This is a genomic window from Stenotrophomonas sp. YJH_SMC_27, assembly GCF_059369815.1.
On sequence record NZ_JCAFTA010000013.1, the window covers coordinates 1 to 114,550 of the forward strand.

The 114,550-nt window shown below is 63.3% G+C and carries 101 protein-coding genes and 2 pseudogenes (1 of these 103 cut by a window edge); 53 read left to right on the plus strand and 50 right to left on the minus strand.

From position 1 onward, the window contains the following. Positions 1-148: 148 nt before the first annotated feature. Both AC5P7R_RS17265 and AC5P7R_RS17270 read right to left on the minus strand, forming a co-directional pair. Complete coding sequence (locus AC5P7R_RS17265; protein WP_019659626.1) at positions 149-1,921, minus strand: EAL domain-containing protein; 1,773 nt, start codon at positions 1,919-1,921, stop codon at positions 149-151. A 4-nt stretch (positions 1,922-1,925) separates the two neighbouring features. Continuing rightward, on the minus strand, positions 1,926-4,028 hold the full coding sequence (locus AC5P7R_RS17270) for a sensor histidine kinase (protein ID WP_021201762.1): 2,103 nt from the start codon (positions 4,026-4,028) through the stop codon (positions 1,926-1,928). A gap of 130 nt (positions 4,029-4,158) precedes the next feature. Here AC5P7R_RS17270 and AC5P7R_RS17275 point away from each other — a divergent pair, with 130 nt between their 5' ends. Beyond that, positions 4,159-6,918 carry a bifunctional diguanylate cyclase/phosphodiesterase gene (locus tag AC5P7R_RS17275; protein ID WP_111104354.1) on the plus strand — a complete coding sequence of 920 codons (2,760 nt, stop codon included), beginning with the start codon at positions 4,159-4,161 and terminating at the stop codon, positions 6,916-6,918. Between the two features lie 78 nt (positions 6,919-6,996). Here the strand turns inward: AC5P7R_RS17275 and AC5P7R_RS17280 are convergent, their stop codons facing one another. The 8 genes from AC5P7R_RS17280 to AC5P7R_RS17315 form a co-directional block, all read right to left on the minus strand. Continuing rightward, complete coding sequence (locus AC5P7R_RS17280; RefSeq protein WP_495214104.1) at positions 6,997-8,172, minus strand: GAD-like domain-containing protein; 1,176 nt, start codon at positions 8,170-8,172, stop codon at positions 6,997-6,999. 54 nt (positions 8,173-8,226) lie between these two features. Beyond that, positions 8,227-8,733: a hypothetical protein gene (locus AC5P7R_RS17285; RefSeq protein ID WP_155029502.1), complete on the minus strand. Its 507-nt coding sequence runs from the start codon at positions 8,731-8,733 to the stop codon at positions 8,227-8,229. Between the two features lie 67 nt (positions 8,734-8,800). Continuing rightward, entirely contained in the window at positions 8,801-9,016 is a 216-nt protein-coding gene (locus AC5P7R_RS17290; protein WP_005416471.1) for a hypothetical protein, read from the minus strand. Between the two features lie 98 nt (positions 9,017-9,114). Then, the gene (locus AC5P7R_RS17295; protein ID WP_033835503.1) at positions 9,115-10,305 is read right to left on the minus strand and encodes a methyl-accepting chemotaxis protein; all 1,191 of its coding nucleotides are present in this window, start codon (positions 10,303-10,305) and stop codon (positions 9,115-9,117) included. Between the two features lie 163 nt (positions 10,306-10,468). Next, a complete protein-coding gene (gene hflD, locus AC5P7R_RS17300; protein ID WP_021201771.1) occupies positions 10,469-11,083 on the minus strand; it encodes a high frequency lysogenization protein HflD in 615 nt (204 codons plus the stop codon). Then, positions 11,080-12,222: a tRNA 2-thiouridine(34) synthase MnmA gene (mnmA, locus tag AC5P7R_RS17305; protein WP_021201772.1), complete on the minus strand. Its 1,143-nt coding sequence runs from the start codon at positions 12,220-12,222 to the stop codon at positions 11,080-11,082. The genes hflD and mnmA overlap by 4 nt, the downstream gene beginning before the upstream one ends. Continuing rightward, complete coding sequence (locus tag AC5P7R_RS17310) at positions 12,219-12,680, minus strand: NUDIX hydrolase (protein ID WP_227852604.1); 462 nt, start codon at positions 12,678-12,680, stop codon at positions 12,219-12,221. Before AC5P7R_RS17310 ends, mnmA begins: the two co-directional genes overlap by 4 nt. A gap of 1 nt (position 12,681) precedes the next feature. Next, complete coding sequence (locus tag AC5P7R_RS17315; protein WP_021201774.1) at positions 12,682-13,155, minus strand: hypothetical protein; 474 nt, start codon at positions 13,153-13,155, stop codon at positions 12,682-12,684. Positions 13,156-13,267: 112 nt separating this feature from the next. On the opposite strand from AC5P7R_RS17315, the gene clpS reads away from it, so the two are divergent. Next, the gene (gene clpS, locus AC5P7R_RS17320) at positions 13,268-13,594 is read left to right on the plus strand and encodes an ATP-dependent Clp protease adapter ClpS (RefSeq protein WP_019659637.1); all 327 of its coding nucleotides are present in this window, start codon (positions 13,268-13,270) and stop codon (positions 13,592-13,594) included. Positions 13,595-13,694: 100 nt separating this feature from the next. On the opposite strand, the gene AC5P7R_RS17325 is transcribed toward clpS, so the two are convergent. Beyond that, a complete protein-coding gene (locus AC5P7R_RS17325; RefSeq protein ID WP_021201775.1) occupies positions 13,695-14,507 on the minus strand; it encodes an APH(6) family putative aminoglycoside O-phosphotransferase in 813 nt (270 codons plus the stop codon). Positions 14,508-14,645: 138 nt separating this feature from the next. Here AC5P7R_RS17325 and clpA point away from each other — a divergent pair, with 138 nt between their 5' ends. From clpA to AC5P7R_RS17340, 3 genes are all read left to right on the plus strand, one after another. Continuing rightward, on the plus strand, positions 14,646-16,931 hold the full coding sequence (gene clpA / locus AC5P7R_RS17330) for an ATP-dependent Clp protease ATP-binding subunit ClpA (RefSeq protein WP_021201776.1): 2,286 nt from the start codon (positions 14,646-14,648) through the stop codon (positions 16,929-16,931). A gap of 177 nt (positions 16,932-17,108) precedes the next feature. Further along, complete coding sequence (locus tag AC5P7R_RS17335) at positions 17,109-17,387, plus strand: type II toxin-antitoxin system RelE/ParE family toxin (RefSeq protein ID WP_227854433.1); 279 nt, start codon at positions 17,109-17,111, stop codon at positions 17,385-17,387. A gap of 8 nt (positions 17,388-17,395) precedes the next feature. After that, on the plus strand, positions 17,396-17,683 hold the full coding sequence (locus tag AC5P7R_RS17340) for a HigA family addiction module antitoxin (protein WP_019659640.1): 288 nt from the start codon (positions 17,396-17,398) through the stop codon (positions 17,681-17,683). A 48-nt stretch (positions 17,684-17,731) separates the two neighbouring features. Here the strand turns inward: AC5P7R_RS17340 and AC5P7R_RS17345 are convergent, their stop codons facing one another. The 6 genes from AC5P7R_RS17345 to trxB all read right to left on the minus strand — a co-directional run bounded on the left by AC5P7R_RS17345 (position 17,732) and on the right by trxB (position 22,025). Further along, positions 17,732-18,106, minus strand: a complete 375-nt coding sequence (locus AC5P7R_RS17345; RefSeq protein ID WP_111098322.1) for a hypothetical protein — start codon at positions 18,104-18,106, stop codon at positions 17,732-17,734. Between the two features lie 128 nt (positions 18,107-18,234). Beyond that, positions 18,235-18,507 (minus strand): hypothetical protein, encoded by a 273-nt coding sequence (locus AC5P7R_RS17350; RefSeq protein WP_019659642.1) that lies wholly within the window; start codon positions 18,505-18,507, stop codon positions 18,235-18,237. A 171-nt stretch (positions 18,508-18,678) separates the two neighbouring features. Beyond that, entirely contained in the window at positions 18,679-18,897 is a 219-nt protein-coding gene (infA, locus tag AC5P7R_RS17355; protein ID WP_005409596.1) for a translation initiation factor IF-1, read from the minus strand. An 86-nt stretch (positions 18,898-18,983) separates the two neighbouring features. After that, positions 18,984-19,724, minus strand: a complete 741-nt coding sequence (aat, locus tag AC5P7R_RS17360) for a leucyl/phenylalanyl-tRNA--protein transferase (RefSeq protein ID WP_134731970.1) — start codon at positions 19,722-19,724, stop codon at positions 18,984-18,986. A 102-nt stretch (positions 19,725-19,826) separates the two neighbouring features. Then, complete coding sequence (locus AC5P7R_RS17365) at positions 19,827-20,951, minus strand: GNAT family N-acetyltransferase (protein ID WP_207049071.1); 1,125 nt, start codon at positions 20,949-20,951, stop codon at positions 19,827-19,829. Positions 20,952-21,053: 102 nt separating this feature from the next. Further along, entirely contained in the window at positions 21,054-22,025 is a 972-nt protein-coding gene (trxB, locus tag AC5P7R_RS17370; protein ID WP_019659647.1) for a thioredoxin-disulfide reductase, read from the minus strand. A gap of 233 nt (positions 22,026-22,258) precedes the next feature. Between trxB and AC5P7R_RS17375 the strand changes: the two genes are divergently transcribed. From AC5P7R_RS17375 to lolA, 3 genes are all read left to right on the plus strand, one after another. Then, positions 22,259-24,619 carry a DNA translocase FtsK gene (locus AC5P7R_RS17375; RefSeq protein ID WP_019659648.1) on the plus strand — a complete coding sequence of 787 codons (2,361 nt, stop codon included), beginning with the start codon at positions 22,259-22,261 and terminating at the stop codon, positions 24,617-24,619. Between the two features lie 39 nt (positions 24,620-24,658). Continuing rightward, on the plus strand, positions 24,659-26,602 hold the full coding sequence (locus AC5P7R_RS17380; protein ID WP_021201783.1) for a DUF3857 domain-containing protein: 1,944 nt from the start codon (positions 24,659-24,661) through the stop codon (positions 26,600-26,602). Positions 26,603-26,713: 111 nt separating this feature from the next. Further along, entirely contained in the window at positions 26,714-27,352 is a 639-nt protein-coding gene (gene lolA / locus AC5P7R_RS17385) for an outer membrane lipoprotein periplasmic chaperone LolA (protein ID WP_005413289.1), read from the plus strand. 96 nt (positions 27,353-27,448) lie between these two features. On the opposite strand, the gene AC5P7R_RS17390 is transcribed toward lolA, so the two are convergent. Next, positions 27,449-28,621 (minus strand): hypothetical protein, encoded by a 1,173-nt coding sequence (locus AC5P7R_RS17390; RefSeq protein ID WP_227854434.1) that lies wholly within the window; start codon positions 28,619-28,621, stop codon positions 27,449-27,451. Positions 28,622-28,942: 321 nt separating this feature from the next. Here AC5P7R_RS17390 and AC5P7R_RS17395 point away from each other — a divergent pair, with 321 nt between their 5' ends. Then, positions 28,943-30,220 carry a replication-associated recombination protein A gene (locus tag AC5P7R_RS17395; protein ID WP_227852611.1) on the plus strand — a complete coding sequence of 426 codons (1,278 nt, stop codon included), beginning with the start codon at positions 28,943-28,945 and terminating at the stop codon, positions 30,218-30,220. A 188-nt stretch (positions 30,221-30,408) separates the two neighbouring features. Beyond that, entirely contained in the window at positions 30,409-30,780 is a 372-nt protein-coding gene (locus tag AC5P7R_RS17400) for a DUF805 domain-containing protein (protein WP_111098317.1), read from the plus strand. A gap of 73 nt (positions 30,781-30,853) precedes the next feature. Here AC5P7R_RS17400 and AC5P7R_RS17405 read toward each other — a convergent pair whose 3' ends face one another. Continuing rightward, positions 30,854-31,228 (minus strand): hypothetical protein, encoded by a 375-nt coding sequence (locus tag AC5P7R_RS17405; protein WP_111102775.1) that lies wholly within the window; start codon positions 31,226-31,228, stop codon positions 30,854-30,856. A 321-nt stretch (positions 31,229-31,549) separates the two neighbouring features. Between AC5P7R_RS17405 and AC5P7R_RS17410 the strand changes: the two genes are divergently transcribed. The 9 genes from AC5P7R_RS17410 (at position 31,550) to AC5P7R_RS17450 (ending at position 41,615) form a co-directional block, all read left to right on the plus strand. Further along, on the plus strand, positions 31,550-32,578 hold the full coding sequence (locus AC5P7R_RS17410) for an alpha/beta hydrolase (RefSeq protein ID WP_478436503.1): 1,029 nt from the start codon (positions 31,550-31,552) through the stop codon (positions 32,576-32,578). A 122-nt stretch (positions 32,579-32,700) separates the two neighbouring features. After that, a complete protein-coding gene (locus tag AC5P7R_RS17415; protein ID WP_021201789.1) occupies positions 32,701-34,077 on the plus strand; it encodes a YncE family protein in 1,377 nt (458 codons plus the stop codon). 51 nt (positions 34,078-34,128) lie between these two features. Further along, positions 34,129-35,178 (plus strand): heme/hemin ABC transporter substrate-binding protein, encoded by a 1,050-nt coding sequence (locus AC5P7R_RS17420; RefSeq protein WP_478436506.1) that lies wholly within the window; start codon positions 34,129-34,131, stop codon positions 35,176-35,178. Next, on the plus strand, positions 35,175-36,218 hold the full coding sequence (locus tag AC5P7R_RS17425) for a FecCD family ABC transporter permease (RefSeq protein WP_019659657.1): 1,044 nt from the start codon (positions 35,175-35,177) through the stop codon (positions 36,216-36,218). The genes AC5P7R_RS17420 and AC5P7R_RS17425 overlap by 4 nt, the downstream gene beginning before the upstream one ends. Then, the gene (locus tag AC5P7R_RS17430; RefSeq protein WP_478436509.1) at positions 36,215-36,976 is read left to right on the plus strand and encodes a heme ABC transporter ATP-binding protein; all 762 of its coding nucleotides are present in this window, start codon (positions 36,215-36,217) and stop codon (positions 36,974-36,976) included. The genes AC5P7R_RS17425 and AC5P7R_RS17430 overlap by 4 nt, the downstream gene beginning before the upstream one ends. 63 nt (positions 36,977-37,039) lie before the next feature. Further along, positions 37,040-37,789, plus strand: a complete 750-nt coding sequence (locus AC5P7R_RS17435; protein WP_227854232.1) for a hypothetical protein — start codon at positions 37,040-37,042, stop codon at positions 37,787-37,789. A gap of 401 nt (positions 37,790-38,190) precedes the next feature. Continuing rightward, positions 38,191-40,224, plus strand: a complete 2,034-nt coding sequence (fusA, locus tag AC5P7R_RS17440) for an elongation factor G (protein WP_111098313.1) — start codon at positions 38,191-38,193, stop codon at positions 40,222-40,224. A 252-nt stretch (positions 40,225-40,476) separates the two neighbouring features. Next, positions 40,477-40,749, plus strand: a complete 273-nt coding sequence (locus AC5P7R_RS17445) for a hypothetical protein (protein ID WP_005409616.1) — start codon at positions 40,477-40,479, stop codon at positions 40,747-40,749. 110 nt (positions 40,750-40,859) lie between these two features. Next, positions 40,860-41,615: a SapC family protein gene (locus AC5P7R_RS17450; protein WP_019659662.1), complete on the plus strand. Its 756-nt coding sequence runs from the start codon at positions 40,860-40,862 to the stop codon at positions 41,613-41,615. Here the strand turns inward: AC5P7R_RS17450 and AC5P7R_RS17455 are convergent, their stop codons facing one another. The 11 genes from AC5P7R_RS17455 to AC5P7R_RS17505 all read right to left on the minus strand — a co-directional run bounded on the left by AC5P7R_RS17455 (position 41,616) and on the right by AC5P7R_RS17505 (position 52,825). Next, complete coding sequence (locus tag AC5P7R_RS17455) at positions 41,616-43,940, minus strand: ATP-binding protein (RefSeq protein ID WP_478436510.1); 2,325 nt, start codon at positions 43,938-43,940, stop codon at positions 41,616-41,618. After that, positions 43,937-44,605: a LuxR C-terminal-related transcriptional regulator gene (locus tag AC5P7R_RS17460; RefSeq protein WP_227844946.1), complete on the minus strand. Its 669-nt coding sequence runs from the start codon at positions 44,603-44,605 to the stop codon at positions 43,937-43,939. Before AC5P7R_RS17460 ends, AC5P7R_RS17455 begins: the two co-directional genes overlap by 4 nt. Before the next feature lie 180 nt (positions 44,606-44,785). Next, positions 44,786-45,319: a lipocalin family protein gene (locus tag AC5P7R_RS17465; protein WP_019659664.1), complete on the minus strand. Its 534-nt coding sequence runs from the start codon at positions 45,317-45,319 to the stop codon at positions 44,786-44,788. A gap of 8 nt (positions 45,320-45,327) precedes the next feature. Then, complete coding sequence (locus AC5P7R_RS17470; RefSeq protein WP_155029518.1) at positions 45,328-46,401, minus strand: SAM-dependent methyltransferase; 1,074 nt, start codon at positions 46,399-46,401, stop codon at positions 45,328-45,330. Next, a complete protein-coding gene (locus tag AC5P7R_RS17475) occupies positions 46,398-47,183 on the minus strand; it encodes a DUF1295 domain-containing protein (RefSeq protein WP_478436512.1) in 786 nt (261 codons plus the stop codon). The genes AC5P7R_RS17470 and AC5P7R_RS17475 overlap by 4 nt, the downstream gene beginning before the upstream one ends. Continuing rightward, on the minus strand, positions 47,180-47,725 hold the full coding sequence (locus AC5P7R_RS17480; protein ID WP_019659667.1) for a DUF2878 domain-containing protein: 546 nt from the start codon (positions 47,723-47,725) through the stop codon (positions 47,180-47,182). The genes AC5P7R_RS17475 and AC5P7R_RS17480 overlap by 4 nt, the downstream gene beginning before the upstream one ends. Position 47,726: 1 nt before the next feature. Continuing rightward, entirely contained in the window at positions 47,727-48,986 is a 1,260-nt protein-coding gene (locus AC5P7R_RS17485; RefSeq protein ID WP_021201798.1) for an SAM-dependent methyltransferase, read from the minus strand. Next, positions 48,983-49,750 (minus strand): DUF1365 domain-containing protein, encoded by a 768-nt coding sequence (locus AC5P7R_RS17490; protein ID WP_010485792.1) that lies wholly within the window; start codon positions 49,748-49,750, stop codon positions 48,983-48,985. Before AC5P7R_RS17490 ends, AC5P7R_RS17485 begins: the two co-directional genes overlap by 4 nt. Next, entirely contained in the window at positions 49,747-51,024 is a 1,278-nt protein-coding gene (locus AC5P7R_RS17495) for an NAD(P)/FAD-dependent oxidoreductase (protein WP_134729342.1), read from the minus strand. The genes AC5P7R_RS17490 and AC5P7R_RS17495 overlap by 4 nt, the downstream gene beginning before the upstream one ends. A gap of 1 nt (position 51,025) precedes the next feature. Beyond that, positions 51,026-51,976: an acyl-CoA desaturase gene (locus AC5P7R_RS17500; protein ID WP_053496655.1), complete on the minus strand. Its 951-nt coding sequence runs from the start codon at positions 51,974-51,976 to the stop codon at positions 51,026-51,028. 81 nt (positions 51,977-52,057) lie between these two features. Then, a complete protein-coding gene (locus AC5P7R_RS17505; RefSeq protein ID WP_227854236.1) occupies positions 52,058-52,825 on the minus strand; it encodes a hypothetical protein in 768 nt (255 codons plus the stop codon). A gap of 131 nt (positions 52,826-52,956) precedes the next feature. Here AC5P7R_RS17505 and AC5P7R_RS17510 point away from each other — a divergent pair, with 131 nt between their 5' ends. Genes AC5P7R_RS17510 through AC5P7R_RS17520 form a run of 3 tightly spaced genes read left to right on the plus strand, consistent with a single transcriptional unit; the run spans position 52,957 to position 54,955 of the window. Further along, positions 52,957-53,580: a sigma-70 family RNA polymerase sigma factor gene (locus AC5P7R_RS17510; protein WP_058981669.1), complete on the plus strand. Its 624-nt coding sequence runs from the start codon at positions 52,957-52,959 to the stop codon at positions 53,578-53,580. Then, positions 53,577-54,251 carry a ChrR family anti-sigma-E factor gene (locus AC5P7R_RS17515; RefSeq protein ID WP_111098308.1) on the plus strand — a complete coding sequence of 225 codons (675 nt, stop codon included), beginning with the start codon at positions 53,577-53,579 and terminating at the stop codon, positions 54,249-54,251. Before AC5P7R_RS17510 ends, AC5P7R_RS17515 begins: the two co-directional genes overlap by 4 nt. An 11-nt stretch (positions 54,252-54,262) precedes the next feature. Continuing rightward, complete coding sequence (locus AC5P7R_RS17520) at positions 54,263-54,955, plus strand: Rossmann-fold NAD(P)-binding domain-containing protein (protein ID WP_031269078.1); 693 nt, start codon at positions 54,263-54,265, stop codon at positions 54,953-54,955. Between the two features lie 2 nt (positions 54,956-54,957). Here the strand turns inward: AC5P7R_RS17520 and AC5P7R_RS17525 are convergent, their stop codons facing one another. The 4 genes from AC5P7R_RS17525 to AC5P7R_RS17540 all read right to left on the minus strand — a co-directional run bounded on the left by AC5P7R_RS17525 (position 54,958) and on the right by AC5P7R_RS17540 (position 60,757). After that, a complete protein-coding gene (locus AC5P7R_RS17525) occupies positions 54,958-57,357 on the minus strand; it encodes a hybrid sensor histidine kinase/response regulator (protein WP_021201805.1) in 2,400 nt (799 codons plus the stop codon). Then, a complete protein-coding gene (locus AC5P7R_RS17530) occupies positions 57,350-57,817 on the minus strand; it encodes a response regulator (protein WP_005416517.1) in 468 nt (155 codons plus the stop codon). The genes AC5P7R_RS17525 and AC5P7R_RS17530 overlap by 8 nt, the downstream gene beginning before the upstream one ends. Next, entirely contained in the window at positions 57,814-60,054 is a 2,241-nt protein-coding gene (locus AC5P7R_RS17535) for an ATP-binding protein (protein ID WP_227854238.1), read from the minus strand. The genes AC5P7R_RS17530 and AC5P7R_RS17535 overlap by 4 nt, the downstream gene beginning before the upstream one ends. Before the next feature lie 115 nt (positions 60,055-60,169). Further along, a complete protein-coding gene (locus AC5P7R_RS17540) occupies positions 60,170-60,757 on the minus strand; it encodes a biliverdin-producing heme oxygenase (RefSeq protein WP_478436515.1) in 588 nt (195 codons plus the stop codon). A 127-nt stretch (positions 60,758-60,884) separates the two neighbouring features. On the opposite strand from AC5P7R_RS17540, the gene AC5P7R_RS17545 reads away from it, so the two are divergent. After that, positions 60,885-61,178, plus strand: a complete 294-nt coding sequence (locus AC5P7R_RS17545; protein WP_088497482.1) for a hypothetical protein — start codon at positions 60,885-60,887, stop codon at positions 61,176-61,178. A 16-nt stretch (positions 61,179-61,194) separates the two neighbouring features. On the opposite strand, the gene AC5P7R_RS17550 is transcribed toward AC5P7R_RS17545, so the two are convergent. Both AC5P7R_RS17550 and AC5P7R_RS17555 read right to left on the minus strand, forming a co-directional pair. Then, complete coding sequence (locus tag AC5P7R_RS17550) at positions 61,195-61,680, minus strand: TspO/MBR family protein (protein ID WP_005416521.1); 486 nt, start codon at positions 61,678-61,680, stop codon at positions 61,195-61,197. 73 nt (positions 61,681-61,753) lie between these two features. Further along, entirely contained in the window at positions 61,754-63,949 is a 2,196-nt protein-coding gene (locus AC5P7R_RS17555) for an AsmA family protein (RefSeq protein WP_227854240.1), read from the minus strand. A gap of 133 nt (positions 63,950-64,082) precedes the next feature. On the opposite strand from AC5P7R_RS17555, the gene AC5P7R_RS17560 reads away from it, so the two are divergent. Continuing rightward, positions 64,083-64,562 carry a GNAT family N-acetyltransferase gene (locus AC5P7R_RS17560; RefSeq protein ID WP_111102689.1) on the plus strand — a complete coding sequence of 160 codons (480 nt, stop codon included), beginning with the start codon at positions 64,083-64,085 and terminating at the stop codon, positions 64,560-64,562. A 1,042-nt stretch (positions 64,563-65,604) separates the two neighbouring features. On the opposite strand, the gene AC5P7R_RS17565 is transcribed toward AC5P7R_RS17560, so the two are convergent. The 9 genes and pseudogenes from AC5P7R_RS17565 to AC5P7R_RS17605 all read right to left on the minus strand — a co-directional run bounded on the left by AC5P7R_RS17565 (position 65,605) and on the right by AC5P7R_RS17605 (position 75,394). After that, positions 65,605-66,330, minus strand: a complete 726-nt coding sequence (locus AC5P7R_RS17565; protein ID WP_026070607.1) for a DUF6602 domain-containing protein — start codon at positions 66,328-66,330, stop codon at positions 65,605-65,607. Between the two features lie 135 nt (positions 66,331-66,465). Then, positions 66,466-67,398, minus strand: coding sequence for an AAA family ATPase (locus AC5P7R_RS17570; RefSeq protein ID WP_017355006.1), 933 nt, complete (start codon positions 67,396-67,398; stop codon positions 66,466-66,468). After that, positions 67,398-67,913, minus strand: coding sequence for an HORMA-1 domain-containing protein (locus tag AC5P7R_RS17575; RefSeq protein WP_026070608.1), 516 nt, complete (start codon positions 67,911-67,913; stop codon positions 67,398-67,400). The genes AC5P7R_RS17570 and AC5P7R_RS17575 overlap by 1 nt, the downstream gene beginning before the upstream one ends. Before the next feature lie 7 nt (positions 67,914-67,920). Continuing rightward, the gene (locus AC5P7R_RS17580) at positions 67,921-68,886 is read right to left on the minus strand and encodes a CBASS oligonucleotide cyclase (RefSeq protein ID WP_026070609.1); all 966 of its coding nucleotides are present in this window, start codon (positions 68,884-68,886) and stop codon (positions 67,921-67,923) included. Positions 68,887-69,101: 215 nt separating this feature from the next. Next, a pseudogene (locus tag AC5P7R_RS17585) lies at positions 69,102-69,310 on the minus strand (integrase); the annotation flags it as partial. Positions 69,311-71,027: 1,717 nt separating this feature from the next. Next, a complete protein-coding gene (locus tag AC5P7R_RS17590) occupies positions 71,028-72,032 on the minus strand; it encodes an ATP-binding protein (protein WP_332840906.1) in 1,005 nt (334 codons plus the stop codon). Next, positions 72,032-73,882, minus strand: coding sequence for a hypothetical protein (locus AC5P7R_RS17595; protein ID WP_049399271.1), 1,851 nt, complete (start codon positions 73,880-73,882; stop codon positions 72,032-72,034). Before AC5P7R_RS17595 ends, AC5P7R_RS17590 begins: the two co-directional genes overlap by 1 nt. Beyond that, positions 73,879-74,622 carry a hypothetical protein gene (locus AC5P7R_RS17600; protein ID WP_017354507.1) on the minus strand — a complete coding sequence of 248 codons (744 nt, stop codon included), beginning with the start codon at positions 74,620-74,622 and terminating at the stop codon, positions 73,879-73,881. The genes AC5P7R_RS17595 and AC5P7R_RS17600 overlap by 4 nt, the downstream gene beginning before the upstream one ends. A 532-nt stretch (positions 74,623-75,154) precedes the next feature. Further along, positions 75,155-75,394 carry a hypothetical protein gene (locus tag AC5P7R_RS17605; RefSeq protein WP_049399270.1) on the minus strand — a complete coding sequence of 80 codons (240 nt, stop codon included), beginning with the start codon at positions 75,392-75,394 and terminating at the stop codon, positions 75,155-75,157. 479 nt (positions 75,395-75,873) lie between these two features. Between AC5P7R_RS17605 and AC5P7R_RS17610 the strand changes: the two genes are divergently transcribed. After that, a complete protein-coding gene (locus AC5P7R_RS17610) occupies positions 75,874-76,701 on the plus strand; it encodes a hypothetical protein (protein WP_049421696.1) in 828 nt (275 codons plus the stop codon). 432 nt (positions 76,702-77,133) lie between these two features. Here AC5P7R_RS17610 and AC5P7R_RS17615 read toward each other — a convergent pair whose 3' ends face one another. Next, on the minus strand, positions 77,134-77,379 hold the full coding sequence (locus tag AC5P7R_RS17615; protein ID WP_017354505.1) for a helix-turn-helix domain-containing protein: 246 nt from the start codon (positions 77,377-77,379) through the stop codon (positions 77,134-77,136). Between the two features lie 95 nt (positions 77,380-77,474). Here AC5P7R_RS17615 and AC5P7R_RS17620 point away from each other — a divergent pair, with 95 nt between their 5' ends. From AC5P7R_RS17620 to AC5P7R_RS17630, 3 genes are all read left to right on the plus strand, one after another. Continuing rightward, positions 77,475-78,275 (plus strand): hypothetical protein, encoded by an 801-nt coding sequence (locus AC5P7R_RS17620; protein ID WP_017354504.1) that lies wholly within the window; start codon positions 77,475-77,477, stop codon positions 78,273-78,275. Positions 78,276-78,370: 95 nt separating this feature from the next. After that, entirely contained in the window at positions 78,371-78,805 is a 435-nt protein-coding gene (locus AC5P7R_RS17625; RefSeq protein ID WP_017354503.1) for an NIF family HAD-type phosphatase, read from the plus strand. A 206-nt stretch (positions 78,806-79,011) separates the two neighbouring features. Further along, on the plus strand, positions 79,012-79,461 hold the full coding sequence (locus AC5P7R_RS17630) for a phosphatase domain-containing protein (protein ID WP_017354502.1): 450 nt from the start codon (positions 79,012-79,014) through the stop codon (positions 79,459-79,461). Between the two features lie 2,286 nt (positions 79,462-81,747). On the opposite strand, the gene cydB is transcribed toward AC5P7R_RS17630, so the two are convergent. The 3 genes from cydB to fdhD form a co-directional block, all read right to left on the minus strand. Further along, positions 81,748-82,761 (minus strand): cytochrome d ubiquinol oxidase subunit II, encoded by a 1,014-nt coding sequence (cydB, locus tag AC5P7R_RS17635; protein WP_017354501.1) that lies wholly within the window; start codon positions 82,759-82,761, stop codon positions 81,748-81,750. Positions 82,762-82,772: 11 nt separating this feature from the next. Continuing rightward, positions 82,773-84,161, minus strand: a complete 1,389-nt coding sequence (locus AC5P7R_RS17640) for a cytochrome ubiquinol oxidase subunit I (protein WP_017354500.1) — start codon at positions 84,159-84,161, stop codon at positions 82,773-82,775. Positions 84,162-84,270: 109 nt separating this feature from the next. Next, entirely contained in the window at positions 84,271-85,131 is an 861-nt protein-coding gene (gene fdhD / locus AC5P7R_RS17645) for a formate dehydrogenase accessory sulfurtransferase FdhD (RefSeq protein ID WP_026070516.1), read from the minus strand. A gap of 477 nt (positions 85,132-85,608) precedes the next feature. Between fdhD and AC5P7R_RS17650 the strand changes: the two genes are divergently transcribed. The 21 genes and pseudogenes from AC5P7R_RS17650 (at position 85,609) to AC5P7R_RS17750 (ending at position 111,034) form a co-directional block, all read left to right on the plus strand. Then, the gene (locus AC5P7R_RS17650) at positions 85,609-87,882 is read left to right on the plus strand and encodes an FdhF/YdeP family oxidoreductase (RefSeq protein WP_495214111.1); all 2,274 of its coding nucleotides are present in this window, start codon (positions 85,609-85,611) and stop codon (positions 87,880-87,882) included. 31 nt (positions 87,883-87,913) lie between these two features. Then, a complete protein-coding gene (gene moaA / locus AC5P7R_RS17655; protein WP_017354497.1) occupies positions 87,914-88,954 on the plus strand; it encodes a GTP 3',8-cyclase MoaA in 1,041 nt (346 codons plus the stop codon). A gap of 8 nt (positions 88,955-88,962) precedes the next feature. Beyond that, entirely contained in the window at positions 88,963-89,961 is a 999-nt protein-coding gene (moaCB, locus tag AC5P7R_RS17660) for a bifunctional molybdenum cofactor biosynthesis protein MoaC/MoaB (RefSeq protein WP_026070513.1), read from the plus strand. Next, the gene (locus AC5P7R_RS17665; protein ID WP_017354495.1) at positions 89,958-91,211 is read left to right on the plus strand and encodes a molybdopterin molybdotransferase MoeA; all 1,254 of its coding nucleotides are present in this window, start codon (positions 89,958-89,960) and stop codon (positions 91,209-91,211) included. The genes moaCB and AC5P7R_RS17665 overlap by 4 nt, the downstream gene beginning before the upstream one ends. Next, on the plus strand, positions 91,211-91,471 hold the full coding sequence (locus AC5P7R_RS17670) for a MoaD/ThiS family protein (protein WP_017354494.1): 261 nt from the start codon (positions 91,211-91,213) through the stop codon (positions 91,469-91,471). Before AC5P7R_RS17665 ends, AC5P7R_RS17670 begins: the two co-directional genes overlap by 1 nt. 3 nt (positions 91,472-91,474) lie before the next feature. Next, positions 91,475-91,993 (plus strand): molybdenum cofactor biosynthesis protein MoaE, encoded by a 519-nt coding sequence (locus tag AC5P7R_RS17675; protein WP_017354493.1) that lies wholly within the window; start codon positions 91,475-91,477, stop codon positions 91,991-91,993. Next, positions 91,959-92,525 carry a molybdenum cofactor guanylyltransferase gene (gene mobA / locus AC5P7R_RS17680; protein WP_026070512.1) on the plus strand — a complete coding sequence of 189 codons (567 nt, stop codon included), beginning with the start codon at positions 91,959-91,961 and terminating at the stop codon, positions 92,523-92,525. Before AC5P7R_RS17675 ends, mobA begins: the two co-directional genes overlap by 35 nt. Continuing rightward, on the plus strand, positions 92,522-92,881 hold the full coding sequence (locus AC5P7R_RS17685; protein WP_017354491.1) for a hypothetical protein: 360 nt from the start codon (positions 92,522-92,524) through the stop codon (positions 92,879-92,881). Before mobA ends, AC5P7R_RS17685 begins: the two co-directional genes overlap by 4 nt. 87 nt (positions 92,882-92,968) lie before the next feature. After that, positions 92,969-93,712, plus strand: a complete 744-nt coding sequence (modA, locus tag AC5P7R_RS17690; protein ID WP_026070511.1) for a molybdate ABC transporter substrate-binding protein — start codon at positions 92,969-92,971, stop codon at positions 93,710-93,712. Positions 93,713-93,715: 3 nt separating this feature from the next. After that, the gene (gene modB, locus AC5P7R_RS17695; RefSeq protein WP_005413347.1) at positions 93,716-94,399 is read left to right on the plus strand and encodes a molybdate ABC transporter permease subunit; all 684 of its coding nucleotides are present in this window, start codon (positions 93,716-93,718) and stop codon (positions 94,397-94,399) included. Then, positions 94,389-95,048 (plus strand): annotated as a pseudogene (locus AC5P7R_RS17700) (ATP-binding cassette domain-containing protein); the annotation flags it as partial. The gene modB and the pseudogene AC5P7R_RS17700, both read left to right, overlap by 11 nt. A gap of 685 nt (positions 95,049-95,733) precedes the next feature. Beyond that, positions 95,734-97,131 (plus strand): sigma-54-dependent transcriptional regulator, encoded by a 1,398-nt coding sequence (locus AC5P7R_RS17705; protein ID WP_026070510.1) that lies wholly within the window; start codon positions 95,734-95,736, stop codon positions 97,129-97,131. A gap of 9 nt (positions 97,132-97,140) precedes the next feature. Then, positions 97,141-99,162: a cache domain-containing protein gene (locus tag AC5P7R_RS17710; protein ID WP_197656299.1), complete on the plus strand. Its 2,022-nt coding sequence runs from the start codon at positions 97,141-97,143 to the stop codon at positions 99,160-99,162. 120 nt (positions 99,163-99,282) lie between these two features. After that, entirely contained in the window at positions 99,283-100,206 is a 924-nt protein-coding gene (locus AC5P7R_RS17715; RefSeq protein WP_227832955.1) for a bestrophin family protein, read from the plus strand. 233 nt (positions 100,207-100,439) lie between these two features. Next, positions 100,440-102,419 (plus strand): excinuclease ABC subunit UvrB, encoded by a 1,980-nt coding sequence (uvrB, locus tag AC5P7R_RS17720; protein ID WP_017354485.1) that lies wholly within the window; start codon positions 100,440-100,442, stop codon positions 102,417-102,419. A 212-nt stretch (positions 102,420-102,631) separates the two neighbouring features. After that, positions 102,632-102,907, plus strand: coding sequence for a formaldehyde-responsive transcriptional repressor FrmR (gene frmR, locus AC5P7R_RS17725; protein ID WP_017354484.1), 276 nt, complete (start codon positions 102,632-102,634; stop codon positions 102,905-102,907). Positions 102,908-103,410: 503 nt separating this feature from the next. Then, positions 103,411-104,739, plus strand: a complete 1,329-nt coding sequence (locus AC5P7R_RS17730) for a DUF3422 family protein (protein ID WP_026070509.1) — start codon at positions 103,411-103,413, stop codon at positions 104,737-104,739. Between the two features lie 68 nt (positions 104,740-104,807). Next, a complete protein-coding gene (gene fghA / locus AC5P7R_RS17735) occupies positions 104,808-105,638 on the plus strand; it encodes an S-formylglutathione hydrolase (RefSeq protein WP_017354482.1) in 831 nt (276 codons plus the stop codon). Between the two features lie 15 nt (positions 105,639-105,653). After that, positions 105,654-106,958 (plus strand): NAD(P)/FAD-dependent oxidoreductase, encoded by a 1,305-nt coding sequence (locus tag AC5P7R_RS17740; protein WP_026070508.1) that lies wholly within the window; start codon positions 105,654-105,656, stop codon positions 106,956-106,958. A gap of 54 nt (positions 106,959-107,012) precedes the next feature. Continuing rightward, on the plus strand, positions 107,013-108,341 hold the full coding sequence (locus AC5P7R_RS17745; protein ID WP_005413341.1) for a replication-associated recombination protein A: 1,329 nt from the start codon (positions 107,013-107,015) through the stop codon (positions 108,339-108,341). Between the two features lie 41 nt (positions 108,342-108,382). Continuing rightward, a complete protein-coding gene (locus tag AC5P7R_RS17750) occupies positions 108,383-111,034 on the plus strand; it encodes an excinuclease ABC subunit UvrA (RefSeq protein WP_026070507.1) in 2,652 nt (883 codons plus the stop codon). 85 nt (positions 111,035-111,119) lie between these two features. Here AC5P7R_RS17750 and AC5P7R_RS17755 read toward each other — a convergent pair whose 3' ends face one another. After that, positions 111,120-112,079, minus strand: coding sequence for a LysR family transcriptional regulator (locus AC5P7R_RS17755; RefSeq protein WP_017354479.1), 960 nt, complete (start codon positions 112,077-112,079; stop codon positions 111,120-111,122). Positions 112,080-112,210: 131 nt separating this feature from the next. Between AC5P7R_RS17755 and AC5P7R_RS17760 the strand changes: the two genes are divergently transcribed. The 4 genes from AC5P7R_RS17760 to AC5P7R_RS17775 form a co-directional block, all read left to right on the plus strand. After that, positions 112,211-112,618 carry a ketosteroid isomerase-related protein gene (locus tag AC5P7R_RS17760; RefSeq protein WP_017354478.1) on the plus strand — a complete coding sequence of 136 codons (408 nt, stop codon included), beginning with the start codon at positions 112,211-112,213 and terminating at the stop codon, positions 112,616-112,618. A gap of 1 nt (position 112,619) precedes the next feature. Further along, positions 112,620-113,225 carry a GNAT family N-acetyltransferase gene (locus AC5P7R_RS17765; protein ID WP_017354477.1) on the plus strand — a complete coding sequence of 202 codons (606 nt, stop codon included), beginning with the start codon at positions 112,620-112,622 and terminating at the stop codon, positions 113,223-113,225. Beyond that, positions 113,222-114,094, plus strand: a complete 873-nt coding sequence (locus AC5P7R_RS17770) for a carbon-nitrogen hydrolase family protein (RefSeq protein WP_017354476.1) — start codon at positions 113,222-113,224, stop codon at positions 114,092-114,094. The genes AC5P7R_RS17765 and AC5P7R_RS17770 overlap by 4 nt, the downstream gene beginning before the upstream one ends. Positions 114,095-114,166: 72 nt before the next feature. Continuing rightward, positions 114,167-114,550: the start of an NAD(P)/FAD-dependent oxidoreductase gene (locus tag AC5P7R_RS17775; RefSeq protein ID WP_037590709.1), read on the plus strand. The gene runs 906 nt beyond the window's last position; 384 of the gene's 1,290 nt are visible here — the first part of the coding sequence; the start codon lies at positions 114,167-114,169; its stop codon lies beyond the right edge, outside the window.

Sequence of the window (114,550 nt, forward strand, 5' to 3'; positions counted from 1 at the left end):
CGTCACGTAGCAGCCGGCCAGCGGCCGGCTCTACCAGGGCCTGTCCCGGCCTGGGTCGCGCCTCGGGTAGTGCCGGCCGCTGGCCGGCAACCTCACTAACCCCGTCACGTAGCAGCCGGCCAGCGGCCGGCTCTACCAGGCTGGATCGTTACCGCAGCGGGCGGTCCTCGCCGCCGTCTCCGCTCTCCACCGGCGCCGGTCCGGCGTTGCTGCGGCGCTGTTCCTCGTACGTGCGGAACGCCTGGTGGATATGCTTGCGCAGCTCGTCGTCGTTCCATGGCTTGGTCAGGAAGCGGTAGATCGCGCCGCGGTTGATCGCATCGGTCACCGTGTTCAGATCGGTATAGCCGGACAGCACCAACCGGATCGTGTCCGGGTACAGCATCTTCACCCGGCCGAGGAACTCGGTGCCGCTCATGTCGCTCATGCGCTGGTCGGACAGGATCACCTGCACGTCGTTGATCGCCAGCAGGTCGAACGCATCACGCACGTTGCCGGCCGCCAGGATGCGGTAGCCGTCGCGACGGAACAGCCGCACCAGCGATCGCAACACGTTCTCTTCGTCGTCCAGCAAGAGCAGCGTGCGGTCGGGACGGGTCTCGGCGAAAGCTTCCGGGCGCAGGTAGCGGCGGCGCAGGGTCATGCCTGCGGCATCGGCCGACATCGGTTCGCCGAACAGGTAGCCCTGGAACACATCACAGTCGTTGCGACGCAGGAAGCCAAGCTGCGCCTGCGATTCAACGCCGTTGGCGATCACCGTCATGCCCAGCTGATGGCCCATGGCGATGATCGCGCGGGCGATGGCCGCCTCGCGGTTGCCGGCCGGCGCGCTCTTGATGAAGCTGCGGTCGATCTTCAGCTTGTCCACCGGGTAGCGCACCAGCGCACTGAGACTGGAGTCACCGGTGCCGAAGTTGTCCAGGCTCAGGCTGATGCCCTCGTTGCGCAGGTTGGCCAGCGTCTCATGCACGAAGTTGACGTTGTTGGTCAGCGCGCTTTCGTTGATTTCCAGCGTCAGCATCTGTGCCGGTATGCCCGCGGCCTGGATCAGGCCCATCACTTCGGCGAAGAAGTTCGGCCGCAGCAGCTGCAGGGTGGAGACGTTCACCGCGATGGTGAAATCGTCGAAGCCTTGGTCGCGCCACAGGCGGGCCTGCTTGAGTGCACCTTCCAGCACCCAGGTGCCGATCTGCACGATGATGCCCAGCCGCTCGGCGGTGCGCATGAAGCGCTCCGGCACCAGCATGCCCAGCGTCGGTGACTGCCAGCGCAGCAGCGCTTCCATGCCGACCACGTGGCCATCGCGGGCGCTGACCAACGGCTGGTAGCGCAGTTTCAGTTCGCCGTTGGGAATGGCATCGACGATCTGCCGCGCGATGATGCTCTCGCTGTGCGCGCTCGGCGGCGTGTCCACGGCGTGGATGCGCACCGCGTTGCCGCCCTCGCGGGCGGCCTGGTACAGCGCATCTTCGGCGTGGTCCAGCAGGCGTGAAACGTTGCTGGCATGCTCCGGGCACAGGCTCACGCCCAGCTTGCCGGTCATGAACAGCGTGTACGGCAGGACCGACAGCGGCAGTTCCATCTGCTGCCGGATTTCCTCGGCGAAATCCTCCGGCAGTGGCACCTCGGCTGTGCGTGGCACCGCGATCAGGAACTCGTCGCTGCCGTGGCGCCACAGTTTGCCGCGCCCTCGCAGGTAGGACTGCAACCGCTGCGCAACCAGCACCAGGGCCTGGTCACCTACCTCGGCGCTCATGTTTTCGTTGACAGAGGCGAAGTGGTCGATGTCCACATGCATCAGCATGAGTGCGGTACCGCCCGAGGCCGCCTCGGCGACCATCACCTGCAACTCGGGGTTGCCGGCACCGAGGCGATCAGGCGCATCATCGATGCTGACCGGGGGCTGGTTGGGATTCCACATAGGCTCAGTAGTCCGGTGACTCGGCGGCGGCCATGCTGGCTGCCTGGTAGGGGAGATGAACGTCGATCAGGGTGCCTTCACCGTGCGCGGATTCGATCCGTACATGGCCACCGACGCTCTGCGCACGCTCGCGCATCACGATCAGGCCCAGTCCGCGCGGGCCGTCGGGGTCGAAACCCTCGCCGTCGTCGCGGATCTGCAGGTGCAGGCCGCGCTGGCCGACGTCGCGCAGCTGCAGCTGTACCTGGCTGGCACGGGCGTGGCGCAGCACGTTGGTCAGGCTTTCCTGGGCAATACGGAAGCAGGCCTGCTCGATGCTGTTGTCGGGACGGTGCGGCAGCGGCTCGATCTCGGCCAGCAGCTCCACCGGCGAGGAACGGAACAGTACCCGTGCCTGCCAGCTCAGCGCCGCTTCCAGGCCCAGTGCGTCCAGCTGCGGCGGCCGCAGCAGGGTAGAGATGTCGCGCAGCTTGGCCACCGTGGTATCGGCCAGGCTGACGATCTGTGCCAGGTCCTCACCGCGGCGTTGCGGATCGTCCTCGTCCTGCGCGGCATAGGCAGACAGCTTGATCGCCGTGATCGCCTGGCCGATATCGTCGTGCAGGTCGCGCGAGATCGCGCGGCGCTCATCCTCCTGCAGCGAGAACAGGCGGCCGGCCATGGCCTGCAGTTCGCGGTTGCTGGTTTCCAGTGCGCTGCGGATGCGTTCGGAATCACTGAGATCGCGCACGATCAGCAGCTTGCAGTCGCGGCCGCCATAGCGCACCTCGCCCACTGCCAGGCCGGCATGGAAGCTGCGGCCATCTGCGCGCTGCATCGCCACCACGCTGCTGTGGCCCGGCCCCAGGTGCAGCTGGCCCGCACGCAGCTGGCTGCGCACGCGGGCCAGATCGGCGCTGTCCACCAGTGCCGAAAGCGGTTCGCCCAGCAAGGTGTGGCTGCCATAGCCGAACAGGCTGGCGGCCCAGGCGTTGGCGTACAACACGTGTTCGTCGGCGAGGATCACCACACCATCGGGCAGCACCCGCACCAGCTCGCGGAACTGTTCCTCGCGCTCGCGCAGCAGGCGACGCGACTGCTCGCGCTCGGTCACGTCCTGCAGGGTGCCCAGCACGCGGCTGCGGCCAGCTTCATCGATACCGCTGGCGGCGCGCAGGTGCACCATCAACGCGCGCCCGTCCATCGACAGGACGGGCAGCAGCACGTCCACCTGCACCGGCTCGCCGGAGCATAGTTCGGCCAGCAGCTGTTCGGTCTGGGTGGCAGTGGCCGGATCGGCCGGCACCAGCAGTTCGTCGAAGCGGTGCCAGCGGCGGGCCTCGGGCGGGCGGCGGCCAAGCAGCCGGTAGACCTGGTTGGAGTAGCGACCCAGCCCGGTGGACGGGTCCAGCTCCCAGGCGCCGATACGGGCCAGCTCGTGGGCTTCCTCGACCCGGGCCAGCGCCTGGTCGCGGCGCAGCTGGGCCAGGTCTTCGGCGGTGCGGTCGATGGCAATCAGCAAGCGGGCGTTGTGGCCGTCATAGCTGATGGCGTTGGACCGCAGCTCCATCTGCCGTAGCGAGCCATCACGCAGTTGCAGCTGGGCACGCAGGATGCAGAGCTCCTGCGGCGCCTCGCGGATCGCCTCCAGCTTGGTCTGCAGTGCCTGGTCCTGGCCGGGCGGCCACAGCACGTCGATGGTCTTCTCCAGAAGGTCACCGCGCTCCCAGCCGAACGCGGTGCAGGCAGCCGGATTCGCGTCGAGGATCGCCAGCGTGTCCAGGTCGTAGACCAGGATCGGGCCGGGATTGCCCTCGAACATCTGCCGCAGGCGCAGCTCGGAGGCCTGTTGGCGCGCGTGGGTGTGCAGCACGTGCTCGGCCAGCGGGCGCAGCAGCAGATACAGCAGGCCTGCGCTGGCCAGGGCGAAGAACGAGCCCTTCAGGCCCTGCCACAGTGCCGCCTGCTGCGGATCGGGCACCAGCGCCTGCACCACGCTGTCGGTAGAGATCATCCAGGCCAGCGCCATCACCAGGTAGCTCAACACCACCCGGCGCCGGTCACGGCTCAGCGCCTGAGCCATCCGCGGGTCGGGAACAGGGGCGTTGCCGGTCGGTTCTGCAGGCATGGACGAGGCGGGTGACAGGGGCGCTGGTCATCTTACCCCGCAGCGCGCCGTGACCACTCAATTATCCGCCGCAGGCGCCGTTAACCACTGCGTGCCCCGCTGACGGGCGTGTCATCCGGAGCAAGATCGCGTGGACCAAGGGATCATCGCCAGCCTGCTGCAGCACCCGCTTGCGTCGGCGCTGGTCATCGTCGACCGTACCGGGCGTCCGCTGGCGGCCAATCCGGCCGCGCGCGAGCATGGCCTGCCAGCCACCGTGGCGGCCTATGCGCCGATGCTGGAAGATCTGCGCCTGATGGCCGCCGATGGCGGCATCGTGGCCTGCACGCTGCCGGGCGGCCCGCGCGGCCACTACGACGGCCATCTGCGTGCGGTGCACGACGGCGCCGGCAACCTGCTGGCCTTCACCCTGAGCATCCCCGAGCCGGTGCCGGTGGACGGGGGAGGGCGCTGGGAGCTGGCGCTGGACAGTGCCGGCCACAGCCTGTGGGACTGGGACATCCCCAGTGACCGCGTGATGCGGACGCCGGCGCTGGGCGACGAGACCGCCACCGAGCTGCTGGCTCGGGTGCACAGCGAGGACATCGCCCTGGTGCGCGCAGCGCTCGACGAGCACCTGCATGGGCACAGCGAGCAGTACAGCGCACAGTTCCGTTTCCGCCAGGCTGATGGCCAGTGGCGCTGGGTGCTGGACCGGGGCCGCGTGGTCGCGCGCACCGCCGATGGCCAGCCCCTGCGCATGGTCGGCACGCATACCGATATCGAGCAGCAGAAGCAGCTCGAATCGCTGCTGCAGGAACAGCAGCTGCACCTGAGCGAGGCCCAGCGCATCGCCAGCATGGGCAGCTGGTCGTTTGATCCCAACAGCGGCCATTTCTGGTGGTCGCCGGAACTGCGCTCGCTGCTGGCGCTGGAGCAGGGCGCCGTGCCCGGCCAGCGGCGCTGGTTGAAGCAGCTTCACCCCCGCTCGCGGGGTGCGTTGCGTGCGGCCTGGCGGCGCTTGTGGCGCGATGGCCGCGCTGCCAACCTGGAGCTGGAACTGACCCGCGGCCATGAGCCTTCGCAGCATCTTCGCCTGTGGATGCAGCCGCTGCTGGACATGGACGGCCAGCCCAAGCGCCTGCTCGGCCAGGTGCAGAACATCACCGAGCAGCACCAGACCGATGCGCTGATCCGCTGGCGCACCGAACTGCTGAACCGGGTTTCCGCGCTGGGCCGCATCGGCGGCTGCGAGATCGAAGTGCAGACTCGCAGCATGCAGTGGACCGAGGAGTGCTACCGCATCCATGGCCTGCGCAAGGAACCGATCACCCTCGACCAGGCGTTGGCGCTGTACACGGAGGACTCGCGCAACGCGTTCGAGGCGGCACTCGCCCGTATCGCCAACGGCGGCCTGCCCGAGCAGCTGGACCTGTGCTTCTACCGCCAGTCCGGCCTGCGCGTGTGGGTGCAGGTGCTGATTGAACTGGACCGCCGTGATGGCCTGCCGCCGCGCTTCGTGGTGCTGTTCCGTGACATCACCCGCGAACGCGAGGCCAACGAGCGCATTGAACTGCTGGCCCACTACGATCTGCTGACCGGCCTGCCCAATCGTGTGCTGCTCGGCGAGCAGACCGCCGAGGCCATCGAGGAAGCACGCGACCGCGGAACCTCGCTGGCGATGCTGTTCATCGATCTGGATGGCTTCAAGACCATCAACGACAGCTTCGGCCATGCCACCGGCGATGCGCTGCTGAAGGCGGCGGCCACCCGCCTGCACCAGAACCTGCGCAACAATGACCTGTTCGGCCGCTTCAGTGGCGACGAGTTCATTGTGGTGCTGCGCGACCTGGCCGAGCCGGAAGACGCCGGCCACGTGGCGCGCAAGCTGATCGCCTCGCTGGCCGAGCCGCTGCGCCGTGGCGAGACCACGTTGAAGGTCGGCGCCAGCGTCGGCATCGCGATGCTGGGCGATGCGCAGACCGACTTTGATTCCCTGCTGCGTGCTGCCGACGCCGCGATGTACGCGGCCAAGGAAGCCGGGCGCAATACCTACCAGTACTACAGCCAGGACGCATTGGCCCGCATCCAGCGCCGGCTGGACGTCGAGCATGCCCTGCATGGGGCCATCGAGCGCGACGAGTTCAGCCTGGCCTACCAGCCGTTGCTGCACGCTCACCACGGTGAGCCACCGGCGATCGAGGCACTGTTGCGCTGGCACCGGCCCGGGATTGGCTACTGCAGCCCGGCCGAGTTCATTCCCATTGCCGAAAAGTGCGGCGAGATCGTGCGCATCGGCGACTGGGTGCTGAACGAGGCCTGCCGCCAGGCCACCGCCTGGGACCGCGCCGGACTGCAGTTTGATCGCATCGCGGTCAATGTGTCGGCGGTGCAGCTGCGTGATCGTGGCTTCGCCGAACGCGTGATCGAGATCTGCCATGCCCATGGCTGGCCGCCGCAACGGCTGGAACTGGAGCTGACCGAGTCGGCGTTGATCCGTGACACCGACATCCTGCGCCATTGCTTCGACGTGCTCGAACGGCACGGCGTGCCGCTGGCGGTGGACGACTTCGGCACCGGCTTCTCCAACCTCAATTATCTCAACCGCTTCCCGGTGGGGCGCCTGAAGATCGACCGCAGTTTCGTGCAGGGCATGCTGCACGACTCCGGTACGGCCGAAGTGACCCAGGCCATCGTGCACCTGGGCCATGCGCTGGGCATGAAGGTGGTGGCGGAGGGCGTGGAAACGCACCAGGAAGAAGACATGCTGCGCCGGCAGGGCTGCGACGAGATCCAGGGCTACCTGTACTCGCGCCCGCTCAGCCCGCGCGACCTGGCACAGTGGCTGCGCCAGCCGCAGCCGGTTTCGCTGCGCACCGATGCCAGCGGGGAAGTGGTGCTGGTGCGCTGACAGCCATACTTTGGTAGGTGCCGACCGTTGGTCGGCACGAATGCATGTACCTCGCGATCACCCACGCTCGGCGTGCAACTACTTACCGCGGGTATCCAGTTTGGTTGGTCGCGCCTTGGCCACTGTCGCAGCAAGGGCTTCCAGCTCAGCGAGACGATCTGTCTTCACCAGATGCGCCGCATTCCAGCCACCTTCGGAAACCGCGGGCGAAAAGCTGTACATCTCATTCGGAGCCAATGGCCCAAGTCGGTCAAGTGCATGCGCATGCAGGGGCCGCTCATCGTCGTCGGTGACGTCAAGATAGGGCCCATCCAGGGCCTCCAGCAGGAACGCCAGTTTCCAGTTGCGTTCCGCCGCATCGGCGGGGTCTGGCACATCCGATTCTGTCGTGACGTGTCCACTGTGTGGATCGATGCTGATCTGCGTGGAGGTGTTCTCCCCACACAGCAGAATCTGGCCGAAAGCTGTTACCGCGTAGACATGGAGAGTATCGGCACCCTCCATGGGATTGCCTTGCAGGAACGCAGTAGCAACCTCCGCATACAGGTGCGGATCGACCAAGGCGAGCTTGTCGTCCCGATAGCGTGCGAACCCGTCGCGTTGCCACAGCGCCAGCAGCAATCCTGGCAGCTTGCCTTCCCACGCTGCAAAGGCCGCTTCGGAAGCAGGTTCACCTTCGCTGCTCATAGCGAAATTCTGCATGAAACCGTCGGAATCGATCTCTGCCGCCGTCACGTCAGGGTTCGGCCCGGCCAGGGAGTTCGAACCCAGGTTGATGGGCAGGTAGTCCAGGAAATTCAACATTGACTCCGCCTGTGCGGTTTCCTTGTTTGCCTCCTGGGTTGAAATGACGGTCGCTGTGCTTCCAGAGACAAGCAACAACGTTCCCGCCGGAAGGCTTTGCCATGGCTCGTTCAGTACAAGATAGCGCTCGGATGAGTCGTCAACATCAGCGTCCAGGATGATGACCTGTGGACCATCCTTCACACACCCGGCGGAGATCTCGACAGTTGCATCGGTCACACCTGCATCAGGATCGGTCACATCTACAGGTGCGGAGTAGGGCTGTTGAAATTCGCCGAAGGACTGGAGCGCTTGGTGAAGGGCGAGCAGGGAGTCGGGATCTACGGCAAGCGGTTCTGAAGCAACCGGGAGCTGCAAAGCGAGTGAAAGGCAGAGGGCGGCGCTGGTCATCGGGCTGATCTGAACCGGAATCGGCCCTTTACGATGAAGGGCCGAGCGCTCATGATCCATGCAAACAATCCGAAAATCGTGAGTCGCGGGGCATCATCCACGCATGGGGTGGATCTACCTCGAAAATTCCGCCTTCAACTGCATGCGCAGCGTCTCGACAATGGCCCCATAGCGCCGCTTCTGGACCAGGTAGCTGGCCAGGAACAGCGGCAGCACCAGCAGCATCGGCGCCACCATCGGGCGCATCGCCACCAGCGGCAACAGCAGCAGCGACAGGATCGCCACGAACCAGCTGCACAGGCCCGTCACCCGCACCTCGTGCCGTCGCGCGTTGAGTACGATGCGACCGCGCATCACCGGGAAGTAGCGCAGGCCGAAGCTCGGCGCGAAGCTCTCGCGGAACGCCATGCTGCCATCGGGCAGCGCATGGAAGGCCAGTCGCAGCCACTTGTCCTGCGGCAGGTCACGTTCCAGGCTTCCCAGCGAGAGGCGGGCCTGCATGGCCGGTGACGCCGCAATGCGTTCGTTGAACAGGGTGATGCCCCAGCTGAAATAGCTGGCCGCCCAGGCCATCATAAGGACGGTCTCGATCAGCAGAAGTGCGATCAGAGCGATGGCCATCGGTCTTCCATGAAGGATACCGGTGGATCATGCCATGCGCGACGGCCCATCCACGCATGGCGTGGATCTACTTAAGCGCATCCCCATCCAGCCCGAGATCCCAGGCCAGGCCCAGCAGCGCCTCGTCCGCCCGCGACGGGGCCGGGCGCGCGTCCGCCAGCTGCTGCAGCTCGCGGATCTCCTCGCGTGCCACATCCTCCAGCTGTTGCAGCTGCTCACGCACGCTCGCGTTGCGCGGGCGCTCGGTGTCGGTGAGGGCGGGCAGGGCGCGGATCAGGGTCATGGTGCGCGTACAGGATGCATCCAATGGCGGGTTACAGGCAAAGGCCCCGGACGAACCGGGGCCTTGCGGGCTGCCGGCGAGGGCAGCGGACATCAGGATCAGAACAGCTCGACGGTGCCGGCGCCCATGCTCTGCTGGGCAACCGGCTTGTGCGGCGGGCGTTCCCATTCGCTGCGCAGTTCGCGCAGGCGGTTGCCGGTGCGCTGCAGGGCGGTGGCGATCTCTTCGTCGAACACGCCGCCATTGCGGTGCAGCAGTTCCTGCAGCGCCACCGCTTCACGGTTGATCGCGGTCAGGCGGTCCAGGTGGGTGTGCACGCCGCCCAGGGCCTGGGTGGCGATGTCTTCGAACTGCAGGGCGCGCACGGCCTCGGCCACGCTGCCATCGATCGCACGGGCGCACTCGGACACTTCACGCATGCCGTCGCCGAGCGAGGCATTGATCTGCGCGACATTGTCGAGCATTGCCGCCGCTTCCTGGCGTGCTTCGCGGGAGCGGTCCATGTCACGCGAGGCCATGTGCGAAACCGTCTCGCGCACCTTGGCGATGGCGTCCTTGGAGCTGTGCGCCAGCTTGCGGATCTGCTCGTTGAAGGTGGTCGAGCGCTCGGACAGGTTGCGCACTTCGTCGGCGACCACCGCGAAGCCTCGGCCGGCTTCACCGGCACGCGCGGCTTCGATGGCGGCGTTCAGCGCCAGCAGGTTGGTCTGGTCGGCGATCGACTTGACGTCTTCCAGCAGCGCGAAGATGCCATCCAGGTGCTGCGCCATCTGGTCGATGTGCTGCACGGTGGTGCTGCTCTGGCCGCTGACCTGTTCCAGTGCTTCCACCAGCTGCTCCATGCGGTGGCTGGCGTGCTGGGCGAAACGGGCAACGTCGAGGCCGGCATTGCCTTCATCACCGGCGCGGTCGACGATGCGCGACAGGGCCTGGCTCTGCTGGCGCGACTTGCGGTTCATCGCATCGAAGCTGCCACCGAGGCTGGAGACGGCCTGGCGGATCAGGTCACGGGCGCGCTCCACTTCGCCGCGCGAACCCTCAATCTCGTTGCCGACGAAGTTGCGCAGTTCGGTCAGCAGCTGGTCCTGCTCACGCAGGACACGGGCATGTTCCGGGGAACGGTGCGCCTGGGCGCGGGTGGTCCACCACGCAAAGCCGAGCCAGCTCAGCGTCATCGTGGTCAGGATCGCCCAGCGCAGGGCGGCCGGCCATTCGAAACCGATGGCGAAGGGGAGCAGCAGGGTCAGAGCCAGGGGGGCGGCCAGACGGATGAAAATGCGTGAGTACATGGACGTTCTCGGGAGGTGCACGGAGGATGTATCGGCCGTACCCCCTTTCTCTTTAACGTCGATGTGCCCCGAAGTGCATTCTGAATGCGCCGGTTTTCCGGCGCTGGCGGTGATTCGGTGTCCGATTCCCTTTTCCATGGAAAAGCGCCCGGACCCCATGCGCTTACGCCAGCTGGCGGTCCACGGCCTCGATCATCGCCTTGCGGCCGAACAGGAAGTCCCAGTAGCTGCCGCCCAGCTGCCGCCATAGCACCGCCGAGCGCACCGCTGCCAGCAGTAGGGCGCGGATCTCGGCCACCACGCCAGCCTGGCCCAGGTAGTGCGGGTTGCCCTGCACCATCACCCGCGGCTTGAGGTGGCTGATGGTGTCCGCGTACAGGCTGCCCAGGCTGGCCAGCACATCCGGGTGGCCGCTGTCGCCCAGCTCGGCGGCCTGGCGCTGGGCGCGCTCGATGCCCGAGGCGACCTTGTTCACCGTGGCGCCATCCTGAACGAAGCGGCGCTCCAGCTGCAGCACCGACAGGGCCAGCTTGGGCAGGATCGGATCCTGGCCCTGGTTGCGGAAGTAGTTGTGCAGCAGGCGCAGCCCGGCCTTCAGTGCATGGCGGTCTCCGAACACCGCCTGCGGCGAGGACGCATCGACACGGAACACGCTGTCCACGGCGGTGCGCACGGCGGCGGCGTCGGAATGGCCGGTATCGGCGATGCGGCGGACCTGCTGCAGGGCCTGGGCAATGCCGGCCAGGGCCAGGACGCGGTCGTCGACAGTGAAACTCATGCAGCGGATACCTCAAAAGGGGAAGGGGTGGTGCGCAGGCGCTGTTCCAGCGGCGCATCGGTGGCGGCGATCACCGCGCCACCCAGGCACACATCACCGTCATACAGCACCAGCGATTGACCGGGGGTAACGGCACGCTGCGGGCGCGCGAAGGTGACCAGCACGCTGCCATCGTCCAGCACCTGGACCGTACACGGCTCGTCAGGTTGGCGGTAGCGGGTCTGGGCGGTGCATTCGAAGCGCCGTGCCGGCGGCGAGCCGGCGATCCAGTGCGCGGTTTCCGAACGCAGCCGGTTGGAAAGCATCCACTTGCTGTCGCGGTCCTGGTCGACGTACAGCACGTTGCTGGCCACATCCTTGCCGACCACGTACCACGGTGCGGCCGGGCGGCCGCGTACGCCGCCGATGTTCAGGCCCTCGCGCTGACCCAGCGTGAAATAGAACACGCCCGGGTGTTCGGCGATCACGGTGCCATCGGCCGGGTCCACGATCTGCCCAGGCTTGGCCGGCAGGTAGCGGCCGAGGAAGTCGCGGAAGTCGCGCTCGCCGATGAAGCAGATGCCGGTGGAATCCTTCTTGGCGTGGGTCGGCAGGCCGACGTCGCGCGCAATCCGGCGCAGGTCGGTCTTTTCCAGGTCGCCGATCGGGAACAGGGTCGCTGCCAGCTGCGCCTGGCCCAGCTGGTGCAGGAAGTAGCTCTGGTCCTTGGAGCGGTCGGCGCCACGCAGCAGCAGCCATTGGCCACCGCGCTGGGCTACGCGCGCGTAATGGCCGGTGGCGATGCGCTCGGCGCCCAGCTCGCGGGCGGCATCCAGGAAATGCTTGAACTTCACCTCGCGGTTGCACAGCACGTCCGGGTTCGGCGTGCGGCCAGCGGCGTACTCGGCCAGGAAGTGCTCGAACACACCCTGCCAGTACTCGCTGGAGAAGTCCCGGAAGTGGAACGGGATACCGAGCAGGCCGCATACGGCGACCGCATCGCGGCGGTCATCCTCAGCGCGGCAGTCACCGCTGCCGTCGTCGGCCCAGTTCTGCATGAACAGGCCTGCCACGGCCTCGCCCTGCTGTACCAGGCGCCAGGCCGCGACGGAAGAGTCTACGCCACCGGAGACGCCCACCATCACGCGCGGCGTGCTCATGCGACCTCCCGGACCAGCGAAAGCGGATGGCGCTGGCCACCCAGGTAATCAGCCACCACCTGCCAGACCAGCGGGCTGCGCTGGCGCTCGCCGGCGGCCTGCAGCTCGGCCGGGGTCAGCCACAGCGCGCGGTCGATGCCGGTGTCCAGCGGCTGCGCCGGGTCGTGCGAGAGCGGGCGCGCTGCGTAGCAGAAGCGCAGGAACGCGGTGCCGTCGCTGGCAGTCCACTCGTAGCAGCCGATGAAATGGGTCAGCTGCACCGTCCAGCCGGTTTCCTCGCGGGTCTCGCGCAGGGCTGCCTCGGCCAGGCTTTCGCCCGGCTCGAGGTGGCCGGCAGGCTGGTTCAGCACCTGGCGGCCGTCGATGGTCTCTTCAACCAGCAGCACGCGGCCGCCGTCGACCACCACCGTGGCGACGGTGGCGTGCGGTGCCCAGCGCGGGTCCGGCGTGGCGTTCAACTCAGAACTCGTCCTTCTTGGTCAGCTCCAGCTCCATCGCGTCGGCGGTGCGGATGGCCGCATCGATGGCGTCGCTGAGCTGGTCCGGGGTGGCATCGGCATCGATCTTCACCACGAACATGGCGGTGGTGTCCTGCTTGACCCAGCCGCCCATCTTGGCGTCCTGCGAATCTTCCAGCAGGCGGTTGGCCACGGCCACCGGGAACTGCTTGGTCTTGGCGTTGTACGCCGGCGACCAGATCTCGCGGATGTTGTGGCTGCCGAAATCTTCCACCGCCGAGCGCACGTAGACCATCTGGGTGCGGTCACCCTCGACGTCGAAGACCATGCGGTAGTCTCCGTCCTCGTCGACTTCATAGGTATAGCCCAGCTTGTCCAGGTGGCGGCCCACGGACTTGTCGGCGGTGGTTGCGGCGGTGGCGGCGCCGGCAGGAGCCAGGGCGATCAACAGGGCGGTAAGAAGGGTCCTTTTCATGAAGATCCTGTGAAACAGTGTTGAGAGAGGATGCAATTGTGACGGCGGCCGTGCGTGCCGTCCAATCTGCGGCGGGCCGACGCAGGCTTCTCCGAGCCTCTATAATGGACGGATGCCCCATGAGTCCTCCCCCGATTCCCAGCACGAGCACGGCGTTGCCGTAGAACCTGCGCGCCCGGAAGTGGCGCCGCCGCCGTTCTACCAGGTGATGCTGCTCAATGACGACTACACCCCGATGGATTTCGTGGTGGACGTGCTCCAGCAGTTCTTCAACATGGACCTGGACAAGGCCACGCAGGTGATGCTGCACGTCCATACCCGCGGCCGTGGCGTGTGCGGGGTGTTCACCCGCGAAGTGGCCGAGACCAAGGTGGCCCAGGTCAACGAGTATTCGCGGATGAACCAGCATCCGCTGCTGTGCACGATGGAGAAGGCCTGACCGGCCTTTTGTAGAGCCGAGCCCATGCTCGGCTGCTGTTCGTGCAGGTATCCAGATCGCTGGCAGAGCAGCCGAGCGCAGGCTCGGCTCTACAGCCGGATCACGCTTCCGCCAGCGCCTGCAACGCCATCCTGGCGACCGATTCGTCCACAACCGCTGGGTCGCCATCATCGCGGAACCACACCGCCGACAGCCCTGCGCTGGCAGCGACCCAACGCAGCAGGCGGGTGCGCTCGAGGCCGGCCAGCGCGGTCACCTGTTCTACGCGCGCGGCAAACCGCTCGGGCCGGGTGGCCACATGGATGCCGGGGCCGCAGAGGTCCGGGTTGCTGAACAGCGTCGTGTAATCGAACGCGCGATCGCCCAGCAGCCGCTTCGGGTCGATCGCCAGCCAGCCGCGCGCGCCGAAATCGAGCACGTTGTCGTGGTGCAGGTCGCCGTGCAGCGGCCGGATCTCCTGTTCGTCACGCAGCACCCCCTCCGCCAGTGATCTGCACTGTTCCAGCAGTGGCGGCAGCGCAGCCCTTGGCTGCAGCAGGTCGGCGAACCATCTACGCAGGCAGACCAGTTCCGCTGGCGGCGCGCTCCGTGGCCGGTGCAGCCGCTGCAGGACCTGGCACAGGACCGTGGTGCAGGCGTCATCGTCGCCCGCGATCGAGCGTTGCCGCAGCGAGTCGCCGCTGGCGCGCTCGATCAGGATTGCCGGCCCCTCGTGGGCCAGCAAGCGGGCAGCGCCATCACCGTCCCACCAGCGCAGCAGGCGGTGGCTGTTCTGCTCCTCCGCTTCGCTGCTGATCTTCAGCATCGCCGGCGCGCCGGCAGCGGTCAGCACCGGCCAGAGCCGGGCGTGGGGCGTGCAGATGGCCGGGCCATCACGCCGCAATCGCCAGCGGCTCAGGTAGGGTTCGCTCATACCGGTTGAGGTCTTCTGGAGTGAATGAAGATCAAGCGTTCTGCAGTGCTAACGCCATCTGAACGCAGCAATCCGCTAGGGTGATGGAAATCGCGTAGTCAGGCCGCATATTGTTCCCATCTGCCGCCGGAGTAATCCATGTTCAGCAAAGACCTCGAACACACCATCGGCCAGTGCTACAAGCGCGCCCGTGAGGCCCGGCATGAGTTCATGACGGTCGAACACCTGCTGTTGGCACTGCTCGACAACCCGTCCGCCCAGGCCGTACTGAAGGCCTGCGGTGCCGACGCCGAACGCCTGCGCCAGGAGCTGGAGCAGGCCATCGAGGCCTCGGTGTCCCGCCTGGCCGAAGATGACGGCCGTGACACCCAGCCGACCCTGGGCTTCCAGCGGGTGCTGCAGCGGGCCGTGTACCACGTGCAGTCCTCGGGCAAGAAGGAGGTCACCGGCGCCAACGTGCTGGTCGCCATCTTCGGCGAAAAGGACTCCCACGCCGTCTACTACCTCAACCAGCAGGATGTCACCCGGCTGGATGTGGTCAATTACCTGTCCCACGGCATCGCCAAGCTGGGCGAGGAAGGCGAGCAGCCGTCCTCTTCCTCCGAGGGTGAGGGCCGCATGGAAGGCGGGGATGGCGAGCCGAAGGGCGATGCCCTGACCGAATTCGCCAGCAACCTCAACGAACAGGCCCGGTCCGGCCGCATCGATCCGCTGGTCGGTCGTGGCGATGAGATCGAGCGCACCATCCAGGTCCTGTGCCGGCGCCGCAAGAACAATCCGCTGTACGTGGGCGAGGCTGGCGTGGGCAAGACCGCCATCGCCGAGGGCCTGGCCCGCCGCATCGTCGAGGGCTCGGTGCCCGACGTGCTGGCCGACGCGGTGATCTACTCGCTCGACCTGGGCGCGCTGGTGGCCGGCACCAAGTACCGCGGCGACTTCGAGAAGCGGCTGAAGGGTGTGTTGACCGCGCTGAAGAAGGTGCCCAACGCCGTGCTGTTCATCGACGAGATCCACACCATCATCGGCGCCGGCTCGGCGTCGGGTGGCACCATGGATGCGTCCAACCTGATCAAGCCGGCGCTGGCCTCCGGCGAGCTGCGCTGCATCGGCTCGACCACCTTCCAGGAATATCGCGGCATCTTCGAGAAGGACCGGGCGCTGGCCCGCCGCTTCCAGAAGATTGATATCGTAGAGCCGACCGTGGGCGAGGCCTACGAGATCCTGCAGGGCCTGAAGTCCAAATACGAGCTGCACCACAGCGTGACCTATTCGGACGAAGCGCTGCAGGCGGCGGTGGACCTGTCGGTGAAGCACATCGGCGACCGCCTGCTGCCGGACAAGGCCATCGACGTGATCGACGAGGCCGGTGCCCGCCAGCGCCTGCTGCCGGAAGGCCAGCGCAAGGAGCTGATCGACGTCGAGGAAGTGGAAGCGATCGTGGCCAAGATGGCGCGTATCCCGACCAAGCAGGTCAGCGCCACCGACAAGGACGTGCTGCAGCATCTGGAGCGCAACCTGAAGATGGTGATCTTCGGGCAGGATCCGGCGATCGAGACGCTGTCCTCGGCGATCAAGCTGGCCCGCTCGGGCCTGGGCAACCCGGAGAAGCCGATCGGCAACTTCCTGTTCGCCGGCCCGACCGGCGTCGGCAAGACCGAGGTGACCAAGCAGCTGGCGCTGCAGCTGGGCATCGAGCTGGTCCGCTTCGACATGTCCGAGTACATGGAGCCGCATTCGATCAGCCGCCTGATCGGCGCCCCTCCGGGCTATGTCGGCTTCGACCAGGGCGGCCTGCTGACCGAGAAGATCGTCAAGACACCGCACTGCGTGCTGCTGCTGGACGAGATCGAGAAGGCGCACCCGGACATCTTCAACATCCTGCTGCAGGTGATGGACCGCGGCGTGCTGACCGATACCAACGGTCGTGAAGCCAACTTCAAGAACGTGGTGCTGGTGATGACCACCAATGCCGGCGCGGCACAGGCCTCGCGGCGCTCGATCGGCTTCACCAAGCAGGACCATGCCACCGATGCGATGGAGACCATCCGCCGCAGCTTCACCCCGGAGTTCCGCAACCGCCTCGATGCGGTGGTGCAGTTCCAGGCGCTGGGCTTCGAGCACATCCTGCGCGTGGTTGACAAGTTCCTGATCGAGCTGGAGATGTTGCTGCAGGACAAGCACGTGAGCCTGTCGGCCACCCCGACCGCCCGCGACTGGCTGGCCCACCACGGCTTCGACCCGCTGATGGGTGCGCGCCCGATGGCCCGCGTGATCCAGGACAAGATCAAGCGTCCGCTGGCCGACGAGCTGCTGTTCGGCAAGCTGGTCAACGGTGGCAAGGTCAGCATCGATGTCCGCGACGACGAGCTGGTGGTCGAGACCCAGGCCGAGCCGGAGCGGCTGCTGCCGGTTACGGTGGAGTGAGCTGAAGGCTTGGCGTGAAAGACTGGGAATGACAAGGGCGGCTTCGGCCGCCCTTGTTGTTTCCAGTGGGCCTGTCGTCTGCGGCCTTGCTTGAACGGAATGCAGGTGCCAATGCTGTCTTCTGGTCGCGATGGGGTGCTGCCCTGTTTGTATCGCGTAACGATACAGGATACAGTAATGATCATCGGTTTTCGTCACAAGGGCCTTGAGCGGTTCTACCGTTCCGGCAGCAGTAGTGGAATCCGCCACAGTCATGCCAGCAAGGTGTTGATGATCCTGACGATCCTGGATGTGGCTTCGGGTCCTGAGGATCTGGCCATGCCCGGGCTGCGCCTGCATAAGCTCCGGGGCGGCCTGAAAGGACATTGGTCTGTATGGGTCAACGGAAACTGGCGGATTACCTTCCGTTTCACCGGCAGCGGCGTGGAGCTGCTGGATTACCTGGACTATCACTGAGGTCGCGCATGATTCATCACCATCCGCATCCGGGGCAGACGATCAAGGCAATGGTCTTTGATCCAATGGATCTGTCTGTGACCGAGGCGGCCGAGCGCCTGGCAATGTCACGGGTGGCCCTTTCGCGGGTCCTGAACGGCAAGGCGGGCATCAGTCCCGACCTGGCTATCCGCCTGGAGATGGCGGGAGTGAGTACCGCGGTTTTCTGGATGGGGCTGCAATCCAGCTACGATCTTTGGTTGGCGCGGCAGCGCGCGCAACCGAGAGTGTTGTCGCTGGTTGCCGCGACGCGTTGACGTATCTCGCGACAAGGGCGGCTTCGGCCGCCCTTGTCCTCTCCGGGGTCAGCGGCTGCGGCGGCGCGCTTCGCGCTTGAACCGCCCGGCATCGATCGGCTCGATGCGCGCAACCTCGCAGCTGCCGCGACCGGTGTCCAGAGCGCTTCGGCCCTCGCTGCACAGCTCGTCAGCCTCCTTGCCGTCGGTCTTGAAGCCGAGGCGGGTGGCCAGCACGGCAGAAGGGCAGCTGTTGCGGAAATGCACCACATAGTGGTCTTCACCGGCGCGAAGCAGGACGTTCCTGTCAGCGCCGGCGCGAACGATCTGCTGTTCGCCGGTCAGTGGTACGCATTGCGCCGGCGGGGTGCCAGCGGCATGGGCGGGCGGCGCCAGGGTGATGGCAGACAAAGCCAGGGGGACCAGCAGGGAAGACAGGTTCATGGCGGGGCAGGGGCGGCGATCCGGACTGGATCGGATTCCAGGTTGCCGCAGCCGCTGCAAATGCGAATCTGCCGCAAGCAAGGCTGACCGACGTCACGGTGAGATCGGTCACGATGACCTTTGGCGCGTCAGGCGGCGATTGAGCGGAATCCTTGCTGGCGCCCTTGGTCGCCGCCATCCTCGATGACGAATGCGACTGCCTCATGTGGAATATGCAGGCGCTGCTTGAGTGTGCTGCCCATGTGTGGGACCTCGCGCTGCACGGCCAGATACAGTGGGTGGGATGCGTCCATGCTGGTACAGACCAGGCAGGGCTGGCCGAACCAGGTGCCGTCCGGCCCCTTGCTGGCGTAGCAGCGGCTGGTGACGGACTGCGGGTCCAGGACGATCAGGTAGGTCATGCGCGCAGCGCCCTCTGTGAAGAACGCGTTGAGTCTAGAGTTCCGGCGCGATGCTGGATTTCAGACAAGGACGAAAATCGAACGGCCCCGGAGACTTTGACTTTATTCCTTGCACGACAAAGGGCCGGAAGCGAGGCCGGCCCTGTCGGAGTGGCGCAATGCGCCGACCGCTTACTTCATGCGGTAGGTGATACGGCCCTTGGTCAGGTCGTACGGGGTCATTTCAACCTTGACCCGGTCACCGGTGAGGATGCGGATGTAGTTCTTGCGCATGCGGCCGGAGATGTGGGCGATGATTTCGTGCCCATTTTCCAGACGAACGCGGAAAGTGGTGTTCGGCAGCGTCTCGCTGACGGTGCCCTCGAACTCGATGGAATCGTCTTTCGACATGTAGTCCTGTGCGGTTCAGAAAACGGCCACGCTGGGCCTAAGGCGCGGTATTTTACGCGTGATGGGCCCGGCTTGCAAAGTTTGTGTTAACCCCCGGCCAAACGCCGTGCTGGCAAGCGTCCGACCGCCTGGGTCCAGGGGCCTTCACGGCCGTCACGGTGTACGGCCTGACGGACGTGCTCCAGAAAGTCCGCGCGCGGCAGGTGCTCGGCGCCCATCCGCAGCAGGTGCGGGTTCTCCACCTGGGCATCGATCAGTTCCCAGCCCCAGTCACGCAGGGTGGATGCGAGGGCGGCCAGGGCGATCTTGGAGCCGCCGCTGGCGCCACTGAACATGCTTTCGCCGAAAAACATCGATCCGATCGCCACCCCATAGATGCCGCCGACCAGCGTCTGCCGGTCCCAGACCTCGAAGGAATGGGCAAAGCCGAGGTCGTGCAGCTGGCCATAAGCCTCGACCATCGCCGGGCTGATCCACGTACCGTCCTGGCCCGGTCGCGGTGCTGCGGCGCAGGCACGCATCACACGACTGAAAGCGGTGTCGGCGGTGATCTCCCACGTGCTGCCGCGCAACTGGCGGCGGAAGCGGCTGGACAGGTGCACGCCCTCGGTACGGAACACCATGCGCGGGTCTGGCGACCACCACAGGATTGGCTCGCCCTCGCTGAACCAAGGAAAGATACCGCCGGCGTAGGCATTGAGCAGGCGCACCGGATGCAGGTCGCCGCCCACCGCGAGCAGGCCGTCGGGCTGGTGCAGGGCGGTCTCGGCTGGAGGGAAGGGCGCGTCCGGCGCATCGGCCAGGCGCCAGGGCAGCTGGCGGGTCATGCCGTCATTGTATTCGCCGTGGTGATGCGACTGGGATGCGCACGCGCTGCCGGTGCCAATCTTGGTTGGCACACCTTTCCGGGTGCCTCATCCGGCCCGATTCTACGGCTCTACGCGGAACGGACCATGCCCCTGCAATTCCTGCTGGTACCGCCGCACACTCTGCCGCTCCTGCCGGCACCAGTCCTGCAGTGCTTCTGCGAACTCCGGATCGGCCACCCAGTGTCGGCTGCGCACCAGTGTCGGCAGGAATCCCCGCGCCAGCTTGTGCTCGCCCTGAGCGCCGGGCTCGAAACGGCTCAGGCCTTCGCGCAGGCAGTACTCGATGCCCTGGTAGTAACAGGCCTCGAAATGCAGGCCGGGCAGGGTAGCGCCACCCCAGTAGCGGCCGTACAGCGTGTCGCCACCGCGCAGGCACAGCGCGCCGGCAATCGGCTCGCCGTCCTGTTCGGCCAGGAACAGCACCAGCCCGCGTCCCAATGAAATGGCCAGATGGCGCAGGAAGGCCTCGGTCAGTGCCGGGGCGTTGCCGTACTCGAGGAAGGTCTGCAGGTAGAAGCGGTACATCGCCTGCAGGTCGGCACGGCTGGCTTCATCGCCGTGTACCACGCGGAAGCTGATGCCCTGGCGGGTGACCTTGGCCCGTTCCTGGCGGATGTTCTTCCGATGCTTGTGGTTCATCGCACCGAGGAACTGCTCGAATGTCGCCCAGTCACCCGGGTTCTGCCACTGGAACTGCACGTCCTCGCGCAGCAGCCAGTCATCGCCGAACAGGGCCTCGTCCACTGCGGTGTGGAAGTTGATATGGGCCGAGGATACCTCCAGCGCGGGCAGGGCCTCGCGCAATGCCGAAAGCAGGGCGGCGCGCCCTGAATCGTGACGTGCCAACAACCGCGGGCCAGTGACCGGCGAGTAAGGTACTGCGCCCAGCCACTTCGGATAGTAGTCGCGGCCATGCCGCGCATACGCGTTGGCCCAGGCATGGTCGAACACGAACTCGCCGTGCGAATTGGTCTTCAGGTAACCCGGAATGGCGCCGACCAGCGTGCCGCCCTCCCACAGCGTGAAGTGCCGGGCCTGCCAGCCCCAGTCCTCGCGCAGGCAACCGTGCTGTTCAAGCCCGGAAAGGAAGGCGTGGCTGACGAAGGGGTTGCGGCCGTCGTGCAGGGCATCCCAGTCGGTCGCGGCAATGGACTGCAGGGAGTCGAGGAAGCGGGGGGAAGACATGGGGGAAGGATAGGGCAGATGAAACAGAAAGGCCGACGCACTGGCGTCGGCCTATCATCCGGAGTCGGGCGTGGCTCGACCCTGCAGGAGCGGGTCAGCCTCTCAGCTGGCCTTGCCCTGGGCGTCCAGGTAGCGCTCGGCGTCCAAGGCAGCCATGCAGCCGAAGCCGGCCGAGGTGATCGCCTGGCGGTAGTGCTGGTCGGCCACGTCGCCGGCAGCAAATACGCCTTCCACCGAGGTCTGGGTGGCGTTGCCGCCCAGGCCCGAGCGGATCTCCAGGTAGCCGTTGTTCATCGCCAGCTGGCCGTCGAACAGCTGGGTATTCGGATGGTGGCCGATGGCCACGAAGAAGCCGTGGGCGTCGATGTCACGGGTACTGCCGTCCAGCGTCGACTTCACGCGCACGCCGGTCACGCCGGCGTCGTTGCCCAGCACTTCCTCCACCTGGTGGTGCCAGACGGTCTCGATCTTGCCGGCAGCAACCTTGGCAAACAGCTTGTCCTGCATGATCTTTTCCGCCTTCAGGGTGTCGCGGCGGTGGACCAGATAGACCTTGCGGGCGATGTTGGACAGGTAAAGGGCCTCTTCCACGGCGGTGTTGCCACCGCCGACCACGACCACGTCCTGGTCGCGGTAGAAGAAGCCGTCACAGGTGGCGCAGGCGGAGACGCCGCGGCCCTTGAAGGTCTCTTCGGTCGGGATGCCCAGGTACTTGGCGGTCGCGCCGGTGGCGATGATCAGCGCATCGCAGGTGTACTCGTGGCTGTCGCCGATCAGCTTGAACGGGCGCTGCGACAGGTCGGCGGTGTGGATGTGGTCGAAAATGACCTCGGTCTCGAAGCGCTCGGCGTGGGCCTGCATGCGCGCCATCAGGTCCGGGCCCATCAGGCCGTGGGCGTCACCCGGCCAGTTGTCCACCTCGGTGGTGGTCATCAGCTGGCCGCCCTGCTGCAGGCCGGTGATGACGACCGGCTTCAGGTTGGCGCGGGCGGCGTAGACGGCGGCGGTCCAACCGGCCGGTCCGGAACCGAGGATGACGAGGCGCTGGTGGCGGGAGGGCAGGCTGGTGCTCATGTAGACTCGCGAAAAGGTAGATGGGACAAGGCGCTGGCGATGTTTGCGCAGCATCCGTGGCTGGTCATAGAGTGGCGGCTGGGGCAGGGCGATTCAAGCCGATGAACGGAACGCCGTCATCCAGCAGTGGTTTCGGCCCTCGGATTGCCCTGTCGGACGTCGCATAACTGAAAACTGACGCCGTCTCATTTATTATCAATCACTAACAGCGCATTCCAAAGGTATGGTCTAAGGTGGCGAAGCAGGTCCCCGAACGCTCCAAGTCCGACGACAGCAAGGCGTCACGTCGCACGGCCGCGGCGGCGACGACCGACAATCCACGCCGCCAGCGCCTCTGGCGCGACCTGGGCCTGATCGCCATCGCGCCGGCCCTGCTGTATCTGGCGGCCAGTCTTTTCACCTATTCAGCGACTGATCCGGGCTGGTCGCACACCGGCAGCGTGGTTGCGCCGGTGCACAACCTGGGCGGCCGCGCCGGCGCCTGGATCGCCGACGTGCTGCTGCAGCTGTTCGGCTACATCGCCTTTCTGCTGCCGGTGGTGCTCGGCGCGCTGGCGTGGATCGCCATGTTCGGCCTCAAGCGCGAGAGCAAGGGCGAGAACGACCTGGATCCGGCATTGCGCCTGGTCGGTCTGGTCGGTTTCCTGATCGCCGGCACCGGCTTCCTGCATGTGCGCCTGTTCAGTGGCGATGTCGCCAGTGCCGGCGGCATCCTCGGCAAGCTGGTCGGCAATTCGCTCACGGTGGGCTTCGGCGCGTTGGGGGCGAACCTGTTCGTGCTGGTGCTGCTGCTTGCCTCGATCACCCTGGCCACCGGGCTGTCCTGGTTCACGGTGATGGAGAAGATCGGCCGCGGCGTGATGTCGCTGGCGCCGTTGCTGGAACGCAAGAAGGAAGAAGTCACCGAGTGGAAGCAGACCCGGGTGATGCGCGAGGAACGCCAGGAAGTACGCAAGGCCGACGCCGAGGTGCGCGCCAAGCGCGAGCCGGTGAAGATCGAGCCGCGTCCGGAGCCGGTGATCGAGAAGAGTGATCGGGCCAAGCGCGATACCCAGATTCCGATGTTCCGCGGCGTCAACGGCGATGGTTCCGACCTGCCGCCGCTGGCGCTGCTGGATGATCCCAAGCCGCAGCCGAAGGGCTACGACGAAGAAACACTGGAAACCCTGTCGCGGCAGATCGAGTTCAAGCTGAAGGACTTCCGCATCGATGCGCAGGTGGTCGGCGCCAATCCCGGCCCGGTCATCACCCGCTTCGAGATCGAGCCAGCACCGGGTATCAAGGTCAGCCAGATCAGTTCGCTGGACAAGGACATCGCGCGTGGCCTGTCGGTGAAGTCGGTGCGCGTGGTCGATGTCATTCCGGGCAAGTCGGTGATCGGCCTGGAAATCCCCAACGTCACCCGCGAGATGATCTTCCTGTCCGAACTGCTGCGCTCGAAGGAATATGACAAGTCGGCCAGCGTACTGACCCTGGCGCTGGGCAAGGACATTGCCGGTCGCCCGACCGTGGCCGACCTGGCACGCATGCCGCATCTGCTGGTGGCCGGTACCACCGGTTCGGGCAAGTCGGTGGCGGTCAATGCGATGGTGCTGAGCCTGTTGTTCAAGGCCTCGCCGAAAGACCTGCGGATGCTGATGATCGACCCGAAGATGCTCGAACTGAGCGTCTACCAGGGCATCCCGCACCTGCTGGCGCCGGTGGTCACCGACATGAAGGAGGCCGCCAACGGCCTGCGCTGGTGCGTGGCCGAGATGGAGCGCCGCTACAAGCTGATGAGCGCGGTGGGCGTGCGCAACCTGGCCGGCTTCAACAAGAAGGTGAAGGAAGCCCAGGACGCCGGCCAGCCGCTGATGGACCCGCTGTTCAAGCCGAACCCGGAGCTGGGCGAGGCACCGCGTCCGCTGGAGACGCTGCCGTTCATCGTCATCTTCATCGACGAATTCGCCGACATGATGATGATCGTCGGCAAGAAGGTGGAAGAGCTGATCGCGCGCCTGGCGCAGAAGGCGCGAGCGGCCGGCATCCACCTGATCCTGGCCACGCAGCGCCCGTCGGTGGACGTGATCACCGGCCTGATCAAGGCCAACATCCCGACCCGTATCGCCTTCCAGGTCAGCTCCAAGATCGACTCGCGCACCATCCTCGACCAGTCCGGCGCGGAAACCCTTCTCGGCCATGGCGACATGCTGTACCTGCCGCCGGGCACCGCGCTGCCCGAGCGTGTGCACGGTGCGTTCGTGTCCGACGATGAAGTGCACCGCGTGGTCGAGCACCTCAAGGCGATGGGCCCGGCCGACTATGTCGACGGGGTGCTGGACGAGGTGCAGACGATGGGCGACGGCGTGGTCGTCGGTGCCACCGGCCTGCCCGAGACCAGTGCAGCCGGCGACGAGTCCGACCCGCTGTATGACGAAGCGCTGCGGGTGGTCACCGAGACCCGCCGCGCCTCGATTTCCGGCGTGCAGCGCCGGCTGAAGATCGGCTACAACCGTGCAGCGCGACTGATCGAGGCCATGGAAGCGGCCGGCGTGGTCAGCCCGCCCGAGCACAACGGCGACCGCACGGTGCTGGCACCGCCGCCGCCGAAGTAAGACCCGACGTATCCCCCACGACGTCCAAGGAACCGACGCATGCTTCACCCCGTACCAAGCGCGCTGGCGCTGGCGCTGGTAGCCCTGATGGCTGCCGGCCCGGCACTGGCAGACACCGCCACCTCCGCGCCCGCCACGGCGCCGCCTTCCACCAGCGGCGATACCGAAGCCAGCAATAATTTCAGCATTGTCCGTTACCGCGCCGACTACCAGGTGCGGCCCGATGCGGGCAATGTGCAGACCGAAACCTACGAAGTCCTTCTCAAGACCAAGGCCTCCGTCGAGCAGTTCAGCCAGGTGCGGCTGAGCTACAGCGAAAAGATGGAGACGCTGGAAGTGCTCGGTGCCTACACCATCACCGCCGATGGCCAGCGCCGCGACGTGCCGGCCGACCGCATCTACACCCAGGAGAGCTACTCCAGCGCCTCGGCGGCGATGTATGCCGACCGCAAGGTGCGGGTGATCGTGTTCCCGAACCTGGCCCCGGGCACGCGCCTGTACTACCAGGTGCGCCGCACCCAGGCTACGCCGTACTTCCCGGGCTATTTCGGCCTGTGGGAGACCTTCAACGTCTTCACCGAGTACGAGGACGCCGAGGTCACCCTGAGTGCGCCGGCCAACCTGCCGATGTTCGTCGACAGCCGCGGCGTGCAGGGTAGTGACCGGCCGACGGTGAAGAACGGCCAGGCGCAATGGCGCTGGCGCTACCAGCGTCGTGAGGCGATGCCGGCGCAGAACTGGTCGGCGGCGGGCTGGGAGTTCGGCCCGAACATCATGGCCAGCACGTATCGTGACTGGTCGCAGATGGGGCGCGCCTACCAGCTCAAGGCGGGCCCGGCGGCCGAGGTGACCCCGGCGCTGCAGGCGCTGGCTGATGAGATCACCGCCGGCATCAGTGACCGCCGCGAGCAGGCTGATGCGCTGTATCGCTGGGTCGCGCAGAACATCCGCTATGTGGCGGTGTACCTGGGCAACGGCGGCCTGGAGCCGAACAGCGCGCAGAGCATCCTCGACAACCACTACGGCGACTGCAAGGACCATGTGACGATCCTGGAGGCGCTGCTGGCGGCCAAGGGCATCGCCAGCTCGCCGGTGCTGATCGGTGCGGGCGGTGGCCCGACGCTGCCGAAGATTCCGGTGCTGGGCCGCTTCAACCACGCCATCACCTACATCCCCGAATTCGATCTGTACCTCGATTCGACCACCGCGTGGGCGCGCTTCGGTCAGCTGCCAGAGGGTGACCTGGGTGCACCGGTGATGCGTACCCGTGACGCTACGCTGGCGCGTACCCCGGCCAATACGCCGGAGCGCAATGCGACGTCGATGGAGGTGCGTTTCACGTTTGATGCCAACGGCAACCTGCGCGGCGAGACGATTCCGAAGCTGGGCGAGAACGCCGAGATCGGCATGCGCGCCCAGTTCTCCCAGCTCAACGCGCAGAACCGTGCGCGCGCCGAGGAGCAGATCATGGCCGCGTCCGGTTTCGACGGGCGAGGGCAGCTGCAGATCCAGGGCGTGCCGGTCGACCTGACCCGGCCGTTTGGCTATCGCATGGCGTTCCAGGCCGAGGACTACGCCGACTTCAGCGTGGCCGGCGGCATGGCCGTGCCGGACCCGCCAGGTGGCGAGTCGGTGCGTGGCCTGTACGCTACCGCCTCGGCGCCGGCCAACGAGACGCCGTTCTACTGCAATGCCAGCCTGCGCGAGGAAACCTATCGCCTGCAGTTCCCGGCCAACGCGCCGATCATCGCCATTCCGGCCAGCCAGCGTTTCGCCAATGCCGCCGGCGAGTACCGCGTGGACTGGAGTCGCGAGGGCCAGGAGGTGATCGTGCACCACCGCTTGCAGCAGAATGCGGTGCGCGGCCCGGAGGCATTGTGCCAGCCGCAGGACTATCCGGCGTTCCGCGCGCTGTATCGCGAAGTGCGGCGTGGCTTCCGTGGCCAGGTGCTGTACGGCAAGCTGCCGGGATCCGGTGGCTGAATCGCCGATGGACGTTCAGGGCGGCATAATGTCGCCCTGATCGCCCATTCATCTTTCCCCGGGCACACTGGCAACCACCTTTCCTGGCGCCCGCGCCCACAGGATTCCCGCATGAACTTCCGCTTCCGTCGTTTCCTTGCCACCACCACCCTGGCCGTGGCCTGCGCCGCCGCCGGCAGCGCCTGGGCTGGCGCCCGCGATGACCTGAAGACTTTCACCAGTGGCCTGAAGGGCCTGGACGGACAGTTCAGCCAGCAGGTGTTCGACAGCCGCGGCAAGGTGAAGGAATCGACCAGCGGCCGTGTGGCGCTGTCGGCGCCGCGCCTGTTCCGTTGGGAATACGTGCGCCCGCACGAGCAGTTGATCGTGGCTGACGGCAAGAAGGTCTGGATGTACGAGCCGGACCTGGAGCAGGCCACCGTGCGCGAGCAGGGCAAGGAAGAACAGAACAGCCCGCTGACCGCACTGATCAACCCGGCGCTGCTGGAGCAGCAGTACGACGTCAGTGAAGAGGCCGCACAGCGCGACGGCCTGCAGTGGCTGTCGCTTTCGCCGAAGCGCGAGACCGAAGCCAGCTTCCAGTACGCCGCGTTGGGCTTCAACGCTCAGGGCTTGGCCAAGATGGAAATCACCGACGCGGTCGGCCAGCGCACCGTGATCAGCTTCAGTGGCTGGAAGCGCAACCCGGGCTTCGCTGCAGGCACCTTCAGCTTTACGCCGCCCAAGGGCACCGACGTTATCGGTAATTGATGGCGGTCGCCGGGCATGGCCCGGCGCTACCTGCTCTGGTGGGTGCCAACCGTTGGCTGGCACGCTTGGGATCTGCCGGCCGGCCGGCCGGCCGGCTCATCCGTTGTCCGGATGAACGATCACCTGCCACGCGGTGCCATCAAATCGAATCAGGTCCCAGGGCGTCAGCACCCACAGCACGCTACCGGCGGAACTGATATCAACAATCGTTGCATCTCTCAGTTCTTCGGGGATGCTTTCCAGCAACGGTTCAACTACGCCGGTTTCTAGACTGTAGACGTAGAGGCCGCCATTCTCCGAGCCGATGTAAACCTGTTGCTTGTACTGGCAAGCAGAGTTGAAGCTGATGGCTTCGCCGACCTCGTGGTGCAGGCACTCGAATCCAGTGGAGATGTCGCCCGTAACGATGGTGCCGTCCATGCCTACAAAGACGAGGCGGCCTTGGTCAGTCCTGCAAGCATGAAACAGCTCCGCAGTAGTGACTTGTTCGGGCACGGTCCAGCTCGAGCCATCCCAGTGCGCAATCAAGCCATGGGAGCCGATTGCGTAGAGGTCAGCAAAGCCCGTTCCGCAGAGGTCGTTCACGCTGCCCACGTGGAACTCAGCGAGTAGCTGGTTGAATCCTCCATCCTCCCGTACACCGGTCATGTGAGCGCGCCAATCGGCGAATCTCCGGCGAAGCTCTGCGTCGCATTCCATCGGATCTTGAGGAAGTGCGGGAAAATCGCCCAGTTCGAGCAGATGGCCGAAATCGTCGAGCCAACTGTCGAAGTCATCCAGGTCCGAGTCGTCTTCGTCCTCCTCGCAGAAGACAGTCGCGAACTGGGTTGGAAGCTGCTGCCATCCGGCTTCACCCCGATGATGGATCTGTCCTCTTGTGCCCGCGCAGAAAAGGTCGTCGCCCAGCAATCGCAAACAGGTAAGACCTCCGGGGAAGTCGGCGCCTTCCGCCGAGACGTACTCGATCGTGGCCCCAGCACGGGAGTAATCTTCCAGCTGCCCATGGAAATCCAGGGCAAGCACACGACGGGGGCGGCCGCCTTCCTCCTCTGGAACAAACTGTGTGGACATGACCTGGAAGTCCTGCAGGTCATGGTAGAACCACTCCTCTTTGGGGGTGCGGCCAAAGACGAACATGCGGGTGGGTGGGCCGGGATCCGGGTCGTAGTAGTCATGCCCGGGGCCAAGGGCGGCAGCCAGATAGTAGATGTCCTCGTCGACCGCGCAGCCAGCAATGAACTCAAGGAGATTGGATTCGGGATCTCGCACGCTTGGGTCCTGAAGGGTTGAGTTCCAAATTCTCGGCTACTGACGAGGGTGCACGACCCCCGGGAAAGTACACTCCATGTGAATCAGTGGCTTACCGAAGAATTGGCTGCGGCGGCTTCGGCTCATTTCCGACACATTGCCAAGCTGCCGGCCAGCGGCCGGCACTACTGATCCCTGCGGCCTGATCCGCCGGGCATGGCCCGGCGCTACCGTTGGGCGGCGCGGTACAATAGCCGCGTGCCAAGACATCGCTCCACTTCCTTCCCTGGCCCCGATCTACTGAGCGTCGATCGGGATCACCTGCGCCCGCTGGCCGAGCGCATGCGCCCGCGCACCCTCGACGAAATGGTCGGGCAGAAACGCCTGCTGGCGCCGGACAGTGCGCTGCGTCGCGCCGTCGAATCCGGGCGCGTGCATTCGATGATCCTGTGGGGGCCGCCGGGCTGCGGCAAGACAACGCTGGCGCTGCTGCTGGCCGAGTACTCCGACGCTGAATTCCGCGCGATCTCTGCCGTGCTGTCCGGGCTGCCGGAGGTGCGCCAGGTGCTGGCCGAGGCCGCGCAACGCTTCGCCGAAGGCCGCCGCACCGTGCTGTTCGTGGATGAGGTACATCGCTTCAACAAGGCGCAGCAGGATGCGTTCCTGCCGCATATCGAGCGCGGCACCATCCTGTTCGTCGGTGCCACCACCGAGAATCCATCGTTCGAGCTGAATTCGGCGCTGCTGTCGCGTTGCCGCGTGCATGTGCTGGAAGCGGTATCACCAACCGATATCGTCGAAGCGCTGGAACGTGCGCTGGGGGATCGCGAGCGCGGCCTGGGCGAGGAGGGTATCGAGGTCGCTCCCGAGCTGCTGCTGGAAATCGCCACCGCTGCCGATGGTGACGTGCGCCGTGCGCTGACCCTGTTGGAAATTGCCGCAGAACTGGCGGGCGGGGAGGGTGGTCGCATCACCCCGCAGACCCTGACCCAGGTGCTGGCCGACCGTACCCGCCGCTTCGACAAGGGCGGCGAGCAGTTCTACGACCAGATTTCGGCGCTGCACAAGTCCGTGCGCAGCTCCAACCCCGATGCTGCGCTGTACTGGCTGACCCGCATGCTCGATGGCGGCTGCGATCCGTCGTATCTCGCGCGCCGGCTGACCCGCATGGCCATCGAGGACATCGGCCTGGCCGATCCGCGCGCGCAGAGCATGGCGCTGGAAGCCTGGGACATCTACGAGCGGCTGGGCAGCCCGGAAGGCGAGCTCGCGTTCGCCCAGTTGGTGCTGTACCTGGCCAGCACCGCCAAGTCGAACGCGGGCTACGCCGCGTTCAACCAGGCCAAGGCCGACGTGCGCCAGAGCGGTACCGAAGAGGTGCCGCTGCACCTGCGCAATGCGCCGACCAAGCTGATGAAGGAACTGGGCTACGGCGCCGAATACCAGTACGACCACGATGCCGAAGGAGGCATCGCGCTGGACCAGACCGGTTTTCCGGACGCGATGGGCGAACGGGTGTACTACAACCCGGTGCCGCGCGGCCTGGAGATCAAGCTGAAGGAAAAGCTGGATCGGCTGCGCGCCGAGCGCGAGGCGGCGCGGGCCGCGAAGGGCCGTTGAGCTGGCTTATGTAGGATCGAGCGATGCTCGACTCCACTCTGGACCGAGCCAGCAGCACCTGCGGAAACAGCAGCCGAGCATGGCTCGGCTCTACAGGGGTAATGGCGGTCGAGTGTGGTTCGTCATCACATTGTCCTGCGGGCGTTCCTTTGGCAGACTGCGCGGCTACTTTTTCAAGGATCGATGCCGTGCAGGAAATGATTCTGCCGTTGAAGCGTTATGCCCAGTTCGAGGGCCGTGCCAACCGTCGCGAGTACTGGATGTTCCAGCTGTTCCTGTTGATCGTCTCGGCCGTCCTGATGGTGCCGCTCATCGCCGGGCTGGTGATGCAGTCCGACATGCTGGGCATCGCGTCGATCATCCTGTTCGTCGTGTTCTGGCTGGCCACGTTCGTGCCGGTCATCGCCGTCACCGTGCGCCGCCTGCATGACTGCAACCAGTCGGGCTGGCTGTACCTGCTGGCCTTTGTTCCGTTCGGTGGCCTGGTGATCTTCGTGTTCGCGCTGCTGCCGGGTACACCGCAGGAGAACGTCTACGGCCCGGTGCCTGCGGGGCCGTGAGACTGCGTGAGTCGAGCATGGCTCGACTTCTACAGGACGGGAAAACGAAGCCGGCGTTTCGCCGGCTTCCTTCTTACTTGATGCTGCAATCGCCGAAGGACAGGTAATCCGTTCCCGAGCTGAACTGCAGCGTGCAGCTGGCGGTGAAGGTCGCGCCTTCTTCCAGCGCGCCCAGCTTGGCCGCCTGCTGCTCATCGTCGCTGGTCAGCCGGGCCAGGACATTGCCCTGGTCATCGCCGGCCTCGATCAGCGGTTCGCCCGCCAGGTTGCTGGAAACGCTCAGTGCCACGGCAGTGAATGTCACCGTCTGGTTGAGTTCGTCCATACCCAGTGACGAATTGCCGGCTTCTTCAAAGGCCTGGTAGAGCGTTGGCAGGTCCTGTGCGGCATGGGCGGCCAGCGGTGCGAGCAGGCCGAGGGAAAGGGCGATCAGGGTGGTGCGCTTCAAGGTGTTCTCGCAGTCACGGGATCCATTCCCGTGGGTGGTGGTGAGCAGATCCACGCCATGCGTGGATGGGTTTGGCAAGGGACAGGGCGCGGCCGATGGCTCGATCGCCCATCCATCCGCAGCCCTGCGAGGGAAGGGCGCTCCTGCGCCCCGCTGCCCGGCAAAATAGTGGATTCGGTGTTTCTGGCGCAACCGGGAAAATGAACGCATCGCGCGCGTGATACACAGTGTGACATTTGATCGATGTGATAATCATTCGCGTTTAAGGTAGACTGCGGTCCCCTGTGAACCGGCGGCCATCGGCCGCTCGTGCCGCCGCTGATGAAGCATTTCGTCCCGCCTTTGCGCCGTGGTCCACTGGCCCGCGGCATGGCCGCCCTGATGATGGCTCTGCTCCTGGCCACCCCGTACGCCCATGCGCAGCAGCGCAATCCGCTGCAGAAGATCGGCCACACCGTGCTCGACGAGCCGGCGACCAGCTATCGCTTTCAACAGTTCGTGGTGAGCAGCCCGGACCAGCAGCGCCGCTGGCGTGTGAACCTGGCAATCCCGGCCAACGCCGGCAAGACGCCCTCGCCGGTGCTGTACGCGCTGGATGGCAACGCCGTCGCTATGGTCCTGGACCAGCCGCTGCTTGCCGAACTGGCCGCGCGCAAGGCGCCACCGGTGCTGGTGCTGATCGGCTACGACAACGACCTGCGCATCGATTCCAAGGCGCGCACCCGCGACTACACCGCGTGGATCGACCGCGCGGACGCTGAGAGCGGTACGACCCAGGCGGTCGGCGGTGGTGCTGCGGCCTTCCTGGATGTGATCGAACGCCGCATCAAGCCGGAAGTCGAGCGTCGCGCACGCATCGATACGCAGCAGCAAGCGCTGTGGGGCCACTCGCTGGGTGGGTTGTTCGTGCTCCATGCGCTGTATACCCGTCCCGCCGCCTTCCAGTCGTATCTGGCGGCCAGCCCCTCGCTGTGGTGGAGCCAGGGCGCGGCGCTGGGTGATCCGGAGCAGCAGTTCGTGCAGAACGTGCACGGCCAGCAGGCCAGCCTGTGGCTGATGCTGGGCGGCGCCGAGCGTGTTGGCGATCGTGGCAAGCGCGACCTGAGCAACCCACGGGTGGTCGCGCACCTGCGCCGCATTGGCGGTGCCACGCCGGATGCGGCGATGCAGCTGTCCGAGCGGCTGGCGAAGGTGCCGGGCCTGAGCGTGCAGTACCGCGAGTTCCCGGGGCTGGGACACGGCCCGATGCTGCCGGCCTCGTTCCATGCCGCGCTGCATGAACTGTACGGCGTGACCGACCGCAGCGCCGGCGATGGCGCGCCCAGTGGCGGGGACAACGCCGCCGAATGAATGCCTTCGCACGCGATGCCGTGCGACCCCACTACCCAGGCGAGGCTGCCGGCGTGCAGCGGCCCAGGCAACCGATGACTCCCGCGCCGCGTGGCGCGGCCTACGTGTGCAAGGAGCCTTCCATGTCGTTCCGTCCGTCTTTCCGTCTCACCTCTCTCGCCGCCGGCCTGTTGCTGGCGGTGACCGCCACCGCGCAGCCGGTGTTCGACCAGCCGGCCAACGCCACCTTCAAGGGTGAAGTCGTCTCACGCGGTGAGAACGTGGTTCCCGGCAGCACTGCCGACGTGGTCGGCCGTGGGTTCTTGCCGGGCCAGAAGGTCAGCCTGCTGCGCGGTGACAGCGTGCTCAACGCGCAGCCGCTGGTGGTCGATGCTGATGGCAACTTCAAGACCCAGTTGAGCATTCCGGCCGACGCGGTGCCGGGCACTCATCCGGTGGTGGTGCGCGCCAGCCAACCGGCTGCGGCCACCGTGCTGAAGCTGCGCGTCTCGCCGCAGCTCCCGCTGTCCGGCCAGGCGCAGTTCGACACCCAGTCCAACAAGCTGGTGCCGGGCCTGTACCAGTCCGCCTACAGCGCGGCCAGCAATGCCGTGTTCGTCACTTCGGCCGTGGGCCGCCCGCCGGTGACCCAGTCGCAGCTGTTGAAGCTGGACCCGAAGTCGCTGAAGGTGACCAAGGCGATCACCCCGGCGCAGGTGCCGGGCAGCACCAATGGTGCGGTGTATGCGGTCTACGGCGTGGGTGTGGATGACACCAACGGCAATGTGTGGGTGACCAATACCCGCCAGAACTCGATCGCCGTCTATCGCCAGAAGGACCTGTCGCTGGTCCACCAGTTCCCCGTCGACACCGTGCCGCATGCGCGCGACGTGGTGGTCGACGGTACGCACGGCAAAGTGTTCGCTTCTGCCACCGGCGAGGACCACCTGACGGTGTTCGATGCGAAGACCCTCAAGGAACTGCCGCAGGTGACGCTGGAATCCGGCGTGGACGACGGCAAGTTCACCCCGATGAGCCTGGTGCTGGACGAGAAGGGCGGCAAGCTGTTCACCGTCAGCATCGGCACCCCGGAGGCGGCAGTGATCGATGTGGCCAGCGGCAAGGTCGAGAAGGTCATCGATCTGGGCAATTCGATCAGTGCCTCCGGCGTGGCCTTCGACGCGGCGCGCAACCGCCTGTACGTGGCCTCGCAGGGCACCGACAACCTGCTGATCGTCGACGTGGCCGCCGGCAAGGTGCTGCACGATGTGCCGGTCGGCGCCGGCGCGCTGAACGTCGCCTTCGATGATGCCTCCGGCCTGGCCTACGTCAGCAACCGTGGCGCTGGCACGGTCACCGTGGTGAACGGTGACGGCAAGGTGGTCGCCAATCTTGATGGCGGCACGCTGCCGAACCACGTCCGCGCCGATGGCAAGGGCAACGTGTTCGCGGTGAACAAGTCGCGCGGCGCTGAAGACCCGAAGGGTGACCGCATCACCCGCATCACCCCGAAGCAGTAAGTCACACGGTGGGGCGGCGTGCGCGTCGCCCTGCCAGCAAGGAGATTGTGCATGAACATCGCGTCCCGTCTGCGCCTGTGTGCGCTCCCGCTGGCTGTTTCGCTGGCGCTGGCCGCCTGTGGCGGCTCGTCGGCTCCCTCCGATGGCAAGACGCCCGCCGAGCCACCCGCGGCAACGGCGCCCGCTGCGGAAACCGCGCTGCCGGCAGGCTGGCAGCGCGTGGTAGGTGCCGAAATGCCGGCTGTGCACGGCCGGAAGGCGGTGCTCCCGGCCAAGGTGCATTCCGACGATGGCGCTGACATTGAAGTGGCCGATACCAGTCGCATCATCGCCGGTGGCGACGACGTCATCGCGGTGATCGAAGCACTGGGGCTGGGCAAGCAGGTCTTCGCCGCGCCGACCAACACCACCACCCAGGCCGGCCTGGCCGCGCCGCACCAGTTCCTGTTCAACCGGACCACTGGCGTGGAGGGCGTGCTGAGCCTGCAGGGCTCACTGTTCCTCGGCAACAGCCTGCGCCGCCACACCGAGCTGGCCAGGAAGCTGCGCGAAGTGGGCGAGCCGGCGGTGGTCATCGACGACCTGCAGCCGGCGCCGGACAAGGTGCGCAAGGTCGCTGCCGCACTAGGGCTGGCCGAGGCAGGGCAAGCACTGGCCACGCAGGTGCAGCGTCAGCTCGACGAGGCTGCAGCGATTGGCAAGGGCCTGGGCCATGCACCACGAGTGATCCACGTCTCGGCCACCGGCGCCGGTGGCTCTCCGACCGTCGCCGGTGCCGACAGTGCGTCGGCGCAGCTGATCGCACTGGCGGGCGGCATCAACATCGGCACCGAGGCGGGGGTGAAGAACTACTCGCAGCTGAGCAATGAAGGCGTGGTCGCCGCAGCGCCCGAGGTGATCCTGGTGACCGAGCATGACCTGCAGCTGTTCGGCGGTGCCGAGGGCCTGTGGAAGGCATACCCGACGCTGAAGCAGACCCCGGCTGGGCAGGCCAATCGGGTCTGGGTGATGCCGGACGTGCAGCTGAAGTACACCAGTGTCGGTTCCGGTGCTGGTGCGCTGGCGCTGGCCAAGGCCCTGGCGGCGTTGCCGAAGGCATGAGTCCGGCGGATCGGCGCCGCCGTCGCGGGCGGACGATGTTGCTGGTGGCGTTGCTGGCACTGCTGGGTGCGGTGCTGGCCTCGTTCGCCGTGGGCCCGCTGCGGCTGCCGCCGCTGGAGGTGATGCAGGCGTTGGCGGTGAAGCTGGGTCTGCTCGATCCGCAGGCGGTCAGCAACCGCGATCTGGCGGTGGTCTGGCAGCTGCGCATTCCGCGTGCCCTGTTGGGCGCGATGGTCGGTGCGTCGTTGGCGATGGCCGGTGCCAGCCTGCAGGGCCTGTTCGGCAATCCGCTGGCCGACCCCGGCATCGTCGGTGTCAGCCAGGGTGCTGCGCTGGGTGCGGTGGCTGCCATCGTTCTCGGCGCTGCGGGCGCAGCGGGCTGGCTGGTGCCGGTGGCGGCGTTCGCTGGCGGTGCGTTGGCGATCGGCCTGACCTACGCGCTGGCGCGACCCGGCAAAGGCAGTGGCAACGCCACGCTGCTGCTGGTCGGCATCGCGATGGCCGCGTTCTGCTCGGCGCTGATTGGTTTCCTCACCTACATCGCCAGCGAAAGCGAGCTGCAGTCGCTGGTATTCTGGCAGATGGGCTCGCTGGCGCGTGCCAACTGGGCCGATGTGGCGGCGGTGGTGCCCCTGTTTGCGATCGGCGTGTTCGCGTTGCAGCGGTTGGCCACGCCGCTGGACATGCTGGCGCTGGGCGAACGCCAGGCGCAGCATCTGGGGCTGGACGTGACCCGCACGCGGCGTCGCCTGGTGGCGTTCAGTGCGCTGCTGGTGGGCGCGGCGGTGGCCTTTGCCGGCTCGATCAGCTTCGTCGGCCTGGTGGTGCCGCACGTGGCGCGCCTGTTGGTCGGCCCCGGGCATCGCTGGCTGCTGCCGTTGTCCGGCCTGCTCGGTGCGCTGCTGATCGTGGTGGCCGACACCGCGGCCCGCACGCTCGATCCGCCGGCGGAGATTCCGCTGGGCTTGTTCTCGGCCGCGCTGGGCGCGCCGTTCTTCCTCTGGCTGGTGCTGCAGCAGCGCCGCAAGGCGGCCCCATGAGCGCGTTGCTGAAGCTGCACGAGGTGGTGGTGCGTCGCCAGCAGCGCGAGATCCTGCATGGCATCTCGCTGGCGTTCGAGCCGGGTACGGTGACCGCGCTGGTTGGCCCGAACGGCGCAGGCAAGTCCACGTTGCTGGCGGTAGCGGCCGGCGACCTGCGCGCCGATGCGGGCGAGGTGAGCCTGTTGGGCAAACCGCTGGCCAGCTACAAGGTCGGGCCGCTGGCGCGCGAGCGCGCGGTAATGCCGCAGGAGCATGGCGTGCGCTTTGCCTTCAGCGTGGAAGAAGTGGTGGCGATGGGACGGTTGCCGCATCCGCCGGACCCGGTCACGGACGATGCCCGGGTGGAAGCGGCCATCGATGCCGCCGAACTGCAGGCGCTGCGCCTGCGCGAGGTGCAGCAGCTCTCCGGTGGCGAGTCCGCCCGGACCACGTTCGCGCGCGTGCTGGCGCAGGATACGCCGCTGCTGTTGCTTGATGAGCCGACGGCCGCGCTGGATCTGCGCCACCAGGAGCGCACGCTGCGCAGTGTGCGTGCCTGTGCCGAAGCCGGTGCGTGCGTGATCGTGGTGCTGCACGATCTGAACCTGGCGGCTGGCTATGCCGACCGCATCGTGCTGCTGGAGCAGGGCAGGGTGGCCGCTGATGGTACGCCGCTGCAGGTGCTGACCGAAGATAACCTGCAGCGGGTCTACCAGCAGGATGTGGTGGTGCTGGAGCATCCGCGGCGCGGGGTGCCGCTGGTTGTGGTGGCCTGAACGAAGGCCGCCGGGTTGCTCCGGGTATCATGGTTGCTTCGTTTTCTTCAATGGACTGATGCCATGTTCCGTACCGTCACGCGCAGCGTGCTGCTTGCCACGATGATTGCTTCCGTTTGCGCAGCCCATGCAGCTTCGACCTCCCAGGTTTCGCTGACCGACGCGGCCGAGAACGCCTCGCTGATAGAAACCTGGCATTCCAGTGGCGAGGGCGCCGCTGTGACGTCGATGAAGACGCAGTACTTCGCCAACGAGGAAATGTCGGTGAGTTGGGACGACCAGCACGTGCTGGTGCTGTGCAGGGAGACGGCGTATCTGAAGATTCCTGCGGCCAAGCTCAAGGCCGGAGCGTTGACCACCGAGCAGCGGCAGATGATCGTCTATCAGGCATTGATGTCCGGCCTGGCGGCTGTCGCGGGCGTTGTCGGGCCGGCAGGGGAGAGGGTGACCGTGGCTGATGATGGCAGCGAGACCCGCAGCGTTGGCGAAAATAACTGGGCATATGGTGTTGAGCGATACGAAGTGATCACCCAGCGGCTGCCGGACGGTGCACTTCGGGTCCGGACCCGCAAGACGGAAACCGTGAATGCCACGCCGCCGGCGGGCCCGGACGACATGTTCAGCACCGAGGACGACCTGGCGGCGCGCTTGTCCGAACTGGCGCCGGTGGGCAGCTGGACCGAAGTGGTGGTCCACGGTGGCGCACGGCAGCCGCATGTGGATCCGGCGATGTCGTTGAAGGGGTGGATTTCGATGGGGGATGACCAGGCAGCGACCGTGGCGGATGCCCGCACGCTGCATGGGTGCAAGTAAGGCGTCAGGCACTCATCACAGCCACCCGCGGGGTGGTTCTACTGTGGTGTGCATCGTTCCATTTATGCGTTCAATATTCACTTGCGCGCCAGATTGGCAGGTCTAGAATGCGCCCCATGAACCGGATGCCGCTCCTGAAGTTTTTCACCCTGACCCGCGCAAGCGCGGAACGGGCGTGTCTGCCTGGAGCTCCACAGGGCCGCTGAAGCGGCTATCGCTGGATCATCCACAGAGCGCCCTTCGGGGCGCTCTTTTCGTTTCTCCAGTTTCATTTCCCTAACCCGACGTACCGCAAGGAGAACGTGCCATGCACCAGATCGCCGAGACCGAACGCTAGCCGCGCACCCTGTCGCCAACCGGGGTGCGCGGCCCCCGAAGTTGGCTTTGCAGGAACCTTTCCCATGAACACCCAAGTCCTTTCCCGTCGTCGCAACCTTGGCATCATTGCCCACATCGACGCCGGCAAAACCACGTTGACCGAACGCCTGCTGTGGAAAAGCGGCGAAATCCATCGCGTCGGCGAAGTGCACGACGGCAATGCGACCACCGATTTCTCGGCAATCGAGCGCGAACGGGGCATCACCATCGGCGCGGCCGCCGTGCAGGCGCAGTGGGCACCGCGTGACCTGCCGCCGCATCGGCTGACCCTGATCGATACCCCTGGCCACATCGACTTCGCCATCGAAGTCGAACGTTCGCTGCGCGTGCTCGACGGCGCCGTGGCCGTGTTCTCGGCCGTGGATGGCGTGCAGCCGCAGTCCGAGACGGTGTGGCGCCAGGCGCGCCGTCATCGCGTGCCGCTGATCGCCTTCGTCAACAAGATGGACCGCGTCGGCGCGTCGTTCGAGCGCGTACTGGAGCAGCTTCAGGACAAGCTTCAGGCGCGACCGTGGGCGCTGGGCGTGCCGTTGGGCAGCGAGAGCGACTTCAACGGCTGGGTCGACCTGGTCGATGAGCGCGTGCTGCAGTGGCGCGACGGCGCGACGACCATCAGCCCGTGGGACGACGCGGCACGTATCCAGTGGCGAGCCCAGCGCGATGCTCTGGTCGAAGCCGTGGCCGATCATGACGAAGAACTGGCCGATGCCTGGCTGGAAGGTCGGGTGATCGATGCCGGGGCGCTGCGCGCGGCGATCCGCCGGGCGACGCTGGCGGGTGCGGGCGTGCCCGTGCTGGCCGGTGCTGCGTTCAAGGACAAGGGCATCGAGACGCTGCTGGATGCCGTGGTCGATTACCTGCCGTCGCCGCTGGATCGCCCTGCCGTCAGCGCCGAAAGCGATGAGGGCGAGGTGGTCTTGCCGCCCGATCCTGATGGCCCGCTGGCGGGGCTGCTGTTCAAGATTACCCACCAGCAGCACGGTGCACTCAGCTTCGTGCGGCTGTACTCGGGCACCTTGAAGGTGGGCGACGCGGTGGCCAGTTCGCAGCATCCGCAGGGACGGCGGGTCAGCCGGCTGGTGCGGGTGCAGGCCGACCAGACCCACGACATTGAACAGGCCGTGGCCGGTGACATCGTCGCGGTGCTGGGCTGGAAGGATGCGGTCAGCGGTGAAACGCTGAGCGGCCGTGCGCTGCCGTTGCGCCTGGAGAACATCCAGGCACAGGCGCCGGTGCTGGCCTGGCGGTTGGAACCGGCGCGTGCGGCCGACCTGATCCGGATGGCGCAGGGACTGGCGAGCCTGGCCCAGGAAGATCCGTCGTTCCGCGTTGAAACCGATCGCGATACGGCGGAGACCCTGGTCTGGGGTATGGGCGAACTGCACCTGGAAGTGATGGTCGAGCGCCTGCGCAGCGAGTGGAACGTCGACGTGGGCGTAGGTGCGCCGCGCGTGGCCTACCAGGAGACGCCGATGCGCGCGATGACGGGTGTCGTCGGGCGGCTGGTCAAGCAGACCGGTGGCCAGGGCCAGTTCGCGCACGTGGTGCTGGACGTGGCGCCGCGTGAGGACGACCAGGTGGTGTTCAACGACCGCATCGTCGGTGGCGTGGTGCCGCGCAGCTTCATCGCGGCGGTGGAGAAGGGCGTGCGTGCCGCACTGTCGGAAGGGCCGCAGGGTCATCCGGTGGTCGGTATCGAGGTCAGTCTTGTCGATGGCCAGACCCATGCCAAGGACTCGTCGGAGATGGCGTTCCATCGCGCAGGCGCCGAGGCGATCAAGGCAGCGCTGGCCGAGGGTGGCACGCAGCTGCTGGAGCCGGTGATGGCGGTGACGGTGCATTCGCCGTCGACATCGGTGGGTGACGTGGTGGGCGACCTCAACCGGCGCCATGGCCGCATCGCCCGCATCGACGACCAGGACGGTCGGGCCGAGGTCAGTGGCTTTGCGCCGCTGGCGCAGCTGGTGGGGTACACCACTGCGCTGCGGTCGCTCAGCCAGGGACGGGCCAGCAGCGAAGCGCACCTGCACGGCTATGAACCGGTACGCGCTGCATGAGGAAGGCGAGGGGAGCCCGTTCGCGGGCTCCCACTTTTTTGTTCGGGTTTCCGCATCCACGCATGGCGTGGATCTAGCGGGTGACCGGGTCGCGAGCTCTGCAGTAGATCCACGCCATGCGTGGATGGATCCGTACCGACACGGCAACATTGGCGCTGCATCGCAACAAAACTGCAGAAAAGGCTGGATTAAAGTGATGCCTCACGATAAATTGCGCACCCCCCGTTGCTCGCCGCCGCCCGCACCCCTCTCATGCGTGATGACAAAGACCCCGGAACCCTGGAGCTGACCCTGCCGCGCAAGCGCGGCCGTCCGCCCAAGTTCGGGTACGCGATGAGCGATGCGCAGCGCGCCGCGCGTTATCGCGCGCGCCGGGCAGGGCAGGCCAACCATGCCGACGTGCGTTCCTGCAGCGATATGGTGCTGCTGGACAAGATCCGTGCCGCGGTGAGCGCGCGCGACACCGAGCTGGCCGGGTTCCTGGTGCACGTGCTCTGGCAGCGCTACCCCTTGCAGCTGAAATAGGCCGTCGGTGGGGTGGCCGTTGTCATCGAGCTTGTTGATAATGCGGGATTCAGGTTGTTCCCGCTGGCGTGCCCGGGATGGCAGGCGCGCATGATTGAACGGTTCCCAAGATGACCACCACCAGCGACACCACCACCGAAGCGGCGCCGAGCGGCGCTCCCCTGTTCTATACCCGTCCGGTGCCGCTGCAGGCCGATGTGCACGCCGATCTGCGCATCCTGCCGGGCAGGCTCGAGTTTGCGGCCGGCAACAACGCCATTCCGCTGGTGCTGGGCGAGTTCTCGCTGGCCCTGCACCACTTCCCGATTCTGTTCGCTGGCCCGACCGCCGTGCCGATGGCGGCCGTCGGTGTGTCCGACCAGAACCTGTTCATCAAGGACGGCCTGTGGGAAGACGAGGCCTACATTCCGGCCTACCTGCGTCGCCACCCCTTCATTTTCATCGACACCGGTGCGGACAACGACTTCCTGCTGGGCATCGACGAAGAGAGCTCGCGCGTGGTCAAGGGGGGTGACGAAGGCCAGCCGCTGTTCGTGGACGGCAAGGCCACCGACATGGTGCAGCAGGCGCTGGAGTTCTGCGGCCAGTACACCCGCGAGCACGAACAGACCCAGGCCTTCTCCAAGGCCCTGATCGACAACGGCCTGCTGGTCGAGCGCAACGCCACCGTGCGCACTCCGGATGGCCGCGAGTTCAACCTCAATGGCTTCCTGGTGGTGGACGTTGAGAAGTTCGTGGCGTTGCCGGAAGCGACCGTGGTCGAGTGGCACCGCAGCGGCTGGTTGGCGCTGATCCATCAGCACCTGATGTCGCTGGGGCGATTCAACGACCTGACCCGTCGCCAGGTCGAGCGCCTGGCGGCCTGATCAGCTTGAAGGCACGGCTTCCGCCTTGCGGGAGCCGTGCCACTGCTGCAATCCCTGCAGCAGTCGCCATGCCTCGACCCAGTCGGGCGTGGCCTGCTGCCCCAACTCCCACAGGGCGGCCGCGGTGCCGGCCTGGTCGATTGCCCGGCACATCTGCAGCGTGCCCTGCAGGCGGTGCGCATGATGGCGCAATGTCGCGGCATCGGCGTCCTGCAGGGACTGTTCGATCCCGGCCAGCTCATGGGCGATATCCGCAGAGAAATCCGGGTCGGCGCCCCGCGCGCTACAAGGCGCGGCAGCGTGCGCCGAAGGCGGAAGGCCCAGCGCCTGCAGCAAGTCTGCCACCTGCAGCGGCTTGACCAGGACGGCGTCGAATCCGGCCCGGCGACAGCGCGCCACGTGCCGGCGCCCCATGCGGGCGGACAGGGCAATCACTCGCAGGGGCGCCTTTGCCCGCGCGCGCAGCTGCTGTGCCAAGCCGTAGCCGTCCCGGCCGTGGAGCCCGATATCCAGCACCACCGTGCCGCGCGGTCGCAGCGCCTGTTCGGCCAACGCGGTTTCCGCATCGGCAACCGCGCACACATCGGCACCCAGCCGACGCAGTTGCTCTGTCACGACGCGCCGGCTGAGTGCATGGTCCTCGACCAGGAGCAGCTCTGTGCCCGTCAACGGCGCCTGCTGCGGGCGCTCGATGGTGGGCGGATCGCGAGGGACAGCGCGGACCGGCAGTCGCAGGGTGAAGCGACTGCCGCGCCCATGTACGCTGTACGCGGCCAGGTTGCCGCCCATGGCAATGGCCAGCTCGCGCGCAATCGTCAGGCCCAGGCCAGTGCCGCCGCACTTCTGGCCATCCTCTCCCTGCTGGAACGGGCGGAACAGTAGCGGCAGTTGCGCGGGGGCGATACCGATGCCGCTGTCGATCACATCCAGCAACAGCTCCCTGGCACGCGGGATGGGTGACAGCTGCAGGCGCACTTCGATGCCACCGGCATCAGTGAACTTCAACGCGTTGCCCAGCAGGTTGTCGACAATCTGGCGCAGCCCGTCAGCATCGAGTGCGACCGTCGGCGCGGGGTCGGGCGTGCAATCAAGCTTGAGGGACAATCCCCTGCGCAGTGCCTCCGGCCGGATCGCGTCCAGTGCATGGGCACAGAGCTGGCCGACGTCGCAAGGTACGACGTGGGGCCTGAAGCTGCCGCTGGCCAGACGCGAGAACGCGAGCGAGCGGTCGAGCAGCCCGCGCAGCGCGTGGCCGGCGGCACGCGCGGCCGCGAGCAGGTCGTGCTCTCTCCTGGACAGGCGCGACTGGCTCAGCAGGTCGATCGAAGCCAGTATCGTCTGCGCGGAATTGCGCACTTCGTGGCTGATCATTCCTGCCGCGCGCCCAAGGCGTTGCTCCGTGCGACCGATTCGCCAACGTAGTGCCTGCCAGAACATGGTCAGGCCGATGAGTATTGCGGCCACATACAGCAGCCAGGGCAGGTGCAGGGCGCGCACCCGGTCAAGCGCGTTCTCGACGGGGGCGGGCAGCATCTGCTGCGCCCACAATGCCAGCAGGCCCGCGTGCTCTTCGAGCGTGATGTCGTGCAGTGCGTGGTCGATGCGCGTCAGCAGCTGCTGGTCCTCGCGGCGCACGAGCAGGTGCAGATCGGTGGAGAAGTCGCTCTCGAACGGATGAAGCTGCAGTTTGCCCGCGAAGTGCCGCCGGATCATCGCGTGCAGTGTAGCTTCCAGGCCGATCGCAGCATCGGCGATGCCGTTGTCCACGGCGGCCAGGGCTGCATGCCGATCGGGCAAGTGCAGCAGGCGGACCTGCGGATGGTGGGTTGCCAGCCAGCTGGCATAAGGGCCGCCGCGAATCACGGCCAGCACCTGCGCCTTCACGCTGCCGACGTCACGTGGCGCGTGCTCGCCTTTACGCACGGCCAGGACCGTCTTGCCGCCATCGAAGGCGCCGGATGCCATCAGGCCGGGGCAGGGCCGTGGGCGATGCGCCGGGCCGCCCATCACCAGCACCAGATCGGCCTCGTGCCGGCAGACTGCAGTGACCGCTGCCCTCGTGCTGGTGTAGGCGATGTCACGGAAGCGCAGTCCGGAATGGTCAGCCACGAGCTGCGCATAGCCGTGGGCGAGGGTCGGGAGCGGGATCGAGTCCGCCAGTGGTGCAGGCAGCGGGCGCAATGATGGCGCGGTGGCGACCCGTACTTCGCGACCCGCCGGCCACGCCTGCAGATGTGCATCCTCGGCCGAGGCTGCTGGCAGCAGGATCAGGACCATCAACGAGGTGACAAAGGTATGCAACCGGAGGCGAACACGGCGCCTCATCGGAGGTTCCGCTGCTCTCGCAGTGCATAGATCTCCACGTCATTGCGCAGCCCGAGCTTGCGCAGGGCGGCCACCTTCTGGGTGCTGACCGTCTTGACGCTGCGGTGGCGGCGCAATGCGATCTCCGACACGGTCAGGCCGGACAGGAGCAGGTCCAGCACTTCGCGTTCATTGCGACTGAGTTCGTCGCGGCAGGCCGGGACCAGGCAATCGGCCGGCAGGCGGCACAATCCCTGCGATACACGCACGATGGCCTCGGACAGCATCTCCAGCGGCTCGGATTTGCTGACAATGCCGCTGATGCCGGCCGCCAGAAGGTGGTCCACGCGGGTTGTTGGCGTCAGCGTGGCGAAGGCCAGCAGGGGCACATGAGGAAAGCGCTCCCGCAGCAAGGGAACCAGCTCATCACTGCTGCGGTCGCCAGGCGCCAGGGTGAGATCGATGATGGCGACATCCACTGCCAGCTTGCGCAGGCAGCCGATGAACGCGTCGCTGTGGGTGTGGCTGGCGACAATGTTGAAGCGGACGTCGCGGCACAGGTGCAAGGCGGTGCCGCGGCGGACGACTTCGTGATCGTCTAGCAGTGCGAGCCGCAGACGGCGCGGTGCAGGGTATCCATTCATGCGCTGGGAGGTGATCGGCGCCCGGGAGGGCGTGGCGACCATTCTGGCGCTGCTGCCGCGCCGGGCACCGAATTTGCTGGATTTTTGCGATTATTCCTAAGAGTCAATGTGCGCGAACCATCAATCCAGGGGTGTTAATTGATGTAATGGATCGCCACGCCCGAATCCAGGCCCTTCAGAAGTTGGCGGGTGATGCCGCCCAGCGCAAAGGGTCGTGGCGTGTCATCGGACCGACTGCGGCACGCGTCTGAGCTTGCGGGTGTCATAACCCATGGCCGCAATCCGTGCGACTGCCTGCTCATAGTCATGCTCGGACACCTGTGGTGTGCGGGCCATGTACCAGACGTAGTCGCGCTTGCTGCGCGCCACGATGGTCTGGCGGTAGCTCTCGTCGAGCCAGGCAATCACGTACTCGGCCTGGATTGGCCAGATGAACTGCATGCCCCAGATCGCGCCATTGCCTTCCTTCTCCACACGACCGATGGGATGCATCGACTTCTGCGGCGCATCGAAGCTGCCCTTGCGGTAGGTGAAGGTGGTCTGGATGCGCCCGTCGGGACGAAGTGCGTAACTCTCCACCGCGTCGAAGGCCTCGCGTTCGGGGCGCGACGGGATATGCGCGATCACGTACCAATCGCCCATGAAGCGCGGCACATCCACGGATGGCGGGCGCGGCAGCGGGCGGGTGTCGCTGGAACTGCAGCCGGAACCGAACAGGCCGACCGCGATCAGGGGAAGCAGCGAGAACATGCGCATGTTGCACCTCAGCGGGGTCGGAACAGATAGTGGGCCACCAGCCACTGCTGGCCGTCGTCATAGCCAAACAACTCGGCACAGGCCATCCAGAACATCCGCCAGCGCTGCCACCAGACCTTCGCTGCAGCCTGGCCATAGGTTGCGATCAACACCGGCATCACCTGCTGGCGGGCCGCATCCTGGTTGGCCAGCCAGTGGTCGGCGGTGCGCTGGTAGTGGGTGCCGTCCAGCAGCCAGCGCTGGTCGAGCCGCAGGTCGCGCTGGAAATGCAGCAGGGTGTCAGCTGCCGGCATCAGCCCGCCGGTGAAGAAGTGCCGCCCCATCCAGTTGTCGCCGCCGTCTGTCTCGAACGGATACATCAATGTGCGATGGGCGAAGATGTGCACGAACAGCGCGCCGTCCGGCTTCAACCACCGAGCGATGCCCGCCAGCAGGCGCTCGTAGTTGCGCACGTGTTCGAACATCTCCACCGACACGCAGCGGTCGAAGCGTGCCGCAGGCAGCTCAAGCTGGTTGACATCGCGGGTGATCACCTCGACGTTGTGCAGCCCCCTGGCTTCACACTGCGCCATGATGTGCTGGCGTTGGCTGTGCGAATTGGAAACGGCGGTGATGCTGGCCTGCGGGTAGCGTTCGGCCATCCACAGGGTCAGTGAGCCCCAGCCGCATCCCAGTTCGAGAATCTGCTGGCCATCGGCCAGGCCTGCGCGCTGGCCGTACAGTTCCAGCATCGCGTCCTCGGCCTGGTCCAGCGTTTCGCGCCCGGTGGGGTAGTAGCAGCTGCTGTACTTCAGTCGCTTGCCCAGGCAGGCCTGGAAAAAGGCAGCTGGCACTTCATAGTGCTGTCGGTTGGCTGCGTCGGTGTGCAATGCGAGTGGGCTGTCGGCCAGCTCGGCGATGCGCCGGCTGAAGCGCGCCGACTGGCCTTCGATGCCACCCTCGCTTTCCTCATGCAGGCGTTGCGCGCACAAGCGGCGGATGCCCGCACGCAGCGCCGCATCGGGGACCAGCCCGCGTTCGGCCCAGGCGATCAGCCCGGTTTCCGCATCTTCGGCTGGGTTCAGTGACGGGATCGCGTTCATGCGGAATGCTCCTTGGAAGAACGGGGGAACCAGGGAAAGAACATCGGTGTGCTGCGCTGGTAGGCGCGATAGTCGTCGCCGCGGCTGCGCAGCGCCTGTTTCTCGGTGAATGGGATGCCGCTGAGGTAGCGCAGGAACACGTACATCAGCAATGGGCCGGCCCACGCCAGCCACCACAGTGGCGAACCGACGGCGAGCAGCACATAAGTGAACCAGTGCAGCCACTCGAAGAAGTAGTTGGGGTGGCGGGAATAGCGCCAGAGCCCTTCGCGGCAGGTGCGGCCCTTGTTTGCCGGGTCGGCGCGGAACCGGGCCAGCTGCCGGTCGGCCAGTGCTTCGCCGCCGACGCTCAGCAGCCACACCAGCGCGGCGGCCACGGCCCACCACGTCATGCGGCTGCTCGGGTTGGCGGCCACTGCGACAAAGGGCAGGGCAAACAGCAGTACCAGCAATGCCTGCGCAATGAAGAAGCCAAAGATCTTGCCCTGGTGGCCCTGCCAGTGTTCGCGCAGATAGCGGTAGCGCCCGTCTTCCGGTTCGCTACGGACCCGGTGCCAGAGGTGCAGGGCCAATCGGCTGCCCCAGAGGCCGCCGAGCACGCCCAGCGCGATCCGCGGCACCGTCGCGCCGTCGCCGAGCAGCGCCAGCAACAGGGCCGATGCACCGACGCCCTTGGCCCAGAGCACATCGACCACGCCGATGTTCTGGTGGCGGCGCTGCCAGGCCCAGCCCCAACTCATCATCAGCAAGGTGTACAGCAGGACCCACAGGAGATGATTCATGAAGGAACTCCAGCCAGGGGCGGCGAGCTGGCTCGTGAGCCGCGACGGGCGCAGTGGCACAGCAGTGAAAGCGCGATGCACCAGCCCGCCCCCAGTACCAGCAGGCCCTGCCATGCCGGCACAGCGAACCGCACTGCATCAAAGCCACGTGCCGCGGACAGATAGGCCAGCGGTGCCAGCAGCAGGCCGAACAGCGCCGGCAGGGCACGGTGGCGCAGCAGGAAGCGCATCGAGGTCGTCAGCGTCATCGCGAACGCGGCCCACAGCGCCATGATCCACGGCGGAGGCGCCCAGGCGAGCGGGGCGGCGGCGTAACGAACGGTGCCGGTCGCAGCGGCGCTGGCATCGACCAGCCAGGCGCAGGCCAGCGCCAGCACCATCAACCGAAGGTCCAGCCGTGGTTGCGGCGACGTCAGAAGCTGGCTGCCGATGTAGAGAGAGGCTGCCAGCAACGCCGGCCACTGCCAGCCGCGCCCGGCGCCGGCCACGGCGCACAGCCAGACCAGCTGGTTGCCAAGCAGATTGGCCCAGAACCGGCGCATCTCAACTGCCCTGGCCCGATGAGGCGCCCGGGCGATGCCCCGGGCGCGCCATCAGCAGATGGGAGACCCCGATCGAGCGCTCCAGGAAGCCGCCCTCGCAATAGGCCAGGTAGAACTCCCACAGGCGGCAGAAGCGCGTATCGAAGCCCTGCGCCTGCACGTCGGGCAACCGGACGAGGAAGCGCTGGCGCCAGGCGCGCAGGGTCAGCGCGTAGGAGTGGCCGAAGTCCTGCTGGGCGATCAGCTGCAGGTCGCTGGACCGCGTTTTGGCGGCCATGATCGCGTTGATCGACGGAATGAAGCTGCCGGGGAACACGTAGCGCTTGATGTAGTCGACGCTGCGCCGGGCCTGCTCGTAGCGATGGTCCTCGATGGTGATGGCCTGCAGCAGGGCAACGCCATCAGGCTTCAACAGGCGCTGCAACGTCGCCATGTAGGTGTCCAGGTATTCGGCGCCGATGGCCTCGATCATCTCGATCGACACCAGCTTGTCGAACTGGCCCTGCAGGTCGCGGTAGTCCTGCATCAGCAGCGTGACCTGGCCTTGCAGGCCTGCGGCGCGCACGCGCTCTGCCGCCAGCGCATGCTGTTCTGCGGAGATGGTGGTGGTGGTGACGTGGCAGCCGTAGTGCTGCGCGGCGTGCAGCGCAAAACCACCCCAGCCGGTGCCGATCTCCACCACGCGGTCGCCCGGTTTGAGCTTCAGCTGCTGGCAGATGCGGTCCAGCTTGCGCCGGGAGGCGGATTCCAGCGACTCGTCTTCTTTGTCGAACAGGGCTGAGGAATACATCAGGTCCGGCGACAGGAACAGGGCAAAGAAGTCGTTGCCCAGGTCATAGTGCGCGGCTATGTTGCGGCGGCTGCCCTCGCGGCTGTTGCGGCGCAGGCGGTTCCAGCCCCGCAACAGCCAGCCGCCCAGGCGGGCCGGGCCACGCTCCATGCCGTCGAGCAGGTCGCGATTGCGTACCAGCAGCCGAATCAGCGCCACCAGGTCATCGCAGTGCCATTCGCCCTGTATGTAGCTTTCACCTGCACCCACACTGCCTTGCGCTGCAACCTTGCGGTAGAACGCCGGGTCATCGATGGTGACGGTGACATGCAGTTCGCCATGCGCATCGCCCAGCCAGACTTCGCCGAGTGCATCACGCACGCACAGGCGGCCGTCGCGCATGGGGGCAAGCTGGGCCAGCAGGCGGCGGCGCAGGAATGCATCCAGGGCGCGGGGACGTGGCAAGGCGACCAGGGGAGTCATCGAATTCATCGTGGTTTCTCGGCAAGAGCAGGGTGGTCGTGCACGGGGTTGCGCTTCAGCCACAGCCGCAGCGCGTGCCAGTGGATGGCGGCCACCACCTGCGTGGTCATCAGGGGGTAGCAGGCCAGTACCCGGGCCAGCCCAGGGCCGTCCAGCACCCTTCGCTGCATGGACTGGGTGGCGTCGAACTGCCGAACGCCGTCGCGCCAGACCTGCATGTGCACGCGAAGATCATCACCAGGTGCGTTGAACCGCCAGTCGTAGCGGCAGTCCATCGGCATGAAGGGTGAGACGTGAAAGGATTTGTCGAATGTCCAGCGCAGTGATGCCCCGTCGCCGGTGGCCGCAGCTACCGGCAGCACATAGGCGTGCCGCTCCTTCCACGGGGTATTGGTGATCTCGGCGACGATGCAGTCCAAGGTGTTGCCATCGGCCCGGTAGCAGTAGTAGAAGCTGACCGGATTGAATACGTGCCCGGCGAAGCGAAGATGGGTGAGCAGGCGCACCGGGCCGGTGGGCCGATAACCCAGGGTAGCCGCGGCATGGTCGCGCACCGCATCGGCCAGTGGTTGCGCAGGGTTGCCGAAGTAGTCACTGCGGCGGAACTCGGCCAGGTTGCGGCGATTGACCGACCACAGCCAGCGCCCGGCGAACACGGTCTCCAGCTCGTCCAGATCGAGCAGCAGCTGCGCGATCGGATAGCGGAACGCGTGGGGCTGCGGATGATGCCGTCGGTGCATCACCTGCCCGAAGTAGAGTGCGCTGGCACTCACGCTGCCACCTCGCCGGTTGCGATGGTGTCGCGGTGCGGGGTGCACTCGCGCATCGCGTCCACCACGCGGCGGGCGCTGCGGATGCCGTCTTCGTGGAAACCCCAGCCCCAGTACGCGCCCGCGAACCAGGTGCGGCGGCGGCCCTGCAGCTCAGCCCAGCGCTGTTGCGCGCGTACCGCTGCGTGGTCGTGGACCGGATGGGCATAGTGCAGCCTGCGCAGTACCTTGGCCGGATCTATCGCCTCGCTGCGGTTGAGGGTCACGACCAGCGGGGTGTCACCGGGCAGGCCCTGCAGAAGGTTCATGCAATAGCTGACCGTACAGGGCGCGCCTGGCTCCTTGGGAACGTGTGCATTCCATGCGGCCCATGCCTTGCGGTTGCGCGGCAGCAGCGATGCGTCGGTATGCAGTACTGCTTCGTTGGCCTGGTAGCGGATGGCGCCGAGCACGTCGCGTTCGACCGGATCGGCGTCACGCAGCAGGGCCAGCGCCTGGTCGCTGTGGCACGCCAGGATGACCTCGTCAAAGCCCTCCACGCCGGCCGCGCTGTGCACGCGCGCGCCCCACGGCATGCGCTCGACCGAATGGACCGGACATTCCAGCCGCTCGCGTACCCGCCAGCGGGCACGCAGGGCATCGACATAGCGTGCCGAGCCACCGCTGACTACCCGCCAAGGTGCGCGCCCGGTCATCTGCAGCATCTGGTGGTTGGCCATGAACTGGGCCAGGTAGCGGGCCGGGAACTGCATGACCGTGTCGGTCGGTGACGACCACAGCGCTGAAGCCATCGGCAGCAGGTGCTCGTCGATGAACGCAGCACCGTAGCGCTGGCTGCGCAGGTACTGGCCCAGTGTCGGGCCTTCGCCTTCGGCAAGCAGCAGCGGTGCATCCCGGTAGAACCGGCGCAGGTCGGCCAGCATTCCCCAGAAGCGTGGCGAAACCAGGTTGCGACGTTGGCAGAACAGGCCATCCAGCGACGTGGCGTTGTACTCGACGCCACTGCGCTCGCTGTGCATGGAGAAGCTCATGGTGGTCGGCTGCGAGGCCACGCCCAGTTCTTCGAACAGTGCCGTCAGCAGTGGGTAGTGCAGGGGATTGAACACGATGAAACCGGTATCCACCGCCATGCGCGTGCCGTCCACCTGCACGTCATGGGTGTGGGTATGTCCGCCCAGGTAATCGTTGGCCTCGAACAGCGTCACTTCGTGTTCGCCGTCCAGCCACCAGGCACTGGCCAGGCCAGCGATGCCGGAGCCGATGATCGCGATGCGCATGTCAGTACCTCGCCTTGGCCAGTACCCACTCGGGGATGGGCTTGAGCCCCTTCACCAGGCCCATGGCCGCCATTGCGCGCAGCCCGTACCAGGTCAGGTCGATCTCCCACCAGCGGAACCCCTGGCGGACGGTGCCGGGGAAGAAATGGTGGTTGTTGTGCCAGCCCTCGCCGAAGGTAAGCAGCGCCAGCCAGAGGTTGTTGCGGCTGTCGTCACGGGTCTCGAAGCGCCGCCGGCCAAAACGATGGGCCAGCGAGTTGATGGTGACGGTGGCGTGGAACAGCACCACGGTGGAGATGAAGAAGCCCCACACCAGCAACTGCGGGCCAGAGGTGTGCAGCCCGGGCGCCCAGCGCTCCAGGCCGGCGCCGAGTGCGTACAGCGCAGCGGCCAGCAGTACCGGCACCGCCGTATCGAAGCGGTCCAGCCAGCGCAGCTCCGGGAAGCGCGCCAGGTCAGGCACGCGCGATAGATCCGTGGCGAATGCCTCGCGGGTGAGGAACCAGCCCATGTGGCTGCGCCAGAAGCCGCCTTCGCGCGGCGAGTGCGGGTCCAGTGGCTGGTCGGCATGCCGATGGTGATGGCGATGGTGGGCAGCCCACCACAGTGGCCCGCGTTGCACGCTGGACGCGCCGATCACTGCGAACACGAACTGCACCGTTCGCGATGCCTGGAACGTCCGGTGCGAGAAGTAGCGGTGGTAAAAGGCGGTGATCGCAAACATGCGCACTGCGTAGAGGGCTGCGGCGACGATCACTGCCGTCCACGAGATACCTACCCAGATCACCGCGATGCAGGCCAGGTGCATCAACGCGAACGGTACGGCGCGCAGCCAGTCGATGCGTCCGGGCTCGCCAGCGGCGTGGTCCGCAGCGCTGCCGGTGTCGACCCAGCGCTTCAGGGTGCGCAGCAGGCGCCAGCGTCGGCGGGGAAGGGGCGCTACAGAGGCCATGGCGGATCTCGGCGGGTGTCGTGTCTTCCTCTACGCAGCAGTGCGCGCAATGGATGCGGCCGACTGTGTAAAATTCCGGCTTCACTTGGGCATCACGCTGCAGCGTTCGACCAGCGGTTGCGCCCAGGCCTGTTGCCATTCGCTGGCGGGCCGCTCGGCCACCGGCGAGCTGAAGCGCACCGTGACCTGTGGGTAGGTGCCGCGGGTATCGCGCAGGTTGCTGGTTCCGCGGAATTCCAGCAGGCGGCGGTCGGCGCTGGCATAGACCAGCGACAGGCGCGGCGCGATGCCGCCGTACCACGTGTCCAGACTGACCTCGATGGCCTGGGCGTCGATGCCCTGCCAGCGAACAGGGCCGGTACGCCGCACCTGCACCGGGAAGAAGCGCTGCCGCCCCGGCACCAGGAAGGGCAGGCTGATGCGTTCACCTCGCAGCAGCGCTGGCCAATGCTGGCGCACCGCGGCGTCGAAGCCCGTGTCGATCACCGCATCCGGTGCCAGCTCAAGCCGACGCTGACGCAGCTCGCTGGCGGCGTCTTCTTTCCAGGCGATCAACACCGACTCGCCACTGGCGTCGACTTCAGCGGTTTGCCCGCTACGGCTGTCCTGCAGCGAATAACCCCGGGCCTGCGGGCGGGCGCTGGCCGGCAGATGCTTGCGGGCGAAGGGGCGGCCATCCGGGCACTGATAGAGCACCCAGCGTTCGGCACCCTCCGATGGGCCGCGCCGCCAGTGCACTTCACGATAGAGCAGGTCGCCCTGCGCCGAGGTGGCCACGCCCTCGTTGCGCAGCCAGGGCGCCGCCAGCGCGGCATGGGGCAGGCATAGCAGCAGCCAGGCAGTGCGCATGGTATTCGTCCGGTAGGGAGGCTCAGGTCATACGGTGGCCGTGGCTGCTTGGATGCGCAGTGCCTGCTGCATCCAATGGCCACCCCTGCGCGTAGAGAGGACAGACCTTCACCTGCCCGCCGCTCACGCAGATGTACCCTGACGCCGCCAGCACCCTCCTCAACTTCGATACCGCACGCACCGTGTCCAGTTCCCAGCAGCCGAGCAGTGAGCCGACGAACTGGGCCGATGACATGGACAGTGTGGCGCGGCTGCGCGACCGCGACTGCTTCATGCGGATCTATGACTACTTCATGCCGCGGCTGTGCGTGTATCTGCGTGGCCTGGGGGCACCCGACGCCGTGGCCGAGGAAATGGCGCAGGAGTGCCTGCTGCGCCTGTGGTTGCGGGCGGCCGAGTATGATGCGGCCCAGGGCGCGCTGAGTACCTGGCTGTACCGGATCGCGCGAAACCTGCAGATCGACCGCATCCGTCGCGAGCGCAGCTGGATGCAGGTGCAGGCAGCGGTGGAAGACGCCGCGGCCGTGGACGTGATCGAGCGCAGCAGTGCCGAGCAGTTCGCCGACCAGGCGCGCCTTCGCCAGCGCATCAACGAGCTGCCCGCCGTGCAGGCGAGGCTGGTGCGGATGTCCTATTTCGAGGCGAAGAGCCACAGTGAGATTGCCCAGGCGCTGGGCATGCCGCTGGGGACGGTAAAGTCACACCTGCGACGTGCGTTCCTGCAACTGCAGGCCAAAGTGGGAGGTGCGCTGTGAATCCGCACCACCACCTGCACGAATCCACGCTGATGAGCTATGCCGCCGGCGCGCTGCCGGCGCCGTTGAGCATCGTGGCCGGTGCCCACCTCGAGCAGTGCCCCCACTGCCGACAGCGCCTGCGCGATGCCGAGGCAATCGGCTCGGTGTTGCTGGAGCAGACCCAACCGCCCGCTGCCGACGGGCGTCGCGAGCAGTTGCGCGAGGCCATGCTGATGCAGCTGGCCTCGGAGGCGCCGAGCGCCATCGCCGGAACCAGGCGCCCTGTGCCGAGGGAGCGGCCCGAGGCCGACCCCGACCACCTTCCTGCATCACTGCACCCGTACTTCGGCGCATCGCTCAGCGAGCTGCGTTGGCGCTGGATGGCGCCCGGCGTGCATTGCATCCGTGCCGAGCAGATGCCCTCGCTGATCATGCTGAAGATTGCCCCGGGCAAGTGCCTGCCCATGCACAGCCATGGCCGCAGCGAACTGACCCAGATCCTGCGGGGTTCGTACAATGATGCGCTGGGGTTGTTCGCATCGGGTGACGTGGCAGATCTGGACGAAGACGTGGAGCATCAACCGGTGACCGCGCCCGGTGTCCCCTGCATCTGCGTGTCAGCGCTGGATGCGCCGCTGGTGTTCAGTGGCTGGCTGGCGCGGAAGATCCAGCGTTTCGTGAAACTCTAGCGGGGATGACGATGGCCGGGACGGGCGCATTACGGATTCTGTTGACCGGTGCCGCAGGCCTGGTCGGGCAAGGTGTGGCGCTGGCCTGCCACCGCTCACCACAGGTGTCCGGCCTGACAGCGCTGGTCCGCCATCCGGGAAGTCTGAGCGGCGCCGGCAGCGAACTGATCGTTCCGGACTTCCTGCGTATCCAGGACCGGTCGGATGAACTGGCCGGGTTCGATGCCTGCTTCTACTGTGCCGGGGCGCCACCGGTTGGCACGGCAGAGGCCGAGTACCGACGCGTGACCCTGGACACCACTCTGGCGGTGGCCCTTGCCTGGGCGGCTGCGAATCCCGAAGGGTGCTTTCTGTATGTATCCGGTGCCGGCGCGGACCCTCGGAGCCGGCTGATGCCGTTGAGGATCAAGGGCGAGACCGAAGTCGCATTGCAGAGCCTGCCGGTGCGCACCGTGATGCTGCGCCCGGGCGGTGTCAGGCCGGTCCCGGGCACCGGCACCCGTCATGCCCTGTTGAAGCCCCTTTACTGGGGCGGTGCGCCATTGATGAAACTGGCCGGTGCGGTTGCACCTTCGTTGGTGACGAGCAACCTGGCACTGGGCCAGGCGATGATTGCCTTGGCCGTCAGGGAGCATCCACCGGCGACGGTGGAGTGCGCGGACATCAACCGGATCGCGGCCGGCGGGCGCGATCCGGCGTCCTGACCTCAGTGTGGCGCTGCCTCCAGCGCGGTGCGCACGGCCGTCGCCAGATCACTTCGGGTGAACGGCTTTGGCAGCAGCGCAACGGCCCGCCCTTGGCTGCCCACCTGGTCGTGGTCACGGGGATAGCCCGACGTGAACAGCACGGCGACCTCCGGCCAGCGTTCACGGACTTCCCGCACCAGCTCCCAGCCCGACATGCCGGGCATCACCACGTCCGAGAACAGCAGGTCCACCCTGGTATCCGGGCGTTCCAGCAGCCGCAGTGCGGAAGGGCCGTCGTGGGCTTCCAATACCCGGTAGCCCAGCAGCCGCAGTGCATCCACCGTGTGGGCGCGGACATCGTCGTTGTCCTCGGTCACCAGGATGGTTTCCTCGCGCGGCGAATAGCCTGCCAGGCCGGTCTGCGGAGTGCGCGCCTCGCTGGGCAACGGCAGCAGTGAACGCGGGAACATCATGGTGATGCTGGTGCCGCCGCCTTCCACCGAATCGATCAGCACGTGGCCGCCTGACTGCTTGACGAATCCGTGCACCATCGACAGGCCCAGGCCGGTGCCACGGCCAACCTGCTTGGTGGTGAAGAAGGGTTCGAAGACCCGGGCGAGCGTCGCCGCATCCATGCCGTGGCCGTTGTCGCGCACCCGCAGCATCACGTACTCGCCCGGCGTTGCATCCGGGAACAGCGCGGCATAGTCGTGGTCCAGATGGCTGTTGTCGACTTCAATCACCAGCCGCCCGCCATGCGGCATCGCATCGCGGGCGTTGACCGCCAGGTTCAGTACGGAGGCCTCCAGTTGGCTGATGTCGATCTCCACGCACCAGATGTCCTCCGCGCTGCGGATCTCCAGTTGCACCAGTTCACCCAGTGCACGCTGCAGCATGTCGTGCATGTCCAGCAGGCGGACATTGAGGTCAGCGGCCTGGCTGCGCAGCGGCTGGCGGCGGGCAAACGCCAGCAGGCGCTGGGTCAGGCTGGCGGCACGGCCCACCCCCTTCAGCGCATTGTCCAGCGCACGGCCCACCAGCGCACCGGCCTCGCCAGCCCTTTCACTGAGCAGCATGGCGTGCTCGACATTGCCGGAAATGACGGTCAGGATGTTGTTGAAATCATGCGCGATGCCGCCGGTGAGCTGACCGACCGCCTCGATCTTCTGTGACTGGCGCAGCGCGTGCTCGGCCTGCAGGCGTGCGGTGGTTTCGACGGCCTCGGAGACAACGGCGGTGACCGCCCCTTCGGCGTCGAGCAGCGGACGGAACGAGAAGTCGAAGCTGCGGCGGCCGGTCGGGAGCTCCAGCTCCAGCGCATGCAGTGAACTGCGGCCCTGCGCTGCGTCTCCGACGGCGCGGTCGATCGCTGCGCCCATGCCCTCGGTGGTGGCGAACCAGACCGATTCGGCGAAGTGCTGGCCAACAATGTCCTTCTTGTCTGCAAGTACAGCGGCCAAGGAAGCGTCATTGGCATCGACCACGCATCCGCGCAGATCCAGCAGCACCTGATGCTGGAAGCTGGACTCGAAGATCGCCTGCAGGCGGCGCTTGCTGGCGCGCAGCTCGGCCGTGCGCGCCTGCACCTGCTGCTCGAGCAGCTGGTTGTCCTCACGCAGGGCCAGCTCGGCCTGCTTCAGCAGCGAGATGTCGCTGCCCAGGCAGATGTAGCCGGCCACGCTGCCATCGGCGGCATGCTCCGGCACGCATTCCATCTGTACGAAACGCGACTCGCCACTGCGATGGACGAGCTCGACCTGGAAGCTCGTGCGTTCGCCCTGCAGTACCCGTTCAAGGCTGGGCAAGGCGTGTTCGAAAGCGGAGATGCCGCTGACATCGCGCGCGGTCCGGCCCAGCAGCTCGGCCAGGCTGACTCCATGCCAGTCCAGGAACGCCTTGTTGGCGAACCGGTAGCGATGCGCGTTGTCGAGCTGGGCGATCAGCGCGGGTACGGCATCGGTGACCTGCTGCAGCTGCGCCTGGCTCTCGTTCAGCGCCGCCTGGGCATGCATCAGCTGGGCGCGTTCATGGGCTTCCTGGCGAGCGCGGCGGATCGCATCCGGCAGGCGTTGCAGGCGCTGCTTGACGACGTAATCGCGCGCGCCACGGGTCAGCGCCTGTACGGCCAGCTCTTCCGTCAGTGTGCCGGAGACGAAGATGAAAGGGGTCTGTGGAATCCGCTCGCGCGCCAGCGCGAGGGCCGCATCGCCATCGAATCCGGGCAGCACATGGTCGGCAAGGATCACGTCGAACGCACGGTTGTCGATGGCCTCGATGAACGCATTGCGCGTCCACAGGCGCTCGACCTCGAACTCCAGGCCGGCACGCCGCAGCTGTGCGGTGATCAGCTCCGCATCAAGCGCGCTGTCCTCCAGCATGAGGATGCGCAGGCGCTCGCTGCGGCGCGATCCATCACGCATTGCGCTGCCCCGAGCCGTTGGGCCGATGCGGTGGCGGCTGGTTGGTGATGCCCCAGAACATGCCCAGGCCCTGGATTGCGTCGAAGAATTCCTTGAAGTCGACCGGCTTGACCACGAATGCGTTGACGCCCAGTTCGTAACTGCGCACCAGATCCTGCTCCTCGCGCGAAGAGGTCAGCATCACAACCGGGGTGCTGCTCAGGTACGGGTCGCCACGGACCTGCTCCAGTACTTCCAAGCCATTGACTTTGGGCAGCTTCAGGTCCAGCAGCACGACCACCGGGCCGCCGTGCATGGCACCGGCGAACTTGCCTTCGCAGCGCAGGTAATCCAGCGCTTCGGCGCCGTCGCGTACATGGATGACATCGTTCAACAGCTGGCAGCGCTCAAGCGCGGCCATCGTCAGCTCTGCATCCTTGGGGCTGTCCTCTACCAGGAGGATCGGCCGCAGGTCCCTCATGGGTGTTCTCCTGTGGAGCGGGGTAGGGTGAAGTGAATGGTCGCGCCCTTGCCGGGCTCGCCCTCGGCCCAGGTACGGCCGCCATGGCGGCCGATGATGCGGCGTACGTTGGCCAGACCGATGCCGGTGCCTTCGAATTCTTCCACATGGTGCAGGCGCTGGAACACACCGAACAGCTTGTCGACGTAACGCATGTCGAAGCCGCAGCCGTTGTCGCGCACGAAGAAGTGATCTTCGTCGTCGCTGCGGTCGTGCCCAATCTCGATCATCGCGTGCTCACGCTCGCGGGTGAACTTGATTGCGTTGGCCAGCAGGTTCTGCCAGACCAGGCGAAGCATCGTCGGGTCGGCTTCCACCTCCGGCAGCGGCGCGAGCGTCCACTGCACGTCGCGGCCGGCGTAATCCAGCGCCAGGCTCCGGCGCACGTCCTCGGCCAGGGCAGCCATGTCCAGCCGCACCCGCCCCAGCGTGGAGCGTCCCATCTGCGAGAAGCTGAGCAGATCATCCACCAGTGTGCCGGCGGACTTTGCCGAATCGACGATCGTATCCAGGAAGCGGCGCTCGGTCTCGTTGAGGCGGTCGCCCGCCGAGCTGCCAAGCAGCTCCGAATAGCCCACGATGTGGCGGAAGGGGGCGCGCAGGTCGTGGCTGACCGAATAGGAAAAGGCTTCCAGTTCCTTGTTGCTGCGCAGGAGCTGCTCGTTCAGTTCCGCCATCTCCTCGGCCTTGCGCAGCACGATATCGACGATGGCCGTGCGCATCTCGTGTGCCGCATCGCAGTCGGCGTCGGTCCACGGCAGGCTGCGCTGCCGCACGGTCTCTTTCCAGGCGTCGAAGGAGCTCCGCGGGGAGAGTGCGACGCCGGGCGCTGCGGTCTTGCGGGGGTCTCCCCCCCAGCGCACGGTTCGCACCACCTCCGGCCGGAACCACATCAGGTAGCTGTCATGCAGCTGCGAAATGGACACTGCCAGCAGGCCGCTGGCTACATCGGCCAGGTGCGCGGCAGGCGACCAGTCGGCGGCAAGGTGGTCGGTGCAGTAGGTTTCCTGGCCGGCCTGCCGGGTAGCCAGCCAATCGGTCAGGGCCAGCACGTCGCTGGCGGGCGGGCACTCACCCACGCGCATGCAGTCGCCCTTGTGCACGATGGCAGCCCCGGCCGCGCCGGTCAGCGACAGCAGGCTGCCTTCGTCCTGGCGCAGGGCCGCCATGAATTCTTCGTCGCCGGCCATGCGGCCCAGCAGCTTGACCAGTATCGAGCGACGCGCGACGCGTTCTTCAATCGCGAGCGCGCGCTCCTTCAGTGCAATCTGCAGCGACAGGATCTGGCCCATGAACTCGCAGGCGGTACGCACGTGGTAGGGCAGGCGGCGTGGCTGCACGGTGTGGCAGGACACCAGGCCCCATAACCGCCCCTCATGTACCAGTGACACCGACATCGACGCCCCGGTCCCCATGTTGCGCATGTACTGAAGATGCACGGGGGACACGCTGCGCAGCACGGCCAGGCTCAGGTCGGTCGGTGGCGCCTCGCGGTGGTCTTCGGCCCGCATCAGCGGGGTAGGGGTATAGTTGTTGTCCGCGATCAGGCGCACCCGGTTCCGGCGGTACAGTTCGCGGGCCTGTGCGGGAATGTCCGACTCGGGAAAGCGCAGGTCCAGGTAGGACGGCAACAGGCCATTGCCATCTTCGGCCACCACGATGCCATTCCAGCCGGCATCGAATTGATAGACCAGGGTGCGGTCAAAGCCGGTGAGCCGCCGCATGTGCGCGGCCGCAAGCCTGCACAGGTCTTCCACCGTCGCTGCCGATTCAATGCCGGTCATCAGCTCGCGGATGGCTGGATACAGTTCTTCCAGCGAGCCGGGCTGGCCGGGAACCGGTGCTTCCAGCTCGACCAGAAGATCCGTGGCGGAGCGGTGCACCAGCAGCTGATGGCGGCCGTGCCCATCCAGGTGCACGGCACCGACATGCGCGCTGCTGCCCACCGTCGCCTGTTGCAACACGCCCTGGAACGGTGCCAGCACGCCGCCCAGCACTTCACTGACGTGCCGCATCAACGGTTCGCCGAACTGTTTCAGCAGCCCGGGGTGGCTGATGGCGCGCTCGCGTACCTGCAGGGACTGCGGTTCAACGACCAGAAGCACACCGTAGGGCTGGATCGCGCCAGGGGTGTGGATCGGTTCGCGCGCGCAACGGGACAGGGCAGTGTCGTGCGCGGATTCGGTAGGAGGCGTCAAGGGCGGGACTCATGATTCGTGGATGGCTGGAACGGCCCAGCACTGCATCCGGTGTGCATGGATGGTGAAGCAAAAGCGTGCCGCCGCATACCACCACGTGAATGTGAAGGGGCTTTCATTCAAACCTGAATTCTTCATCTACGCAGCGACGGATGAACTGGAAGGCGTCTGTCGCGCCCCTGCATGCCTGTGCGCGCTCCTGGTCACTTAAAACGAGCGCATCCAGCTCCTCCCGCTCGCGTCTCCAGTACTCGGCCACACCGAGCTCGGAAGGACGCAGGTGGCGCGCGCCGTACCCGGCATGAAGCTGCAACGCAGCGGCCATCTTCAACAGCACGGCCGCCCCCAGCGTCGAGCCCTCCGCTACGTAGCGCCAGCCCAGAACGGTCGCTTTCGAGAACACATGCGGCTGCGGTTGCCAGGCATGGGGTGCCGGCACGGAAGCGCAGAGGTCGCGAAGATCCTCCTCGATCAGGGGCAAGCGGGTCGCGCCCGGATCCTGCATCCGGTACAGCGGCGCAACAGCGCAATGGAAGTGCCATTGCACGCGCAGGAAGCAGAGGTAACGCTGGCGCGACGCGAAGATGTGTTGCTGTAACAGGTGCTGGTCGAGGCGATCGTGGGCCGCTCGGGTGTGCGCTTTCAGGGCGGCGCTGAGGGCAATGGGGTGATCGGGTTGTGCTGGCAATGTGGATGTAGGCATCGGCGCGCACCCTAGCAGATTTCGATGCAGAGACCGGTGCAGGTTTCGCGGCCAGCACATCTGCGCTGCACGCCAACTAGACAGCGGCTGCCCTACGGTGACTGCACTTCCAACAGATGCCACGCCCGTGAACCTGCAGACCGCACCCGCGCCCCAGTACCGTATGCTCCCTGACAGCTGCCAATTTGAATTGCTGGATGTGGATGCATTGCAGGATCCAGCCAGTGGCCGGCTGCTGCACCTGTACTCGCTGGTAGCGCGTTGCCTTTCCTGCGAGACGATCTTCAAGGCAGAAGAAGGGCAGGGCCTGGTCAGCCATACTGCAGCGCGAGTGGTGCGGTGCCCCACTGGTTGCGGGCAGCAGGCGTTCAAGCCGGCCCTGCTGCGGACCTGGTGCCCACAGGCCGTGGCCCAGGCCTGAACGCTGGATCCGCGTGTCACAGCAGCCCGGGATTGGCCCGCCAGACGGCGAAGTTGAGCGCCGAGGCGAACGAAATCCAGGCAAGGTAAGGAAGCAGCAGCACCGCCGCAAGCCGGCGGATGCGCGCGAACGTGACGATCGTCGCGCACACCAACACGATCAATACAAGAATGTCGGCGAAGGCAAGCGCGCCCAGCTTCCAGCCGAAGAACAGCCAGCTCCATAGCGCGTTGACGGCCAGCTGCACCAGATAGAGCAGCAGCGCGGGCCGTGCGCCGCGCCAACCGCGTTCGCGCCAGACCAGCCACGCGGCAACCGCCATCATGGCGTAGAGCAGTGTCCACACCGGGCCAAAGACGCTGGCCGGTGGTGCCCATGCGGGGAGGGCAAGGCTGGCGTAGAAGCTTGCTGCGGACGTGGACGCCCACGCCCCCAGGGTTGCCGCGACGAAGGTGATCGCCACCCATCCCAGAAGTCCGGAAACCTGTGAACTCCGCTTCATACCGTGCAGCTCCTTGATACGTATGCGGCCTGTCTACGCACAGGGGCAGCGAATGGATGCAGGCTGTCGGCCTTCAGTCCGATGAACCTGCGGCGCCCGTTCCCTGGCTCGCTGGCAGCAGGGAAGGCCGCTGATCAAACCACTCGCGTGCCTTGGCCAGGTGCCACTGGCGCTGGTCACCGTCCAGCTCGATGCCCGCACCCAGCAGCCCCCAGCGCAGATACAGGTCCCCGCGCTTGCGCTGGTCGAGCAGATCCAGCCGCGCGCGTACCGACAGGCGATCGTTCTCGGCCTGCAGTCCATCGATGACCAGATGGCCTGGGCGCCAGCGCAGCGTTGCCTGTGCCTGTACCTGTCCGGAATCCAGCAGCGACAAGGTCCAGCGCGGGTAGTCGGTGCGCTCTGCGAACAGTGCAAGCAACGGACGGGCGTCGCTGAGATCCAGATCCGTGGTGGCATCGACCTGAAAGGGCGACTGCGCATCGATGCGGCCACGCTTGAAGGCCACGCGGCCCTTCCATGCACTTGGGCGCTCTGTACCGGCCACCTGCACATTGCGCAGCTCCACGGTGGTGCCGGAGAGATCGAAATGACGTTCATTGAAGTCACCGCGGCGCAGGGTCGCGTTCACGCCGATATCGCCGCCCATTTCCAGTCCCGCCACCTTGGCACTGGCGTTGCGCGCAAACAGCCGGGCCGTGCCATGACCGACGCGTCCATCGGTGTCGAGCGTGGCATCGCCGCTCAGGCTGCCGGTGCCTTGAAGCAGCCGCACCTGCGGCGAGCCGAGGTAGCGGTTGTAGGCCGTCAGATCAGGGATGGTGGCTTCACTGAAGCGCAGCTGCGCGCGTACCCCTTTGCGCAACTCCTGCAGGCGACCATCACCGGTCAGGTCCAGGGCCAGATCACGGCCGTCGAACAGGCGCACGTCCTTGGCATCGGTTGGCTGCGCAGTGAATCGTGGCAGCCGGACAGCCAGCTGTGCCTGGCTGGGGCTGCCGGCCTTCAGTTCGCCATGGGCGCTGGCCGTGCCGGCCAGGCGTACGCCGGCGACTTCGGCCACGGCTTCGGCGGCCGGAATGTCCACGGTGCTGCCTTCGATCAGTTCGCCGTTGCGCACGCGCAGGTCCGCCTTCAGCGTGCCGCCGCCGTCCAGCTGCAGCCACGGCTTGCGGACGAACAGGGCAGGGATCCAGTTGAGCGAAGTGAACGTCCATTCGCCGCGCACGGTACCAGAGCTGCGTTCCAGCAGCTGGGCGGGCTGCTGGAAGGGGACGTCCCGGCCACGGACGCGCAGATTCGCATCCACTTCGCTGCCTGAGCCGGGTTTGGGCGGCAGGCGGGCCTGCAGGCGCAGGTCGTTGGCCACATTGAGCTGCAGGGCCAGCACGCCGCGGCCGGGGGCGCCGTCACCCAGGTAGAGCGGCACCTGCCAGATTGCGCGGTCTCCGGGCTGCAGCTGGCCGTCGATCAGGTGCAGCGCCAGTTGCAGGCGTCCGGGTATGGGCGCGCTGGAGATCTTCGGCGTTGTGGCATCCGTGTCCATGCGCAGGCCCTGGCTGCGGGCGTCGACCTCGAGCTGGGCATGCAGCAGCTTCAGCTTGGCCAGACCAGGCGCCTGGTCCCGATAGTGGCGCGGATAGCTGAAGCGTGCGCTGAGATTCATGTCACCCAGCAACTGCACACCGTCATAGCTGGTGTCCGCGTCGGCGAACGCAACTTCGGACTCGAAGAGCTCCGAAGGCCCGCCGCGTAGCTGCTTGAGGAAGCCCACCGTGCCGTGGCCCTTGCCGATGATCAGCAGCTTGCCAAAGCGTGCGCTGCGGATGCTGTCGCTGTGGATGGCGTCGAAACGCAGGGTCCAGCCGCGGTCACTGCGCGGCGGTGGCGGGATGGCTTCTTCGACGCGGCTGATCTCGGCGGAAACCCCCGTCGCCTGCAAGCGCGGAACCCGCACCTCGCGCTGGAACAGGGGCAGCACCGCCAACCGGGCGCTGGCGCGCTCGGCATGCAGCGCGTAGACCGTGTGGTTCACGTGGCCGCGCATGTGCACGTTCCAGGCGATGACATGGCCGGGCAGCAGCGTGATGGCCGGGCCGGTGGTCATCACGAACTTGTGCGGCTTGCGGTTGGTGACCTGATCGAACAACGGGGTATTGAGGAAGATGTTGCCGGCCAGCAGGTACAGCAGGTAGACGCCCAGCAGGACGTAGGCAGGAACGCGCCACCGTCGAAGCCGGTGCGGGATGTGCACGGAAACAGGAGGCATCTACTGCTCTGAGGGCCGGAATTTCCACAACTATTGCGTAGCCGACGGCGGTGGCGCGTGAAGCGGCTACGGGGCGGAAGCTTGATTCTGGTAGTGTCCGGCCTGGTCACCACCACAGATCTGCAGGAGACGCATGGAGATCCGGCCCGCCCGTGCAGGCGATTTCGGCGCGATGTGGGGCATGTTCAAGACGGCCATTGCGGCGCAGGATGCGCTGCCTTTTGCCTCCTCTTTTGAGGTCGAAACCTTTCGCGCGCATTGGTTCCTGTCGCAGACACCTTATGTGGCCGTTCTGCAGGGCCGAGTGGTGGGCATGTACAAGATGGGCCCGAACTTCCCTGATCTGGGGGCGCATGTGGCCAGCGCCACGTATGTGGTGGATGCGCCGGCACAAGGGCAAGGTGTGGGCCGGGCCCTGGTGGAACACAGCCTGGAGCGGGCGAGGGCGGAAGGGTTCCTGACCATGCAGTTCAATTACGTGGTCAGTACCAATGGCCCGGCCGTGGCGTTGTATCGGAAGCTGGGGTTTGCGGTAGTGGGGACGCTGCCACAGGCGTTTCGGCACCGGGAATTGGGGCTGGTGGACGTCTTTGTGATGCACCGGTTCCTGTGATGCGATGCGTTGGTCGCACGTGGCCGGCGATATCCAGCCGAGGCTGGCTGCACAGTTCCTGAGGATGTCCCTCATCCTCAGCGCATCGACGCGGGCCCGCGCCTAGATGGCATGGAGCTCGCCGGCATGGAACGAGCCGAATAGCGTGACGCGTCACGGCCAGTGAGCGGCTACGGCTGGGGTGCCAGAACGTGCTCCTGAGGCCTCGGTCGTTGGTGCCGAATCGGCGAAAGCGCTCTTGCCAGGCTGGCGTGCAGCCAAGGCAAGATCAGCGGCAAAACTACGCCCGCAAAGCCGTCTTTACCGGCCACTGTCAGATCCGCAAGATCCTTTGCCATTCCTGCAGAGGTTGAGGGAAGCCCAAAGGGCGGTTGGCAGTGATCGAATCACTGACAATGTTGCACGCGCAAAACTATGATTCTGTATCTCATTGATTAATCAATGGATCGATGCGGTGTTGCACCACAATCGCGCGCGCGCCAATGCTGTGTAGTTGGACATTGCACAACGCTAGTGCATGAATTTGGTGCGGCGCCAATGCACGGCTTCTAATTTGAGGCAAAGCCAATGGAGCGGCTGTGCCCGGCGGCGTAGTTCAAACGAGCGTAATCAATGCTGTGGGGACTGGAATGCTCTTGTCCGGCAGGCTATCGATGATTGTGGCCGAGCCGCTCTCGCAGCAGTCGAGGTGGCCATTGGAGGTTGCGAACCTCTTCCTTTAGGTCGGCCCCGCCACGTGGTCGAGGTGGGGCTCGGACTCGGACTCGGAGGAAGGGATAGTCGCGGCATCGCTAGAGATTCAGCCAGCCTCGCGCTGGCCCGCTGACGCTGATTGTGCACAAGCTAATCGCGCGACGCCCCAAGTTGAAACATCCGTGCTCCGGGCCGGAAGGCAGCGACCTCACTCGGTGCACCTCGAGCTGGGCACGAAGCGCGTGAAGCCTAGAGGCGTCTCCCTCAGGCAAGCTTCCTCGCTAAACAGCGCGGAGTACCCGGGCAGGCATGCCTCATGTCGCGCCCAACAGCTGCCATGACCAAGCCATCACTTCGTCAGCCACTGGCCGTAAGCCTCAACATCAATCATCGGTACGGTCCCACTGAACTGAAGTTGGGCGATGAGTTTGAAGAGGAACGCCGTCGCGGGCTTGTTCTCATTCACAAAGAGATAGCGATCCTTGGAATGGTCAAAGAAGAAGTGACCATGCGCAGCAACGCAGCCAAGGTCCAAGCGCCCGTCGCCGGGATTGGCGGTCAGTGCCCTTTCCAGGGAGGGCCCAAGCGCTGGACTCCAGTCACTTTCAAAGGTCAGCAGCCCGCCAAGAATTGGCATCAAGGCCTTTGGCGGATAGACCCCACCCGCGTGCGGGATTGGCAGGCTAGTGCGCTGCAACTGTCGAACGCTTGCCACCTTCTGCTGGGCGTACGCCACCAGCTCTGCATTCGCTGTCTGCTTGGCTTCGAACACCGCATAGACGCTCTCGGCAGGAACAATGATTTCACCCTCGTAGGTGAAAATAAACGGTGAATACTGCCGATCGAAAATCACCACATCAATCTGCTGGCTGAAATTTCCTTGACTATCCACCACGTGTGCCTTCGCAGCTTGATAGCGCTTTGGTAGGTAGGTATCCAGCAAGCTGATCCACACGTTCTCACTGGCATCCCCCTTGGACCCTGGGTGATTGAACGTCTTCCGGACAGTGGCAAGGCGCAGCTGAACATCCTCATGCAATGAAGAAAGCAGCTGTGAAAGTGACCATTGGGACATCTTGGGACCTCCATACACTCAGCAGCAGGCGCTTGCCTGGTCAACAATGTGAAATAGCAGCGACTGGGGTGGGGCAGCCAGCTGTGCCACACGAAACAGTGTCAGCGGCGCCCCGGCGCGTGCTGGGAAGGCATCTCAGCCATGATCCTGAAACGCCGGCGTTGGCTGCATTGGGCGAGCAATCTCAAGCGCGCGTTTGCTCTCAATCGATCGGTCTGGATAAGCATCTAGTACGATCGAGGGGATCAACCGCTGTGTGATGTCAGAGTAGGTGAAGCCGACCTCTTGTCCATCCTTCGCTCCAGTGGCCTCTACCAGCCCTTCGATCTGCACGGAGGATAGACCCAGCGGTCGCAACTGGTGTTCCAGGACGTAGCGTCGCTGAGCTGAATCAGGACGGTTGAAGGTCAAAATGTCAGCGGCGCGACGGCGTACGGCCGGATCCAGCGCGTTGAGGCGATTGGTGCACATGATCACGGCGGCGGGCACCTTCGTCTGCGCCAGACGATCGATACCCCTGATGAAGGCATTGACCCCTGCTCGATCCTCATGGTGCATCTGCGCCGATTCCCGAGACTGGGTCAGCGCATCGGCCTCATCCACCAGCAAGATGACCCCTCCGGTGCTTTTTCCGCGACCTTGCAATTTGGTCGCTTCTGCCAGCGCGTAGTCGAACGCTGTGGTGAGTAGCTGGGTCATCTCGCCAACCTGTCCCTTGCCTCGGGTGGCCAGGCTGAGCGGGAACAAGGTGATATCAATCTTCTCCTGTCGCGCCACGGCATCACCGATAGTCTCTGCCAATTCGGTTTTGCCAGAGCCGACGTCACCGGAAAGAATGACCAAAGGAGGTCGGCGCAGTACGGAATCAAGCAGCGTTGCGGCACCTGGGTGATGGCGCTTGGCCCACAATTCCAGGCCAGCTGGGTGGACTAGCAGGCCGAGAATCTTCGACAAGCGAGCCTTCTGATCGTCCACGCCAATCAGCCGATCCAATCGGGTGCGGGCGTCGATGTCCGGATAGATGCGACGTTGATCAAACAACTCGTCAAGGGTTGGCTTTGAGTGCATTAGTAGCTCCTGACACTGAGGCGGTCGAGTGCCTTGCCACCCGCAGAGTAGCTGCGGTCAGACACCAGGCTTCCGCTGATACCAGGCTCGGCTGCCCCGGTACGCTGAAATGGAAGCGACTTTTCAAATGACTCCCGCTGAGGAGCCGACAGCGTGAACCAGGCAGAGGAATACGTCAGGTAGTTGTAGAAGCTCGCCCCGGATACATCTGCGCCTGGGCGGAGCTTGCCGGGATCGTCATCGATTCCGGACATGCCTGCAAGATCTTTTGCGGTGTAGCGCAGTGTGGGCTCGATCCAGTTATCACCCCGCTTGAAACCGTAGGTGACTGTGTCCAGATAGCCGGCCTTCAACAATTCAACCACTTCGGTCTCATAAGCGGCGATTCTGTCATCGCTGGGCGCCCCATAGAAGCGCTGCATACGCTTGAGGTCGGCGGCCAATTTCGCTGCCATGTGGCGGGCATGAGTGATCGTAAAGGTGCTGGTGCTTGATTGTGTGTAGCTGCCAGTCATAGGGCCCTCACGCTTGGAAGGAAGAGCCGAAGACCTTTTGCCAGTAGCGCACGGTCTCCTGCTTGGTCGGTGCAGCCAGTGCCGCATCAATCGCGTCGCCGGCATCCAATGCCGCCTCGACAATGGCATCGACCTGCGCGTGACCGTACAATTTGGCCACGTTGTTCTTCTCGTTCACCGGATCAATGATCTGCATAGGCTCGGAGAAGGCGGCGATAATGGCGGTAGGGTAGTAATCCTGGAATGCGATTTGTTCGCGAAGGCCGCTCTGCGCCACGTAGGTGAAGAAGTGCTGGAGCGCTTCGGGGTAGTTGGAGAAATCACGCCCCTCATCGCACAGCTTTGCCAGGATCATCTCGATCATGAAGGACTTGAAACGAAAGCCGGGAACTTCCGTCTTCATGCGCCTTGCCCAGAACTTGACCAAGCGCACCACCTGCACAAAATCCGAAGGCTGCAATTGTTTACGCCGCTTGGCAAACTCTAGGTGCCGGGGAATGCTGGTTCTCAAGAACGAGCCATCATCCTGACTGACTAGGTTGCCATACCAGTCAGGATCGCCGTCATAGAGGATCGGCACCACGTCCACATCCAGCCCAGAACCTTGGAACGAGACTGTTACGGAGTAAGTCTGGGGCTTGACTTGTTCGGGCTTGAAATTTGGATAAGCCTTTCGAAGCCGCTCTGCCAAGTACTCCAGCAGCCTCCCAATGTCCTTGGGGGCGTCTGCCCCACTGATGTAACAGGCCACGTCAATGTCGTTGAGCGACCGCAATGCGGTGCCTTTTGCCAGACTTCCCGAAAGGATCATCTTTCGAAGGGTGAAATCCGGGTGCTGCCCTAGGTAGGTCTCCAGACGCTCTCTCAGTCCACGCGCCTGCGCGCGTAGCTCATTGGCTTTATCGCGTGGCAGATTGACCCGATCGTCGGCAAAATTGACAAGCTCCCTATGGCCTACGTGCTGCGTTCCCATGCATCGATCTCCAAGCCGGGCGCGTGCCGACCGGCGGATAGGTGAGGTGGTACTGCGACTTCCCCGCTGCCAACTTGCCGGCTCGTTGTCGCAGGAACTGCGACTCTTCCCCGATCACGGGCCGGAAAGCTGATAGCTCCCGATCAACATTGGGATGGCTTTCACAGTTTCAAGGGCGTGGGTGGGTGCCGGGACGCGGCGCGCCTGGGACGGGCTCAATCCGCGTCGAGCAGCCGTGCGGCCGGGTTGTGCTGGGCGCCGCCCTGCTGGAAGTAGCCAGCCGCGCTGGCCACCGAGCGGTGATCGGTATTCGCCATCAGGGCGGGCAGCGCCAAGCCTTGGTGCGCCCCTTCGGTGATGAAGCCCGAGCGCAGGTTGTGTCCGCCGAAGTCCCCTCCAGGCCGGCGAGTGCGGCGCGGTGCTGGATGACCACGGCGGTGGTGTGGGGCGCCTATCGCCAAGTCAACCCGGGTGCCCGCACGCGGCAGGACAGCGCGTCATCGGTGATCCTAGCGGTGGGCAGTATCCGCAACTGACTGGCGCACAACGGCAGATGGTGCGCGAGGAGTACATGCGGGGCACCTAAGGTCTTCGGTTTGGGGTGGAAGTCCCGCTGGTCCAGTACGTCATTCAGGCCTATCGCGCGGCGCCGAACCCTCAGCGTCATCTTGCTCCTGACTATCTACTGATGGTAGACCAGCCAGAGTCTCTGCCCGATGGCGCCATCTGGCATTGACTGGTGCATCAGCATCACGGATTGAAGGCGCCTGGCCCTGGCGTGGATTCGATTGCTGTTGTTGGCAAATGCTACGAATAAATGGGTGCCGCCCATTTCCAGGTGCAAACAGGCGGCTTCTCTATCTCGGCAGCTGAGTTGTGCGTCAGAAGTTTAGGGTGGGGCGATCGATGCCTTTGCTTAGGGTTGCGTTATCCGAACGCCACGCGCAATTCGTGTGGATGGCTCGTATCCAAAAGCGCAATGGGACTGGGCGATCTATAACGCTCCGGAAGCGCGCTCAAGTTGCCCTCATGCTCCGAGAGGAGGATGCCGTCCGCGTAGCCCTGGGCGAGCACCGCTAGTCTCACTCGTAGTCCCAATCCCGAGTTGCTCACCCGCTGCGGGCTGGAATGGCTGAATTTGCCCAGGAGCTCATCTACGAAGTTCAAATAGTTGGGGTGAATCACTCGATAGCGCCCGCCTGGCCTGGTCGCGGCGTAGCTGCTCCATCCATCCGGAGCCGGTTGATCCCGAGCTCCGGCGACTCGCTCGCCTTGAGGGCTAAAGGCCTGATCTGATCGACCTCGTCGGGAACCTCTGGCTGCATTCTGGTCAATGTAACGGAGGATTGGGCCTGAGTCGTCCTCAGAGCCCGTATGGTTTGCACGTAGTGCTGTATCTGCGCCTGCTGGTGGTGATTGTTGATCTGGGTGTGTCGTGAGCCTGTACCTTTTAGCGTTGCAGACCCTCCTGGCCTGGCGTAGCGCCAGGCCAGGAGGAAGGTCCACAAGGCTGGAAATCCTGCTGGGATCAACGTGTACCCCTGGAGTTACGATCAGCCGACTTGTACGCCTTTGCTCCGCACACCAGTTGAGGTAGGCCTGTAGATACGCCGTGGCATTGGGGTGGGGGTGTCTCTGCAAGGCGGAAGCCGACTCATTCATAAGGTCAAAGCCGCACGCACAGGTGAGCAACTTCGTGGGCGTGCCAGCGACTGTCACCGGAAATCCATTGCATCGTGGGCAACTCTGGCGCAGGCGAACGCCATGCCAGGGACACGTGGAAATCCAGGGCAGCTGATGCAGTGTGGTGTGATACCCGAGTCTGATGCAAGGAAGGCAGTACCTCAACCTGAGATGGGAGGGCAGTCTCGGGTCGTCCGTCATGAACGGATACCACGCCGCCAAGTCCCACTCGGGCGGAGTCTCGATCCCAAGGGTTGTAGAGAGTGCCTCTTGTTGTACTTGCGAGGTCGTCAGGCTCAAGAGCAGGTTGATGTTTCTGTTTGGCTTGATTCCGAGGAGTTGTGAGTACTCCGTGACCCGCCTGGCCTGGTTCAGTCGCGATAGCCTCGCGACGCAGCCAAAAGCCGATTGGTATGGAACAAGTCGGAGGTTGCCGCCGACCAGCTGAGCGCCGCTCCTCATTTGCCTACGGCCCTATTTCTTGAGCTTTCGAAGCCGGCGTATGCGCTGCGCAGGAGAGCTTCATCAATGTGCTGGGTAGTAAGCCCTTCGAAATCGTTGCGCCCAGCAGCGATCTTGGTGAGTAGGTGGTAGACAAACTGGTTGAAGGAGGCCATGAGCCAATCCTTGGGAACGGGATAGTTGCCTTGATTGGCAAGGTTCTCAATTCGTTCGCGTATCGCTTCGGTCTCCTTCTCAAGGCGCCAGCCAACGCTGTAAGCATAGGGTGCGAATGCTTCGGTGTAGGTCTTTCCTCCCTCGTCCGGCCACCTCATAACTTGGTCAAGCTGGCGAAATGCCAAGGCGACATCACATGCGTCCTGCACGTCAGCGTCCTCCGTCGGGATGTCCCAGAGAAGCCCGGTAAAAGGATGGCTGTCGACAAAGAATCGGCCATACAGATGTGGCGGCGCCAGCTGACTAAGATCGTCTGCGCCTCCAATCACGCTGTTGCTCTGGTGGATGAAGAGAAAGAACGGTTGCACTGATGATCCGAGGAAGTGGTTCTGAAGCTTTGCAAGGTGGGCGTAGTCCTTGAGCGTGAGCTGCTCAGCCGTATCGATCGCAATCACGACCACGTCGGCCGATGCTCTAGCGGCTTCCTGCTCAATTGCCCGGATGATCCTGAGGAGGAGATCCTGTGGGCTGGCTACGGTTGTTGCCCTCATGCCCAGTCCAAGGATGACCTCGCGGAAGAAGTTGCCTTCGCTAGGGGTAGTCGGTTTTCCGACGACCATCCGGAGGAATCCAATAGGAAATGGTCGCCAAGAAGTGGTGGTTTCAAGTATTCGCGTGGCAGTTGACTTCCCACACCGGCCATCGCCAATGATCCTCAGGCTCGGCCGCCCATACTCCAGGCACGTGGCGAATCCAGATGCCATTCGCAGTAAGGGGAGAGTCTGGATATTGGGGCGATGTCGCGCGTGCATTGGGTGGTTCTCAAGGCTCGCCGGGGCCTTCATCAGCGGAGCCTCGTGTTGAACGTGGCCCTGCGGATTCCCATCAGTGGAGAGCCTTGCCCCTGACTGTTGGTCGTGGAAGGTGGCTTGGGCACATCGCCAGCTGCCATGAGCGAGGCGCTGTCCCTGACGCCAGCGGCCGCCGATCGGACGGCTGCGTGATAGGCCTCAATGTTGTCGGCTAAACAGTAGTTACCGGGCTCCCGTGACGCGTCGCTCTTCGCCCAGCGTGCCGCGCGCTTCCTGATCGACAGCGTGTGGGCCACGCTCGCATATGGGGCGAGAGCGTGAAGTGTGAGTACACGCTTACCGCCTCTCCAGAGGGTCAGCTTGCGAATGTCTCGCCAGTCTTCGTAGGTTGCGTCAAATGACTGCCCAATCAGGTGCCACTGTCCAGACAGTGTTGGTGACCTGTACCTAGCGTGGTCGAGATAGACGAGGGGAGGTACACCACTCCTTCTGGAGCCTCTGATGGTCACCTTCATCCGCCTAACGGTCATGTTTCTCACGTCATCTTCGGTGCCAGGTGCATGCCACACCCACTCCCCAGATGCCAGATGCTCATCAATGATTCGCTTGGGCGACCTGGGTTCGCGAGTGGACCGGCTCGTCACATTGTGCGAGGTAACATAGGTGTCAATGAGGTCTTTCAAGACCTCCAGGAGAATGGGGTGGTCTTTCCCGTCAAGCTTTGTAGTGACTTGACGCTCATTCACTTGCGTTGCGGGAGCAAAGCCGCCGGCGATGTGGCGCAGCAGGCCATTCTCAATCTTCTTGAATAGAGCCTCGATGTAGGGGCGACCTTCGCCCATCCCGGATCGTCCAAAGTGCAGGATTCCCTTGTGATGATCAATGAGATTTCGGACTGTCATCTTGGCGTGATGGGATGAGTCGTTGTCCATTGCGATCATTGCGCTTCTCATCACTACCTCATCCACTAGGTAGATCGACGGCATCCATGCACTAGTCGAGTAGCTCAAGTTCGACGTGCTCAGATCCCTTGGTTGCCAGGGGCTCATGATCTTCGCGAACAGGCTGACTACATCGTGTTGCTCGTACTTCCGGCCAAGCACCATTTCCCAACCAAGGATGGCGCCACTCCCGACATCAACAACTGCCAGTAGCCAGATCCGACTAATCTTCTCTAGCCGGAATGAGCCGTCCGCCATCGGCATGGCCAGCCATGCGTCGATGTCGACGGAATGCTCGTCGTACTCAACTCGATCAAATGGCCGAATGCTGAGTAGGTTCTCGATTCGGGTGGAAGTAGGCTCATCCGCAGCCAAGAGCATCTCATTTTCGCTCTTTGTGCCTCGGATGCGCTTTATGAGGGAGGTCAGTGCTCGTCTTCCCTTGTCACGGATGTTGAGCGGATACATGGCCTGAAAGCCCTTCCCAGTCAGCACCTTCACGAACTGGGAATGCAGCCTGTCGAACGCGGGGCTCCTTTTGGACTGTGTTGGCAAGGCGCCCTTGAATCTTGCGACTGCATCGCCGAGTTCGGGGATCGCTTGCAGGACAGCATCTATGGCGAACGGATGTGAACTATCGGGGACGACCGAGTTGTTGCGATCTGACACGCTGAATCGCGCATAGGGAATGCAGGCTCGGTATCCGACTCGATGACCGCTCTCGTCGAAGAGCAGTGCGGTCCGGATCATTCGAGAGAGGGTATTTCGCGGCACGCCCCATCGAAGGGCTGCGTCGACCAAGGTTGCCCCATCAAGGACGCTGGTGAGTGCTGACAGGCGGGCTTGAAATTCCGACTGTTGATCAGCTGGAAGTACGATCCCATTTGGCCTTGGAGTTGCCCGGATCGACTCGAGGTCGACGGCATTGAACTTGGAACTCATGGGTCGGCCCTCCAGATCCTTGATCGCCCCGTCATTCGAGGAAATGCATCGGTCGCCAGAAATCCGACGTGAAGCAACTCAGCCACGACCCCCTGAATGTGAGTTCGAGGGTGGTGCCTGAGCTCATGGATGAGTTCATCTGCACTGATGCTGCCGCTTCGCTCGATGGTCGCGGCGATTTCCTGTCGCAACGCCAGGCTGCTCCCCAGATCCTTGGCTGACTGGCAGAACCCGAGCAGTTGGTAGCAGAGCTCATTCCTGCCGCCGGGCGCCTTGAGTTCGTCCTCCGTGATTAGCCACAAAGAGATGCCTGCATCCTTGGCTGCTGAACGAAGCCGGTCCAGCTCGCGAGGACGACGCTTGCCATCCACGCCGGGTACTGTCTGCGAATTCGGAATGACGTTTGCATAGATCTCCTGGCCTCCGCGCCTCTGAAACCAGAAATGGAGTTCCATGCTGTCAAGTCCTACCGGGATGGACCGAGGCCTCTCGGTCACGGCCGCCACTGATGGATCAAACTCCAATTGCAGTCGAAGCGCGAGTTGCAGGGGGCCGTGTACGGTAACCGTCCGGTTCTCTTTCGGGCTAAAGAAGGTGAAGATGTCCCCCCTCTTGATCTGGCCAGCGGTTAGTTCACGGGGGGCCAGCGGTCGATCCTTCCCATTGTGGAGCGGGTCGGAGGCGCGTGCAGACGCTACGCCTTGGAACGGGCTCACGGGATTGGTCGCGTGGTTGCTCATGCTGCCTCCTTGTGGATGACTGCAGTTCGCATGGTCGAGGAGTGGCGCTGCGCAATCGCGATTGAGGGATGACTCAATGCATGGTCAGCTGAGTGTTGGATCTTCATCGATCGACTTCCCGGTTGGCCTCGGAGAATGAGGCTCGGTACTGGCGGCAATGGCCAGCAGGGTCATTGGGGATTTCGGGCATGGGGTGCCGTGCCGATTGCCATACGATGGCAGTCGGAGCGCGCAGATGCCCGCTCAAGCAGCTTTGCCGCTTGACACGAAGTCGGAATTGCGGGAGCCTACATACGTTATCGTAGAGCTTCACCCCCTCTCGCTCCGGCGAGAGGCTATCGCCCCCGTTGCTGCGGGCGCGATTTCATTTCCGGGGTCGGAGATTTGATGAACTGGGGGGCTAAATGCCTCCTTTGAAGCTGGAGTTTTGGCGTCAAGCCGTTCAGGGGCGCACTGTGCGCCTAGGTGAGTTTCAGCAGATCAGAAGTGGTGCGGGCCTTTTGGCTTCGGCCTCAGCTCGCGTGCTCAGGAATTACAGCGAGTTCAGCCACTCAGCGACATCTCGCGTTTTGGCGAACAACCCCCGCCGACCTGGCAGCGGAAAGGTGCGAACCGGCAAAAGTTCACGCTGGACGGCTCGGCCGAAGGTGCGGCCGTTTGGAAAGCCAAGGTTCCGCTGGAGGTCGCTGCCGCCCATGAGCTCCCCATGCCGCTCTAGCAGCTCGCGACTGAGTTCGGTGGAGACTGCTGCTTCTGGATTCTGGATAGGCATGACGCAACTCCTAGCTACCGTTGGACCCCATCATGCACAATTGCAGCCAGTTCTAGGGGATTCTTTAGTCCCGCTTCAGAAGATCCATAAGTATGCCTCGTGGCAAGATTCCAACAGACGTGGCGCTGGTCGTCCGCAATAGCGTGTGGGCCTGCGTTGTGCGAAGGCTGCATGGCGATCGACTGACCTGGGATGATCTTGATCAGTTGCTCTTGCCTAGAGTTGGGCTCGATATACACGCGCAAGCGGCCAACGGTCGTCCCCGATCCTTCTACCGGTTCTTCAGCAAGGGGCATCATCCAGGGAAGCTACGCGGTCCTGGTGGATACTTGATTGACTCGGTGCATGGGGATCCAGCGTTCGCGGCTGCAAAGGAGGCCTTCGAGCATCCGATCTGGATGATCTGCAGCACAGAGGCTCCCACTGCGGAGCAATTGCGGGGCGTACGTCGATCACTAATGGAGCGTCTTGGGCTACTGATGCCGTCCATCACCGAACGCCTGGTGGCTTCTCATCACAATCTCCCTGGCCTCAGCAGCTATGCGCCAAGTCGGGTAGATGCCTTGGAGTCCATGTTCAACGTGGCCGAAGGTGGCTCCTTGGACGCGATAGGCCTGTGTGCGTGTAACTATCTGTTAGCTATAGACAGCGGTAGGCTCGAGACTGCAGTAGATGTCCGGGATGCACTACGCTGGGCAATTATTCGTTTTTGTGCTGTTTGGGGATTGCGCCCCGACGCATGCACGGCAATCCAGCTGTTGATGGAGCAGCGGGTGGTCAGGCTTCGTAGGGGATCGCTGTTGCCAAAGGATGTTGGGTTTCCACTTGGCAATACGGATTCCAGCGCGTTTAGTAGCAATTCGGCGAAGGGGGTATTCTTCGCAGATGACTATCCGTGCATGCTTCCGGTGACTCCTCGCACAGGTGGGGTGGATACATTCTTCGCCCGGTTTCACTCGCACTATCTTGCTTTCGTGAATGATCTGACAAGGCAAGGAGCATTCGCGCAGCTGGCTGGGACTGAGCTCGGCGGATCTTTGCCGACTCAAGATGCAATTGACGACCTGTTTCTTGGGCTGCTGGACGTGCCGGAGGATGTTTGTCACGGCGAGGTTGCAACTCTCAAGCAGTTTGCGCCAATCAGTCCGGTAGCGGCATGCGTGGCGGAAGTCCTGCCCACTTCTAGCATCGGAAGCTCGCCTTACACCCGCATCAAGCCTCTGGGCGCAGTGCTTCTGAAGTTCATGCGTTCTGTCGACATGCTGGTTGACGTTGAGCATCCGCATCCCATGGTTGATGAGCCGTGAGATGCGCCTCCAGGATCTTTCGTTACCTTGAAGTGGCGTCAACAAGGGAGAGGTATCAACGCTAGCCGCGCGGTGGAGGTCACTGTTCTTGCGGGGAGATGCGCATGCTGGTTCTGCAATGCATGCCGAGCCTTTTAAGCTATGGTCAGTACGAAGAGGTCGCCCCAAAGGGATTTCCTTGAAGCGCTGAACCTCTTATTGCGAAGGAATCGTCAGTCAAGCGCGCCGACAGGGCTTATGAATGCTTTCCCTTCTAGCTCGGATGGTGCGCTGGAGGCCACCACTTGACCAGCCAGTCCTGTGTAGCCAGAACTGGCAAGAAGCCATTTGCTCAAAGTGGTCGCATGCTCGTTGAGCGGGATAGTGGGGTGGGCACTAGGCGTGAGCCTAGTGGTACGCATCTGAAGAAGACTGAGCCTTAGCTCAGTAAAGTCAGTCTTTGAGTCGCTTCTCAAAGTCGGCAATGAGCTTGCCCAGGGATAGGCCTGTCAGGCGCGCTATGTCCCTAAGCTCCACGACGTCAACCCTGCGCTTCCCTGTCTCAACATCGCTAATGAACGACTGGCTGCGCCCCAGCTTGCTGGACACTTGTACTTGGGTAAGGCCAGCAGCCAAGCGCGCGTCTCTGACGGTCTCAATCAGGGCGGCGTATTCCTTGCGATGGATTGTCTTGGCCACGGCCGCACCCTGGTTGAGCGGCTTCAGAAGCTATATCCAGTTCTCCGATATCTAAAAACCAGATATCCTGTGCTTCTCATTGACAGGGGAAGGGCATGATCAAAGAACAACGTCGACGCGACGCAGCTGGCTGGGGCAGGCAGGGCTTGCTGCTTGCTCTGACGGTCCTAGTTGCCGCCTGCAGCGGTCCAGTAGACAGGAAGTTGGTCACTGACGGCACGCAGGAGCAATACAGAGCGTCGATTGACGCAATTGACGCCGAGCTGAGTGCCCATGAGCGGGATGCCTTCAACTGGGCCGTTGCCGGCCTTGATCTGGCTGAGCTGAACAAGGCCTACCCGAATGCATCTATAAGACAGGTGGTTAGGGGGCACATCAAGCAGATTAGGGATGCCCATCCAAAAGAAATTCTTGCTCTGCAGGAGCAGGCCAACGCGCAGCGGCCGACGATCACCGAACTAGAAAGAGTGCGTGCGAGTGGCGCAACGTTACGGATCGAGGACAGCTTCTTTGGCCCGAAGCCGGTCATTGAGGCGCGAATTGCGAATAGCTCAACTTTGGCGCTCAGCCAGGCCAGCTGGGCGGCGACGCTCTACATCAATGGCGAAGCTCAGCCCACGGCAAAGTCGCGGGTGCACAGCGACTTCCGATCGATTGATGGCCTCAAGCCGAGCCGCGGCGTCACGGCGCGCTTCAATGTTGGCTTCGTAAAAGGTGATGATGCGTGGTCGACACTGGCAATTCGACAAGCGTCTTCAACGCGAGTCGAGCTCGAACTAATTCCTCAGACGGCTTTGGACTTCAATGACAAGCCCTACATAGCTGCCAACTATAGGGAAAAGATCCAGTCTCTGGAGAATCAGCTTAAGCAAGCCGAGAAGTTCTCAGATATCTGACTCATTGGCGTTCCGCAACTGCGTCCGATGACCAAGCGCAGCGCGGAACGCTCCAGATCCAAGTGTCCAACTGCTGATGAGGATCCTAGCGCTCAATGCGACCGACCATCCTTGCTCTCGATCTCGAGGGGACGCTGATCTCAAATGCTGTCAGCCAGATTCCACGCCCAGGGCTTTATCAGTTCCTTGAGGTCGCTCATGAACTCTTCGAGCATCTGGTCATCTACACCACGGTCCCTGAGGCAGCTTTCCGCAGGATTTCGCGGCTGCTGGTCGAGGAAGGGAGCGCGCCAGGCTGGTTCGCTGAGTTGCCATATACATTCTGGGGAGGGGCAACGAAGGACCTCCGGTATGTGTCTCCGATCCTGGGTGCAGCGCTGTTGCTGGACGATCACGCGGACTACATCCATCCGGGGCAGGAGCGCTATTGGATTGAGGTCTCTTTGTTCGGCGCTCCATATGACGCGGATGACGCCGGCCTGGAAGTGGCCCTTGAGATGCTGAAGGAACGATTGGTTGTTCCGTTGTAGTTGGTGTGCTTAGTGAGTGGGTTGGCGGGTGCAGCTCTTCCAGCCAGCAGCGCCGGTTGCTGCATAGGAATGGGCTGTCGTTCAGGAGATCCGACATGATTCGAACAAGTTTGACCCACCCTTTAGCTATCGCGGAACTCCCGGTTGGCGAAAGGGGAGGGGCAATTGGTGTGACCTTCGCGCCAGGTAAGTACCAAGAAGTTGCGATGACGGGGGCATGGGCGAGAGACATCGATGTGGATGTCTCTGTGATTCAGTGTTGGGGAGCCAGCCACCTGATCACGCTACTCGAGCCGTGGGAGTTCAGTGAGTTGCGGATCGAGTGCTTGCCTCAAGTGGTTGAAGGGCAGGGCATCTCATGGCATGGCCTTCCAATCACGGATGGCGCAGCACCTGACCAGAGGTTGCTCGAACGATGGCCAGTACTGGGGTCAATGCTCGTTCGGAGTTTGCATTCGGGCCTGCGCATTGTGGTCCACTGCAAGGGTGGGCTGGGGCGAGCCGGCACTGTCGCAGCGATGCTTCTACTGCAGTCAGGGGCTGAGCGAACAGCGCAGGCTGCCATTGGCTCGGTGCGACGTGTCAGGCCGGGTGCCATCGAGACCGCTGTCCAGGAGGATTTCCTGCAGCAATGGGCACAGGGACTGCGCTCGTAGTTGCCCTTCCAGATCAAACGCGTGGCGAGCTCATCAGTCGTTCAAGGCCAGCCCTGGCTATTGGCGCCACCGATACCTACGCGATCTAGTCGACCGCTGACACCGGATTCGCTGGGTCGCGCGCCCACTAGTGGACGCGGCGCGGAGAGTATCCGCTAAAGCCTCCAGTCGCTACTTGGCTGCAGCCAGTACTGTCTGCCCAGAGGGATAAACGTCTCCATTGCCACGTCCAAGATCAACGGCTGACGCCAGCCATGGCCTGGCACGAAGCAAAAGTCAGTCGGGCCAAGTGCTCCCGATTGAACTCGGCTAACGAGCCAAGTGCATCTCCTGCTGATCTCTCGATCAAGTACCCGACGGGCGGCCTCCTCGTCCAGATCAGCTTTCAGGAACTCCGACGCAACGTTGCGCATGCCGGCCCACAGTACATACCTCTTGCGTCCCAAGCTCAGTGCATTCCACTCCGGGAGCTGGGTCGATCTCAGGCCATTGCCCAGCGTGGGAGATAGCCGATACTTGCGTAGCAGGTTGGCCAGGTATGCACGGGCTTCGCTCTCTGCGAGCGAGGTTCCCAAGGTCCGTTTGGCAGTGGACGGGCATTCGGCAGCCCATCGGGTAAGCGTACTGGTCAACCTGGCCTCCAGACTCACGTCCTGACGTGACCAAGCGGCCTGATAGGTCCATGCCAGAGGCTCATACAAGGACCTCGCCCCGGAATTGGGGGCTGCGATGGGAATGCGCTGCAGTACGCGAAGTGAGGCAAGCGTATCGAGTGCGGCTGAGGCCAAGCCCTCGGCGGCAACAGGCCCGCTTACGGTCCTTGAGCGCTCCAGTGCGCACCAGGCGCAGGCTAAGAACGGGCCGATTGAACGAACGAAATCGTCCAACTCTGGCCAATGCGAAATGAGGGTCGGTTGGGTGACAACATAGGCCACTTGTCTCTCAGATCGCTCGCCTAGCTCACCAGCATAGCAGCGAGGCGAGTCCGCGTCTATCTGATCTTCAGATATCGCCACACTGCTGTCCGTGGCTGCGCTGGAGTTGTGAGTGAAAGTCCCGTCGCTTCCTCCAGCGGTGTTCTAGGTTCTTTGGGGAGCCGTGCTATGCCGAGGAGCGCGAGTAGGCCATTGAGCATGGACGAATCAGTGGTTCAAGTTCCATGTCGCGCGGCCGATACAGCCCTGTCCAGACTCCTGGCGGGTCGTCCCGGCCACGAATCCAGTCGATGGCATCCCGTTTGCCCAGGAGCTCCGGAGCGACGTTCTAAGTACCCTGCCATGTACTCAATTCAGAAGATCATCGACCTGCTGCTGCTATTGGGCGTTCCTTCGCTGCTCTTCATTGGCGCTTACGTTCTGCGCCGCCCCAAAAGAGAGCTCAGTTGGGAGCCGGTGCTGGATCAGCGAGTTCATTGCTGGAAATGGTGCGCCTATGGCTTCATTTTTCTCTTGTATGTTCCCGGGACGACGTTGTATCGAACGTTGATTCCTACGGGTTGTGATGGACTTGTTTGCGTCCAGTTCTTCACCGCGAGTGGATACCGTATCGCCCCGAGCGAACTTCATGTTGTTCTCGTCGCAACTGCCGTTTTCGCGGGGTACTTCTTTGCGCGTGTTCGAGCTTCGTACTCACCGATTCCTACCAGGGCCCGGGGCTACGTCCTGAAGGTTGCCTATCATGGCAAGGGGGAGTACTCGCCACACTTGGAGATAGCCCGCCAAGTTCGCCGGCGTCAGCTCAGAGCGGAGCTTGCTGAAAGGCGTAGGCTTGAGCGGGAGGGCTTCCACCTATGGTTAAGATCCGTACGGCCGTGGGTTTGCACGTTGGCCAGAGGCTCTACTGTTGAGCTACTTAGCCCCATGCTGTCGGGAAGGGACCCACTCACTCTTGTCAGGTGGCTATCTCGTAGCGGCCCCATACATGATGTAGTCCTTCTTTCTAGGCGACTTCGTTGGTGTGAGGCGTTCTTCTACCACCTCACCGTGAATCATCGACTTTCCTTCAAGTCAGTTCGATCCGAAGGCATACGATTCAGGGTCGGCTGAAGGCCCCACTCATCACATCCTGTGTGTCTTAGGGCGATACACGATTCTGGGAGGCCGGGCGTATTGGCTAACTGATTGAGTCAAGTCGAGGGCCAGAGGCGGTGGCATTTGACCTTCGGCTTAGCTGAAGATAGTCCAGTGACATTCAGTTCATGAGTCGGCCGCCACCGAACCCACTCGCCCTTTCCGGGCTTTAGTTGAGCCCATTCTCCACTTCAGGCGAATGGGCGGCATATCACGCTCAATGATAGCTCGTGCTCGCACTCACCTTGCCGCGGAAAACGCGGTATGACCAGGCGGTGTAGCCCAGGATGACAGGAAGCATGACCGCCAAGCCGACCAGGCTGAAGCCAAGCGACGACACTGGCGCTGCTGCATCCCAGATCGTCAATGCCGGGGGGAGCAGGTACGGCCACATGCCGAGTACGAGGCCTAGGTAACCCAGGACAAACAACGACAGGCTCAGTAGGAAAGGGGCAAGATCATGAGTGGGGCGTTTCTCCGCGCGCCACAGCGCCACTGCCACGGCGAGCGTAAGAAGGGGGACGGGGGACAGCCACCAGAAATTCCCGTCACTGAACCAGCGAGTCATTAGTCGCAGATCAAGGAACGGCAGCCAGCTGCTCACGAGCCCCATGGCCACGATCACGGCGACCACCAGGGGGCGGGTCAGGCGCCTGGCAAGTGCGTGGGTTCGCCCCTCGGTCTTCAAGATTAGCCAGGTGCCTCCAAGCAAGGCGTAGCCGGCAACCAAGGCTGCTCCGGTAAGCATGGCAAAGGGGCTGAACCATAGGAATGGCCCGCCAGCGTAGGTGTCACCAGTCATTGGCACGCCTTGCACCACCGTGCCAAGAATCACTCCTTGAGAGAACGCGGCCAGAAGCGAGCCAAGGCCGAAAGCCACGCTCCAAAGCCTCTTGGAGCGATGGGCTTTGAACCTGAACTCAAAGGCGACCCCCCGGAAAACCAATGATACAAGCAGCAGAAGTACTGGAAGGTACAGGGCCGAAAGAAGCGCTGCATAGGCTGTTGGAAACGCTGCTAGCAATCCGGCTCCGCCGAGCACCAGCCAGGTTTCGTTGCCATCCCATATTGGGGCAGCGGTGTTCATCATCACATCGAGCTGCTCTTCATCCTCGGCAAAGGGCGCGAGAATGCCAATACCGAGTACGAAGCCGTCGAGGACGACGTACATCAGGACGCCGAAGCTGATGACGGCGAACCAGGCGATGGGCAACCAGGTCATCGAGTCCATGTCAGCGTTCCTCAGAGAGATTGATCAGCGGCCGAGATAGGCCGTGCAGGTGTGCGATCACCACCCTCTAGCGACGGACTTCCGTCTTGGGCATGTGGGCCATGTCGGAGGATCTTGACCAGATACCAGATGCCCCAACCAAATACGAACGCATATCCAGCGACATAGACCGCGAGTGAGATCGCTGTCATCCAGGCCGTTTGCGGTCCCACGGCATCAGCCGTTCGCAAAACGCCATAGACAATCCAAGGCTGGCGCCCCATCTCGGTGACAAACCAGCCGGCCACCAAAGCAACGAACCCACTTGGAAGCATCCAGTTCCAAGCGCGCAGCAGGGCCCCGGAATCGAACAGCTTACGGCGGGCCAGGGTGAAAGCAGAAAGCCAGGCGAGCAGTAGCATGAGGGTGCCTATCCCAACCATGATCCGGAATGCGAAGAACACAGGCGTGACCGGAGGTCGTTCGCTCGCCGGTACGGATGTCAGCGGTGCGAAGGTTCCATCCATGGAGTGAGTCAGGATGAGGCTGCCAACACGCGGAATCGCGATCTCAAGATCGTTCCGCTCTTCCTTCTCATTTGGTACAGCGAAGACGACCAGCGGAACTCCTTCACCTTCTTGGCCCTGATGCCAGTGAGCCTCTACCGCTGCGATCTTCATCGGCTGGTGCTTGAGGGTGTTCAGACCATGCATGTCACCCACGAAAATCTGAACAGGAACGGTAATGGCCGCAAATATCACAGCCGCCCCAAGCATCTTGCGGCCGGCTTCGACGTGCTCCTTACGCCGCAGGTACCAGGCGCCAACACCACCCACCACGAAGCAGGTTGTTATGAATGACCCTATTGCCATATGGGCCAGTCGATAGGGGAACGATGGATTGAACACAACCTCGAACCAGTCAACCGGATGGACCACTCCGTTGATCATTTCGTAGCCCGCAGGCGTATGCAACCAGCTGTTGGAGGCAAGAATCCAGAACGTTGAAAAGAGCGTTCCAAGTGCGACCATGCATGTGGAAAAGAAGTGCAGGCGTGGTGATACTCGCCCCCAGCCGAACATCATCACTCCGAGGAAACTTGCCTCCAGGAAGAAGGCTGTCAGGACCTCGTAAGTCAGTAGGGGGCCGATTACGGTTCCGGCGATCTGGCTCAAACGAGGCCAGTTTGTGCCGAACTGGAACGCCATGACGATACCGCTTACCACGCCCATGCCGAAGGACACGGCAAAGATCTTCTGCCAGAAGAAGAACAGATCCCGCCACACCGGGTTGCGGGTTCGAAGCCAGCGCCATTCCACGAAACCAAGCCAACTGGCCAAGCCAATGGTGAAGGCAGGGAAGAGCACATGGAAGCTGATGAGAAAGCCGAACTGAATTCGGGAAAGGAGGAGGGCGTCCATAACGATCCCAATAGGGGGTGGGTGGTGGCTAGCGGCTCAAGTTCCGATGGTGCCTAGCAATTTCATCGGCGGAGATCCTTGCTCATTGCACGGCAGGCGTCATCTGGCGTCATACGGCTGCTAGGTGTGCAGCTTCCAAATCGAGTAGGCGCTGGGGGTGTGAATAGATGTTGAAGCCATCCGAGCGCGCGAAACCGACAAGACAGATCCCTGCGGCCTTTGCGAGATCTATGGCTAAGGCTGTGGGTGCCGATACCGCTGCAACGATCGCCATGCCTGCATAGGCGGCCTTACTCACCATTTCGTAGCTAGCACGGCTAGATAGAAGCACGAGACCTTCGTTGGTTGAAGTCGATGAGCGCCTCATTGCACCAATGAGCTTATCTAGTGCGTTGTGCCTGCCCACGTCTTCGCGTACCACTTCGATAGCTCCGTCCGGGAGAACCCATGCTGCTGCGTGGGTTGAGCCGGCAGCCTCGTTCATTGGCTGTAGCCCTTTTAGCGAGGACAGTGCTACGCGTAGCGCCAAGGCGGAGTAGGTGGTGGGTCGGTCGATTGGCAAAGGCATTCTGAGCACTTGCTCCAGTCGACTAGCTCCACATAGCCCGCAACCGCTACGCCCGGGTAGGTTGCGGGTGGCGTCGTTGGGCATTGACACGATGGGCGCACTATCTGTGACTTCCATCGCCAGCTCAATGCCTTCCAGCGATGGCCTCACTTCAATCCGGAGAAGTTGGGAGGGATCAGAAATTGTTCCCTCCGTCATGGAAAAGCCCAGCGCAAAGTCTTCCAGATCCGTTGGGCTGGCCATCATCACCGAGAAAGGACTGTCGTTGTAGAGCATCGCGACAGGCACTTCTTCGGCAACGCTGTCCATGATTGAGCCGCGCTCGCCACCACGCCACCGAAGGGTTCTTCGATATGCGATGCCGCAGGGCTCGTTGGCAGGTACTGGGCTGGGCGCTTGCATGGAGATGAGGCCTGGCGGGGAGGGAAGCCGGTAACGATGATCTGGGCGTGCAGGGTCCCTCGGGTCGGGGACTTCTTAGTGGTTTGACAGTGCGGAGAGTATCCCAAGGCGTACACCCCGCTGCGGTCAAAATTTACAAATGTTCGCAGATGGACAGTTTGGCTGAGTTGATCCGACATTCTGTTCGAGGGGCTGTGGCCCGCCTGTCCGCTACATGTGCCTGTAGCTAGAAAACGCCCGATAAATTAGATAGTTACAATCGATGGCGGGTGGCGTGAAGACCTGTTCGTGGTGAGGGCCAGGATGAGCGCTTCGGGTCCGTTGAGGCACTCGTATCGGACACCAGTGCCTCGATTCGATCCCCGGCGTGTACGCCGGACGTCTTGTCTGGGCAGGGTGGACATACTGTCCGTGGAAGGGGAGGCCGTCGCGTGCTTAACTTTTCCCACTCCCAATTGCATGCTGCGAGTGCCTGTCATGTCAGAGCAGAAGATCCCCCGTTACAAAGCCTACGACCATCCTGCCGGTGGTTGGGGTGCCACCGGTGCAACCGCCAAGGTTCTGATGCAGCAGAGCGTCATTGCCAAGGGATCTAAAGCGCTTTTGTCGATGAATCAGCCTGGGGGATTCAAGTGCCCCAGTTGCGCTTTCCCGGATGCAGATCACACCAAGAAGCTGGAGTTCTGCGAAAACGGTGCGAAGGCCTTGGCATGGGAGGCAACCAAGCATCGCGCCACGCGTGAGTTCTTCGCGGAGCACACTGTCCAGGAGCTGATGGCGCAGTCCGACTATTGGCTGGAGATGCAGGGTCGATTGACCGAGCCGATGCGATATGACCCGGTATCCGACCATTACGTTCCTTGTAGCTGGGATGAGGCCTTCGCGCTGATCGGGCGACACCTGCAGGCCCTGTCCAGCCCGCATGAGGCTGAGTTCTACACCTCGGGGAGGACGCCGAACGAAGCCGCGTTCCTGTACTCGATCTTCGTGCGCGAGTTCGGAACCAACAACTTCCCGGACTGCTCGAACATGTGCCACGAGCCGACCAGCCGGGGGTTGCCGCCGGCAATTGGTGTCGGCAAGGGCACTATCGTGCTCGATGACTTTGAGCATGCTGAGGCCATCTTCGTCATCGGCCAGAACACAGGCACCAACTCACCACGAATGATGTCCAACTTGGTGGAGGCGCGGAAGCGTAATGCTCCAATTGTCGCGGTCAATCCTATGCCGGAACGTGCGCTGATTCGCTTTGCCGAGCCCCAGGACGTCGTGCAGATGGCCACGTTTGGCTCCACCGAGATTTCCAGTGAATTTGTACACATTCGCATCGGCGGTGACCTGGCCCTGATCAAGGGCATCATGAAGGCTATGTTCGAGCGGGAAGCGGCCGGCGAGTCTGTTCTCGATCACGAATTCCTGACCGAGCACACCTTGGGGCTGGAGGCATTGCGTGAAGAAGTGATGTCCCTGGAGTGGAGCCAGATCGTCCAAGTGTCCGGGATCAAGAAGGAGCAGATTCTGCGTTGTGCAGAGATCTACATCCGTTCCCGTGCGACCATTATCTGCTATGGCATGGGCCTGACCCAGCACCAGCAAGGATCTCGCCTTTTGCAGCAGGTTGCCAATCTGCTGATGCTGCGCGGCAACTTCGGAAAGCCCGGGGCGGGCATTGCTCCTATTCGCGGCCATTCCAACGTGCAAGGCGACCGTACCGTCGGCATTGATGAGAAGCCGACGCAACGCTACCTGGACCAAGTTCGCGACGTGTTCGGGTTCGAACCGCCGCGCGAACATGGGCACCATGTGGTTGAGTCTATTGAGGCGATGCTGGCTGGAACCGCCAAGGTCTTCATCGGCATGGGCGGGAACTTCATCCATGCTGTTCCTGATACCGAAATTGCCTACAGGGCAATGCGTGGTCTTGAGCTTACGGTTGGCATCGCCACCAAACTCAACCGTGGCCACCTAGTGCATGGCAAGGAGGCGCTGATCCTACCGGTGGTGGCGCGCTCGGAGTGGATCCATACCCCGCTGGGTGAGCAGTTTGTCACCATTGAGGATGCCATGTCGAATGTCACCGCATCCCGTGGAGTACTGGAGCCTGTGAGTGAACATGTTCTTCCGGAAGTTGAGATCGTGTGCCGCATGGCAATGGCAACACTGCCGGACAGCAAGGTCGACTGGGCAGCTTGCATGCACGATTACAACCATGTTCGTGAGCTGATCGCGGCGGTCTATCCCAGCATCTACGCAGACTTCAATGAACGGATCCAGGCGCCGCGTGGCTTCCACTTGGACATTCCGCCGCGCCGCCGTGAGTGGCCGACACCTAACGGGAAGGCCAATATTCTGGTGTTGCCGGGTCTTGAAGTGAACGACCTGGTCGAGGATCCCACTATGCTTCGGCTGGCCACGGTTCGCTCCCATGACCAGTACAACACGACAATCTACAGCTACAACGATCGCTATCGCGGTGTGTATAACGATCGAATGATCCTCTTCATGAACCTGGAAGATCGAGTAGCACGAGGGATTGGGAAGGAGGAACAGGTGAGCCTCGAGACGATCTCCAGTGATGGCGTCTGCCGGCGGGTCGATGGGTTGACTGTGCTTGACTATCCGATGCCGCGTGGCGCGATTGCGGGCTACTACCCTGAACTCAATCCACTGCTACCTCTGGATTACTTCGATCGCATCAGTGGTACCCCCGCGGCGAAGTCGATCCCGGTCAGGGTGGTCATTTCACAGTGATTGCGCCGGCATGTCGTAGGGAGGACTAAGAATGTCAGCCGAGCTCATTCGGGCGCCAGAGCCGGTAGGTGAGGGCGCACTGGCAGATCATCCCCGCCAACTCACCGACGGTTTCGGACGCAGCTTTCCGTACCTGCGCCTTTCGTTGACCGAAGCCTGCAACTTCCGTTGCAGCTACTGCCTGCCCGACGGCTACCAGGCCGATGGCCGCCCGCGCTTCCTGCAGGTGGAAGAAATCGCGCGCCTGGTGCGTGCGTTTGCCGCGCTGGGCATGAGCAAGATCCGCCTGACCGGCGGCGAGCCCAGCCTGCGCAAGGACCTGGATGAGATCATCGCCACCGTGGCGGCGGTGCCGGGCATCCGCAAGGTGGCCATCACCACCAATGGCACGTTGCTACCGCGGCGCCTGCCGGGCTGGCACCGCGCCGGCCTGACCGCGCTGAACGTGAGCATGGACAGCCTGCAGCGCGAACGTTTCAAGACCATCACCGGGCATGACCGCCTGCCGGAGATCGAACAGGGCCTGGCCCTGGCGCAGGCGCTGGGCCTGCCGGCGATCAAGCTCAATGCGGTGCTGCTGCGTGGCCTGAACGACGACGAGCTGCCGCAGTGGATGGACTACCTGCGTGACCGCCCCTTCAGCGTGCGCTTCATCGAACTGATGCGCACCGGCGACAACGAAGCCTATTTCCAGCGCCACCACCTGCGCGCCGACGTGGTGATCGAGCAGCTGCTGGCGGCTGGCTGGCACGAACGGCCGCGCGCCGCCGATGCCGGCCCGGCGCGTGAGTACAGCCACCCGGACCATCGCGGCACGGTGGGCATCATCGCCCCGTATTCGCGTGACTTCTGCAAGGGCTGCAACCGCCTGCGGGTGACCGCCAAGGGTGACCTGCGGCTGTGCCTGTTCGGCGAGTTCGGCGTGCCGCTGCGCCCGCTGCTGCAGAGCGACGATGACCATGACGCGCTGCTGGCACGCATTACCACGCAGCTTGGCCTGAAAGCGGCCGGGCATGGACTGCACCAGGGCCAGACCGGGCTGACCCCGCACCTGGCCTCCATCGGAGGATGAGCAACACGATGAGTGGGGAATTGAATGCGGCCTTCCATATGGCCGATGTCCGCGACAAGCGCATCACCCGCCGACGTGCGGTGGCGGTGGGCGAGCTGCATGCCGGTCCAGTGGCCTATCCGCTGATCGTCGAGCGCCGCCTGCCCAAGGGCGATGCGCTGGTGATGGCCGAGATTGCCGGCCTGCAGGGCGCCAAGATGGCCTCGATGCTGATGCCACTGTGCCACCCGCTGCCGCTGGAACTGGTGCAGGTGTTCTGCGCGCCGGTACCGGAACGGCAGGCGATCCGCGTGTGGTGCGAGTGCGCCAGCGAGGCGCGCACCGGCGTGGAGATGGAGGCACTGGCCGGCGTCAACGCGGCGCTGCTTACCCTGTACGACCTGAGCAAGCCGGTGGAACCGGCCCTGCGCATCGAAGGTATCCGCCTGCTGTTCAAGGAAGGCGGCAAGCGCGGTGTCTGGCTGCACCCCGACGGCATGGACGATGCCGAGCGCACGCGTTTCAAGCCGCGTGCGCCGAAGGGCCTGGAGGGCGCGGCCTGCGCGGTGATCACGCTGAGCGATCGCGCCAGCGACGGCACCTATGAGGATATCTCTGGCCCGACCCTGGTGACCGGCCTGAAAAAGCTGGGCGGCGAGGTGGTGGCCGCTGAGGTGTTGCCCGATGGCATCGAGCCATTGGCGGGTCGCCTGCAGGCCTTGGCCGCCGAGGGCGTGCGCCTGTGCCTGTGTACCGGTGGTACCGGACTGGGCCCGCGTGACCTGACCCCGGAGGCGCTCCGTTCCCTGAACGCGCGGCCGGTACATGGCCTGGCGCAGATGGTGCGCGCGCTGAGTGCACAGCACACGCCGATGGCCTGGCTGAGCCGCGCCGAGGTGGTGCAGCTGGGCAACATGCTGGTGTTCGCGCTGCCCGGCAGCCCGAAGGCGGCGGCGCAGTGCCTGGATATCCTGGCGCCGGTACTGGGCCACGCCCTGGCGATGGTCGAGGGGGATGGCCACTCATGATTCCCTATTGCGAAGCCTTGCAGCACCTGCTGGACGCGGCCACGCCGCTGCCGGCCGAGCGCGTGCCGCTGCATGAAGCCGGCGGCCGTACCCTGGCCAGTGACATCCACAGCGGGCAGTCGTTGCCGCCGTTCGACAATTCGGCGATGGACGGCTTTGCGCTGCGCGCCAACGGCGCGACGTTCGAGGCCGGTACCGAATTCGCGGTGCAGGGCTGGCAGGCAGCCGGCGATGCCGGCGCCGAAGGCGGCGAGGGTGCCTGGGAAATCATGACCGGAGCGCGCATGCCGGTTGGCCTGGATACGGTGGTGCCGGTCGAGAACGTGGAGATCCTCGCCAGCGAGGACGGCCGCCCGACCCGCATCGCGCTGACCGCGACGGTGAAGCCGGGCCAGAACGTGCGCCTGCGCGGCCAGGACGTGCGCGAGGGTGAGCGCGTGCTGTGCGCCGGCCAGGTGCTGGATATCAATGCCCGCACCCTGCTGCACGCCCTGGGCGTGGGTGAGGTGGCGGTGGTGGCGCGGCCGAGGGCGGCGGTGATCGCCACCGGCAAGGAACTGGTGACCGAGGCGGCGCAGGCGCTGGAATCGGGCCAGATCCGTGACAGCAATCGCCCCTACCTGGTGGGCCGCCTGCAGGCGGCCGGTGCCGAGGTGGTCTGGCAGGGCACGGTGGGCGACGACGTGGCCGCGTTCAATGCGGTGCTGGATGAAGCGCTGGCCGCTGGCGCGCAGCTGCTGATCAGTACCGGCGCGGTGTCGGCCGGCCGCTACGACTTCGTTCCCGATGCGCTGCGTGGCCGTGGTGCGCGCATCGTCTTCCATAAGGTGGCGATCCGCCCCGGCAAGCCGTTGTTGTTCGCGGTGTTGCCCAATGGCGCGCTGTACTTCGGCCTGCCCGGCAACCCGGTTTCGGCTGCCGTGGGCCAGCGCTTCTTCGTCGAGCCGGTACTGCGCCGCCTGCTGGGGCTTGCACCGGAACCGGTGTTGCGGCTGCCGCTGCAGGCCGACGTGCGCAAGCCGCCCGGTCTGCGCTTCCACGCGCGGGCGCGGGTGGAAATGGACGGGCAGGGGCGCCTGAGTGCGCGCGTACTGTCCGGGCAGGAGTCGTTCCGTTTGATGTCCATGCTGCAGGCCAACGCCTGGGTGGTGCTGGAGGCCGAGGGAGACCTGGCCAGCGCTGGCACCTTCGTGCGCGTGCAGGGCTGGGGTCACCACGAACCGGTGCAGCTGGTGAGCCAGGAGTCATGATGAAACAGGTGAATCTGCAGTTGTTCGGTGCGTTTTCCGATCTGGATGCCAGCCGCGAAATCGCCGTCGATGTGGCCGGTGGCACCGTGGCCGATCTGCGCCAGGCGCTGCGCGAGCTGCTGCCGGTGCGTTGGCCGGGTTTCCGCGCGGGCCTGCTGGACTACTCGGCGTTTGCCGACCAGCAACGCGTGCTGCGCGACCACGAGGCGCTGCCCGACGATGGCCGCGTGGCGATCCTGCCACCAGTGAGCGGGGGCTGAGCGATGAGCGAGAAGATCATCGCGACGGTGGTGGACCGCGCGCAGGCGGCGATCGATCCGGCCGAAGGCATCGCGGCGGTATCTGATCCGGGCTTCGGCGGCATCGACGTGTTCATCGGCAAGGTGCGCGACGTCAACATCGGCCGGCCGGTGACCGGGATCACGTACGACCTGTTCGAACCTTTGGTGCTGAACGAGTTCAAGCGCCTGGCGGCAGAGGTCGAGGCGACGTTCGGTCCGAAGCTGAAGCTGTATGTGGCCCACGCCAAGGGCCGGTTGGGCATTGGCGATGTGGCGGTGGTGGTGGCCGCCGGCAGCCCGCATCGAGACGAGGCATTCCGGGCCTGCCGGCAGTTGATCGAGGTGGTCAAGCACCAGTGCCCGATCTGGAAGCAGGAGCATTACGAGGACGGCGACAGCGAGTGGACCGAAGGCTGCAGTCTCTGCCATGCGGATAACGAACCCACGCAAGCTCATGACAATGCCCATGAATGTGCACACGATCACGAACATTCCCACTGACGGCATCGTGCTGGCCGGTGGTCTTTCCAGCCGGATGGGCCGTGACAAGGCGCTGCTACCGTGGCACGGGCGAACCCTGCTAGAGCACATGCGTGGCCTGCTGCGACAGGCAGGTGCGGAAAGGGTATGGGTGAGTGGCAACTACCCGGCCTTCGGTGGCATTCCTGATCGCGTGGCACGCTGCGGCCCGTTGGGCGGGCTCTACAGTGTGGCCATGTGCATGCCGGACGCTGCCGCTCTGGTGCTTCCGGTGGATACGCCCAATGTGACCCCGGCGTTACTACAACGGTTACGTGATGCGCCTTCGGCTGCCTGTGTGCTGTTTGCGGAAGAACCCCTGCCGATGCGGTTGCAGATTGATGACCATTGCCGGCATGTGTTGCGGGAATTGATCGAGAATCCGGCGGCGCACCGCTCGCTACACGCCCTGCGAGAACGCTTGGGCGCAATCGAGCTGCCACTGGCGGATAGCGAATACGACCAGCTACTCAACTGCAACACCTCAACCGAGCTCGAGTTCATTGCATCATGAAAGTCCAGCTACAGCGGCAGGCAGTTCGTCTGCGCGTTGATGAAGAGGAGCTAGCGCAGTTGCTGGCCGGCGAATCGGTGGAGAACCTGACGCGGTTCGGCGGCGATCGCGGCTGGGGCATGGTGCTATCACTGCATGCAGGGCAACAGGCGGTGCTTCTGGAGGGGAGCGAGTACTGCCGGTTGATGCTTCCTCGCGAAGCGGTTCAGTCCTTGGCATTACGTTTGCCCTGTCGTGATGGTCTGGGTTTTGGCATTGCGCTGGATGATGACATCTCGCTGCAGCTTCAATTCGATGTGGATGTACGAGACAGCCTGCGCCAACGAGGTCCGCACCGTCGTGCACCCTCTACCTAGCTCTGGGCGGGCCAGCTATGTAGCGCCTGCGATGCCAAGGATAGGCGGTGAAACCGATCTAAACCCAACCAAACGGGGAAACCAATGATGAAACGAGTTGGACTGTTGTTGCTGGGACTGCTGGCCACGGTGCCGGCCTTGGCGGCCGACCTGACGGTGTCGGCGGCATCGAGCTTGACCGAGAGCTTCCGCGAACTGGGCACCGCCTATGAGAAGGCACACCCGGGAACCAAGGTCGATTTCAACTTCGCCGCGTCCGGCGTGCTGCTGCAGCAGATCAGCCGCGGCGCGCCGGTGGATGTGTTCGCGTCGGCCGATGAAACCACGATGGACCAGGCCCAGCAGCAGGACCTGCTGGCGGCCGGCACCCGCGAGGTGTTCGCGGTGAACGCGCTGTGGGTGGTGGTGCCGCCGCAGGCCAAGGCTGCGCCGCGTACCTTGAAGGACCTGGCCGGTGCCGGTGTGCAGCGCATCGCACTGGGCAACCCGGACAGCGTGCCGGTCGGCCGCTATGCCAAGGGCGCGCTGGAAGCGGCGGGCCTGTGGCCGTCGGTGCAGGGCAAGACCATCACCACGCAGAACGTTCGCCAGTCGCTGGACTACGTGGCGCGCGGTGAAGTGGATGCCGGCTTCGTCTATGCCACCGATGCGCAGGCGATGCCTGATCGGGTGCGCCGTGCCTTCGCGGTGCCGGTGGCGGGGCGCATTGCCTATCCGTTGGCGGTGACCAAGGCCAGTGCGCAACCGGTTGAAGCCAAGCGCTTCACCACCTTCGTGCGTTCGGCACAGGGCCAGGCGATCCTGGCCAAGCATGGGTTCGGCAAGCCCTGAGGCATGGATCTCGACTGGAGCGCACTGTGGTTGTCGCTGAAGGTGGCCGGCTGGGCCACCGCGATCAATCTGGTGCTGGGCGTGGCACTGGGCGCGCTGCTGGCACGTCGGCGATTTCCTGGCCGTGAGCTGCTGGATTCGCTGCTGACCCTGCCGATGGTGCTGCCGCCGACCGTGCTGGGGTATTACCTGCTGGTGCTGATCGGCCGCAACGGCCCGATCGGCGCGTGGCTGCAGTCGTGGTTCGGCATCAACCTGGTGTTCACCTGGCAGGCGGCGGTGATCGCTGCGGCGGTGGCCTCGCTGCCGCTGGTGTTCAAGCCGGCACGCGCGGCGTTCGAGGAAGTGGATGGACAGTTGGAGCAGGCCGCACGCACGCTCGGTGTGTCCGAAGCAGCGGTGTTCTTCCGCATCACGCTGCCGCTGGCGTGGCGCGGCATCCTCGCCGGCCTGCTGCTGGCGTTTGCACGCGCGATGGGCGAGTTCGGCGCGACGCTGATGGTGGCGGGCAGCATTCCCGGCCGCACGCAGACGCTGTCGATCGCCATCTACGAAGCGGTGCAGGCCGGCCAGGACGGCAAGGCCAATGCGCTGGTGATCCTGACCTCGGTGGTGTGCATCGTGATCCTGCTGCTGGCCGCGCGGCTGGTGGGCGGACGTCGCCGGGAGCTGCGTGATGTGGCTTGACCTGCAGGTGCAGCGTCGCCTGCAGGCGGCCGGCCAGGATTTCGTATTGGACGTGTCGCTGCAGTGCACGCAGCGGCAGGTGGTGCTGTTCGGGCCCTCGGGCGCGGGCAAGAGCCTGACCCTGAAGGCGGTGGCCGGGCTGCTGAGGCCGGGCCAGGGTCATGTGCGCCTACAGGGGCAGACCCTGTTCGATGCGGCCACCGGTGTGGATCTGCCGCCGCAGCACCGCCGGCTGGGCTACGTGTTCCAGGATTACGCGCTGTTCCCACACCTGAGCGTGCGCCAGAACGTGGCGTTCGGTCTGCAGAAGGGCTGGTTGAATCCGCGGGTCGGCCAGCGCTTCGATGCGGTGGAGCAGTGGTTGCACGCATTCCGCATCGATACGGTGGGTGATCTGCTGCCCTCGCAGGTGTCCGGCGGCCAGCGCCAGCGTACCGCCTTGGCACGCGCCTTGGTGACGCAGCCGCAGGCGCTGCTGCTGGATGAACCGTTCTCCGCGCTGGACCAGGATCTTCGCCAGCACTTGCGGCAGGAGCTGGAGGCCGTGCTGGACGGGGCCGGTATTCCACTGCTGCTGATCAGCCATGATCCCAACGACATTGAGATATTTGGGGGCCAGATCGCCTGCATCGAAAATGGGCGACTGATCTCTCCTCCCGGCTCGCGTCAGAGGCCGACCCGTCAGCCCCGCCTTCTACCATCCTTAGTCGGCTCCCCAACAAGCCCGGGTCTTGAGGGGAAGAGCAACCATCAGTCAGTCGGAGACTCAGAGAGTCCAAAGCCACGATACATCTGCCCGCGAGCCGCGCAAATGGGAGACGACCCTGGTGCATAGGCATCTCTATGCCGGTAGGCGAGCGGTAGGGCCTGGACCTTCTTGCAAGGCGGATCGACTCGCCCGCGCTTGGCCGCGCTGCGTGGCTCCGGCCGAGGCGGGGACAACGCGCACCCAGCGCTTCCCATATGGCCGAATTGGCGTAATGATCCGCTCGAAGGGAGCGAGACTTCTCCAGCCTCCCGTGGCGACCGACCGCCGAGGGGCTTGGAGGGGCACGGAGGCCATTGGCGCTCTGGGCAATATGGCGAGGAGCCCCCGGTCCGTTTGGCCACCAAGAGGTCGATACTAGGCTCGTAGGGCAAGAGTTCCGGATTGGCATATGACTGAGGTCGACAGCATTGAACGTCTCAGACTGGCCTTTGGTGCACAACGTCCTACGTCGTGAGAGGGGGTGTTTTGTTCGATATGTCACCCGTCATCTAGCGGTCGAAAGATCGAAATGAACTCGAACACGAATCGACGGAACTAGCCACGCTTCAATTGTACTGAGGGAAACATGACGCCAAAGAGCGCCAACCAATCTTCCGAAGAGCGCGCAAACGGCGATCTTGCATGGCCGGACCTTGCGCGCTCATCGATACTGATCGTTGACGACGAACCTGGCATGCGTAGCTTCTTGGTTCGTGCCTTGCGACCGCGATGCAAAGTTGTGGAAGCTGCAGCTGACACCATTGAAGCGGAGCAGCATCTGACGGAGCGCCACTTTGACATCGTGATTGTGGACAACGTGTTGCCAGGGAAGAGTGGCATCGCGTGGCTGGAGGACCAGCGCAGGGGAGGGGTCTTGGCCGACTTCATTCTGATTACTGCGTACGCAGACTTGGATTCCGCTATCGGCGCTATCCGCGCGGGAGCGGCTGATTTTCTTCTCAAGCCTTTCAGAACCAATCAGTTGCTGGCCGCTATATCGCGCTGCCTGGAACGCGGTCGCCTACGGCGGGAGAATGCCATTCTCCGTCACGAGCTACATGGCTCCGGTGCACCAGCTGCGCTTCGAGACAGGCTCACAGGTAGCTCGCGTGCGATTCAGGCCACCAAGGATCTGATCGCGAAGGTCGCACCACTGCCCAGTAGCGTGCTGTTCACTGGAGAATCCGGCTCTGGAAAGGAGGTTGCCGCAAGATCGCTGCACGCGTTGTCCGCACGGGCATCTCATCCTTTCATTCCAATAAATTGTGCAGCTGTTCCCAGCGAGTTGATTGACGTTGAACTGTTCGGGAGTCTCAAAGGAACGTTCAGTGGAGCGAACTCGTCTCGCCAAGGACTGGTCGCCTATGCAGAAGGCGGAACATTGCTGTTTGACGAAGTCGCTGATCTTCCCTTGGCTCTCCAAGGAAAGCTGCTAAGGATGCTTGAAGATAGACGGATACGACCAGTTGGCGCAGATCGGGAGATTCCGATCGATGTCAGATTCATCTTCTCAACCAACAAGAATTTGGTTGCGGAAGTGAAGAATGGAACATTCCGGTCGGATCTCTACTATCGCATCAACGTTCTCGAGGTGTCGCTTCCTCGCCTTCATGACCGCGGCGCTGATGTGTTGGAGCTGGCGGCGGGCTTCATGCGTGAGCTGGGGCTGCAGCTTGGCCTTCAACCGATTCCGATCGACGAAAGGATCCGGGCATATCTTCAGAGCTACTCGTGGCCCGGGAACGTCCGCGAGCTTCACAACTACGTTGAGCGTAGCCTGATACTCGGACACTTTCCGACTCAGCTTGAGCGGTTGGAGTCACTCTCTGACCCACGAAGCCGGCTGCTCTCGGAGGTCGAGCGCAGGCACATCCTTGCAGTGCTTCGTGAGACTGGCGGAGATCGCGAAAGAGCGGCCACGATCTTGGGCATATCGCGAAAGACGATTGATCGTAAGTGCTCCAGTTGGAATGTATCAGCCTAGGAATCTGCAATGAACCGAGCGCGCTCAGTTCGCTTCCGCCTGCTTCTAATCGCGATCCTTCCAATGTTTGTGATCCTGCCGGCTATCGTCGGCGGACTCATCTACCAATGGGATTTGCGCTTCGACCGACTGCTCGCCTCGAAGGTTGGCGGGGACCTGAAAGTTGCGGGACAGTACATGAACCAGCTGCTCGTCAACGACCGCGCGACGCTGGCTGCGATTGCTGATTCGCAGAGCTTCCATGGCGTCATTAGCCAGGGGGTCAACAAGAATGCAGAGCTTGGCAGCCTACTAGCGTCGAAAGCCCAAGGTGGTTCACTAGACTTCATCGCACTGTTGGATTCAAACGGTCGCTTGTTGGCTAGTAGTGAGCCGGCCTCGCCAGCTGAGCTTGACTTGGACTGGTCAGTCATCGAAAAGGCCCTGAAGGGAGCGTCCAGCGTGGAGGTGGGGGTGGTAAGCCGGGACGATCTGATGGAGATCTCCCCAAAGCTCGCCGCACGGGCCGAGGTCATTCGTCCGCATAACGCAAGGAATCCTGTCGATTCGGCCCAGAGTGAGAAGCGGGGCCTAATGATTCAAGCTGCAACGCCGGTTGCACTTCCAAACAATCAGGTTGGCGTCTTGATTGCGGGTACTCTGCTGAACCACAACACCGAGTTCATCAAGCAGATCACTGATCTTGTCTACCGAGATAAGGCCCTGCGTACTGGCGCAACAGGGATAGCCTCCATCTTCCTTGGTGATACCCGCATCAGCACCAACGCGTTGTTGGCGGGAGGGAACCCAGCGTCGGGGACACGGGTGTCTTCTGAAGTGGCCGAGGCCGTGCTGGGCCAGGGAAAGACCTGGCAGGCGAGAGCCTACGTAGTCAATGATTGGTACATTGCCGGCTATATGCCCATTCTCAATGGCCGGGGCGTACCTATTGGTATGCTCTTCGTGGGCTTTCTGGAGGAGCCATTCACCACCGCCCGTCGAAATTCCATCGGAGCGATCGTGTTCGGTTGCCTCCTTGTTGCAGTCATCACCGTACCCCTTTTTCTGTACATCGCTCGCGGCGTGTTCAAGCCACTTGAGCGGATGGATCAGGCAATTGGACGGGTCAAGGCGGGCGACCGCAGTGCTCGCTCCGGAGCAGGGGCATCCAATGATGAAATCGGACGTGTCGCTTCGCACTTGGACCAGCTGCTCTGTCAGCTGGAAGAGAAGGAACGGCAGCTGGTCGCCTGGAACGAGGAGCTCAATTCCAGGGTAGAGGAGCGAACTGCTGGTCTCGCACTAGCCAATAGACGGTTGGAAGAGACGACCCAGCACCTGATTGTCACTGAGAAGCTGGCAACAATTGGCGAGATCGCAGCAGGAATAGCGCACGAGATCAACAATCCGCTTGCCGTCATGCAGGGGAACCTCGAGCTTCTGCGTGACTCGATCAGGGAGCCCGAGGGTCAAGGGTTTGGAGAAGAGATTGACCTCATTGAGCATCAAATTGGGCGTATCAGCACCATTGTTTCCAAGTTGCTGCAGTTCTCCAAGCCCAGTGAGTACTCCGGTCATAGTGAGCTGTTAGAGCCTGCCACGCTGATGTTGGAGACGCTGCCCCTGATTCAACACCTCATCAAGCGCCATCCCGTGAAGATAGAGAAGAACTTCCTGTCCACACGGCTCGTAACGGGCAATCGGGGCGAGCTGCAGCAAATTCTTGTGAACCTCCTGATCAATGCAATCTATGTCATGCAGAAGGGCGGAACGCTGGGATTGGCGACGTTGGACGTTGACGACGTTCATGGTCACCCTGGCGTCGCTTTGCGAGTCTCAGATACTGGAAGCGGCATTCCTCAGGACATTCTGGTCCGAATTTTTGAGCCATTCTTTACGACCAAACATCGTCAAGGTACTGGGCTGGGTCTTTCCATCAGTCAGATGCTTGCCAACCGCCACGGTGGCAGCCTGTCGGTAGTGAGAACCGGCCTGACAGGGACGGTCATTGAACTATGGATGCCCGAGGCTGCCGACGATGAACTGCTTTAGACCTGCTGTAGCAGTGTCATGCGAACGGCGTGATGTCATTCGCATTTCGAACTCAAGTGGAAGGAATTTGTTGCCTAGGCGTATCGACGCCAGCAGTCGATCAATGAATCAGAGGTTGGCATGACACACCGTCTCCCAGATGTTGAAACGAGAATGCGAAGGCAGCCGACGTTGTGGGACGTTGCGTTTGCCGTCAGGGGTACCATCCTGCCCAGGATCGCATTGCATCTACTACTGATTAGCATTGTGACCGCAGGAGCGGTGCTCGCATCAACGGAGCATCCAGGAATCTTTGCTCGCTTCAGTGCCGTTCCGTTCACGCTCATTGGTATCGCACTTTCCGTATTCATGAGCTTTCGAAACAACGCTTGCTACTCCAGATGGTGGGAGGCGAGGCACCTTTGGGGTGACCTGGTCATAGCGTGTCGCTCAATAGCCAGGCAGACGTCCCTGCTGGATCCAAACAGCCGAGCACAGATCCTGCGAGGCCTGTGTGGCTTCAGTGCTGGCCTCTATTCTCGACTGCGCCGGGCCGACGAAGCCCATGCGATCGCACCTTGGTGGGATATTGGCAAGGCATCACAAGGCCCGAATCCGACGGACGCTGTGCTCCAGGGCATTGGCTTGAAGCTTGCCCATCTGGCTCATGAGGGAAGGATCGACTCGATTCAGTACTCGGTGATGGATAAGCAGCTTGCCAACTTGGCTCGTATCCAGGGGGGGTGCGAGAGGATACTCAATACTCCGATTCCATTCTCGTATTCGCTGCTGCTTCACCGGACTGCGATCGTATTCTGCACAACACTTCCTTTTGCGCTGGCAGGAACATTGGGGTGGTGGACCTTTTTACCGGTGCTCATTGTGGCGTACACGTTTTTTGGTCTCGATGCGCTGGGCCGTCAGCTGGAGGAGCCATTCAGTTCCGCGCCGAACGCGCTCCCGATCTACTCAATGCAGAGGACGATCGAGACAGAGCTAATGTCAACGCTGGCTCTGACTGCGGTCGATCAGGAGTCGGTACAGCAGCCAGGTAGGGAGGAGTGAGGCGTGAGCGGAGGGCGGCGGGTGCACTTCTGAGGCCGCTCCGGCATGTAACGACATGCCAGCTCACGCCCTAGCGCTAGTCAGGCATGGGTTGCCAGGCTCACCTGAAAGGAACTCGCCCAAAGATAGCATTCGTACAGCCCCCTTGGTTCCGCTCGCACATATGGGATGGAGTCTGTGAGACGGGAATAGTTCCTCTAACGATCAAGAATGAGCCAGTAGGAGCGTAAGTGATGTCAACAGATATGTTCGTAATGCATTCGGATCATACGCCGGCCGGGGATCAACCCGAAGCGATTGCCAGGCTAATTGCTGGCATCGAGGAGGGAGCAACACATCAGACCTTGAAGGGAATTACAGGGTCAGGGAAGACCTTCACGATGGCCAATGTGATCCATCGGCTGAAGCGACCCACGCTCATTCTTGCGCCAAACAAGACGTTGACTGCTCAGCTCTACGGGGAGATGAAGGCGCTGTTCCCCGAGAACGCCGTGGAGTATTTCGTTTCCTACTACGACTTCTTCCAGCCAGAGGTCTATATCCCAGGTAGCGATCGTTACATCCAGAAAGACTCAGCCATCAATGATCACCTTGAGAGGCTTCGACTATCGACTACGAAGTCTCTGATTGAGCGTAGAGACGTGATTGTTGTCGCTTCGGTGTCCTCAATCTATGGACTGGGAGACCCACAGAGCTACCGGGATCTGCAGGTTGAGCTTGCGCTTGGAATCGAACTGGATCAGAGGGACTTCCTGCGTCGGCTTGCATCGCTTCAGTACGACAGGACTGAGCGGACCCTGAAGCGTGGCACGTTCCGTGTGTCTGGCGATGTGGTCGATATTTTTCCCGCCGACTCTGAGTACAAGGCAATTAGAGTAGAGCTCACGGACGAGGGGAGAGTGCAGTCGCTCACCTGGATTGATGCGGTTACAGGGAAGAAGCTTGGCGATGAGACGCGCTACCTCGTTTCTCCAAAGACACTCTTCGCAAGCCCCAAAACAGAAATCAATGAGGCTACGAAGGCCATCCTCAAGGATTTGGAGGCCAGGGTGACGGAGCTCAACGCATCTGGTCGAATCGTTGAGGCAAATAGGCTTTACGAGAAGATCACGAACGACGTGGAGATGATGAGGGAGCTGGGATATTGCTCTGGCATGGAGAACTACTCCAGTTACCTGAACTCGAAGCCTTCAGGAGCTAGGCCGACGACACTCATGGACTACCTCCCGAAGGATGGCCTGCTATTTGTTGATGAGTCGCACGTCATGGTTCCTCAGATCGAGGCGATGTTCAGGAGCGATCAGAGCAGGAAGGATACTCTAATCGAGTACGGGTTCCGTCTACCTTCGGCGATGAACAACAGACCGCTTAGCTTCTCTGAGTTTGAAGCCATCAAGCCCCAGACGATCTTCGTTTCGGCTACGCCTGGCGCCTATGAGATTGGGAGATCCAAGGGAAGATTGATTGACCAGCTCATCAGGCCCACTGGCTTGCTCGATCCGCTGGTAGAGGTGAGGCCGAGGGAGGGCTACAGGCACGATCTTCTGTCAGAGATCGCCCGTTGTGTACGAGAGGGCGACAGGGTCTTGGTGACCACGCTGACAAAGGTGTCTGCTGAGGAGCTGTGCGAGTTCCTCGAGGATCAAGGGGTGCGTGCGAAGTACATGCACTCGGATATCAAGGCAGAGGATCGAGTTGAGATCATCAATGGGCTGAGGGCCGGCGAGTTCGATGTGCTAGTGGGTATCAGCCTGCTGAGAGAGGGGCTCGATATTCCTGAGGCCTCTCTGGTCGCTATCGTTGATGCGGACCAGGCGGGCTTCCTTCGGTCGAGCCAGGCCCTCATTCAGATGATTGGACGAGCCGCAAGAAACTCGCGCGGTAAGGCGATCATGTATGCCGATACGATCACTAGTGCGATGCGGCAGGCCATTTCTGAGACTGATGACAGGCGACAGCATCAGATCGCGTTCAATGAGGAGTTCGGCATCACCCCGTCAACGTCTCGCGGAATGTTGGGATCAACAGAGGCTCGACCTGACCGGTCGCAAGCCCATTCAGCGGAGTTCTGCGCCAACCTAAAAGACCTCTGTGATCGAATTACATCAAAGGAGCGACAGCTTCTGGAGCTCTCTGATGCCGGGGACGAGGAGGAGATCGAGTTCGTCAGGCTGGAGCTAGACAAGCTATACCGCCAATTCATCTACATGTAACCACTCTTTCGAGTGGTGGGGCGTGGCTCCTACAGGAGCCCGCCTTTTGTGGTGTGGGGGTGGGGCGGGAGGGGTCTGTCACTGGCCTCTGGCGGCGGCTCGAAATCAGGCGCAGACTCAGTTGACGGAGTTAAAGACCCTCGCAGATTGCTAGCTTGCATACTATCGGGGAGTATAGTATCGTTCCCTCATGTGATACGGACAGGTGCGCAATGCCTCACAGCCCTCGGGAGAAAAAGCAGGCCCTTACCCGCGTACGTCGGATCAGCGGACAGGTGGCTGCATTGGAGCAGGCTCTGGAGAGCGGGGCGGAATGTGCTGCAGTACTTCAGCAGCTTGCTGCTGTGCGCGGGGCGGTCAATGGTTTGATGGCGACGGTTCTGGAGAGCTATCTGCGTGAAGAGTTCCCGCATAGCGACACCCACACCGACTCTCAAAGGAAGTCGATTGACGAGACCATCTCTATTGTCCGCTCCTATCTCCGTTAGTCAGTTCGCGACATTGCTTGATGGCGCTAGTACTAAGTAGAGGAGGCAATCTATGGGTGTCCGAACTACTTCATTTCCAAGTAGAACCCGCCATTCCTAACCCCTTCGTGGGTTAGGGCGTCACGACTAGGACGTTGAGGCCTTTCCAGGAGGCTCCAAGGCATGCTGGATGATGTCAGTCGAGTTGCGCCTGTCTGTATTTCTTGGAGCGGGCAATCTCTGTCGGCATCGTTGCCTTCGGCATCTGACTGAGTCATGGGAGGCCCTTTGAAGTGAGCTTCCAGCCTCGTTGCGACTCCCATGCGGTCCGCGCCTGGCTGGAAGGTGGGAGAGCAAGGGCCTGCGATCTATGCGGTGCTGTCCTCCCAGCTTGTTGTGGTTCCCACTACCGCCCTACACCAGAGCCGGCTCCACCACACGACCTTTCGCTGAGCTATCGCACAAGCAAGTGATAGACCTCCCGTGAGCGGTGTTTAGAAGATCATCCATTCTTGAGGCTATGTATGAATGACCCATCCGGCCTGAGCCAAGCTGCAGGCACGCCAGCAGAAGGCTACGTATATGGGATGCCGGCGCACGCGGACCGCCGCGCCGCCGTTGAGGAAGTCCATGCGCGACCGCACCTTCTCACCCAGTCTCCGCGAAGCCTTCTCCAGCTCTCCTTCATGACAGAAGGGGACATGAGTCGAGATCGTGCCGCGATCGACGATCTTTCAGGTCGTATGGGGGCTGCAGTCGAGGATCACACCACACCTCATCACGCGCTTACGTGGAATGAGGGTGATCTGCACTGCGAGAAGCACACTGAGTTCTCTTCCTACCTCTGGAGCGCACCACTGAGCTCAGAAACAGGTGAGCCTTGTGGGGACAACCCGTTTAGACAGGGATTCAAGCCGCCAGGACCCGTGATCTCGGCTGTTAGCGTCAGGCTTTTGCCTTGGACCGCGGAGGCGGAGAAGGAAATAGATTGCTTTGATCCCGTCAGCCGCTGCTACTCGCTGGTTGAGAACGGTGCCGCGGCCATTGTGACCGACTTCCGTCAAGACGAGGAAGGGCTAACCCACATGCTCATCCTTGATCGCGACCTGACTCCGGCGCGGGCAGGAGCGCTGGCGCAACGACTGCTCGAGGTCGAGACATACCGAACGCTTGCCCTCCTAGCGCTACCGCTGACTCGTTCCATGACGTCGAATCTTCGTCGCATGGAGGCGCGTCTGGCTGCAATTACTGAAGAGATGCGCAGGGCCTCCGGCGGACGTCGTGACAGTGACGTGCTCCTCTCGGATTTGACCAGCCTGGCTGCAGAGTTGGAGGCGGACGCCGCGGCAAATCTCTATAGGTTTGGTGCAAGTCGGGCTTACTACGAAATTGTTGAAGAGCGACTGGATGCGTTGGCGGAGGATCAAGTTGCCGGCTATAGCACCTGGGCGGACTTCTTGTATCGAAGGATTGCACCGGCCATGCGAACTTGCCAGTCAGTGAAGGAGCGACAGGGGAAGCTCTCAGACAAGTTGACGCGCTCGATCTCGCTCCTCCGGTCGTGGATTGATGTTGAGCTCGAGCGGCAGAACCGCGACCTACTGGCGTCCATGAATGAACGGGCGAAGGTTCAGCTGCGCCTGCAGCAGACGGTGGAAGGTTTGTCGGTGGCCGCCATCTCGTACTACGTCGTGAGTCTTCTCGCATACCTGCTCAAGGGTTTGCCTGGGACGCATGACATCGCAGCAACCGTCACTGCGATCTTGGTTCCCGCTGTATTGCTGCTGATTTGGTGGATTGTCCGAAGGATCAGGCATGCACACGGTGACTCGGCAGTCGAGGACAAGGCCTAAAGCCTCGCTTAAGGCCACATTCGATTCGCGATAGATGGCCTATCAAATTCAACTCAGAGGAAAGAACAATGGAACGCATTGAGCGTCACGCAAGCTTCGGTGGATGGCAGGACGTCTACCAGCATGAATCATCCAGCCTTGGTTGCACCATGAAGTTTGGAGTCTATCTCCCTCCGCAGGCGTCCAGCGGCCCGGTACCTGTTCTCTACTGGCTCTCTGGCCTGACGTGCACAGAGCAGAACTTCATCACCAAGTCTGCAGTGCAGCAGCTCGCTGCTGAGCATGGCATTGCCATCGTTGCTCCGGATACAAGTCCGCGCGGAGAGTCCGTCGCGGATGATCCAGCTTACGATCTCGGCCAAGGTGCGGGGTTCTACGTCAATGCCACCGAGGCACCGTGGTCCGACCACTACCGCATGTATGACTACGTTGTAAGTGAGCTGCCTGCTCTCGTTGAGAAGAACTTCCCTGTTAGCCAGGCTCGCTCAATTAGCGGCCACTCAATGGGCGGCCACGGTGCCTTGGTCATCGCTTTGCGAAATCCAGGTCGCTATCGCAGCGTATCCGCCTTCTCTCCGATCGTGGCACCCACCCAGGCTCCTTGGGGCCAGAAGGCGTTTTCGGCCTACTTGGGGGGAGATCAGGAGCAGTGGCGGCAGTATGACGCCGTGGAGCTGATTGCAGATGCAAAGGAGCGCCTGCCCCTGCTCGTGGATCAAGGGCTCAGCGATGATTTCTTGCAGAATCAGCTCCGCCCCGAACTGCTTCAAGATGCATGCGCCAAGGTGAATCATCCGCTTTCGCTGAACCTTCGCGATGGTTACGACCATAGCTACTACTTCATCTCCAGCTTCATTGCCGATCATCTCAAGCACCACGCATCGGCGCTGAACACCTAACCAAGGAGTGCTGCCGTGATCAAGACCTCCAGAAATCGTCATCAAGTTGTGATCGTTGGGGCGGGCTTCGGCGGACTGGAGGCCGCCACGCACCTTGAAGGAGTGGATGTCGATGTAACAATCATTGACCGGCGGAACTATCACTTGTTCCAGCCGCTGCTCTACCAGGTGGCTGGTGCGTCACTGTCACCGTCGGAGATCGCATGGCCGATCCGCTATCTGTTCCGTGACCGCCCGGAGGTCAGAACCCTCATGGCGGAGGTCGAGGGTGTGGATAAAGCTGCCCGCCAAGTGATCCTTCAGGACGGCACTCGATACCCTTACGACACCCTTGTGCTCGCTACGGGAGCAACACATGCCTACTTTGGGCATGACGAATGGTCGAAGTACGCTCCAGGCCTGAAGAGCCTGGAGGATGCAACAACCATTCGAGGCAGGATCTTGAGCGCGTTCGAGCAAGCGGAGCTCTGCAATGATCCCGAGGTTCGAGAGGCCCTTCAAACCTTTGTGATCATTGGTGGTGGGCCTACAGGTGTCGAGCTTGCCGGAACCATCGCGGAGCTGGCGCGTGGCACGCTGCAGGATGACTTTCGGTCAGTTGATCCCAGCAAAACCCGGGTATTTCTCATTGAGGCGGGTCCGCGGCTGCTCCCCGTCTTTCCTGAAAAGCTCTCCGAGTACACGAGGCGCGCCCTCGAGAAGCTTGGGGTATCCGTTTTGTTGGGGGCCCCTGTCACCGAGTGCGCCTCTGATGGGGTGATGCTCAATGGCAAGAAGCTGGCGGCATCCACAATCGTCTGGGCAGCGGGAGTTCAGGCGTCTCCAGCCGCACGTTGGCTCGACACCGAATCAGATCGGGCGGGGCGCGCAATCGTCGGCCCTGATCTAACGGTGCCTGGTTCCCCCAACATTTTCGTGATCGGGGACACTGCTTCATCAGCCACTGCGGACGGAAAGACCGTTCCTGGAATCGCGCCGGCGGCCAAGCAGCAAGGCAAGTACGTCGCGGGCCAGATTGAAGGGCTGATAACAGGGGCGCGGAGGACCGCTGCATTCAAGTACCGGCACCAGGGCAACCTCGCCACGATTGGACGCAGCCTTGCAGTAATCGATATGGGGAAGCTAAAGCTGAGCGGAGGAATCGCATGGTGGATCTGGAAGCTCGCTCACATCTACTTCCTTATCGGAGTGCGAAATCGCCTGAGCGTCGCAATGAGCTGGGTATGGAATCACAGCGTTGGATACAGAGGGGCTCGCATCATCCTCCGTGAAAAAGCAAGCAATGCCACAAGCGGCTCATTGGATGGGAAGCTGAAATAGGGGCCAAGACGCTCTGAATGCACACTCGCAACTGACTTCCCGAAGGAGAACACCTTGGCAGATCTATTCACAGCGAAACCAAGGGCACCACTGGCCGAACTGCTACGACCGAAGTCTCTCGACGAGTTCGTTGGGCAGCAACACCTGCTGGGGCCGGGGAAGCCTTTGCGTCTTGCCTTTGAAGCAAGAAGTCTGCACTCCTTCATCATGTGGGGGCCCCCGGGCGTCGGTAAGACCACCCTGGGGCGCCTCGCAGCGATGGTGACTGACAGTCACTTCATTGCGATCTCCGCCGTACTCGCCGGGGTAAAGGACATCAGGCAGGCCATTGATGATGCGCGGGCCGAACTCGACGTCCGCGGTCGCTCCACGGTACTTTTCGTCGACGAAATTCACCGGTTCAACAAGGCCCAGCAGGATGCGCTGCTACCTCACGTTGAATCAGGGCTACTCACGCTGGTGGGCGGCACCACAGAGCATCCAGGACTGGCCGTTAACTCGGCGCTGCTTTCGCGCGCGCAGGTGTACACACTTGAGCCTCTGTCTGACGCAGATCTTGAGAAGCTCTACGAACGCGCCAGACCTCACTTGCGAGGCGTTGACCTCTCCGATCCCGCATTGCAGCTGCTGAAGGGCTTCGCTGATGGTGATGGCCGCAGATTCCTGAATCTTCTCGAGCAGGTCTCAACTGCGGCCTCTGAGAAGCGGGTGGAAGAGGTGGATCTTGAGTTTGCCAAGCGCTCCACCAGCCCGTCACTGCGTCGATTCGATAAGGGCGGGGACGAGTTCTATTGGCAGCTCTCCGCGTTTCACAAATCACTGCGTGGCTCTGATCCCGACGCCTCCCTCTACTGGCTAGCGCGCATTCTGGATGGGGGCGGGGACGTGAGCCAGGTCACACGTCGAATGATTGTTATGGCAAGCGAAGATATCGGAAATGCTGATCCGGGCGCTCTGCACTTGGCCATCCACGCTGCGCAGGCGTATGAGCGACTTGGCTCTCCTGAAGGTGAAATTGTCTTGGCCCAGGCTGCGACCTATCTGGCGCTCTCCCCCAAGTCGAATGCGTCCTATGCGGCTTGGGATCTAGCAAGGGCCTTCGTCAAGGAGCACGGATCATTACCAGTTCCCATGCATCTTCGGAATGCTCCAGCGAAGCTTATGAGGCAGATGGGGTATCGACAAGCATATCGCTACGCGCATCATGAGCCAGACGGCTACGCAGCTGGACAGACGTACCTGCCGGAGGGTGTGGAGAGGCCGAACTGGTATCGGCCCACTGATCGGGGAGCTGAGCGCGCCTTGGCTGAGAGACAGGCATGGCAGCGAGCCTTGGATGAAGAGGCATCGCAAACCGAAGCCGATCCCTCTTCGGGCCAGTGATCCAGCTGAACTTAACGTCTACAACCTACAGAGACATGCACATGCCAAACGCCACATTCGGTGAAGCTTCCTGCAGTGTCGCAGCAAGCGGCCTTGTAGAGGTGCGCGGTGCGCGTGAGAACAACCTTAGAGACGTTGATGTCTCAATTCCTCGCAACGCACTGGTCGTCTTTTCCGGTGTATCCGGTTCCGGGAAGTCATCTCTTGCATTCGGGACAATCTATGCGGAAGCTCAAAGGAGGTACTTTGAGTCCGTTGCTCCCTATGCTCGACGCCTAATCGATCAGGCAGGCGTCCCTGATGTTGACTCCATCGATGGACTCCCGCCGGCAGTAGCGCTGCAGCAGCAGCGTGGTGCCAGCAATGCGCGATCTTCGGTGGGTAGCGTCACCACGCTATCCAGCCTCATTCGTATGATGTATTCCCGCGCGGGAGCATATCCGGCTGATCAGCCTATGCTTTATGCCGAGGACTTCTCACCCAATACTCCCCAGGGCGCATGCGCGACCTGCCATGGCCTTGGCCATGTGTACGAGGTGACAGAGGCCCTCATGGTGCCGGATCCAAAGCTGAGCATCCGTGAGCGTGCCATTGCTTCGTGGCCACCTGCATGGCACGGGCAGAACCTTCGCGACATTCTGGTGACGCTGGGCTACGACATTGATAGGCCTTGGAAGGACCTTCCCAAGAAAGACCGCGATTGGATTCTGTTTACCGAGGAGTCGCCCACTGTGCCGGTCTATGCTGGGTTCACGCCGGCGGAGACGCGTGCGGCCCTGAAGCGTAAAACTGAGCCGAGCTACATGGGAACCTTCACTGGCGCCCGTAGGTATGTCCTGCACACGTTTGCTAACACGCAAAGTGCCCTGATGAGGCGCCGCGTATCGCGATACATGGAGGGTAAGCTTTGTCCCACCTGCCATGGCAAGCGCCTTAAGGCAGAGTCGCTGTCAGTGACATTTGCGGGTGTGGACATTGGTCAATTCATGCAGATGCCTCTTGACCAACTGGCTTCCCTGCTCGAGCCCATTTCTCAAGGAGACTTCAGTGCTCATGCTGGCGGGGGCAAGGCGAACAAGGAAGCCACCCGTCGTGATCGCGCCGATAGGGCGGCCAGTGGGCGGGCGGTCCACGCGGTGTCTCCTGACGTCCGCCGCACCTCAGCGCTGTCGGAGGAGAAGCGCCTGGCCGCGCAGCGCCTCGCTAGTGGAGTGATGAGCCGAATCAGTCAGTTGCGTGGCCTTGGGCTTGGCTATCTAACTTTGGATCGCGCTACGCCGACATTGTCCGCTGGCGAGCTGCAGCGATTGAGACTCGCCACGCAGTTGAGCTCGCTGCTCTTTGGCGTGGTGTACGTGTTGGACGAGCCGTCGGCAGGTCTTCATCCCTCCGACAGCCAGGCTCTCTATGACGCCTTGGACCGCCTCCGCGACGGTGGTAATTCCGTATTTGTTGTGGAGCACGATCTGGAGCTGATGCGCCGTGCCCAGTGGTTGGTGGATGTTGGGCCTGAGGCGGGAGAGCGGGGCGGCAAAGTGCTCTACAGCGGAGAGCCGGATGGTCTTCGTGACATCGACGAGTCACGTACCGCGTTGTACCTCTTTGACAAGGTCCCGCCCCCTAGTGGCCAAGAGCGTCAAGCGAGTGGTTGGCTGGAACTTCAGGGCATCCAGCGTCACAACCTGAAGCGCATTGATGCGAAGATACCTCTGGGCATCCTCACCGCGGTGACCGGGATTTCGGGATCGGGCAAGTCCAGCCTCGTCGCCCAAGCGTTGCCGGAGCTGATGATGCTTCAACTTGGACACGAGCCTGAAGACGACGCGGTGGAAACGGGGGCAGCAGACGGGCCAACCGTCATCGAGACGACAGGGGGACACCTCGGCGGAGATGTCGATGCTATTCAGCGTCTCGTCCAGGTTGATCAGAAGCCAATCGGACGGACGCCGCGATCGAATCTCGCGACTTACACCGGCCTTTTCGATCATGTTCGAAAGCTGTTTGCCGCAACACCAGATGCGCGGCGTCGACGTTACGACGCAGGTCGATTCTCCTTCAACGTGGCCAAGGGACGTTGTGAGACGTGCGAAGGGGAGGGGTTCGTGAGCGTCGAGCTGCTGTTTATGCCTAGCGTCTATGCACCGTGCCCAACGTGCCACGGTGCGCGATACAACGAAGCTACGCTGAAGGTGCTTTGGAACGGTAAGAACATTGCAGACGTTCTGCGGATGACTGTCGAGGATGCACGTGAATTCTTTGGCGATGAGGACGCGATCGCTCGCCCACTTCAGTTGCTGAAGGAGATTGGCCTTGGATACCTTCGACTGGGCCAGCCGGCTACCGAGCTATCGGGTGGTGAAGCGCAGCGCATCAAGCTGGCCACAGAGCTTCAACGAAGCCAGCGCGGGCGGACACTGTATGTCCTGGATGAACCCACTACGGGCCTCCATGCCTCGGACGCGGATAGGCTGCTTGTGCAGCTCCAGCGGCTCGTTGATGCCGGCAATACGGTGGTCATGATTGAGCACGACATGCGTGCCGTTGCTCAGGCGGATTGGGTAATCGACGTGGGTCCAGGTGCCGGTGATGCGGGCGGGCAGATCGTGGCGGCAGGAACTCCAAAACAGGTCGCTCGCGTGAAGAGAAGCCGTACCGCCCCCTTCTTGGCTGAGGAACTCGCCCGCGCGGGTTGACCCGACGCTCTTTTGGCCACCATGAGCGTCCCTGGCGCTCATGGCGGCCAGATCCCGTATCAGAGAGCGGCCAAGCGACTCGGCATTAGCGCTTCCCTGCTTTGGATGGCGTTAGGGCCGAGGTGGGGGAGGGCGCCATCTGCGTAAGGCTTGGTAGTGCTCCGACGGCGGAATGGAGTGCATCGAAAACTACTCTGACGCGAGGTGAGACTGGGCCGCGTTGAGGCCGATAGACGTACAAGCCCCACGGCGCAGGATCGAATTCTTCCATCACACGCTGCAGAACACCTGACTGAATGAGTGGGGCAGCCATGTAATCAGCAAGTTGGGCAAACCCCAAGCCCGCAATGACCCCTGCCATCTCCATGTCGGCATTGTCTGCAATGAAGACCGGTGCTGTCGGCGCCACCTGTACGCCTCCAGCCAGGTACCAGGGCCAGGGCCTGCCTGTATTGATGTCCACCGATGCAACCAGTGGAAACCGCGAGAGCTCGCTAGTCTCCGCTGGTGCTCCGATTCTCTCTACAAGTGCGGGGGAGCCAACGATGTGCAGTCGCATCTCTCCTGCCTTCTTCGCAATGAATCTGCTATCACGCATGAAGCCGACGCGGATTCCGACATCGATCCCTTCATCGACAGCGTCTGCAACCCGATCGCTTAAGCGAACGTCCAAGACAATTCCCGGGTGACTTTGGGTCACTGTATCCAAGGCGGCAAGAACTGCCCTGGAGCCCATGCTGTGAGGGGCACTAATTCGGACTGTGCCCACAATCTGTGAGGCCGTCGCCTTGGTTCGCGGGCGCCACAGCTTGTCTAAGCCCTCAAGCGCCGGCCGCAGCTGATGTAAGAGATCCTCCCCAAAGGCCGTGATGCGAACCTGGCGTGTGCTTCGGTGGAACAACAGCTCCCCGTAATGACTTTCAAGGGCCTGTATCGCTCGGGTGATGGCCTGAGGAGAGCTTCCCAGTCGAACAGCGGCCTCACGAAAGCTCGGCGCCTCAGCCGCGGCCCTAAACGTCTTTAGAAGATCCAGCTCGCTGTTCATCTCAAGGCCCCCATGGTCGTTGGGCTCATATTATTCCATTTCAGGGAATTATGAAATCCTATCAATTCCATATACAACAATTCTTCAGGTCTCCAGAATTCCTCCACACCCTCACCTGACCGGAGAACCTGATGAGCAAGTTCAACTACATCGAAGAGTACTACCAGGCATTCAACCGCGGTGATCGCGACGCGATGCTCTCGATGCTCACTGATGACGTTGTGCACGATCTAAATCAGGGGAGTCGCGAAGTAGGGATCGACGCATTCCGCGCGTTCCTGAGCCGCATGGATTCCTGCTACAGCGAGCAGCTTCACGACATCGTGGTGATGTACAGCAGCGATGGTGCGCGTGCCGGCGCGGAGTACGTGGTGCACGGACTCTACCACCACACGGACGAAGGTCTCCCTGCAGCGGCAGGGCAGATCTATGTTCTTCCCGGTGGCGCGTTCTTTGACATCCGTGATGGAAAGATTGCGCGCGTCACCAACTACTACAACCTGGAGGACTGGATTTCCCAGGTCCACAAGGCGCCCTGAAATGGCTACCAACGTGCGAGTAGAGGTACTGGTCGGCACCGAAATCGAGGACTGGCTCGATCGCGTCGCTCAGTTGCGGATCGAGATATTCAGTAGCTATCCCTACCTGTACGAAGGAGACATGGACTATGAGCGTCACTACCTCCGCAATTATGCGACGTCTGACGGGGGCATCGTTGTCCTGGCCAGGGATGGAAGGGACGTTGTAGGTGCATCGACTGGCCTTCCTTTGTTGAGCGCCGATGCCGCTTTCATTCGTCCCTTCCAGGAGCACGGTCCCCGGCCAGAAGAAGTCTTCTACTGCGGGGAGTCCGTACTGAGGCCGGAGTACAGAGGAGCTGGCTTGGGCCACGTCTTCTTTGATCGAAGAGAGGAGCAAGCCCGACGAAAGGGCTTCAAGTGGTCTTCTTTCGCGTCGGTGGTTCGGTCGGAGACTGATCCGCTTAGGCCACCTGGATATCGAAGCAATGAAGGCTTCTGGACTCGCCGTGGGTATGCACAACAGAGCGCGATGAAGGTCGCTCTTCCTTGGCGGCAGCATGGGGCCACGCACGAAACCGAGCAGACACTTTCACTTTGGCTCCGTTCCTTGGAGGACGTTACATGAAGATTGCAGCAGCTAAGTACGTGATCGGTCGTCCGAAGACCTTTGCCGAGTTCGCTGCGCGCCAGCGCCGAATTCTGAATGACGCACGGGAACAAGGAGTTGAGCTTGCAGTACTTCCGGAATACCTGTCGCTGGAACTGGGTTCGACTCTTCCAGAAGCTCTTCAGCTTAGCCTGAGGTCCACCCTGGAGTCGCTCCAGATCTATCAGAGCGCATGGTGTGAGCTCTATAGCACCTTGGCTGTCGAACTGGGAATGACCATCCAGGCAGGAACGTTCCTCACCGCAACATCCCATGGGATGTATCGCAACCGTGCCTGGTGGTTCACAGCTGATGGTCGCAGCGGATGGCAGGACAAGCTTCAGCTTACTGGCTTCGAGAAGCAGGCAGTTGTCATCGAGCCTGGCGATCGCATCGCGGCGTTTGAGCAGGACGGAAAGCGTGTCGGGATTGCGGTTTGCTATGACAGCGAATTTCCGCTTCCTGTTCGCCTCCAGCAGGAGGCAGGGGTGCGCTTGCTGTTGGTGCCAAGTTGCACCGACACCGACGCCGGTGCCACCCGTGTCGATGTTGGGTGCCGAGCGCGAGCGCTTGAGAATCGGATGTTCGTGGCAAAGGCGGTCACCGCTGGCGTCGCCGACTGGAGTGAAGCGCTTGATGTCAACACCGGTGAGGCAATGATCCTCTCACCGATGGACCATGGCTTCCCCAGTGACGGCGTGCTCGCAGCGACCTCCGACGATCAGGAGTGGGCGATTGCTGACATTGACTTCGCAGCGCTCGAAGCAAGCCGTGCACGAGCGCAGGTAGCCGTCGACAAGGATTGGGATGGTCAGCTCCGCTTCCATTCCGTTGAGGTCCTGAACTAACCAACGTCTAGATGCCTGGGCCATGAAGTGCTCGTGGGCGTCGCTGGCAACTCAAATACCTGGGGAATCAAAATGCATCGTATTGTCATTGTTGGTGGTGGGGCCGGAGGGCTGGAGCTGGCTACGCAGCTGGGCCGGAAGCTCGGGCGCTCAGGGCGAGCAAAAGTCACTCTTGTCGATGCTCGGATGACGCATCTGTGGAAGCCACTTCTTCACGAGGTTGCCTCAGGCGCGTTGGATGCCGCAGAAAGTGAGCTCAACTATCTCGCCCAGGCTAGCTGGAATCACTTCCAGTTTCAGTTGGGGCGGATGACGGGTTTGGATCAGAAGTCCAGAAAGATCGAGCTTGCCCCACTGTACGATGAGGAGGGCAACGTTATTGCGCCCCGTCGCTCGATCTCCTACGACACCCTGGTGATCAGCGTGGGTAGCGGAACGAACGACTTTGGAACTCCC

Coding starts and splice junctions, on each gene's coding strand:
- clpS (WP_019659637.1), top strand. CDS start 13,268: ATGCCCCATGAGTCCTCCCCCGATTCCCAGCACGAGCACGGCGTTGCC.
- AC5P7R_RS17445 (WP_005409616.1), top strand. CDS start 40,477: ATGCGTGATGACAAAGACCCCGGAACCCTGGAGCTGACCCTGCCGCGC.
- AC5P7R_RS17590 (WP_332840906.1), bottom strand. CDS start 72,032: ATGAAGGCCCCGGCGAGCCTTGAGAACCACCCAATGCACGCGCGACAT.
- AC5P7R_RS17480 (WP_019659667.1), bottom strand. CDS start 47,725: ATGCGCCGGTTCTGGGCCAATCTGCTTGGCAACCAGCTGGTCTGGCTG.
- AC5P7R_RS17730 (WP_026070509.1), top strand. CDS start 103,411: ATGAATGACCCATCCGGCCTGAGCCAAGCTGCAGGCACGCCAGCAGAA.
- AC5P7R_RS17295 (WP_033835503.1), bottom strand. CDS start 10,305: ATGTACTCACGCATTTTCATCCGTCTGGCCGCCCCCCTGGCTCTGACC.
- AC5P7R_RS17280 (WP_495214104.1), bottom strand. CDS start 8,172: ATGGATCATGAGCGCTCGGCCCTTCATCGTAAAGGGCCGATTCCGGTT.
- AC5P7R_RS17455 (WP_478436510.1), bottom strand. CDS start 43,940: ATGAGGCGCCGTGTTCGCCTCCGGTTGCATACCTTTGTCACCTCGTTG.
- AC5P7R_RS17465 (WP_019659664.1), bottom strand. CDS start 45,319: ATGCGCATGTTCTCGCTGCTTCCCCTGATCGCGGTCGGCCTGTTCGGT.
- AC5P7R_RS17425 (WP_019659657.1), top strand. CDS start 35,175: ATGAGTCCGGCGGATCGGCGCCGCCGTCGCGGGCGGACGATGTTGCTG.
- AC5P7R_RS17705 (WP_026070510.1), top strand. CDS start 95,734: ATGACGCCAAAGAGCGCCAACCAATCTTCCGAAGAGCGCGCAAACGGC.
- AC5P7R_RS17325 (WP_021201775.1), bottom strand. CDS start 14,507: ATGAGCGAACCCTACCTGAGCCGCTGGCGATTGCGGCGTGATGGCCCG.
- AC5P7R_RS17750 (WP_026070507.1), top strand. CDS start 108,383: ATGCCAAACGCCACATTCGGTGAAGCTTCCTGCAGTGTCGCAGCAAGC.
- aat (WP_134731970.1), bottom strand. CDS start 19,724: ATGACCCGCCAGCTGCCCTGGCGCCTGGCCGATGCGCCGGACGCGCCC.
- AC5P7R_RS17420 (WP_478436506.1), top strand. CDS start 34,129: ATGAACATCGCGTCCCGTCTGCGCCTGTGTGCGCTCCCGCTGGCTGTT.
- AC5P7R_RS17290 (WP_005416471.1), bottom strand. CDS start 9,016: ATGACCCTGATCCGCGCCCTGCCCGCCCTCACCGACACCGAGCGCCCG.
- AC5P7R_RS17495 (WP_134729342.1), bottom strand. CDS start 51,024: ATGCGCATCGCGATCATCGGCTCCGGCATCGCTGGCCTGGCCAGTGCC.
- frmR (WP_017354484.1), top strand. CDS start 102,632: ATGCCTCACAGCCCTCGGGAGAAAAAGCAGGCCCTTACCCGCGTACGT.
- AC5P7R_RS17500 (WP_053496655.1), bottom strand. CDS start 51,976: ATGGCCTCTGTAGCGCCCCTTCCCCGCCGACGCTGGCGCCTGCTGCGC.
- AC5P7R_RS17340 (WP_019659640.1), top strand. CDS start 17,396: ATGATTCATCACCATCCGCATCCGGGGCAGACGATCAAGGCAATGGTC.
- fusA (WP_111098313.1), top strand. CDS start 38,191: ATGAACACCCAAGTCCTTTCCCGTCGTCGCAACCTTGGCATCATTGCC.
- AC5P7R_RS17530 (WP_005416517.1), bottom strand. CDS start 57,817: ATGAGGGACCTGCGGCCGATCCTCCTGGTAGAGGACAGCCCCAAGGAT.
- AC5P7R_RS17395 (WP_227852611.1), top strand. CDS start 28,943: ATGCGCCCGCGCACCCTCGACGAAATGGTCGGGCAGAAACGCCTGCTG.
- AC5P7R_RS17640 (WP_017354500.1), bottom strand. CDS start 84,161: ATGGACGCCCTCCTCCTTTCCCGAATTCAGTTCGGCTTTCTCATCAGC.
- clpA (WP_021201776.1), top strand. CDS start 14,646: ATGTTCAGCAAAGACCTCGAACACACCATCGGCCAGTGCTACAAGCGC.
- AC5P7R_RS17510 (WP_058981669.1), top strand. CDS start 52,957: ATGTACCCTGACGCCGCCAGCACCCTCCTCAACTTCGATACCGCACGC.
- AC5P7R_RS17630 (WP_017354502.1), top strand. CDS start 79,012: ATGACGGGGGCATGGGCGAGAGACATCGATGTGGATGTCTCTGTGATT.
- AC5P7R_RS17315 (WP_021201774.1), bottom strand. CDS start 13,155: ATGAAAAGGACCCTTCTTACCGCCCTGTTGATCGCCCTGGCTCCTGCC.
- mnmA (WP_021201772.1), bottom strand. CDS start 12,222: ATGAGCACGCCGCGCGTGATGGTGGGCGTCTCCGGTGGCGTAGACTCT.
- AC5P7R_RS17410 (WP_478436503.1), top strand. CDS start 31,550: ATGAAGCATTTCGTCCCGCCTTTGCGCCGTGGTCCACTGGCCCGCGGC.
- AC5P7R_RS17610 (WP_049421696.1), top strand. CDS start 75,874: ATGCCGTCCATCACCGAACGCCTGGTGGCTTCTCATCACAATCTCCCT.
- AC5P7R_RS17520 (WP_031269078.1), top strand. CDS start 54,263: ATGGCCGGGACGGGCGCATTACGGATTCTGTTGACCGGTGCCGCAGGC.
- fdhD (WP_026070516.1), bottom strand. CDS start 85,131: ATGCAAGCGCCCAGCCCAGTACCTGCCAACGAGCCCTGCGGCATCGCA.
- AC5P7R_RS17605 (WP_049399270.1), bottom strand. CDS start 75,394: ATGCCTATCCAGAATCCAGAAGCAGCAGTCTCCACCGAACTCAGTCGC.
- AC5P7R_RS17760 (WP_017354478.1), top strand. CDS start 112,211: ATGAGCAAGTTCAACTACATCGAAGAGTACTACCAGGCATTCAACCGC.
- trxB (WP_019659647.1), bottom strand. CDS start 22,025: ATGAGCACCAGCCTGCCCTCCCGCCACCAGCGCCTCGTCATCCTCGGT.
- AC5P7R_RS17525 (WP_021201805.1), bottom strand. CDS start 57,357: ATGCGTGATGGATCGCGCCGCAGCGAGCGCCTGCGCATCCTCATGCTG.
- moaCB (WP_026070513.1), top strand. CDS start 88,963: ATGAGTGGGGAATTGAATGCGGCCTTCCATATGGCCGATGTCCGCGAC.
- AC5P7R_RS17665 (WP_017354495.1), top strand. CDS start 89,958: ATGATTCCCTATTGCGAAGCCTTGCAGCACCTGCTGGACGCGGCCACG.
- AC5P7R_RS17475 (WP_478436512.1), bottom strand. CDS start 47,183: ATGAATCATCTCCTGTGGGTCCTGCTGTACACCTTGCTGATGATGAGT.
- AC5P7R_RS17365 (WP_207049071.1), bottom strand. CDS start 20,951: ATGTCTTCCCCCCGCTTCCTCGACTCCCTGCAGTCCATTGCCGCGACC.
- infA (WP_005409596.1), bottom strand. CDS start 18,897: ATGTCGAAAGACGATTCCATCGAGTTCGAGGGCACCGTCAGCGAGACG.
- AC5P7R_RS17470 (WP_155029518.1), bottom strand. CDS start 46,401: ATGAACGCGATCCCGTCACTGAACCCAGCCGAAGATGCGGAAACCGGG.
- AC5P7R_RS17380 (WP_021201783.1), top strand. CDS start 24,659: ATGCTTCACCCCGTACCAAGCGCGCTGGCGCTGGCGCTGGTAGCCCTG.
- AC5P7R_RS17580 (WP_026070609.1), bottom strand. CDS start 68,886: ATGGGAACGCAGCACGTAGGCCATAGGGAGCTTGTCAATTTTGCCGAC.
- AC5P7R_RS17715 (WP_227832955.1), top strand. CDS start 99,283: ATGACACACCGTCTCCCAGATGTTGAAACGAGAATGCGAAGGCAGCCG.
- hflD (WP_021201771.1), bottom strand. CDS start 11,083: ATGAGTTTCACTGTCGACGACCGCGTCCTGGCCCTGGCCGGCATTGCC.
- mobA (WP_026070512.1), top strand. CDS start 91,959: ATGAATGTGCACACGATCACGAACATTCCCACTGACGGCATCGTGCTG.
- AC5P7R_RS17285 (WP_155029502.1), bottom strand. CDS start 8,733: ATGGCCATCGCTCTGATCGCACTTCTGCTGATCGAGACCGTCCTTATG.
- AC5P7R_RS17560 (WP_111102689.1), top strand. CDS start 64,083: ATGGAGATCCGGCCCGCCCGTGCAGGCGATTTCGGCGCGATGTGGGGC.
- AC5P7R_RS17430 (WP_478436509.1), top strand. CDS start 36,215: ATGAGCGCGTTGCTGAAGCTGCACGAGGTGGTGGTGCGTCGCCAGCAG.
- AC5P7R_RS17770 (WP_017354476.1), top strand. CDS start 113,222: ATGAAGATTGCAGCAGCTAAGTACGTGATCGGTCGTCCGAAGACCTTT.
- AC5P7R_RS17415 (WP_021201789.1), top strand. CDS start 32,701: ATGTCGTTCCGTCCGTCTTTCCGTCTCACCTCTCTCGCCGCCGGCCTG.
- AC5P7R_RS17575 (WP_026070608.1), bottom strand. CDS start 67,913: ATGACTGGCAGCTACACACAATCAAGCACCAGCACCTTTACGATCACT.
- uvrB (WP_017354485.1), top strand. CDS start 100,440: ATGTCAACAGATATGTTCGTAATGCATTCGGATCATACGCCGGCCGGG.
- AC5P7R_RS17345 (WP_111098322.1), bottom strand. CDS start 18,106: ATGAACCTGTCTTCCCTGCTGGTCCCCCTGGCTTTGTCTGCCATCACC.
- AC5P7R_RS17265 (WP_019659626.1), bottom strand. CDS start 1,921: ATGTGGAATCCCAACCAGCCCCCGGTCAGCATCGATGATGCGCCTGAT.
- AC5P7R_RS17565 (WP_026070607.1), bottom strand. CDS start 66,330: ATGTCCCAATGGTCACTTTCACAGCTGCTTTCTTCATTGCATGAGGAT.
- AC5P7R_RS17675 (WP_017354493.1), top strand. CDS start 91,475: ATGAGCGAGAAGATCATCGCGACGGTGGTGGACCGCGCGCAGGCGGCG.
- AC5P7R_RS17685 (WP_017354491.1), top strand. CDS start 92,522: ATGAAAGTCCAGCTACAGCGGCAGGCAGTTCGTCTGCGCGTTGATGAA.
- AC5P7R_RS17765 (WP_017354477.1), top strand. CDS start 112,620: ATGGCTACCAACGTGCGAGTAGAGGTACTGGTCGGCACCGAAATCGAG.
- AC5P7R_RS17450 (WP_019659662.1), top strand. CDS start 40,860: ATGACCACCACCAGCGACACCACCACCGAAGCGGCGCCGAGCGGCGCT.
- modA (WP_026070511.1), top strand. CDS start 92,969: ATGAAACGAGTTGGACTGTTGTTGCTGGGACTGCTGGCCACGGTGCCG.
- AC5P7R_RS17600 (WP_017354507.1), bottom strand. CDS start 74,622: ATGAGCAACCACGCGACCAATCCCGTGAGCCCGTTCCAAGGCGTAGCG.
- AC5P7R_RS17755 (WP_017354479.1), bottom strand. CDS start 112,079: ATGAACAGCGAGCTGGATCTTCTAAAGACGTTTAGGGCCGCGGCTGAG.
- lolA (WP_005413289.1), top strand. CDS start 26,714: ATGAACTTCCGCTTCCGTCGTTTCCTTGCCACCACCACCCTGGCCGTG.
- AC5P7R_RS17505 (WP_227854236.1), bottom strand. CDS start 52,825: ATGCGCACTGCCTGGCTGCTGCTATGCCTGCCCCATGCCGCGCTGGCG.
- AC5P7R_RS17460 (WP_227844946.1), bottom strand. CDS start 44,605: ATGGTCGCCACGCCCTCCCGGGCGCCGATCACCTCCCAGCGCATGAAT.
- AC5P7R_RS17540 (WP_478436515.1), bottom strand. CDS start 60,757: ATGCCTACATCCACATTGCCAGCACAACCCGATCACCCCATTGCCCTC.
- AC5P7R_RS17595 (WP_049399271.1), bottom strand. CDS start 73,882: ATGAGTTCCAAGTTCAATGCCGTCGACCTCGAGTCGATCCGGGCAACT.
- AC5P7R_RS17555 (WP_227854240.1), bottom strand. CDS start 63,949: ATGCCTCCTGTTTCCGTGCACATCCCGCACCGGCTTCGACGGTGGCGC.
- AC5P7R_RS17485 (WP_021201798.1), bottom strand. CDS start 48,986: ATGAATTCGATGACTCCCCTGGTCGCCTTGCCACGTCCCCGCGCCCTG.
- AC5P7R_RS17710 (WP_197656299.1), top strand. CDS start 97,141: ATGAACCGAGCGCGCTCAGTTCGCTTCCGCCTGCTTCTAATCGCGATC.
- AC5P7R_RS17550 (WP_005416521.1), bottom strand. CDS start 61,680: ATGAAGCGGAGTTCACAGGTTTCCGGACTTCTGGGATGGGTGGCGATC.
- AC5P7R_RS17435 (WP_227854232.1), top strand. CDS start 37,040: ATGTTCCGTACCGTCACGCGCAGCGTGCTGCTTGCCACGATGATTGCT.
- cydB (WP_017354501.1), bottom strand. CDS start 82,761: ATGGACTCGATGACCTGGTTGCCCATCGCCTGGTTCGCCGTCATCAGC.
- AC5P7R_RS17625 (WP_017354503.1), top strand. CDS start 78,371: ATGCGACCGACCATCCTTGCTCTCGATCTCGAGGGGACGCTGATCTCA.
- AC5P7R_RS17620 (WP_017354504.1), top strand. CDS start 77,475: ATGATCAAAGAACAACGTCGACGCGACGCAGCTGGCTGGGGCAGGCAG.
- modB (WP_005413347.1), top strand. CDS start 93,716: ATGGATCTCGACTGGAGCGCACTGTGGTTGTCGCTGAAGGTGGCCGGC.
- AC5P7R_RS17350 (WP_019659642.1), bottom strand. CDS start 18,507: ATGACCTACCTGATCGTCCTGGACCCGCAGTCCGTCACCAGCCGCTGC.
- AC5P7R_RS17270 (WP_021201762.1), bottom strand. CDS start 4,028: ATGCCTGCAGAACCGACCGGCAACGCCCCTGTTCCCGACCCGCGGATG.
- AC5P7R_RS17650 (WP_495214111.1), top strand. CDS start 85,609: ATGTCAGAGCAGAAGATCCCCCGTTACAAAGCCTACGACCATCCTGCC.
- fghA (WP_017354482.1), top strand. CDS start 104,808: ATGGAACGCATTGAGCGTCACGCAAGCTTCGGTGGATGGCAGGACGTC.
- moaA (WP_017354497.1), top strand. CDS start 87,914: ATGTCAGCCGAGCTCATTCGGGCGCCAGAGCCGGTAGGTGAGGGCGCA.
- AC5P7R_RS17670 (WP_017354494.1), top strand. CDS start 91,211: ATGAAACAGGTGAATCTGCAGTTGTTCGGTGCGTTTTCCGATCTGGAT.
- AC5P7R_RS17335 (WP_227854433.1), top strand. CDS start 17,109: ATGATCATCGGTTTTCGTCACAAGGGCCTTGAGCGGTTCTACCGTTCC.
- AC5P7R_RS17570 (WP_017355006.1), bottom strand. CDS start 67,398: ATGCACTCAAAGCCAACCCTTGACGAGTTGTTTGATCAACGTCGCATC.